109 protein-coding genes and 3 pseudogenes are annotated in these 112529 nt (G+C 66.3%); 47 read left to right on the forward strand and 65 right to left on the reverse strand.

Going from position 1 to position 112529, the window contains the following annotated elements; genetic code table 11:
• From ACLBYD_RS12475 to ACLBYD_RS12485, 3 genes are all read right to left on the reverse strand, one after another.
• On the reverse strand, nucleotides 1-616 hold a 616-nt coding region (locus ACLBYD_RS12475; protein WP_447816671.1), incomplete at its 3' end, for a response regulator transcription factor.
• Between the two features lies 1 nt (nucleotide 617).
• Nucleotides 618-902: a hypothetical protein gene (locus tag ACLBYD_RS12480; protein ID WP_447816812.1), complete on the reverse strand. Its 285-nt coding sequence runs from the start codon at nucleotides 900-902 to the stop codon at nucleotides 618-620.
• Between the two features lie 40 nt (nucleotides 903-942).
• Nucleotides 943-2235: an amidase gene (locus ACLBYD_RS12485; RefSeq protein WP_447816672.1), complete on the reverse strand. Its 1293-nt coding sequence runs from the start codon at nucleotides 2233-2235 to the stop codon at nucleotides 943-945.
• Between the two features lie 190 nt (nucleotides 2236-2425).
• Between ACLBYD_RS12485 and ACLBYD_RS12490 the strand changes: the two genes are divergently transcribed.
• Together ACLBYD_RS12490 and ACLBYD_RS12495 are read left to right on the forward strand one after the other, a co-directional pair.
• Complete coding sequence (locus tag ACLBYD_RS12490) at nucleotides 2426-3859, forward strand: MFS transporter (protein WP_447816673.1); 1434 nt, start codon at nucleotides 2426-2428, stop codon at nucleotides 3857-3859.
• Between the two features lie 40 nt (nucleotides 3860-3899).
• Nucleotides 3900-5090, forward strand: coding sequence for a flavin reductase family protein (locus ACLBYD_RS12495; protein ID WP_447816674.1), 1191 nt, complete (start codon nucleotides 3900-3902; stop codon nucleotides 5088-5090).
• Between the two features lie 91 nt (nucleotides 5091-5181).
• On the opposite strand, the gene ACLBYD_RS12500 is transcribed toward ACLBYD_RS12495, so the two are convergent.
• Nucleotides 5182-5865, reverse strand: a complete 684-nt coding sequence (locus ACLBYD_RS12500; protein ID WP_447816675.1) for an ANTAR domain-containing protein — start codon at nucleotides 5863-5865, stop codon at nucleotides 5182-5184.
• A 706-nt stretch (nucleotides 5866-6571) separates the two neighbouring features.
• Here ACLBYD_RS12500 and ACLBYD_RS12505 point away from each other — a divergent pair.
• The 4 genes from ACLBYD_RS12505 (at nucleotide 6572) to ACLBYD_RS12520 (ending at nucleotide 10497) form a co-directional block, all read left to right on the forward strand.
• On the forward strand, nucleotides 6572-6814 hold the full coding sequence (locus tag ACLBYD_RS12505) for a hypothetical protein (RefSeq protein WP_447816676.1): 243 nt from the start codon (nucleotides 6572-6574) through the stop codon (nucleotides 6812-6814).
• An 81-nt stretch (nucleotides 6815-6895) separates the two neighbouring features.
• Nucleotides 6896-7696 carry an HAD-IIA family hydrolase gene (locus tag ACLBYD_RS12510; RefSeq protein WP_160875389.1) on the forward strand — a complete coding sequence of 267 codons (801 nt, stop codon included), beginning with the start codon at nucleotides 6896-6898 and terminating at the stop codon, nucleotides 7694-7696.
• A 237-nt stretch (nucleotides 7697-7933) separates the two neighbouring features.
• Nucleotides 7934-8869 (forward strand): ATP-binding cassette domain-containing protein, encoded by a 936-nt coding sequence (locus ACLBYD_RS12515; RefSeq protein ID WP_447816677.1) that lies wholly within the window; start codon nucleotides 7934-7936, stop codon nucleotides 8867-8869.
• Entirely contained in the window at nucleotides 8866-10497 is a 1632-nt protein-coding gene (locus ACLBYD_RS12520; RefSeq protein WP_447816678.1) for an ABC transporter permease, read from the forward strand. Before ACLBYD_RS12515 ends, ACLBYD_RS12520 begins: the two co-directional genes overlap by 4 nt.
• Before the next feature lie 26 nt (nucleotides 10498-10523).
• On the opposite strand, the gene ACLBYD_RS12525 is transcribed toward ACLBYD_RS12520, so the two are convergent.
• Nucleotides 10524-11210, reverse strand: a complete 687-nt coding sequence (locus ACLBYD_RS12525) for a ZIP family metal transporter (protein ID WP_447816679.1) — start codon at nucleotides 11208-11210, stop codon at nucleotides 10524-10526.
• Nucleotides 11211-11479: 269 nt separating this feature from the next.
• Here ACLBYD_RS12525 and ACLBYD_RS12530 point away from each other — a divergent pair, with 269 nt between their 5' ends.
• A complete protein-coding gene (locus tag ACLBYD_RS12530) occupies nucleotides 11480-12238 on the forward strand; it encodes a DUF6920 family protein (protein WP_447816680.1) in 759 nt (252 codons plus the stop codon).
• Between the two features lie 291 nt (nucleotides 12239-12529).
• Here ACLBYD_RS12530 and ACLBYD_RS12535 read toward each other — a convergent pair whose 3' ends face one another.
• The gene (locus tag ACLBYD_RS12535; RefSeq protein ID WP_447816681.1) at nucleotides 12530-13138 is read right to left on the reverse strand and encodes an Rv1733c family protein; all 609 of its coding nucleotides are present in this window, start codon (nucleotides 13136-13138) and stop codon (nucleotides 12530-12532) included.
• Between the two features lie 360 nt (nucleotides 13139-13498).
• Here ACLBYD_RS12535 and ACLBYD_RS12540 point away from each other — a divergent pair, with 360 nt between their 5' ends.
• The 3 genes from ACLBYD_RS12540 (at nucleotide 13499) to ACLBYD_RS12550 (ending at nucleotide 17278) form a co-directional block, all read left to right on the forward strand.
• A complete protein-coding gene (locus ACLBYD_RS12540) occupies nucleotides 13499-15289 on the forward strand; it encodes a glycoside hydrolase family 15 protein (RefSeq protein ID WP_447816682.1) in 1791 nt (596 codons plus the stop codon).
• A 328-nt stretch (nucleotides 15290-15617) separates the two neighbouring features.
• Nucleotides 15618-16121: a hypothetical protein gene (locus tag ACLBYD_RS12545; protein ID WP_447816683.1), complete on the forward strand. Its 504-nt coding sequence runs from the start codon at nucleotides 15618-15620 to the stop codon at nucleotides 16119-16121.
• Nucleotides 16118-17278 carry an AI-2E family transporter gene (locus tag ACLBYD_RS12550; protein WP_447816684.1) on the forward strand — a complete coding sequence of 387 codons (1161 nt, stop codon included), beginning with the start codon at nucleotides 16118-16120 and terminating at the stop codon, nucleotides 17276-17278. Before ACLBYD_RS12545 ends, ACLBYD_RS12550 begins: the two co-directional genes overlap by 4 nt.
• 30 nt (nucleotides 17279-17308) lie before the next feature.
• Here the strand turns inward: ACLBYD_RS12550 and ACLBYD_RS12555 are convergent, their stop codons facing one another.
• The 3 genes from ACLBYD_RS12555 to ACLBYD_RS12565 all read right to left on the reverse strand — a co-directional run bounded on the left by ACLBYD_RS12555 (nucleotide 17309) and on the right by ACLBYD_RS12565 (nucleotide 19389).
• Entirely contained in the window at nucleotides 17309-18208 is a 900-nt protein-coding gene (locus tag ACLBYD_RS12555; RefSeq protein ID WP_447816685.1) for a phosphatidylinositol mannoside acyltransferase, read from the reverse strand.
• 195 nt (nucleotides 18209-18403) lie between these two features.
• Nucleotides 18404-19084, reverse strand: a complete 681-nt coding sequence (locus ACLBYD_RS12560; RefSeq protein WP_258261192.1) for a phosphatase PAP2 family protein — start codon at nucleotides 19082-19084, stop codon at nucleotides 18404-18406.
• Nucleotides 19085-19182: 98 nt separating this feature from the next.
• Nucleotides 19183-19389, reverse strand: a complete 207-nt coding sequence (locus tag ACLBYD_RS12565; protein WP_447816686.1) for a hypothetical protein — start codon at nucleotides 19387-19389, stop codon at nucleotides 19183-19185.
• A gap of 286 nt (nucleotides 19390-19675) precedes the next feature.
• Here ACLBYD_RS12565 and ACLBYD_RS12570 point away from each other — a divergent pair, with 286 nt between their 5' ends.
• Complete coding sequence (locus tag ACLBYD_RS12570; RefSeq protein ID WP_447816687.1) at nucleotides 19676-20095, forward strand: glutaredoxin domain-containing protein; 420 nt, start codon at nucleotides 19676-19678, stop codon at nucleotides 20093-20095.
• Nucleotides 20096-20149: 54 nt separating this feature from the next.
• On the opposite strand, the gene ACLBYD_RS12575 is transcribed toward ACLBYD_RS12570, so the two are convergent.
• The gene (locus tag ACLBYD_RS12575) at nucleotides 20150-20422 is read right to left on the reverse strand and encodes a GlsB/YeaQ/YmgE family stress response membrane protein (RefSeq protein WP_019289453.1); all 273 of its coding nucleotides are present in this window, start codon (nucleotides 20420-20422) and stop codon (nucleotides 20150-20152) included.
• Between the two features lie 193 nt (nucleotides 20423-20615).
• On the opposite strand from ACLBYD_RS12575, the gene ACLBYD_RS12580 reads away from it, so the two are divergent.
• From ACLBYD_RS12580 to ACLBYD_RS12590, 3 genes are all read left to right on the forward strand, one after another.
• On the forward strand, nucleotides 20616-21317 hold the full coding sequence (locus ACLBYD_RS12580) for an SIMPL domain-containing protein (protein ID WP_447816688.1): 702 nt from the start codon (nucleotides 20616-20618) through the stop codon (nucleotides 21315-21317).
• 208 nt (nucleotides 21318-21525) lie between these two features.
• Entirely contained in the window at nucleotides 21526-22296 is a 771-nt protein-coding gene (locus ACLBYD_RS12585) for a helix-turn-helix domain-containing protein (protein ID WP_447816689.1), read from the forward strand.
• Nucleotides 22297-22420: 124 nt separating this feature from the next.
• The gene (locus tag ACLBYD_RS12590; protein WP_447816690.1) at nucleotides 22421-23308 is read left to right on the forward strand and encodes an alpha/beta fold hydrolase; all 888 of its coding nucleotides are present in this window, start codon (nucleotides 22421-22423) and stop codon (nucleotides 23306-23308) included.
• Between the two features lie 335 nt (nucleotides 23309-23643).
• On the opposite strand, the gene ACLBYD_RS12595 is transcribed toward ACLBYD_RS12590, so the two are convergent.
• Genes ACLBYD_RS12595 through ACLBYD_RS12610 form a run of 4 tightly spaced genes read right to left on the reverse strand, consistent with a single transcriptional unit; the run spans nucleotide 23644 to nucleotide 26048 of the window.
• Nucleotides 23644-23991: a PRC-barrel domain-containing protein gene (locus ACLBYD_RS12595; RefSeq protein WP_447816691.1), complete on the reverse strand. Its 348-nt coding sequence runs from the start codon at nucleotides 23989-23991 to the stop codon at nucleotides 23644-23646.
• A complete protein-coding gene (locus ACLBYD_RS12600) occupies nucleotides 23978-24379 on the reverse strand; it encodes a hypothetical protein (protein WP_016696379.1) in 402 nt (133 codons plus the stop codon). The genes ACLBYD_RS12595 and ACLBYD_RS12600 overlap by 14 nt, the downstream gene beginning before the upstream one ends.
• Nucleotides 24376-25605, reverse strand: coding sequence for an NRAMP family divalent metal transporter (locus ACLBYD_RS12605; protein WP_447816692.1), 1230 nt, complete (start codon nucleotides 25603-25605; stop codon nucleotides 24376-24378). Before ACLBYD_RS12605 ends, ACLBYD_RS12600 begins: the two co-directional genes overlap by 4 nt.
• Complete coding sequence (locus ACLBYD_RS12610; protein WP_447816693.1) at nucleotides 25602-26048, reverse strand: hypothetical protein; 447 nt, start codon at nucleotides 26046-26048, stop codon at nucleotides 25602-25604. The genes ACLBYD_RS12605 and ACLBYD_RS12610 overlap by 4 nt, the downstream gene beginning before the upstream one ends.
• Nucleotides 26049-26201: 153 nt before the next feature.
• Between ACLBYD_RS12610 and ACLBYD_RS12615 the strand changes: the two genes are divergently transcribed.
• On the forward strand, nucleotides 26202-27686 hold the full coding sequence (locus ACLBYD_RS12615; protein ID WP_447816694.1) for an adenylate/guanylate cyclase domain-containing protein: 1485 nt from the start codon (nucleotides 26202-26204) through the stop codon (nucleotides 27684-27686).
• 24 nt (nucleotides 27687-27710) lie between these two features.
• A complete protein-coding gene (locus tag ACLBYD_RS12620) occupies nucleotides 27711-28994 on the forward strand; it encodes a competence/damage-inducible protein A (RefSeq protein WP_447816695.1) in 1284 nt (427 codons plus the stop codon).
• A gap of 28 nt (nucleotides 28995-29022) precedes the next feature.
• On the opposite strand, the gene ACLBYD_RS12625 is transcribed toward ACLBYD_RS12620, so the two are convergent.
• Nucleotides 29023-29670, reverse strand: coding sequence for a pyridoxamine 5'-phosphate oxidase family protein (locus ACLBYD_RS12625; protein ID WP_232512278.1), 648 nt, complete (start codon nucleotides 29668-29670; stop codon nucleotides 29023-29025).
• Nucleotides 29671-29799: 129 nt separating this feature from the next.
• On the opposite strand from ACLBYD_RS12625, the gene ACLBYD_RS12630 reads away from it, so the two are divergent.
• The 3 genes from ACLBYD_RS12630 to ACLBYD_RS12640 all read left to right on the forward strand — a co-directional run bounded on the left by ACLBYD_RS12630 (nucleotide 29800) and on the right by ACLBYD_RS12640 (nucleotide 32277).
• Nucleotides 29800-30483, forward strand: a complete 684-nt coding sequence (locus tag ACLBYD_RS12630; protein ID WP_447816696.1) for a TetR/AcrR family transcriptional regulator — start codon at nucleotides 29800-29802, stop codon at nucleotides 30481-30483.
• The gene (locus ACLBYD_RS12635; protein ID WP_447816697.1) at nucleotides 30480-31379 is read left to right on the forward strand and encodes an alpha/beta fold hydrolase; all 900 of its coding nucleotides are present in this window, start codon (nucleotides 30480-30482) and stop codon (nucleotides 31377-31379) included. The genes ACLBYD_RS12630 and ACLBYD_RS12635 overlap by 4 nt, the downstream gene beginning before the upstream one ends.
• A gap of 139 nt (nucleotides 31380-31518) precedes the next feature.
• On the forward strand, nucleotides 31519-32277 hold the full coding sequence (locus ACLBYD_RS12640) for a cutinase family protein (protein WP_447816698.1): 759 nt from the start codon (nucleotides 31519-31521) through the stop codon (nucleotides 32275-32277).
• A gap of 51 nt (nucleotides 32278-32328) precedes the next feature.
• On the opposite strand, the pseudogene ACLBYD_RS12645 reads toward ACLBYD_RS12640, so the two are convergent.
• Together ACLBYD_RS12645 and ACLBYD_RS12650 are read right to left on the reverse strand one after the other, a co-directional pair.
• A pseudogene (locus ACLBYD_RS12645) lies at nucleotides 32329-33733 on the reverse strand (selenium-binding protein SBP56-related protein).
• Nucleotides 33734-34326: 593 nt separating this feature from the next.
• Complete coding sequence (locus tag ACLBYD_RS12650) at nucleotides 34327-35808, reverse strand: glyceraldehyde-3-phosphate dehydrogenase (protein ID WP_081314714.1); 1482 nt, start codon at nucleotides 35806-35808, stop codon at nucleotides 34327-34329.
• Between the two features lie 880 nt (nucleotides 35809-36688).
• Between ACLBYD_RS12650 and ACLBYD_RS12655 the strand changes: the two genes are divergently transcribed.
• A complete protein-coding gene (locus tag ACLBYD_RS12655) occupies nucleotides 36689-37189 on the forward strand; it encodes a hypothetical protein (RefSeq protein ID WP_447816699.1) in 501 nt (166 codons plus the stop codon).
• A 266-nt stretch (nucleotides 37190-37455) separates the two neighbouring features.
• Here ACLBYD_RS12655 and ACLBYD_RS12660 read toward each other — a convergent pair whose 3' ends face one another.
• Nucleotides 37456-37932, reverse strand: coding sequence for a 5' nucleotidase, NT5C type (locus ACLBYD_RS12660; RefSeq protein ID WP_447816700.1), 477 nt, complete (start codon nucleotides 37930-37932; stop codon nucleotides 37456-37458).
• A gap of 203 nt (nucleotides 37933-38135) precedes the next feature.
• Here ACLBYD_RS12660 and ACLBYD_RS12665 point away from each other — a divergent pair, with 203 nt between their 5' ends.
• Nucleotides 38136-38417 carry a hypothetical protein gene (locus ACLBYD_RS12665; RefSeq protein ID WP_447816701.1) on the forward strand — a complete coding sequence of 94 codons (282 nt, stop codon included), beginning with the start codon at nucleotides 38136-38138 and terminating at the stop codon, nucleotides 38415-38417.
• Between the two features lie 220 nt (nucleotides 38418-38637).
• On the opposite strand, the gene ACLBYD_RS12670 is transcribed toward ACLBYD_RS12665, so the two are convergent.
• From ACLBYD_RS12670 to ACLBYD_RS12685, 4 genes are all read right to left on the reverse strand, one after another.
• Nucleotides 38638-38841 (reverse strand): hypothetical protein, encoded by a 204-nt coding sequence (locus ACLBYD_RS12670; RefSeq protein WP_447816702.1) that lies wholly within the window; start codon nucleotides 38839-38841, stop codon nucleotides 38638-38640.
• Between the two features lie 47 nt (nucleotides 38842-38888).
• On the reverse strand, nucleotides 38889-39329 hold the full coding sequence (locus ACLBYD_RS12675) for an ATP-binding cassette domain-containing protein (protein ID WP_447816703.1): 441 nt from the start codon (nucleotides 39327-39329) through the stop codon (nucleotides 38889-38891).
• A gap of 185 nt (nucleotides 39330-39514) precedes the next feature.
• A complete protein-coding gene (locus ACLBYD_RS12680; protein WP_447816704.1) occupies nucleotides 39515-40042 on the reverse strand; it encodes an ester cyclase in 528 nt (175 codons plus the stop codon).
• A 192-nt stretch (nucleotides 40043-40234) separates the two neighbouring features.
• Complete coding sequence (locus ACLBYD_RS12685) at nucleotides 40235-41197, reverse strand: alpha/beta hydrolase (protein ID WP_447816705.1); 963 nt, start codon at nucleotides 41195-41197, stop codon at nucleotides 40235-40237.
• A gap of 241 nt (nucleotides 41198-41438) precedes the next feature.
• On the opposite strand from ACLBYD_RS12685, the gene ACLBYD_RS12690 reads away from it, so the two are divergent.
• Nucleotides 41439-41999 carry a TetR/AcrR family transcriptional regulator gene (locus tag ACLBYD_RS12690; protein WP_447816706.1) on the forward strand — a complete coding sequence of 187 codons (561 nt, stop codon included), beginning with the start codon at nucleotides 41439-41441 and terminating at the stop codon, nucleotides 41997-41999.
• Between the two features lie 78 nt (nucleotides 42000-42077).
• Here the strand turns inward: ACLBYD_RS12690 and ACLBYD_RS12695 are convergent, their stop codons facing one another.
• From ACLBYD_RS12695 to ACLBYD_RS12725, 7 genes are all read right to left on the reverse strand, one after another.
• Nucleotides 42078-43448, reverse strand: coding sequence for a cytochrome P450 (locus ACLBYD_RS12695; RefSeq protein WP_447816707.1), 1371 nt, complete (start codon nucleotides 43446-43448; stop codon nucleotides 42078-42080).
• A 313-nt stretch (nucleotides 43449-43761) separates the two neighbouring features.
• Complete coding sequence (locus tag ACLBYD_RS12700; protein WP_447816708.1) at nucleotides 43762-45159, reverse strand: FAD-dependent oxidoreductase; 1398 nt, start codon at nucleotides 45157-45159, stop codon at nucleotides 43762-43764.
• Between the two features lie 84 nt (nucleotides 45160-45243).
• The gene (locus ACLBYD_RS12705; protein ID WP_447816709.1) at nucleotides 45244-46311 is read right to left on the reverse strand and encodes a potassium channel family protein; all 1068 of its coding nucleotides are present in this window, start codon (nucleotides 46309-46311) and stop codon (nucleotides 45244-45246) included.
• Between the two features lie 122 nt (nucleotides 46312-46433).
• Nucleotides 46434-47594 carry a carboxylate-amine ligase gene (locus tag ACLBYD_RS12710; protein ID WP_447816710.1) on the reverse strand — a complete coding sequence of 387 codons (1161 nt, stop codon included), beginning with the start codon at nucleotides 47592-47594 and terminating at the stop codon, nucleotides 46434-46436.
• Between the two features lie 79 nt (nucleotides 47595-47673).
• A complete protein-coding gene (locus ACLBYD_RS12715) occupies nucleotides 47674-48084 on the reverse strand; it encodes a LapA family protein (protein WP_447816711.1) in 411 nt (136 codons plus the stop codon).
• Nucleotides 48085-48140: 56 nt separating this feature from the next.
• Complete coding sequence (locus ACLBYD_RS12720) at nucleotides 48141-49034, reverse strand: ABC transporter permease (protein WP_447816712.1); 894 nt, start codon at nucleotides 49032-49034, stop codon at nucleotides 48141-48143.
• A 1-nt stretch (nucleotide 49035) separates the two neighbouring features.
• On the reverse strand, nucleotides 49036-50004 hold the full coding sequence (locus tag ACLBYD_RS12725) for an ABC transporter ATP-binding protein (protein ID WP_447816713.1): 969 nt from the start codon (nucleotides 50002-50004) through the stop codon (nucleotides 49036-49038).
• 121 nt (nucleotides 50005-50125) lie between these two features.
• On the opposite strand from ACLBYD_RS12725, the gene ACLBYD_RS12730 reads away from it, so the two are divergent.
• Both ACLBYD_RS12730 and ACLBYD_RS12735 read left to right on the forward strand, forming a co-directional pair.
• A complete protein-coding gene (locus tag ACLBYD_RS12730) occupies nucleotides 50126-51268 on the forward strand; it encodes a sensor histidine kinase (RefSeq protein WP_447816714.1) in 1143 nt (380 codons plus the stop codon).
• Nucleotides 51265-51918, forward strand: a complete 654-nt coding sequence (locus ACLBYD_RS12735; protein WP_447816715.1) for a response regulator — start codon at nucleotides 51265-51267, stop codon at nucleotides 51916-51918. Before ACLBYD_RS12730 ends, ACLBYD_RS12735 begins: the two co-directional genes overlap by 4 nt.
• A 122-nt stretch (nucleotides 51919-52040) precedes the next feature.
• Here ACLBYD_RS12735 and ACLBYD_RS12740 read toward each other — a convergent pair whose 3' ends face one another.
• From ACLBYD_RS12740 to ACLBYD_RS12760, 5 genes are all read right to left on the reverse strand, one after another.
• A complete protein-coding gene (locus tag ACLBYD_RS12740; protein ID WP_447816716.1) occupies nucleotides 52041-52820 on the reverse strand; it encodes an enoyl-CoA hydratase family protein in 780 nt (259 codons plus the stop codon).
• Nucleotides 52817-54853, reverse strand: coding sequence for an acetyl/propionyl/methylcrotonyl-CoA carboxylase subunit alpha (locus ACLBYD_RS12745; protein ID WP_447816717.1), 2037 nt, complete (start codon nucleotides 54851-54853; stop codon nucleotides 52817-52819). Before ACLBYD_RS12745 ends, ACLBYD_RS12740 begins: the two co-directional genes overlap by 4 nt.
• Before the next feature lie 7 nt (nucleotides 54854-54860).
• Nucleotides 54861-56459, reverse strand: a complete 1599-nt coding sequence (locus ACLBYD_RS12750) for an acyl-CoA carboxylase subunit beta (protein WP_447816718.1) — start codon at nucleotides 56457-56459, stop codon at nucleotides 54861-54863.
• Nucleotides 56456-58111: an acyclic terpene utilization AtuA family protein gene (locus ACLBYD_RS12755; RefSeq protein ID WP_447816813.1), complete on the reverse strand. Its 1656-nt coding sequence runs from the start codon at nucleotides 58109-58111 to the stop codon at nucleotides 56456-56458. Before ACLBYD_RS12755 ends, ACLBYD_RS12750 begins: the two co-directional genes overlap by 4 nt.
• Before the next feature lie 235 nt (nucleotides 58112-58346).
• Nucleotides 58347-58550 carry a hypothetical protein gene (locus ACLBYD_RS12760; protein ID WP_447816719.1) on the reverse strand — a complete coding sequence of 68 codons (204 nt, stop codon included), beginning with the start codon at nucleotides 58548-58550 and terminating at the stop codon, nucleotides 58347-58349.
• A 289-nt stretch (nucleotides 58551-58839) separates the two neighbouring features.
• Here ACLBYD_RS12760 and ACLBYD_RS12765 point away from each other — a divergent pair, with 289 nt between their 5' ends.
• The 5 genes and pseudogenes from ACLBYD_RS12765 to ACLBYD_RS12785 all read left to right on the forward strand — a co-directional run bounded on the left by ACLBYD_RS12765 (nucleotide 58840) and on the right by ACLBYD_RS12785 (nucleotide 64485).
• Entirely contained in the window at nucleotides 58840-59268 is a 429-nt protein-coding gene (locus ACLBYD_RS12765; protein WP_447816720.1) for an amphi-Trp domain-containing protein, read from the forward strand.
• 877 nt (nucleotides 59269-60145) lie between these two features.
• A pseudogene (locus tag ACLBYD_RS12770) lies at nucleotides 60146-61070 on the forward strand (IS3 family transposase).
• A 640-nt stretch (nucleotides 61071-61710) separates the two neighbouring features.
• Nucleotides 61711-62472: an SDR family NAD(P)-dependent oxidoreductase gene (locus ACLBYD_RS12775; RefSeq protein ID WP_447816814.1), complete on the forward strand. Its 762-nt coding sequence runs from the start codon at nucleotides 61711-61713 to the stop codon at nucleotides 62470-62472.
• A 170-nt stretch (nucleotides 62473-62642) separates the two neighbouring features.
• Nucleotides 62643-63437: a crotonase/enoyl-CoA hydratase family protein gene (locus ACLBYD_RS12780; protein WP_447816721.1), complete on the forward strand. Its 795-nt coding sequence runs from the start codon at nucleotides 62643-62645 to the stop codon at nucleotides 63435-63437.
• Between the two features lie 505 nt (nucleotides 63438-63942).
• Nucleotides 63943-64485 (forward strand): TetR/AcrR family transcriptional regulator, encoded by a 543-nt coding sequence (locus ACLBYD_RS12785; protein ID WP_447816722.1) that lies wholly within the window; start codon nucleotides 63943-63945, stop codon nucleotides 64483-64485.
• Between the two features lie 283 nt (nucleotides 64486-64768).
• On the opposite strand, the gene ACLBYD_RS12790 is transcribed toward ACLBYD_RS12785, so the two are convergent.
• Nucleotides 64769-65200: a hypothetical protein gene (locus tag ACLBYD_RS12790; protein ID WP_447816723.1), complete on the reverse strand. Its 432-nt coding sequence runs from the start codon at nucleotides 65198-65200 to the stop codon at nucleotides 64769-64771.
• A gap of 413 nt (nucleotides 65201-65613) precedes the next feature.
• On the opposite strand from ACLBYD_RS12790, the gene ACLBYD_RS12795 reads away from it, so the two are divergent.
• Nucleotides 65614-66363, forward strand: a complete 750-nt coding sequence (locus tag ACLBYD_RS12795; protein ID WP_447816724.1) for a DUF6226 family protein — start codon at nucleotides 65614-65616, stop codon at nucleotides 66361-66363.
• Between the two features lie 180 nt (nucleotides 66364-66543).
• Here the strand turns inward: ACLBYD_RS12795 and ACLBYD_RS12800 are convergent, their stop codons facing one another.
• From ACLBYD_RS12800 to ACLBYD_RS12825, 6 genes and pseudogenes are all read right to left on the reverse strand, one after another.
• On the reverse strand, nucleotides 66544-66894 hold the full coding sequence (locus ACLBYD_RS12800) for a helix-turn-helix domain-containing protein (protein ID WP_447816725.1): 351 nt from the start codon (nucleotides 66892-66894) through the stop codon (nucleotides 66544-66546).
• Complete coding sequence (locus tag ACLBYD_RS12805) at nucleotides 66887-67153, reverse strand: alpha/beta fold hydrolase (protein WP_447816726.1); 267 nt, start codon at nucleotides 67151-67153, stop codon at nucleotides 66887-66889. Before ACLBYD_RS12805 ends, ACLBYD_RS12800 begins: the two co-directional genes overlap by 8 nt.
• Nucleotides 67154-67361: 208 nt before the next feature.
• Nucleotides 67362-69128, reverse strand: coding sequence for an ABC transporter ATP-binding protein (locus ACLBYD_RS12810; protein ID WP_447816727.1), 1767 nt, complete (start codon nucleotides 69126-69128; stop codon nucleotides 67362-67364).
• Nucleotides 69125-71671: an ABC transporter ATP-binding protein/permease gene (locus ACLBYD_RS12815; protein WP_447816728.1), complete on the reverse strand. Its 2547-nt coding sequence runs from the start codon at nucleotides 71669-71671 to the stop codon at nucleotides 69125-69127. Before ACLBYD_RS12815 ends, ACLBYD_RS12810 begins: the two co-directional genes overlap by 4 nt.
• Nucleotides 71672-71697: 26 nt before the next feature.
• Entirely contained in the window at nucleotides 71698-72384 is a 687-nt protein-coding gene (locus tag ACLBYD_RS12820) for a TetR/AcrR family transcriptional regulator (protein ID WP_447816729.1), read from the reverse strand.
• Nucleotides 72385-72580: 196 nt separating this feature from the next.
• Nucleotides 72581-73526 (reverse strand): annotated as a pseudogene (locus tag ACLBYD_RS12825) (helix-turn-helix transcriptional regulator).
• 89 nt (nucleotides 73527-73615) lie between these two features.
• Between ACLBYD_RS12825 and ACLBYD_RS12830 the strand changes: the two are divergent.
• Nucleotides 73616-74035, forward strand: a complete 420-nt coding sequence (locus ACLBYD_RS12830) for a VOC family protein (protein WP_447816730.1) — start codon at nucleotides 73616-73618, stop codon at nucleotides 74033-74035.
• Nucleotides 74036-74112: 77 nt separating this feature from the next.
• Entirely contained in the window at nucleotides 74113-74436 is a 324-nt protein-coding gene (gene ppnP / locus ACLBYD_RS12835) for a pyrimidine/purine nucleoside phosphorylase (RefSeq protein ID WP_447816731.1), read from the forward strand.
• Nucleotides 74437-74534: 98 nt separating this feature from the next.
• Here ppnP and ACLBYD_RS12840 read toward each other — a convergent pair whose 3' ends face one another.
• Together ACLBYD_RS12840 and ACLBYD_RS12845 are read right to left on the reverse strand one after the other, a co-directional pair.
• Nucleotides 74535-76022, reverse strand: a complete 1488-nt coding sequence (locus ACLBYD_RS12840) for a DHA2 family efflux MFS transporter permease subunit (protein ID WP_447816732.1) — start codon at nucleotides 76020-76022, stop codon at nucleotides 74535-74537.
• Nucleotides 76023-76099: 77 nt separating this feature from the next.
• Nucleotides 76100-76810, reverse strand: a complete 711-nt coding sequence (locus ACLBYD_RS12845) for a PadR family transcriptional regulator (protein ID WP_447816733.1) — start codon at nucleotides 76808-76810, stop codon at nucleotides 76100-76102.
• 318 nt (nucleotides 76811-77128) lie between these two features.
• On the opposite strand from ACLBYD_RS12845, the gene ACLBYD_RS12850 reads away from it, so the two are divergent.
• Nucleotides 77129-78250: a zinc metalloprotease gene (locus ACLBYD_RS12850; RefSeq protein WP_447816734.1), complete on the forward strand. Its 1122-nt coding sequence runs from the start codon at nucleotides 77129-77131 to the stop codon at nucleotides 78248-78250.
• A 30-nt stretch (nucleotides 78251-78280) separates the two neighbouring features.
• Nucleotides 78281-78601, forward strand: coding sequence for a hypothetical protein (locus ACLBYD_RS12855; protein WP_447816735.1), 321 nt, complete (start codon nucleotides 78281-78283; stop codon nucleotides 78599-78601).
• Between the two features lie 198 nt (nucleotides 78602-78799).
• Here the strand turns inward: ACLBYD_RS12855 and ACLBYD_RS12860 are convergent, their stop codons facing one another.
• The 4 genes from ACLBYD_RS12860 to ACLBYD_RS12875 all read right to left on the reverse strand — a co-directional run bounded on the left by ACLBYD_RS12860 (nucleotide 78800) and on the right by ACLBYD_RS12875 (nucleotide 83580).
• Entirely contained in the window at nucleotides 78800-80974 is a 2175-nt protein-coding gene (locus ACLBYD_RS12860; RefSeq protein ID WP_447816736.1) for an FG-GAP repeat domain-containing protein, read from the reverse strand.
• A gap of 47 nt (nucleotides 80975-81021) precedes the next feature.
• On the reverse strand, nucleotides 81022-81483 hold the full coding sequence (locus ACLBYD_RS12865; RefSeq protein ID WP_147414423.1) for a hypothetical protein: 462 nt from the start codon (nucleotides 81481-81483) through the stop codon (nucleotides 81022-81024).
• Between the two features lie 11 nt (nucleotides 81484-81494).
• Entirely contained in the window at nucleotides 81495-82694 is a 1200-nt protein-coding gene (locus ACLBYD_RS12870) for a S8 family peptidase (RefSeq protein WP_120282657.1), read from the reverse strand.
• Nucleotides 82695-82896: 202 nt separating this feature from the next.
• Nucleotides 82897-83580, reverse strand: coding sequence for a winged helix-turn-helix transcriptional regulator (locus ACLBYD_RS12875; protein WP_183070699.1), 684 nt, complete (start codon nucleotides 83578-83580; stop codon nucleotides 82897-82899).
• A gap of 108 nt (nucleotides 83581-83688) precedes the next feature.
• Here ACLBYD_RS12875 and ACLBYD_RS12880 point away from each other — a divergent pair, with 108 nt between their 5' ends.
• Nucleotides 83689-84612 (forward strand): alpha/beta fold hydrolase, encoded by a 924-nt coding sequence (locus ACLBYD_RS12880; RefSeq protein ID WP_120282655.1) that lies wholly within the window; start codon nucleotides 83689-83691, stop codon nucleotides 84610-84612.
• An 18-nt stretch (nucleotides 84613-84630) separates the two neighbouring features.
• Here the strand turns inward: ACLBYD_RS12880 and ACLBYD_RS12885 are convergent, their stop codons facing one another.
• The 4 genes from ACLBYD_RS12885 to ACLBYD_RS12900 are packed head-to-tail and all read right to left on the reverse strand — an operon-like array spanning nucleotide 84631 to nucleotide 87774.
• On the reverse strand, nucleotides 84631-84894 hold the full coding sequence (locus ACLBYD_RS12885) for a WhiB family transcriptional regulator (protein WP_120282654.1): 264 nt from the start codon (nucleotides 84892-84894) through the stop codon (nucleotides 84631-84633).
• A complete protein-coding gene (locus tag ACLBYD_RS12890; protein ID WP_120282653.1) occupies nucleotides 84891-85514 on the reverse strand; it encodes an LUD domain-containing protein in 624 nt (207 codons plus the stop codon). Before ACLBYD_RS12890 ends, ACLBYD_RS12885 begins: the two co-directional genes overlap by 4 nt.
• Nucleotides 85511-87013, reverse strand: coding sequence for a LutB/LldF family L-lactate oxidation iron-sulfur protein (locus ACLBYD_RS12895; protein WP_120282652.1), 1503 nt, complete (start codon nucleotides 87011-87013; stop codon nucleotides 85511-85513). Before ACLBYD_RS12895 ends, ACLBYD_RS12890 begins: the two co-directional genes overlap by 4 nt.
• Nucleotides 87010-87774, reverse strand: coding sequence for a (Fe-S)-binding protein (locus ACLBYD_RS12900; protein WP_026060979.1), 765 nt, complete (start codon nucleotides 87772-87774; stop codon nucleotides 87010-87012). Before ACLBYD_RS12900 ends, ACLBYD_RS12895 begins: the two co-directional genes overlap by 4 nt.
• Before the next feature lie 199 nt (nucleotides 87775-87973).
• On the opposite strand from ACLBYD_RS12900, the gene ACLBYD_RS12905 reads away from it, so the two are divergent.
• The 3 genes from ACLBYD_RS12905 to ACLBYD_RS12915 all read left to right on the forward strand — a co-directional run bounded on the left by ACLBYD_RS12905 (nucleotide 87974) and on the right by ACLBYD_RS12915 (nucleotide 91613).
• Nucleotides 87974-89713, forward strand: coding sequence for an L-lactate permease (locus tag ACLBYD_RS12905; RefSeq protein ID WP_447816737.1), 1740 nt, complete (start codon nucleotides 87974-87976; stop codon nucleotides 89711-89713).
• Nucleotides 89714-89739: 26 nt separating this feature from the next.
• Nucleotides 89740-90450, forward strand: coding sequence for a FadR/GntR family transcriptional regulator (locus ACLBYD_RS12910; protein ID WP_085468243.1), 711 nt, complete (start codon nucleotides 89740-89742; stop codon nucleotides 90448-90450).
• A gap of 80 nt (nucleotides 90451-90530) precedes the next feature.
• On the forward strand, nucleotides 90531-91613 hold the full coding sequence (locus ACLBYD_RS12915; protein WP_447816738.1) for a transposase: 1083 nt from the start codon (nucleotides 90531-90533) through the stop codon (nucleotides 91611-91613).
• A 22-nt stretch (nucleotides 91614-91635) separates the two neighbouring features.
• Here ACLBYD_RS12915 and ACLBYD_RS12920 read toward each other — a convergent pair whose 3' ends face one another.
• Nucleotides 91636-92127 (reverse strand): MarR family winged helix-turn-helix transcriptional regulator, encoded by a 492-nt coding sequence (locus ACLBYD_RS12920; RefSeq protein ID WP_120282649.1) that lies wholly within the window; start codon nucleotides 92125-92127, stop codon nucleotides 91636-91638.
• 162 nt (nucleotides 92128-92289) lie between these two features.
• On the opposite strand from ACLBYD_RS12920, the gene ACLBYD_RS12925 reads away from it, so the two are divergent.
• Complete coding sequence (locus tag ACLBYD_RS12925) at nucleotides 92290-93516, forward strand: MFS transporter (RefSeq protein ID WP_447816739.1); 1227 nt, start codon at nucleotides 92290-92292, stop codon at nucleotides 93514-93516.
• A 39-nt stretch (nucleotides 93517-93555) separates the two neighbouring features.
• Nucleotides 93556-94386 (forward strand): aldo/keto reductase, encoded by an 831-nt coding sequence (locus tag ACLBYD_RS12930; protein ID WP_006552054.1) that lies wholly within the window; start codon nucleotides 93556-93558, stop codon nucleotides 94384-94386.
• A gap of 59 nt (nucleotides 94387-94445) precedes the next feature.
• On the opposite strand, the gene ACLBYD_RS12935 is transcribed toward ACLBYD_RS12930, so the two are convergent.
• Together ACLBYD_RS12935 and ACLBYD_RS12940 are read right to left on the reverse strand one after the other, a co-directional pair.
• The gene (locus tag ACLBYD_RS12935; protein ID WP_120282647.1) at nucleotides 94446-96773 is read right to left on the reverse strand and encodes an arylsulfatase; all 2328 of its coding nucleotides are present in this window, start codon (nucleotides 96771-96773) and stop codon (nucleotides 94446-94448) included.
• Between the two features lie 87 nt (nucleotides 96774-96860).
• A complete protein-coding gene (locus tag ACLBYD_RS12940) occupies nucleotides 96861-97796 on the reverse strand; it encodes a formylglycine-generating enzyme family protein (RefSeq protein WP_447816740.1) in 936 nt (311 codons plus the stop codon).
• A 104-nt stretch (nucleotides 97797-97900) separates the two neighbouring features.
• Here ACLBYD_RS12940 and ligD point away from each other — a divergent pair, with 104 nt between their 5' ends.
• The 3 genes from ligD (at nucleotide 97901) to ACLBYD_RS12955 (ending at nucleotide 99916) form a co-directional block, all read left to right on the forward strand.
• Entirely contained in the window at nucleotides 97901-98869 is a 969-nt protein-coding gene (gene ligD, locus ACLBYD_RS12945; protein ID WP_447816741.1) for a non-homologous end-joining DNA ligase, read from the forward strand.
• Between the two features lie 73 nt (nucleotides 98870-98942).
• Complete coding sequence (locus tag ACLBYD_RS12950; protein WP_120282644.1) at nucleotides 98943-99464, forward strand: DUF6328 family protein; 522 nt, start codon at nucleotides 98943-98945, stop codon at nucleotides 99462-99464.
• 50 nt (nucleotides 99465-99514) lie between these two features.
• Nucleotides 99515-99916, forward strand: a complete 402-nt coding sequence (locus tag ACLBYD_RS12955; RefSeq protein WP_120282643.1) for a TIGR03668 family PPOX class F420-dependent oxidoreductase — start codon at nucleotides 99515-99517, stop codon at nucleotides 99914-99916.
• 4 nt (nucleotides 99917-99920) lie between these two features.
• Here the strand turns inward: ACLBYD_RS12955 and ACLBYD_RS12960 are convergent, their stop codons facing one another.
• On the reverse strand, nucleotides 99921-100766 hold the full coding sequence (locus tag ACLBYD_RS12960; protein WP_447816742.1) for an alpha/beta fold hydrolase: 846 nt from the start codon (nucleotides 100764-100766) through the stop codon (nucleotides 99921-99923).
• A 286-nt stretch (nucleotides 100767-101052) separates the two neighbouring features.
• Here ACLBYD_RS12960 and ACLBYD_RS12965 point away from each other — a divergent pair, with 286 nt between their 5' ends.
• From ACLBYD_RS12965 to ACLBYD_RS12980, 4 genes are all read left to right on the forward strand, one after another.
• Complete coding sequence (locus ACLBYD_RS12965; RefSeq protein WP_183070698.1) at nucleotides 101053-101193, forward strand: hypothetical protein; 141 nt, start codon at nucleotides 101053-101055, stop codon at nucleotides 101191-101193.
• Between the two features lie 85 nt (nucleotides 101194-101278).
• Nucleotides 101279-101941 carry a GAP family protein gene (locus ACLBYD_RS12970; RefSeq protein ID WP_447816743.1) on the forward strand — a complete coding sequence of 221 codons (663 nt, stop codon included), beginning with the start codon at nucleotides 101279-101281 and terminating at the stop codon, nucleotides 101939-101941.
• A 114-nt stretch (nucleotides 101942-102055) separates the two neighbouring features.
• Entirely contained in the window at nucleotides 102056-102418 is a 363-nt protein-coding gene (locus tag ACLBYD_RS12975; RefSeq protein WP_447816744.1) for a RidA family protein, read from the forward strand.
• A 100-nt stretch (nucleotides 102419-102518) separates the two neighbouring features.
• Nucleotides 102519-103040, forward strand: coding sequence for a MarR family winged helix-turn-helix transcriptional regulator (locus ACLBYD_RS12980; RefSeq protein WP_447816745.1), 522 nt, complete (start codon nucleotides 102519-102521; stop codon nucleotides 103038-103040).
• Nucleotides 103041-103134: 94 nt separating this feature from the next.
• Here the strand turns inward: ACLBYD_RS12980 and ACLBYD_RS12985 are convergent, their stop codons facing one another.
• The 10 genes from ACLBYD_RS12985 to ACLBYD_RS13030 form a co-directional block, all read right to left on the reverse strand.
• Entirely contained in the window at nucleotides 103135-104160 is a 1026-nt protein-coding gene (locus ACLBYD_RS12985; RefSeq protein WP_088898576.1) for an aromatic ring-hydroxylating oxygenase subunit alpha, read from the reverse strand.
• 2 nt (nucleotides 104161-104162) lie between these two features.
• The gene (locus tag ACLBYD_RS12990; RefSeq protein ID WP_120282639.1) at nucleotides 104163-104378 is read right to left on the reverse strand and encodes a recombinase-like helix-turn-helix domain-containing protein; all 216 of its coding nucleotides are present in this window, start codon (nucleotides 104376-104378) and stop codon (nucleotides 104163-104165) included.
• Between the two features lie 13 nt (nucleotides 104379-104391).
• Nucleotides 104392-105342, reverse strand: coding sequence for a PDR/VanB family oxidoreductase (locus tag ACLBYD_RS12995; RefSeq protein WP_447816746.1), 951 nt, complete (start codon nucleotides 105340-105342; stop codon nucleotides 104392-104394).
• A 94-nt stretch (nucleotides 105343-105436) separates the two neighbouring features.
• Entirely contained in the window at nucleotides 105437-107098 is a 1662-nt protein-coding gene (locus ACLBYD_RS13000) for a thiamine pyrophosphate-binding protein (protein ID WP_447816747.1), read from the reverse strand.
• On the reverse strand, nucleotides 107091-107873 hold the full coding sequence (locus tag ACLBYD_RS13005; RefSeq protein WP_447816748.1) for an SDR family oxidoreductase: 783 nt from the start codon (nucleotides 107871-107873) through the stop codon (nucleotides 107091-107093). The genes ACLBYD_RS13000 and ACLBYD_RS13005 overlap by 8 nt, the downstream gene beginning before the upstream one ends.
• Nucleotides 107874-107913: 40 nt before the next feature.
• Nucleotides 107914-108675, reverse strand: coding sequence for a 3-oxoacyl-ACP reductase family protein (locus ACLBYD_RS13010; RefSeq protein ID WP_447816749.1), 762 nt, complete (start codon nucleotides 108673-108675; stop codon nucleotides 107914-107916).
• Between the two features lie 2 nt (nucleotides 108676-108677).
• Nucleotides 108678-109184, reverse strand: coding sequence for a cupin domain-containing protein (locus ACLBYD_RS13015; protein WP_106199710.1), 507 nt, complete (start codon nucleotides 109182-109184; stop codon nucleotides 108678-108680).
• A 34-nt stretch (nucleotides 109185-109218) separates the two neighbouring features.
• Nucleotides 109219-110013 (reverse strand): alpha/beta fold hydrolase, encoded by a 795-nt coding sequence (locus tag ACLBYD_RS13020; protein ID WP_447816750.1) that lies wholly within the window; start codon nucleotides 110011-110013, stop codon nucleotides 109219-109221.
• A complete protein-coding gene (locus tag ACLBYD_RS13025; protein WP_447816751.1) occupies nucleotides 110010-110939 on the reverse strand; it encodes a VOC family protein in 930 nt (309 codons plus the stop codon). Before ACLBYD_RS13025 ends, ACLBYD_RS13020 begins: the two co-directional genes overlap by 4 nt.
• Nucleotides 110940-111025: 86 nt before the next feature.
• Nucleotides 111026-112477, reverse strand: coding sequence for an aldehyde dehydrogenase (locus ACLBYD_RS13030; RefSeq protein WP_447816815.1), 1452 nt, complete (start codon nucleotides 112475-112477; stop codon nucleotides 111026-111028).
• Nucleotides 112478-112529 lie beyond the last annotated feature (52 nt).

The raw sequence follows: 112529 nt of genomic DNA on the forward strand, positions 1-112529 counted from the left end.
CCCGAACGAAGGTGCCGATGCTGTCGGAGTCGGTCTTGCTCTTGATCCGAGCCCGATGGACATCGACGGTTTTTACGCTCATCCCCAGCTTGCGGGCGATATTCTGGCTCGGCAGGCCTTCGACGACCAAGGCCAGGATCTGCCGCTCACGCGGCGTCAGCCCCTGGAGTTTCTCCCGCAGCGCTGCGCGTGCAGCATGCTCCGCGAAACGCGTCCGAGCGCGCTCGACGCCGGACTGGACCGCGTCGAGCAGCCGTTGCGGATCGTACGGCTTCTCCAGGAAGTCCATGGCGCCCTTCTGCAGCGTCGAGACGGACATCCTGATGTCGCCGTGCGCCGAGACGAAGATGATCACGACATGCGGCGCGAACTCGTTGATCCGCTCCTGCAACCTCGTGCCGCTCATGCCCGGCATGCGCACATCGAGCACGATGCAAGCGGGATGCGTGCCGTCGTAGACATCGAGGAAGACATCGGCACTGTGGCAGATGACCGGTCGGATGCCGATGCTCTCGAGAATCCAGTCGACGGAATCGCACAACGCTGGATCGTCGTCGACGACGTATACGGTGGCCTCGGACGCCGGCGCATCGTTGCCGGTCACATGCTCGGCCATGTCAGCTGTCCGCATCCCACACTGCTTCGGCAGTCCAGTACGGAGCCCCGACTGCGCTTGTCTTCGGCTCCCAGTCGGTGGTGCGGCGGAGCAGGGGTTCTTCACGACGGACCGATACGTCGGCCGCGTCCGGTCCATCCGCCTCCACGGTCCAATGCACCCAGTTGACCTCGCGTCCGTACTCGTCGTGGACGAACAGGTCGACGTGATGCCATCCGTAGTTGAAGGTGTCCTCGTAGCAGGTGAGGAACATCCGATGGTGATTGACCGGGCGCGGTTTCAGCATCGAGAATTCTCCAGTCGTCATCAGGGGCATGGTCTTCGAATCACTCGTCCAGCGGGGGACTTTCGCGGAGAATTGCTTCGAGTCTCTCCCCGACCTCGAACAGGTAATCCTCCCTACCCGGCAGGCCGACGAGCTGTATTCCGAGCGGCAGTCCCGCAGTGGTGCGCGCTCCGGGCACGATCACCACGGGTAGGCCCAGCAACTGCCACGGGCGGCTGAGGATCGGCGAACCGGTCGCCGACAATCCCTTCGGTGCAGGCCCGGTCGCGGCAGGACCGACGATGAGGGATGATCCGTCGAGTATCTCGCCCAACAACTCCCGCGAGCGATCCCGTCGGATCAACGCAGCCGTGTGGTCGGAGACCGAGATTGTCTGTCCCCGCTGCAGCAGGTCTCGGATCTGCGGGCTCAGATCGTCCCGCTGCCGTTCGAACTCACGAGCTCGGGTGCGTGCGGCCTCGAAGGCCATGATCGTCGCGTGGTCCTCGGCGAGAGTCTGCACGTGGTCGTCCCAGTCGAGCATTTCCGAATGCAGGCCCAGTCCCGCCAGAACAGACGGAAGACGGCCCAGCAGAGCGATCATCGGAGGGTCGAGATATCCGAGATAGCTTCCGCCCCAGACGAACGCACATTCCGGAAGACCGGACTGAACAGCGGCGGCTGAGCCGAGGAACGCATCGTGGACGTAACGCAGATCGGCGACGGTGCGGGTGAGCAGCCCCAGGGAATCGAGGGAGTCGCTCAGGCCGACAATTCCTGCCATCTCGGTACTGCCGTGGGCGAGAACCAGTCCGGCCGTGCCGCAATAGGACGCCGGTCGGGTCAGGGAACCCGCGGTCTGGGTACCGAGCGCCAACGGCACGGTGCCGGCACCGACCGCGGCGGCGGACCCGCTCGACGATCCTCCGGGCGTGTGCTCGGGTGCATGAGGATTGCGCGTGGGACCCGGACGGAAGTAACCGAACTCGGTCGTGACGGTCTTGCCTTGGACGACGGCGCCGAGCGAACGCAATCGTTCCACGCAGGGCGCGTCCGCGACAGCTGCCGCGGCGGCTGTGACCGGCGATCCCGCACGGGTCGGCATGCCGGCGACGTCGATCAGGTCCTTCACACCGACGGAAATCCCTCGCAAAGGCAGGTCTCGGCGGTCGGCATCGATCGTCGCGACGTCCTCGGCAGTAGTGCTCGACAGTTGCACCCACGCCTGCAGTACGGGTTCCTGAGCGTCGATTGCCGTTCTGGCTCGGGACACGAGTTCCGTCGCCGTCGTCGAACCGGTCCGGACCGACCTCACCTGATCTTCGATGGACACGTCAACCACGGGCGCGTTCACATCATCCTCCTGCAGTCGCTGACCTCCCCATTCTGCCCAGGAAAAGGACGTACCGACAGTAAAGGTTTCCCTCCTACCCGAGTGACGCAAGGCGACATAGGTTTTCCACACCGTTGGGCTTCCGATCACCAACGGAGCACTCGCCGCTCACTCCAGCCCCATTCCCAGCCCACAAGAAAGGTGGCCTCTCATGGCTTCGACCGTGGCGCCGGACAAGATCATCGATCCTTCCGATCCGAAGGCATCGAAGAAGATCGACTTCGGCAGAATGAACCGCAAGGCCTGGTTGATCACTGCACTCCTCGTTCTTTTTCAGATCGTCGCGTTCGCCGACAAGGCCGTACTCGGACTCGTTGCGTCAGAAGCGATCCCGGACCTGGGAATCTCGGCCGTCGAGTTCGGTTTCATCGGCAGTGCATTCTTCTTCCTCTACGCCGTGGTCTCCGTCGTTACCGGATTTCTCGCAGCGCGGTTCTCGGTGCGGTGGATCATCCTGACGATGGGCGTCGTGTGGGCCGTGATGCAGTTCCCCATGCTGCTCGGTGGCGGCGCCGCGATCCTTCTGGTCACCCGCATCGTTCTCGGCGGCGCCGAGGGCCCGGCCACCGCGATGTCACTGACCTCCGCCCACTCCTGGTTCGAACCCCGACGTCGCGCGCTTCCCTCCAATCTTGTCGCTGCGGGCTCGACCCTCGGTCCGGTCCTCGCCGCACCTGCCCTGGCCTGGGTCATCGGTGCTTGGGGATGGCGCTGGGCGTTCGGTGTCCTCGGTATCGTCGGTCTGGTCTGGGTGATCGCCTGGTTGATCCTGGCCGGCGACGGGCCCTACGCGGGCCACGGGAAGAAGGATTCCGCCGGCAAGGATGCCCCTGAGGCGGATGCCGAGTCCGCTCACGAAATCGCCACGGATGATGTCGACAAGCAACCGGCCGTCTCGCTCTGGCGGGCATTCGCGAGCTTGACCTTCCTCGCCGCGGTCATCGGCGGAGGTTCGAACTTCTGGGTGCAGGGGTTCGTGACCACATGGCTACCCCAGTACCTGGGGACCGTGGTCGGACTTTCGTTGCCCCAGGTCGGGACGGTCACCACGATTCCCTGGATCCTGGGAGCGCTCGTGCTTCTCTTCCTCGGATTCCTCGGTCACCGACTGATGCAGCGGGGATACAACGCGCATCGGTCCATCGCGATCCCCTTCGGTGTCGCAGCACTCGTTGCCGGTGTGTGCTTCATCCTGGTCCAGGCGGCCTCCGGTGTCGCCGCCGTCGCGTTGCTCTGCATCGCCGCAGGTTGCAGCCTCGCCTACCCGATGACCGCCTCAGCGCTGGCATTCGCGGTCGGCGCACGGCAGCGTCCGATCATGATGGCCACGCTGGGCGGTGTCGCGTCGATCGGCGCAATCATCTCCCCCACCCTCGTCGGATGGCTGATGACCCGCGCGGGGTACGTCTCGCCGCCCTCGGGCACGTCCCTCACCCCCGAGATGGCGAACAACATGGCCGTAGGCGTACATCAAGCCTTCACGATCACCGGTGTCGTCCTGCTCGTCGGCGGCGTGCTGTGCATCCTCTTCCTTCGCCCCGAAGCCCTCGGACGCACCCTCCAGGCGCGTCACCGCAAAGGCTGAACCGAGCCGGATCGATCGTCGTTCCGACCAAGGAGTGCTTATGTCCCTCGACACCGTCAGTATCGCCAAGGGCCTGTTCCGCGAGGTGATGGGCCACTATCCCACGGGCGTTGCAGTGATCACCGGACGCGCGGCCGACGGCGAACTGCTCGCCCTCGTCGTCGGGACCTTCAGTTCGGTGTCCCTCGATCCTCCCCTGGTCTCGTTCATGCCGATGAAGACGTCCCGGACGTTCGACAAACTCCGGCGGTGCGAGTCGATATGCATCAATGTCATCGGGGGCGAGCAGGAGGATCTTGTCGCCACGATCGCCCGGCGCTGGGAGAACAAGTTCGACGGCATCGAGTGGTTCACCTCTCCGTCCGGCAACCCGGTTCTCGAACAATCGGTCGCCTGGATCGACGCACGCGTGACGAACACGGTCGATGCCGGCGACCATTGGATCGTCCTCTGCACCGTGAGCGATCTGGCGGTCACCAACCCCGTGGCGCCTCTGATCTACTTCCAGGGCGGTTACGGCAGCTTCGTGAGTACGTCGCTGATCGCTCGGCTGCAGCACGAGATCACCGATTCGATCAGCGCGGCGGAGGCCCTCCGCCCGGAGGTGGAAGCGCTCGCCCACTCGATCGGTTGCGAGGTCGCGCTGTATACGACGATCGGCCGGGACGAGATGGTCCGAGTGCTGTCGGCCTTCGGCCCCGGCGTGGAACAGACGAACGGACTCGCACGACGTATCCCGATCGTGCCTCCGATCGGCGACAGTATCGTCTTCGACCTGTCCGAGGACGAACAGGAACGCTGGCTGTCCAGGGCCATCGGAATCGACGAGGACACGAAGGGGGTCTACCGCCGGCGACTCGGTTTCGTACGCGCCCACGGATACGCGCTCTCGCTTCTTCCTCGAGAAGGCCGCACCGCCTACGAGACGATGCGCGAAGCGACGCGACGCTACGAATCAGGTCTGCTCACGCCCATGGAGGAACGTGACATCCGGACCGTGATCCCCGGGTCGGACGTCGACTATCGCGTTCAGGAGCTCGATTCCGACGGTCGCTACGATGTCGGGTCCCTCGTCTTCCCTGTACGCGATCCGGAAGGCCGCTGCACCTCGACCTTGCGTCTGGCTCAACTCCCGCTTCGGAGCACCGGCGCGACGGTCGCTGCATGGGTTTCGCATGCCAGAAGCGTCGTCGCAGCACTCGAGGGCGATAGACACCCCCACGGTTCGTAGGCGGTCGAATGCACCTCTTGTGCCTACATCGCTCTCGAGGGAACTGCTGTGGACCGCCCGACGGACGGACTGTGCGTGATCGGACAAACGATCACAGAGAAGCGGTGTGGTCCTCGACGATTCGCTCGGCAACTCGGGACAGGGCGACATTGAGATCCTGCGACAGTGTCCGCAGCATCACGAAGGCGCGGGCGGCATCGACACCGCAGCGCTGCATCAGAAGACCTTTGGCCTGGCCGATGGTGTCTCGGGTGGCCAACGCCGAGCGCAGATGCAGCTCCGCGCGTGCAGCCGTGAGCTCGGCGGCCGCCTGCGCCGCCAGTGCGATGCCCAGCGCTACCGCGGCACCGTCGAAGGCCTGCGGTTTCGATGCGAACAGGTTCAGCGAACCGGCGATGTCGGTGCGGGTGTGGAGTTGGAAGGACAACACGCTGCCGACCCCGACCATCAGGGCTTCTTCCGTGAACTGCGGCCAACGCATCTCGGATCGGAGGTCGCTGCTGTAGACCACGCTCGTAACTCCGGCCGCGTCGATACAGGGGCCACCGGCGTCGCGTTGGATCCGACCGAGTCCCCGGGACAACGACGAGGTCGCTCCGTGGGATTCGAATGTGTCCTTGCCGATGAGGACGATGTCGGCGCACTCGACCCCCGCAATCGTGGCGGCCGCAGCCGCGGTCACTGCGCGCAACGCTTCGCCGAGATCCTGCCGTCCGCTCGGCGGTCTTCGTAGATCCCCAAGGGCCTTGATCAAGATCTCGATCGATTCGGCCATGTTGGGAAGCCTCTTCCGCCTGTTTCACGATGCCGCGTGTCAAGGCGAAAAAGTGGCGGGCAAGGTGCCCGTACCACTACGGTACCCGCGAGTGCCGGTACGGAGGTGTGAAGAGCACCTTCTGGGCGTTCGGCAGATACCTCAGGCATCGGGTGGCCGACCGTGGGTCGGAAGGTCAGAGCGTGTGGCCGAGGATGTGGGTAAGGGCGAGGAGAGCGGCGAACCAGATGAGCGTTCCGCCGAGTGTGGCGAAGTCTGTGTACATGAGTGGTCTCGATCGTACGCCGGTTGAAGCATCAACGAAGATGTTCGCGGTCACGGTCCGTCGCGCACGCGTTCGGCTTCCGCACGCTTGTCCCCACCGGGAATAGATGGCTATCGGGTCGCGTTGTGCTGGGCGGATCGGGTGCGTATTCGTGTCCCCCGGGCTCAACCCATTGCCTTCACGGAAGTTCCGTTCGGCTGGAGCCGTGTTGCGCCTTTCGCCGAGAGGCGACCGAACGCACCCGGTCCCTTGACATTTCGTACGTCGAGGCGACGCATACCGCCACAGGGGTATGCGCTGCCGATGTACTCCCCGAGGATATTGCCGACCCGCCGCGTCGCCCGAACATCACCAGGTTCAGCCCGCACTCGACCGGGTACCTCCGAGAGGACACAACGGTTCGAGAGACGAGCAAGTGCAGGAGGACATGTGCCCACCAAGTTGACCGCCACCGACCTTCGAGAACTCCTCGATTCGACGCTCGATGACCCCGCACTCGTTCTGGAGGAGGGCTGGTTCCGCGTTGTCGGAGGTCAGGAGCTGACCGATCAGAACCGACCGCTTCTCGTAATCACCAGAGAAGACCTCCGAAAGCAGCTACCGCAGGATCGGAACTACGAAGAGAGCGACCTCGAGATGCAGGCGGGCGTGCTCGACTCGACCGTCGCGAACCTCGGCGGGTGAGTACGGCGCCGACACCGATCGTCGTCGGGTGATCACCTTGTATCGGCCACCGACTGGAACAGTCGGTGACACACTCGAAGAATGAGCGAAGAACCCACATCCGCGCCGGTCTGGAATTACCTGATGGACATGGATGGTGTTCTCGTGCACGAGGATCACTTGATTCCCGGCGCCGACGCGTTCCTGACCGAACTCCGCGATACCGGTACGCCGTTCATGGTGCTCACCAACAATTCCATCCGCACGCCCCGAGACCTACGGGCTCGCCTCCTGCTCTCCGGCCTCGACGTTCCGGAGAAGGCGATCTGGACTTCGGCGTTGGCGACGGCGACGTTCCTCGCGAATCAACGTCCCGGCGGCAGCGCCTACGTGGTGGGCGAATCCGGATTGACCACCGCGCTGCACGACATCGGTTACGTCCTCACCGACAGCGACCCGGACTACGTCGTTCTCGGAGAGACACGCACCTATTCCTTCGAGGCGATCACCACCGCGATCCGCCTGGTCGAACGCGGCGCCCGGTTCATCGCGACCAATCCGGATCCGACCGGCCCGTCACGAGAAGGTTCGCTCCCTGCCACCGGAGCCGTTGCGGCGCTGATCACCCGCGCGACCGGCCGCGAACCGTACTTCGTGGGCAAGCCGAATGCCTTGATGATGCGCTCGGCCCTGCGCGCGATCGGTGCGCACTCCGCACACACGCTGATGATCGGCGACCGCATGGACACCGACATCGTCTGCGGTCTCGAGGCAGGCTTGCAGACGCTGTTGGTCCTCACCGGCATTTCCACCCGCGAGTCCGTCGAGCGGTTCCCCTATCGTCCGACCCGCGTCATCAACTCCGTCGCGGATCTGGTTGGCTCCACGGCGAATCCGTTCTGATCTCAGTATCAGTGGTCACGTCGACAGCAGATGACCGAGTCACCCCTCGTTCGTTGCGGCTCCGCTGGGACCTTCGCTCGACAATCGCCACGCGAGACGTCTCTGGGATGTCCCGACGAAGGACCCTTGCCGTCCGACCGACGAACTCGTCACAGTGGATGGCAGATCGGTGCCCGAGCCCCACCGTCCGGTCCGGCCGACGGATGCACCGACCTGCACGACAGGACGGGAGCGCAGATGGACGCGCAACATGTGATCGAGGTACGCGATCTTCACAAGCATTTCGGTCACGCCCATGCACTGGACGGGCTCGATCTCACCGTCGACGCCGGAGAGATCCACGGCTTCCTCGGGCCGAACGGCGCCGGCAAGTCCACGACCTTGCGTGTTCTGCTGGGGATTCTGCGGCCCACCTCCGGACGGGTACGGATGCTCGGACTCGATCCCTGGTCCGAGGCGGTCACCCTGCACCGCGATGTCGCGTACGTGCCGGGCGATGTCACCTTGTGGCCGTCACTGACCGGGGGCGAAACGATCGATCTGCTGGCCCGGTTGCGGAGCGGACTCGACGAACACCGTCGCGACGAGCTGATCGAGCGGTTCGCACTCGATCCTCGTAAGAAGACTCGAAGCTATTCCAAGGGCAACCGGCAGAAGGTCGCGTTGATCTCGGCGTTGTCGTCGCATGCACGGGTGCTGCTGCTCGACGAACCCACCTCCGGTCTCGACCCCCTGATGGAGCAGATCTTCCGCGAGTGTGCCCGCGAAGCGGTGGCACGGGGTTCCACCGTCCTGCTGTCGAGCCACATCCTCTCCGAGGTCGAGGCGTTGTGCCACAAGGTCACCATCATTCGTGACGGCCGGACGGTCGACTCCGGTGCGGTCGAGGAGATGCGCCATCTCGGACGCATGTCGATCACCGCCGAGTTGGTCGGTGATCCCGGCGACCTGCGGCGGGTTTCCGGCGTCACGGACGTCGTCTTCGACGGCACGACGCTGCACTGCCAGGTCGACGAGGACGGCCTCGGTGATCTCGTCCGTCTGCTCGGCGCCGCGGGGGTACGCAGCCTGATCAGCACACCCCCGACGCTCGAGGAACTGTTCCTGCGCCACTACCAGGTGGAGAACGGATCGGAGAACCGGATCGCCGCCGAGGTCGAGGAGCTGACATGACCACGATTGCGGCGCCTGTTTCCCTCCGCCCCGGCCCGGCACCGGGCAATCTCACCGGTACGACACAACTGGTGCGGCTGTGTCTGCGTCGCGACAGGATCGTGCTGCCACTGTGGGTCCTCATCATCGGGGTGCTGTTGCCGATGACCTATGCCGGCAGCATCGAATCGGTCTACCCCACCGCGGCGGATCTGCAGCGCTTCGCTGTCGCGACCTCGGCCAGCCCGGCTCTGATCGCGATGTACGGGCCGATCTTCGCAGCCACGCCAGGGGCCGTGGCGATCTGGAAGGCCGGTGCGCTGTACACCGCGATCGGGGTCGCGGTGATCCTGACCGTCATCCGGCATACCCGTGCCGAGGAGGAGTCCGGACGATCCGAACTGGTCGATTCGACCGTCGTCGGCCGATACGCCGAACTCACGGCCGCAGTGCTCGTCGCCGCCGGCGCGTCGATCGTCGTCGGAACGTCGTTCGCGCTCGTGCTGTACCTGTACGACCTGCCGGCAGCCGGCTCGATCGGCTTCGGAAGTGCGCTGGCGGCATGCGGTCTGGTGTACACCGCGGTCGCCGCGGTCGCCGCACAACTGACCGCCTCGGCACGTCCGGCGCGCGGTATCGCACTGGGAACCCTGGGAGTGTTCTTCGCGCTGCGTGCCGTCGGGGACGCCGGGTCCGGGACGCTGTCGTGGCTGTCCCCGCAGGGCTGGTCGCTGCAACTGCGTCCGTTCGCCGACGAACGTTGGTGGGTGCTGCTGCTGCACGCGGCCGTCACGGTGATCGCGATCGCGGCGGCCTATGTGCTGCTGCACCGCCGTGATCTGGGCAGCGGACTGCTCGCCGAGCGCCCCGGCGCACGGGCCGCCGGGCCGAGTCTGGCCGGACCCCTCGGCCTCGCGTGGCGGATGCACCGAGGTTCCCTGATTGCCTGGAGCATCGTCTTGTTCCTCTACGGATTGCTCTTCGGCAGCGCCGCCCACGGGCTCGGTGCCCAGCTCGGCGACAACGATGCCATCGACGAGATCATCGCCCGGCTCGGCGGCACAACCGTGCTCGAAGACGCATTCGTGGCGCTGGCGCTCACCATGCTGGGTATCGCAGCGTCGGCGTACGCCATCTCCGCTACCTTGCGACTGCACTACGAGGAAACCGCGCACCGCGCCGACTCGATCATCGCCGGCCGCGTCGGTCGGCTTCACTGGGTGCTGAGTCACCTGATGTTCGCGATGCTCGGTCCGGCGGTGGCACTGTTCGCGGCCGGTACAGCCGTGACGCTCACGTACGGCGCCGCGATCGGAGACGTCGCAGGCACCGCGCCCGGATCGCTCGCCGGTGCTCTGGTGCAGCTTCCCGCGGTCTGGATCTGTGTCGGCATCACCATGGTGCTGTTCGGATGGCTACCACGGTTCACACCGGCCGCGTGGGCGGTCTACGTGATGTTTCTGCTGATCTTCAGCATCGGCTCGCTCGCGGAGCTGCCCCAGTGGGCCCTCGATGCGGAACCGTTCGGCCATCTGCCGAAACTGCCCGGCGCCACCTTCACGCCGGTGCCGGTGCTCGGAGAAATACTCCTCGCGGTCGTCCTGATCGTTGTCGGAGCGATCGGGTTCCGCCGACGCGATCTCACATGACGGTTCGCGTCTCGTTCGGTTCCGGTTCAGGCACCGAGAGCGAAGGCGACCAGAAAGCCCAAGGAAGTGCAGATGGCGACCCACCACCCGCCTTCTCTATAGGCCTCCGGCATCAACGAGTCGGCGATCACTGCGATGGTGGCGCCTCCGGCGAACGCCTGGATCAACGGGATTCCCGCCGGCGGCAGAGAGTCGGCGAATGCAGTGGCGATCACGACCACCGCCACCAGCAGAACAGACGTCATACCCCAGATGAGCAGTGCGGCGCGATGTGAAAGGGCCGACCGCATCGACGCCGCACCTGCCACCGCCTCGGGGATGTTGCCCACCGCCACCGCCACCAGCAACACGACTCCACCGGCGCCGCCCGCGAGAGTCGTCCCCAGCGCGGCGTTCTCCGGGATGCCGTCGAGCAGCGCGCCGAGCATCAGCGCCCACCCCAGGGCTGCCGGGCCGAGCTTGCTCTCGATCGCGCGGTCGGCAACGACGTAGACGACGGTTCCCAGCATCAGGGCCCCGCCCGCCGCCCACAATCCTTGGTCCGCGAAGGCCGGGGCGAACAGTTCGGTCGAGACCGCCGCCACCATCGCACCTGCACCGAAGGCCATCAATCCCGCGAGCACCGGGCGGGGCAGGTCGTAACGCAGGCCGATCGCAGCTCCGAGGAACAAGGGCACGGTGGTCCCCAGTCCGTACCACAAGGCCGTCAACATCGAACCGATCCCCCGTTTCGACACCGTCCTCCACCCGTTTCGCTCATGTGTACCTCTTCCGTCCCGGCGACCGGATACCCCGGGACGTCATCGCCGACCGACTCGGCGAGATCTTCTACGACGCGACGATCGACGATTCCGTCGGCGCGGACACGGTTGCCAGGCATAATTTGCTGGAATCAACGAATTTCGGCCCACCCAACGATGAAGGACCGAGTCCGAGCGAAGCATCGTGAAGGGCCGAGTCGACCGGCGAAGGATTCGTGCGCATGGGCCGTGCACCAGCTGTTCCTCGCGCCGCTCATCATGTCGGCGCACACTGGCGCGCACTGTCCGAGGTTCGGGGCAGCAGCGAGCGGTTCGTGCCGGCCATGACCGAATCCCTGCCACCTGCTGCGAGACGTTGGATCAACCATGCGGTTGCCGAGGGCACGCCGATGGCCGCAGCCGCACGACTCGAGATGTCCGGGCAGATCAGGCTCGGATCCTGGCGACCGTTCACCGCCGTCCAGCTCCTTGCTCCGACGACGGGATTCGTCTGGGCTGCGACCGCCTGGATCGGCCCGGTGCCTGTGTCCGGGTACGACCGTTTCACCGACGGGAGCGGCGAGATGCGTTGGCGTCTGGCAGGCCTCGTCCCCCTGATGTCCGCCGAAGGCCCGGATGTCAGCGACAGTGCGGGCGGCCGCCTGGCCGGGGAGAGCATCTTCGTGCCTACGTCGTTTCCTCTCGCACGGTGGCGCGGCGACGAATTCGTCGCCTCGGCGACCTGGACGGTAGAGGGTCGGGAGGAGACCGTACGGCTGGACGTCGCCGACGACGGGGCGTTGCGCGGGGTGCGGATGCTGCGGTGGGGCAACCCCGACAATCATGAGTTCGGTCGGTATCCGTTCATCGTCGCGGTCGAGGCCGAGCGCAGGTTCGGTGGCATCACCATCGCCTCGCGGATCCGCGCCAGTTGGGACACGGGCACCGGTGCGGACAGGGAGTTCTTCCGCGCCGAGATCACCACCGCCGACTTCTTCTGACCCCGCGCGACGAATCCGGTGCTGTGGCTACTTCGCGCCGGCGGCGATGGTGCTCACCGTCGCGCGCATGATGTGCCCGACGAACGGCCGGATGAGCCGCCAGTAGCGCGTCATCTTCATGCGGGCCTCCGCGTCCGTGGTCGCTGTGCGGGGTGCACACGGACAGGAAGTCCGGATCGTGCGCAGCGCGGAAGACAGCGGATGTGCGTTCGCGGTAGGCCGGTGCAGGCGGTGTTCGGACCGAACCTGCGGATCGAAAGGACTTCGCGAACCGCACACCGGCCTGTGCCTTCAACCGATGGGCCATCCCGGCAAACGACGCGCCTGCTGCCATTCCTGCTGCCACCGCGCCATCCGATGCCTGTTCATCACGCCGTGGAGCCCGAGTAGCGTAAGCGCGCAGCCGACGACTCCGAGGATGAGAAAAGCCAGCGCCGTACCGAGCGCGGCGATCGCGTTCTCGGATCCGGTACGAGGCGCCGACATGTAATCGCCCGCCTCGTCGACCCAGATGCGTACCGTCTCCCCCGCCTCGACACGGGTTCCGAGATCGACCAGGCCGGTGTGTTCAGTGCCCTCCACATCCCACCGAGCGATCATCGGACCGATACGAGACGTATTTTCGGACAGGGGGTCTCGCACGGACATATCTTCTGGATCATTGTCGACAACGATCGCCGGCACCTGTCGTCCACCGGTGATCGCGTGGTGCGATCGTTCGGCCAGCTGCGTATACGAGACGGTTCCGACGGCGGCGGCAATGGGCACGAGCAGCAACACGACTGCCACCATGAGCACAACCGCGAGGGCCTCGATCCGATCACTGCCGCGCATGAGCGGATTCGCGCTCCACGGGCGCAGGCGCCACCACCGAACCGCTACCGAGATTTCGCGACTCATCGCACTCTCCGGGACGTCGTTGTTCGGTCCTCAGTATTGTTATGTCCCCAGTGTCGGTCGTCGGCAGCTCGTACTGTAGAGCCATTGGTCGCATTCGGGGGCGCAAGGCCACTACGGAACACGGCAACGACCGGTAGACCGTTGTTCCTTTCCCGCCCTCACCTGTGCGACATACACCGAGACCGACCACCGGCAATACACCGACACGAGTAGCTTTCCGTGGTCGGGCATGCGTGTCGTGTCGTGCCGGGACGGTCGACCCCATCGCGGAATCAGAACGGAGTGCTTACGCAGGGACCTCGGTTCGGCGCGATCAGGTCTCATACTGGTAGCGGGTCTCGACGTCGGAGAGGTCGACGTATGCGCCAGCGCATCGAGGATTACGCGTTGATCGGGGATCTGCACACTGCCGCGCTGGTGGGCCGCGATGGGTCGATCGACTGGTTGTGCCTGCCGCGCTTCGACTCACCTGCCTGCTTCGCGGCGCTGCTCCACGACGACGAGGCGGGCCGATGGTTGCTTGCTCCCGTAGCAGGTGGTGTGTGTACTTACCGGGCGTACCGCCACGACACATTGGTCCTGGAGACCGAATGGGTCACAGCAACAGGATCGGTGCGGGTCGTCGACTGCATGCCGGTGCGAAGAGAGACCGCCGACGTCGTGCGTGTGGTCCAGGGCGTCACCGGCTCCGTGCGGATGCAGACCGAACTTCGGCTGCGGTTCGATTACGGGCATATCGTCCCGTGGGTACGCCGAGTTCCGGGATGTCTGACCGCCGTCGCCGGCCCGGATGCGGTCTGGCTCCGCACTCCGGTGCCGCTACACGGGCACGATATGCGAACCACCGGACAGTTCGACGTCCATGCGGGGGACGACATTCCGTTCGTGCTCACCTATGGCCTCTCCTATGAGCACGCTCCTCGGCCGCTCGATGCACGCCAGGCGATCGCCGACACGGACAGATACTGGACCGACTGGATCGACTCGTGCGATTACAGCGGGGAGCATATCGACGAGGTACATCGTTCGCTCATCACTCTCGAGGCCCTGACCTACCGTCCGACCGGGGGCATCGTGGCCGCGGCCACCACGTCACTGCCCGAGCAGATCGGCGGCAGCCGTAACTGGGACTATCGATATTGCTGGCTACGCGACGCCGCCTTCACTCTGCAAGCCCTGCTCGGTTGCGGATTCGTCGCCGAGGCCAAGGCGTGGCGCAACTGGCTGGTACGGGCAGTGGCAGGGGACCCCGCGGACCTGCAGATGGTGTACCGACTCGACGGAGCACGGCGAGTGCCGGAATTCGCCCTGCCGTGGTTGTCCGGTTACGACGGTTCCGTACCCGTGCGCGTCGGCAATGCCGCCGCTGGACAGTTCCAGCTCGACGTGTGGGGTGAGGTACTCGACTGCCTACATCTGGCCCGTGAGAGCGGTCTGCGCGGCGACCCCGCCTGGGACATCGAGGTGGCGTTGCTCGATTTCCTCGAAGGTCACTGGCAGGAGCCCGATAACGGGCTGTGGGAGATACGCGGTCGGCCTCGCCCGTTCGTCCATTCCAAGGTGATGGCCTGGGCAGGGGTGGATCGCGGCGTCCGGGCGGTGGAGCGGTTCGGCCTCCCCGGCCCGGTCGACCGGTGGCGCGCTCTGCGCGAACAGATACATGCCGAGATTCTGCAGAATGGATTCGATGCACGCCGTGGCACTTTCACCCAGTTCTACGGCAGCCGCGGGGTGGATGCGGCGCTGCTGCTCATACCCCGCACCGGCTTTCTGCCGTGGGACGATCCCCGCGTGGTCGGCACCGTGTCCACCGTCGAGCGTGACCTCGACCGGGACGGATTCCTGCTGCGCTACCGCCCCGAACTCGAACAGGTCGACGGCATCGCCGAACCCGAGGCAACGTTCGTGGCGTGCAGTTTCTGGCTCGCCGACGCATTGTACGGCGCCGGTCGCGTCCAGGACGCCCACAAGCTCTTCGATCGATTGCTGTCAGTGCGCAACGACGTCGGATTGTTCGCCGAAGAGTACGACCCCCAAGCCCGTCGTCAACTCGGCAACGTCCCCCAGGCGTTCAGTCACGTAGCGTTGATCAACACTGCACGGCATTTGTCCGGGTATCCTGTCGGCACCCATCGCCCCGGCCCGCGTTGACCTCCGGGAGCGTACCCGCGTAAAGATCCGATCCGTGGAGGGTGCGTCCTCCTCGGGCGAACCCTGAGAGGACTCGATCTCCGGTCACTTCGCATCCGCATCCCGTTCGTCGCACTTCCTCGTGCCACGAATGATCTGTTGTCCTGGGTGATTCGTCGATCGCAAGAATTGCGACGAGAGCGGCAGGAAAGGTTGAGAGCGGTGCGCCCGAGAAGGGCGTCTTCCTTCCGTCCGAGAAGGCAGGAGGCTGCGGGCTGTGCAGATGCCATTTTCGTGGATATGTCCGAAGTCGTGTCCATATCGGCGTACGTACTCGAATACTGGGTTCATGTCGACTGTCGGCGGTCTTCCTGCGCACGTACTGCTCGCCCATTTCATGATGGTTCTTCCTCCGGTGATCGCGAGCCTGGTCGCAGTGTGTGGAGTGTGGCCTGCTGCTCGACGTCAACTCGTCCGGCCGACCGTCGCTCTCGCGACCGTCGTATCGGTTCTGACTCCGATCACCACGAAGGCCGGTGAATGGCTCGAAGACCACGTCGATCGATCTGCGGCCGTGGATGTCCAGACCGAACTGGGCGACACGATGGTGCACTTCGCCGCGGTCCTGTTCATCGCCGCCCTGGCACTGTTCATCGCCGCCCTGGCACTGGTCACCGACGTCGTCATGGTCGTGCAGATCTACCGTGTCGGTGGATCGGGTTCACGGGCGGCGTGGGGCGACGTCGCGGCTCACTCGGACGCGGCCCCTCGGACGCGACAACCCCACGTCGATGACGAATATTCGTATACCGCAGGCAGATATGACCTCGTTGGCCGCGGGGTCCGGTCATGACGGGACCAGACGGTGATCCACCGATCGACTCCGATTCCGAGCGAGTCCCGGATTCCGACCCGATCGCTGCAGCCGAACGGGTTGCAGCCACGCTGAGCAGCGACCGTTCTCCTCGCGGCACGCTCGGTCCCCGATTCGATCGCCGTTCTCCCTTCTTCACCGGGATGACTGCCGCGGCCGGTGCACTGACCACCGTCGCGGTCGTGCTTGCGGCACGGGCTGTGGAATCGATCCTGATCCTGATCGGTGTTGCGTTCTTCCTCGCTCTCGGACTCGAACCGCTCGTGCGGTGGGTAACTGCCCGGCGGGTACCGAGATGGGCGGCGGTCACCGGCGTGTTCGTTGTCGGGGGCGCCGCGCTCACAGCACTGGTGGCTGCGGCTATTCCACCGTTGACCGAGCAAGCGTCGGCGCTGATCACTGCCGCACCGCACTACTTCGAACAACTCACCGAGCCGACATCGTGGGTCGGTCGTCTCGACGCCCGCTTCGACTTGCAGCACCGGTTGACCCAGTTCTGGGGCGGCGCGGGCACATCGGTGCTGGGAGAAATCGTCACGGCCGGGCAGGCGGTGTTCACCGCCTTGGCCGACACCCTCATCGTCACGGTGCTGACGATCTATTTCCTTGCCGATCTGCCCCGCCTACGTGCCACCTTGTATCGGTTCGTCCCATACTCCCGGCGCCCCCGGGCGATCCTGCTGGGCGACGAGATCTTCGCGAAGGTCGGCTCGTACGTGCTCGGCAACGTCCTCATCTCCGTGATCGCCGGCGCAGCCACCCTCGTGTGGCTCGTCGCATTCTCCGTGCCCTACGCTCTGCTGTTGGGAGTGTTCGTTGCCGTCCTCGACCTGGTGCCGCTGATCGGTTCGACGATTGCCGGGATCGCGGTGGCGGCCGTGGCGTTGACGGTGTCGGTGCCGGTGTGTGTGGCGACGATCGTGTTCTTCGTCGCCTTCCGACTCGGTGAGGATTATCTGCTCGTACCCAAGATCATCGGACGCTCGGTCGAGGTACCCGCGCTGAGTACCTTGATCGCTGTCCTGATCGGCGGTGCCCTGCTGGGCCTGGTGGGAGCACTGGTGGCGATTCCTTTCGCCGCCGCGGTCCACCTGATCGCACAGGAAGTACTCTTCCCGCGTCTCGACCGCGGCTGACCATCGGCGACGCCGCGAGAACCGGCGTCGTCACTCCCTGCCGGGTGTCTGCGTGTGGTCCCGCCGGTCGGCCGTCCACACCGATTGCAGCATGTGCCAGTCGGCGGGATGCGCGGCGATACCGGCGGCGAACCGGTCGGCCAGCCTCTGGGTCGTGGCTTGTACGCCACCTGCGGTATCGATCGGCGCGTCGACGTGAAACCCCCAGCCACCCGGAGTGAACCAGCAGTGCACCGGCAGCAGCGGTGCACCGGTATCGATCGCGAGCTTGGCCGGGCCGGCAGGCATACAGGCCGGTTCGCCGAAGAAGGTGACCGGCACGCCCGCTCCTGTCAGGTCACGCTCGCCGAGGAGTCCGACGAACCGTCCCTCCCGGATCCGGGCGGTCAGTTGTTCGAACGGTGGGACTGTGCCGCCTGTGAGCGGGATGATCTCGAAACCCAGGCCTTCACGGAATCGGACGAAGCGGCGGAACAACGATTCCGGTTGCAGTCGCTCGGCGACGACGGTCGGTGTGCCGATCCGCTGTACGATCCACACTCCCGCCAGGTCCCAGTTCCCGCTGTGCGGAAGCGCCAACACTGCACCACGCCCACGCGCGACGGCCTCGTGGATGTGTTCCAGACCGGTGGCCGCTGAGTCTATGGTCTCGGCCAGCCGTACCGGATCCATCGACGGCAACCGGAACGCTTCGCACCAGTACCGCGCGTAGGAACGCAGACTCGCACGCACGAGTTCGTCGGGCACCTGATCGGGAGTGGTGGACAAGACCCGGGCGAGGTTGCGGCGAAGTTGGATCGGCCCGCCGTTTCGGGCCGCTCGATCCGCGGCCATTTCGAACAGGCGCCTCGCCGTCTTTTCCGGTAGTGCGCATACCGCCCACCAACCGGCGGCGTATGCGAGATCCCAGGCCCGATCCTTCATGCGCATCGAGTACCCCGAACGCGGAGGTCGACAACGATGACGACGCCGGCGACAGGGCTCAACAGCAGCATGAAGCCCGCCAGGAGCACGACCTCGACAGCTTCGAGGCGGTCGCGCCCCGTCCGACTTGCCAACAAAAATCCGGCTGCCTGCAGATTCTCTCTGCCGACAGCCGGATTCGGTGTGCTGTATTCGGTGCGCCTACCCCGTGGGCGGGACGGCCGGCGCCTCACGCGACAGGATCGGAAGCCGCGACGCGAACGGCAGAAGCACCACGACGACCAGCGCGACCACCAACACGCCGAGCGCCATGCCCGACAGCACGTCGTGGACGTAGTGCACACCCACCGTCACCCGAGAGAAGGCGAGCACTGCGGCGAGCGGAGCGACCAGCCAGATCAGACGCGGAGCCGCGAGGACACACGCCGTGGCGAACGACGCCGCGATGACGGAGTGGTTCGACGGCCAGGACCAGTCCCCCACCTCGGGGCATTCCAGCACCGTCTCGATGCCGAGCGCGCGGCACGGTCGCGGCTCCGTCACCACGAGCTTGACGAGTTCGCTCGACAGGTAGGCACCCACGACACCGATACCGCCTACGGCGAGAGTGCCGAAGCTGCGTCGATCGTTCCGCCACAGCCACGCCGCGAGCACACCGGTGAAGGCGACCAGGACGAGCAGCCCCTTGTCGGCGACGAGACCTGCAAGCGGTCCGAGGAAGGATCCCTCGACGGTCTGGGCGACGGACAGATACAGGCGGTCGCGCATCGGCACCGTCGCCGCCGCGAGAAGAGTCAGCACGAGCGCCACCCCGACGGCAGGGATGAACATCGAGCGGACCAACCGCGGGGATACAGGAGGTGAACTCTCGGTGACGACCATGACCGAATACGCTATCGCGCCACCTTGCCCGGCTGCAGACCGGCAGGTCGGGCGGGGTCACGACCCCGTGCCGCGACCCGTTCGGAGACGAACCCCGATCAGCGGATGAACACCCACTGCCCGCCGGTGCACTGCTGCTTCCGCATGTCGGGCGTGAACGTGACGGTGCCCTCCTCCGCGGGCCGGCACGGACCGGACACGGCGCCGCCGCCACCCATCTCGCCGGGCGGGTTGTTCACCGCGTCGAACTCGTCGGCGCAGTGCTGCGACCACGGCGACCATGTGCCGTCGTCCCAGACCGTCACGCCGCGATCGTGGACGTACTTGTCGGTTCCGCACCACACGATCTTCGGATTGTTCGGGTCCGCGTTCGGATCGGGTGCCGGCGTGTCCGTGTAGGGATTCGGACAGATGTCACCGACGCAACCATCGGAGGGGTCTGAGGCCGCGTTACGGCCGTGCCGACGAACTGCGTTGAACCACAGTGATTTCGGCGCATACGGATAAATCACTGATCTAGGGCGTGAAGTTCGTGGAGCCACCGGGTTGCGGCAGGAAATATCGGCGCTCGAAGGAACTAGGCTCACAGGCGTGTGGCGAACCTGGATCCTCTCCGCAGCGATGGTGGCCGTCGCGGCCGTCGTTCTGCTCACCGGCGCATTCGACGTGACCTCGGTGGTGACGGCAGTACTGCTGCTCGTCCTTGCCTGGGTCACCTCTCCCCTGTTCTTCCCCCATCACGTCGACGACGCGACCGCCCGTCGCGACGCCGCAACCCGCGGCGTTCCGGTGGTGTACTGGCGCCCGGGGTGCACGTTCTGCATCCGGTTGCGCGCCACCCTGTGCACACGCGCGCGTCGCGCGATCTGGGTGAACAGCTGGCGGGATCCCGCGGCGGCCGCTCGGGTCCGGGAAGTCAACGGCGGGAACGAGACGGTGCCGACGGTGTTCATCGGCGACGTGTCGCATACCAATCCCGACCCACGTTGGCTTCGCGATCAACTGGTCTGACGAACCGACCCCCGACACGAACGAGGTCCCGGNGACCTCGTTGATGCAGAGCGGTCAGCGGCGCACGCCTCGGCCGGTGACGGCCTTGACGAGGAACAGCAGGATGACCGCGCCGAGGAGGCAGGTCAGGAAGCTGAAGATCAGTCCGCCGCCTTCGACATCCACGCCGAAGACCTTCAGCAGGAAACCACCGATCAAGCCGCCGATGACGCCGACAACGATGTTGAGGAGAATGCCCTGCTGGGCGTCGGTGCCCATGATCTTGCTGCCGATCCAACCGGCGAGACCACCGATGATGATCCAACCGAGGATTCCGAGTCCGAGCATGTGCAGTCCTTTCGTGAACACTGGCTAGTTCGACCCAACTCAGATACCCAGTCGTCCCACCAGTCACACCTCTCACTGCTGACAACTTCAGAGTGGCACGAATGCGACGCCCGGAAGGTCGGATTCGACGGTTCCGACCGTGGCACGTGCCGTCTGCCCGACAGGGACGGCTCGCGCTGGCACACTCGTGCGCATGACCCAGCCTCCCGTCACGATCACCGTCACCGGGCACGCCGAGCGCACCGTCGCACCCAACCGGTGCACGGTGGTGTTGCGGGTGCACGCCGACGGCTCCTCGCGCAAGCAGGCCGCCGAACCGGTGACCGCGGCCGTCGCCACCATCACCGATCTCATCACCGAACTGCGCAAGCGCACCCCGAGCCCGGTGAAGCGGTGGACCTTCGATCGGGTACGCCACAGCCGACGGCGCCCGTTCAACCGCGAAGGCAAGAACCGGCCGTGGGTGTACAACTCGTCGGCGTCGATCACCGTCACCTTCCACGAGTTCGACGCTGTGGGTGCGTTCGTCGAACGGGTCGCCGAACTCGAGGTGGTCACCGTCGCCGATCTCCAGTGGTGGATCACCCGCAAGGCCCGGAAGAAGCGACTCGCGCAGGTCCGCAACCTCGCCGTCCGCAACGCCCTCGACAAGGCGAAGGCATACACGACGTCGCTGGGCCTCGACACCGTTCGTGCGGTGGCCATCGCCGATCCGGGCATGCTCGGCTCCCAGCCCTCACCCGTCCACGCGGGCGGCGCCCCCATGATGCGCACAGCGATGCTGCGCTCGGATGCGATGAGCGCCCCCGAGTCGGCCGAACCCGAGCTGGTCTTCGAACCGGATCGGGTCACCCTCACCGCCGACGTCGAGGCGCGGTTCGAAGCTTCCCCCTAGCGCCGGTGAAACTTCGGTGTTCCGGACCCCGCTCAGCGACGTCGAGAACACCGAAACTCGAGCACCCTCCGCTCGATTCCTTGCGCGCCTCGTACAGACGGTGGCACGATGCCAGCACGCCGCCGATTCGCGCGGCCACAATCGAATAAGGCCCGCCAGGAGTTGCAGCTCCCGACGGGCCGGATGTCCGACTGTAAGGGAGTCGAACGTGGGTCAGAATACCCTGGCCGGCGGCGTGCGTCGTGGACCGCGCCTTGCCGCCAACTTCACCGTTCTCAGCAACGCCGTCATCACCGACGAACGGCTGTCCTTCCGCGCGCGGGGTGTGCTCGTCTGGTTGCTGTCCAAGCCCGACGACTGGCGCACCCGCGCCGACTCGATCGCGGCGCAGTCGCCCAAAGAAGGTCGCGACGCCATCCGCTCGGCATTACGCGAGCTCGCCGACCTCGGCTACCTGGTGCGCGAGAAGATCCAGAACGAGCTCGGCCAGTGGATCACCATCCAGACCATCTACGAACGTCCCGTCACCGAACCGGCGCCTGAGAATCCGACGCGCGGCAGCGCGGACATCGGAGACCCAGGCGCTCTTTCAAGTACCGATACACCAAGGACGGAAACCAACCGCACACCGCGCGTCGCGAAGACACCGCTCGGTCCCACGGTGGTCGAGCTTGCGGCAGCATGCAGGCAGGCCGGACTCACCGCGACCTTCGTCTACCTCGAACCCGATGCGGCAGCGGCGATCGAAGCACTCGTCGCCACACACGGCGTGCCGGCTCTGGTTGCGGCAGCGAAATCCGTGCACAGACCGGGCAATCCGATGCGACTGGCGCACGGATGGCTGCCGTTGTGGCGGTCGCTGCCGACGCCCCGTGTCCTCCAACCGAAGTGCGGCGACTGCGACGAGTACGGGTGGCTTCCCGATGACGAGCAGGGGCGTGCCGTGCGGTGCGGGTGTCGCGCGCCGGCTGCGGCCTGAGATCCGATGCAAAGGCGCTCGGCCGAATTCCGTTGACCGATCGGATGGATCGGTTGTCTCATGAGGGGTAGGTGACGTTCTGCGGTAGACAGTCTCGCCGAGCTATCGACGGCGAGGGATAGTGATGGTGTCGGAAACCCGGATCGAAGTGCCCGTCGACGACGGCGTGCTGCCGGGACTCGATTTCGGTGGCCGGGGGCCGGAAGTGCTGTTGGTCCACGGCAGCGGACACAACGCCGCGGTGTGGACCGACGTAATGGCGCATCTGACGGAACACTGCCACCTGGTGGCGGTGGATCTGCGTGGACACGGACAGAGCGCGCTCACCTCGAGTACAGCCGAGCAGTACTGGCGTGATCTCGGCACTGTCGTCGAGGCACTCGGCTGGGACCGCCCTGTGTTGGTAGGGCATTCAACGGGTGGGTACGCGGTCACTGCAGCGGTTGCGGCCGGTCTGGTGGATGCGGCATTGTGCGTGGTCGACGGCATGGTTCTGGACGACCGAGCTGCAGCAATAGATGCCCAGGCACAGTGGCAGGACCCTCGAGCCGTCGAACAGCTCCGTGAGACGTTCCGCTACGGCTGGCGCGCGACCGAACAGCAGATGCTCTCGTACATCGAGCAGTGTGTGCGCGAGGCGGAAACCGGTTGGCTCAACGCCGGATCCCGTCCGGAACTCGTCCGTGCCGTGATGCGACGGTCCTTCCTCCGCTGCAGCGACACGCTCTACGAGCGACGACCGAGCCTCGACGAGATCGCCGTCGTCAGTGCTCCCGATCCGCGTGCACCGATCTATCCGAGCGTGGATGCGTACACGCACATATCGTGCCCGATCACGTTCGTCCTGCCCGACAAGGGCTTCTACGCACAGCGCCGCGACGAGGGGCAGACGCTGGTCGACGCCGCTGCGAACCGAGAACTCGTGGAGATTTCTGCCAACCACAACGTGCCGATGACACAGCCTGCGGAGCTGGCCGCAATCGTCGGCGAGGTGGTACGCCGTCACTCGTGATCGCCTGGTGTTCATTCGTGCTCAGCAGAATGGCGTAAATTCCATTGCCCCAGCACTTGTCGAGGAGTACTACTGGGCGCTGGCGAATTTCGAGATCCTCGAGGAGAAACACGGCGATGGCCACCACGATCGAACGGCCGGACGGCACGAGCATTCACGGTCCGGGCAAGCTGTCTGCGGAGCGCTTGCAGCACGAGCTGGCGTTGCGTCGACGTGCGCAGCGGATACCGGCAAGGCGACGTCACGACGGAAAAGGCGGGCGTCGGCAGCAGCGACGTGCCGCCGCCGGAGCATGGTAACTCTGCCCAGCATCGTCGAGGCCGCGGCGTGATCGGTCAGCGGCTCAACAGCGGCGATTCCCGACGATAATCCGCGTCCAGGACGACCGCCCCGTTCTCGACGTGATCGACATCGGACCACGGAACCAGGCAGGTCCCGCGGTGGCGCCACCGGATCCACCGAGCGAGCAACACCGGTGCGTGCACATCGGTGCGTTCGAATCCGAGGTACGAGCCGCGCCGGCGCGGCGAGAGGAGAATCCCGACGACCTCCGGCGACGGCACTCCCCCACTGTCCGATACAGCCGGACGAGCAGGGATGCGGAAACGTATATCGCACACCCACCCGACGCGGTCGCCGTTGTGATCGTGGACGGGAAGGTCGAGCAGATCAGTCAGGAGCATGACGGCCCCCGGGAATACGACTGATGATCTGATCCCGCACCCATCGCTCGGGCCACGTCGCATCCAACGATTCGGACCGCACCCGTAGTCGGAGAGTGATGCCGATTTCGGCGACGTCGTCCCACGTGATTCGGTGCAAGCGGCTTCGGGGCAGACGACCCCCGAAAATCCGGGTCATCAATGTGGAGCCGGTGAGGATCGCCTCGATACGCGGCGCCGATGAGGTACCGCCCCCGTCGGATTCGATGCCGCTCAGTTCGATGTCGTCGACCGTGGCAACCGGTACGCCGTCGCAATCGAGGATCTGCCGGTCCAACAGGTGCAGGCGGGCATCGATCAGCCGACCGCCTCGGTCGGTGCCGGTGGATGGGTGCTCGGATGTGCTCATTGGCCTGCTCCCGTGACGATCATCAACGGTATCGCCGCCGCCGAGGCAGCGACAATGATGACCAGGTAGACGGTACCGATCGCGTTGACGACCGGGCCGTTGACATGCTCGCCCATGTACTGCGGGTCGTTGGAGATGATCAGGACCGGTAGATACGTCAAGGGCAGGGCAATTGCGGAGAACACCACCGAGTACTCGGTGACCAGGATCGGGTCCACTCCCGTCATCAGCACACCGACGGCGACGATCAGCAACACCAGCATGGTCAGGTGGAATCGTGCCGCCTCCACCGGCCGTCGGAACTTGCCCCACGACCACCCCAGGAACTGGGCCAGGGTGTAGCCACCGGACAGTGCGGTTTCGAGCGCCGCCCCGAACGTGGCCGCCACGATCCCGAGGATGATCACCGCGACCGCCAGTTTTCCTCCTGCCTCCGCCACCGGAGCCAGCACCTGCGACAGGCTGGACACCTCTACCCCACCGGGCATCAGCACGATCGCCGACAGTGCGGCGATGGCCACCGAGAGGATGCCGCCGAGGGGAAATCCGACCAGGACGTTGAGCCGGGACTTCGCGAGATCCCGCACCGTCCACTTCTCTTCCACTGCGCCGGAGGAGAAGAAGAACACCTCGTACGGAGTCATCGCCGCACCGAACAACGCGATTGCGTAATACCAATATGCGGCCAGGTTTTCGCCGTCCGACAGGGATGGGGTGAACACCTGGTCGGCGAGCTGCCCCCAGTCCGGGCCGAGCAGGAACACCGCCACGGCGAACATGACCAGGCACAGTCCGACCACTCCGGTGACGTTCTCCATCACCGAGAACTTCACCCGCCAGATCACCAGCCACACCGCCAGGGCGGCTACCGGAATCCACAGTTTCGGGTTCACGCTGCTTGCCAACTGCAACGCCAGCGCGATACCACCGACCTCGGCGGTCAACGTCAACAGGTTGATCAGAAACGACGCGCTCAGATTCGCCACTGCCATGCGCGGCCCGAGGCGTTCGCGAATGATCTCGAAAGTGGCTCGGCCGCTGACCGCAGCGACGCGGCCGGACATCTGCGCGAAGACACAGATTCCCAGCACGCCTACCGGCACCACCCAGGCCAGGGACAACCCGAAACGCGCGCCCACCACTGCATTGGTGACCAGATCACCGATGTCGAGGAATCCCCCGATCGCGGTGAGGATTCCGAGAGCGACGGCGAAGAGACTCTTCATCCGGCCGCCTCGAGACGGTCTCCGAGATCGAGCAACTCCGTACCTGCACGTCCGAGCTCGGCCGCAACCGCAGTCAGCTCGGTCTGCTCGCCGACTCCGGCAACGATGTCTCGTCCCCGGATGATCTGTCCGGTAACCGTGTTCGCCGCCTGCAGGACCTCGGCGCCCAGGGTTCCCTGGTCGGGGGTGTCCACCTCTCGATCCGCGGTTGCCGAGACGGCCTGGTCGACCTCTTCGAGCATGTCCGACAGGGCGGTGTCCGTGGCGGCGGTGGTGTTGCGACCGTCGGCGAAAACCTGCAGGCTCAGCTGAGCCGAGACCGCCGCCGAACCGATCTGCTGCGCTGCCCGACCGAAATCGCCTTCCACCCCGCCGCGCATCGAAGCGCACCCTGATGCGAAGACACCCAGGAGCAGCGCTGCAGCGACCACAGAAAGCAGCACATCCCTGCTCCGGCGTCCACCCGTCTCACGCGAGACGCTCCGGGAAGACCACGCTTTCCTCACCAACCTCACGATAGAGGCCGGTTTCCGTCGCCGGTCGGTTTCGACAGCCGACACTCGTCGCGCTGTCGACCGGCGCCTATCGTTGTTCCCATGGATCCGCCCGTGACGCGGTACATCCAGCGCGACGGCGCCGCACTGGCGTATCAGATCGTGGGTGAGGGGCCACATCCGATCGCGTGGTTCTTCGAAGACATGATGCATCCGGACCTGATGTGGACCGATCCGCACTTCCACTACAACTTCGAACGTTGTGCCCGCTTCGCGCGTTCGCTGTTCTTCCAGCGACGCGGATTCGGACTGTCCGATCCCGTCGAGCACGTCCCCACGCTCGAGGAGCAGGCCGACGACGTCGTCGCGGTGCTCGACGATGCCGAGGTCGATCGCGCCACGCTCGTCGGCGCGGCCAGCACCTGCGGGCCCCTTGCCCTGGTAGCCGCTCGGCACCCCGACCGCGTTTCCGGACTGGTCCTCGCCGAACCCTGGTCCGATACCCTGCTGTCCGACGGTGATCCGCCACCGGGATGGACTGCTGACGAGCGAGACCGGTTCGTCGAGTCGTATCGGGATGCGTACGCATGCTGGGGTCAAGGGAAGCTCACGTCCCTGACGCACCCGACCCTCGATGTCCCACACAATCGACGGATCATGGCGCTGCTCGAACGCTGCTCCGCCACACCGAGAACTGCCCAGAAACATCTCGAGTGGGCTCTCCGCGCGAACTACTCCTTGATTCTGCCGGCAATCCAATGCCCGACGAAGGTGTTGCATCAGCCGGACACTCTGTTCGCTCGAGAGGCCGGCCGCAGGATGGCCGCGCAGATTCCGAACGGCCGCTTCTACGAGCTGCCACCGATCGCCCTCGGCGCAACGCTGGGTGAAGTGCTGATTCCTGTTCTCGACCACGTGGAGGAACTCGTCAGCGGCACGGACCATCCGGTCGAGGCCGATCGGTTCCTGGGCGCGGTTCTGTTCACCGATGTCGTCCGCTCCACCGACCTGCTCGCGGAGGTCGGTGACAACCGGTTCGCGAGGTTGCTGGGCGCGCACGACCGACTCGTGCGCGCGGAGGTCGAGGCCGGCGGAGGCACGCTGGTGGGCATCGCGGGCGATGGGACCCTCAGTGTCTTCGACGGTCCAGTGGCCGCACTGCAGTGCGCGCACCGGATCATCCGATCGACATCGACTCTCGGATTTTCTGTGCGCTCCGGCGTGCATGTCGGGTCGGTGACCCGCGCCGGTCCCGGGTTGACCGGAATGACGGTCCATATCGGAGCGCGGATCGCTGCCTCCTCCGGGCCTGGCGAGGTGCGATGCTCACAGGCGGTGCGCGAGCTTGCGGTCGGCGGAGATTTCGATTTCACCGACCTGGGCAGGCATCGGCTCAAAGGTGTGCCCGGTCAGGTGCAGGTGTTCAGGGCGTCGATCGGGGCCCGTCCTGCACAGCCTGCGCTGCCACCACGCCCGACCGTCTCGGACCGGGCAGTATTGACCATGGCGCGCCGGGCTCCCGGCATGCTTCGTGAGCTCGCCCGCCTCGCAGACCGTCGCAACAGAGCAGTGAGGCGTCCACGATGATCGTCGCCGACTAGGCTCGGCTCCGTGAGCGTGCGTGCAGGAATCATCGTGACCGGGACCGAAGTGCTGACCGGGAGGATCTCCGACCTGAACGGACCGTGGTTGTCCGACCAACTCCTGAAACTCGGCGTCGACGTCGCCCACATCACGATCTGCGGTGACCGGCCCGCCGACCTGACCGCACAGTTGCGCTTCCTCGCCGAGCAGGGCGTCGATCTCATCGTCACCAGCGGGGGCCTCGGTCCCACCGCCGACGACCTCACCGTCCCCACCGTCGCCGAGTTCTGCGATCGCGAACTGCTGCTCGACCCCGAACTCGAAGAACACATCGCAGGTGTCATCCGCCGCTTCCGCCCGGACACCCCGGATCTCGACGCCGGGCCGACGCGTATCGGAATCCGCAAGCAGGCGCACGTGCCCGCCGGTGCCACCGCCCTGCCGCCCACCGGTACTGCGCCGGGCGTGGTCATCCCCGCGGTCGCCGACGACGGGCCGGTACCGACCATCGTCATCCTGCCCGGCCCGCCCGGTGAGCTGCAGGCGATGTGGCCGAGCGCGGTCGCCTCCCCCCCGGTCGCCGACGTGTTGGCGCGAGCCGACGACCTGCAGCAGCACACCGTGCGCGCCTACGGATTGCACGAGGCACAACTCGCCGAGACGCTGCGCCGGGCCGAAGCAGAGATCGCCGGCCTCGAACGCCTCGAGATCACCACATGCCTCCGACACGGCGAACTCGACATGGTCACGCGAGTCGCCTCCGGTGACGCGGACATCTACCATCGCCTTCTCGACGTCCTCACCGAACACCATGGACGCCAGATCTTCTCGACCGACGGTTCCACCATCGACGACCAGCTGATCGCCGCCCTCGACGGCCGCACGATCGCGACTGCGGAGTCGTGCACCGGCGGACTCGTCGCTGCGCGTCTGACCGACCGCCCCGGGTCGTCGGCCTATGTCATGGGTGGCGTCGTCTCGTACTCCAACGACGCGAAGTCCGATCTGATCGACGTACCGGCCGAGATGATCGCGGAGCACGGCGCGGTGAGCGAGCAGGTCGCCGCAGCCATGGCCGAGGGTGCCCGACGTCGCCTGAAGGTCGACGTCGCGGTCTCCACCACCGGGATCGCCGGCCCCGACGGTGGCACCGAGAGCAAGCCGGTGGGGACGGTCTGCTTCGGCGTCGCGATCGAGGGACGACCGACGTACACGGTCACCCGCCGTTTCCCCGGCGACCGCGAACGGGTCCGGACTCTGACCACCACCGCAGCACTGCATCTGGTTGTCACACAGCTCGGTCGGGATTGAGCCTGCACGCGCGCACCCTCGGCGGTTGTCAGCCCTCGCGTGCCGCCTTCAGCTGAGTCCGAAGAGAATCCACTTCGGCTCGGAGGTCGTTGATCTCGTCGATGTAGGGACGGATCCGGGCGCGGACCGCTTCGTCGGTGTACTGCGGGATCAAGCTCCGAGAGCAGTTCCAGTCGAAGGCCTCGACCTCGATGACGATGCTTCGTTCGCATCGCGCCGAGATTCTCCGCCCGTCGCCGAGATCGCGCAGCCGGTCGAGAAGCTGCGGGTCGTCTTCCGCATCGACCACCCGCGCGGTACCGAAGAGCTTCAACCGTCTCTTCAGCGGAAAGTCCGCGAGGAACAGCGCGACCCTTCCGTTGTCCGCGATGTTCCCGACCGAGACGAATTGTTGATTGCCTCGGTGGTCCGCGAACCCGATCGTCTGCCCACCGAGGTGGTGCAGGAACCCGACGGGTCCGCTGCGGTACTGGACATAGGGCCATCCGCTCGGGGTCACCGTCGCCATATGGAACTGGAAGCTTTCGCGTACGAGAGCGAGTTCCCGGTCGCCCAACGGCTGAGGTCCTCGGTCGGGTTCGTCGAGGTCGGCACCATAGGCAACGATGCTGCCCGCAGCTTCCTGACGCGCGACCGCCTCCGGGCCGAACGCCAGATGGTGATACCTCGAACCCATACCGATCTCCTCGCCGATGTCCGTTATGCCGACAACGAGACAGTGCATCACAATCGACCGTGACCAGAAAGACGCGGGTGTCGACCCTGCAGTTCGCCGACAGCGGCCATCTGGTTTACGATACGGAACGTGTCGTATCTGAATGAGCCGCCTGTGCAACGCGGACGTCCACGCGACGCCGAACTCGAGCGTCGGATCACCACCACCGTTCTCGAACTACTGGCCGAGGAAGGCTACGAGGGCGTGACATTCGAGGCGGTCGCTCGACGTTGCCAGGCGTCGAAGGCAACGCTGTATCGACGATGGCCGTCCAAGCGCGACATGGTGCTCACAGCAGTGAAGGACGCCCCTGCGCATCCCTCGGCGGTCCCACTCCGGCGCGGCGAAACACTCCGCGACGATCTGCTGATGCTTGCGCAACGCCTCAGCCTCACCATGTCCGCAACCGACAGCAACGCCGCCTTCATGCTGCTCCACGCGGGACTCGAAGACCCGGAGTTGTGCGACGCCATCGAGGAGACCGTCGGCCCGACGGGCGCGCGCCTCCCCCAGGCGGTCCTCGACGACGCCGTGGCACGAGGCGAACTCCCTTCGGGCGCTCAACCATTCGCATACGAGGAGGTCGTGGGCACAGTCCTGCTCCTGCGACGAGCGAACGGCCTCACCGTCGACGACACCTACCTCGAAGCCCTCGTCGACACCGTCATCATTCCCGCGCTCACCGCGTCCGCCGACCGAACGGACCTGCCCGCCGGGATCTTCTCCGGCCACCCCGAAACCTCCACCACGACTACGACTACGGAGACCCCATGACCATCTGCACCATCGAGGACTTCACCTACCGCACGATCACCGGGGACGGCGGCGTGAAGCTCAACGTCGCCATCGGTGGGCAGGGGCCGGGTGTCGTCCTGCTGCACGGTTTCCCGCAGACCCACTACATGTGGCGCCATGTCGCCCACACACTCGCCGACGACCACACCGTGATCGTCCCCGACCTGCGCGGCTACGGCGCCAGCGCCCAACCCCCGGCCGGCAACCCCGAGACGTATTCCAAGTGCACCATGGCGAACGACATCATCGCGGTCGCCCGCGAGATCGGTTTCGACCACTTCGGCCTTGTCGGTCACGACCGCGGTGCGCTCGTCGCCGTCCGCGCGGGACTCGACCACCCCGACGCCGTCGACTACCTCGGCATCCTCGACGTCCTTCCCACGATGGACACCTGGGCCGTACTCCAGGGCGTGAACGCGAAGGTGGCCTGGCACCTCTATCTCATGGCCCAGCCCGCAGGGATGCCCGAGAAGATGATCGCCGCCGTCGCCCCGGAGTTCTTCGGCTCGTTCCTCGATGCGTGGGACCCCACCGGAACCACCTTCACGCCCGAGGAGCGCGATCACTACGTCACCAGCTCGATCAACTCCGTCGACTCGATCGTGGCCGACTACCGCGCCACCGCCGGCATCGATCTCGACATGGACCTCGCCGACCGCGAAGGCGGGGCTCGGCTCACCATGCCCGTCGCGGTCATCTCCCAGGACTGGGGCTCTCAGCTGGGCTTCGACGCCTCGGCCCTCTGGCGGGCGTGGGCACCCGATTTCACCTACCAGGCCACCACCAGCGGCCACTTCATGGCCGAAGAGAACCCCGACGAGATCGCCGGCTTCATCACCGAGCTGGCCGCCCGTACCCCGGCCGAGCAGCCCTGACGGACATGCCACCGGAGTCACCGGTCAGGGGTGACCACGATCACCGAAAAGCGCGCATCCTTAACATGACGAACAAACGGGACATCGATATCATCGACCTCAATTGTTGTCTGTCGGGGGCACACGAGGAGAATCGCGCATGTCCCGGATCGATCGCAGACGCACTCGCACCGTCGGCCTGCTCGCCGCAGGTCTGCTCACCGCAGGTCTGAGTGTCGCGGGTCCGGTCGGTTCCGTGTCCGCCGACCCGGTCCGCAACTGCCCTGAGCGGTACGTCCTCGCCGTCGACGGAACCCGCGGCTTCGAAACCCTCGACTCGATCGATCCGGAATCCCCCTTGGCGAAGATCTCCGCTCGGTTCGAGGCTCCCGGCACCGTGGTCGAACACATCCGCTACCCCGCAGTGGTCGTGCCGCTGCCCGGGACCGGCTCGCACGACGATTTCGACGGCATCGACGACGACGGCACCATCGCCTACGACAGGTCGAAGCAGATCGGGCATCAGCGACTCCGCCAGACCATCACCGTCCGACACAGCACCTGCCCCGACTCGGACCTGTTGGTGCTCGGCTACTCGCAGGGCGCCTCGATCGCGGGCGATGTTCTCGCCGAGATCGCAGCCGACGGGTCCGTTCCCCCCGAACGGATCTCGGGCATCCTCTACTCCGATCCCCGCGACGACCGCGGCGTCGAGACCCTGTTCCCGGGTCCCGTCGCTCCCGGCGTGACGCTCGGCGGCGGCCGGAACGACTTCGGTGAGATCCACGTCGAACGAGTCTGCATCGAAGGCGACGCGGTCTGCGACGGTCGCACACCCGAGGACAGCAAGGACTGGCTCCGCGAGAACGTGACGGGGTACTTCCAGTTGCACACGAAGTACCCCGACTACCAGCCCTGACCGAGTCGGGCCGGAGAGTTCGCCGCGGGAGATTTTGGGTCCGAGCGGTCGTTACCGATAGCAATAGGAGTCCGAGGACGCATCGCCACCTTGGAGGCGAACCTGGTGCGCCCGCAGTCCCCGGAAGTCGTCGCCGTGCGGGAAGAAGCGATCGTCGATCTCCATCCCGCCATGAGGGTCGGTGTGCATCAGTGCCATCCAGGCGCCGACCCCGTCCGGGTAGAACTGGTCGTCCCAGGCCCCGTACAGGGAGTTGGTGACGTAGACCCGCTTGCCGTCCCGGCTGATCTCGACCATCTGCGGACCGCCGGCCAGCGGCTCGCTCGGTACCGCCGGATGGGCACGGCGGCCGACGATCCCACCGAGTCGGACGGACCCGGTCTCCTTCGGATGGGCGGGGTCACGCACGTCGTACTGCTTGAGCTCGCCGGTACCCCAGCACGAGACGTAGAGGAACGCGTCGTCGACGGACAGGTCGATGTCGGAGACGAGCGGCGGCACCGCACCGAACGGCTTCAGCGCCGGCGGCAGTACATCCGAGTCTGCCGGCTCGGCCGGGATGGTGATCACCTTGTCCACGGCCCAACCGTCGTCACCGCGGCGCCAACGCCACACCGACGCGGACAGATCCTCGGTCGAGACGACCACGCCGACGTATCCCCACGTGGCCTCCGGGTCGTGCGACGGGCGCAGCTCGAGCGGCATCTGGTACTGCGCGCCGAGATCCACTCGCTGCTGGTGCTCACCGGTGGACAGGTCCCAGAAGTGGATGGCATGGCCGTATTCGTTCGCCAGTAGCAGCTCGGGTACCAATCCGTCCTCGATCATCGACGGTGTGCCCCATTCGCTGCTGATCAACGTGTTCCGATTGAGATGCCACCAGGCGTCGTACGCGAAATACTGCGGCCCCCGGTCGGTTTCCCACTGCCGGAGCACGTCGAACGTGCCGTGATCGAGCAGGGCGATCCCGCCCGGGCCGTCCGATCCGTCGGCACCGCCCAGGCACGTCATGAACACCCCGTCCGGTCCACAGTGCAAGGTGTGCGGTCGAGAGTAGCCCGCCTTGGCGGCGAGATCGGCAGCATCCACGACCTTGGTCACGGTGGGTTGACGTGGGTCGGGTTCGGTGTCGAGCACGAACAGGGACGACGAGCGGATGCCCGGCACAATGAGGTATCGGCGCGCCAACCCCGTCATATCGTGACCTTCGTGCTTCAACGCTGCTGCAGGCGTTCCAACCGAAGTGGTGCAGTTCGTTGCCGAGTCCGGGTACCTCGGTCCAGCCCACCACCCGGCCGTAGGTGTCCGAGTCGGGATCCACGTCGATCACGCTCATGGCGTCGGGTTTGTCCGCCTCACGATCGAACGCGACCACGTAGGCCAATCGCTCCGGTGGGGCGGCGGCCGCGTCTGCCGCGGTCCGATAGAAGGTCGGGTCTGTGATCGGCTGACTCATTTTCAGCCTCCTTCGTCGAGGAGACCCCACGAGTCAGAGTACGAGGATCGCGTGAAGGACGGAACCGTGGCGAACTCATGGGAGCGTGCAGAGCTCCGGATGATGGTTCGTCCTCACCCGCTGCCGACGACAACAGCTACATGTTCGTCAGGTCGCTGGTAGAACCCCGCTCCACATCCGGTATCCGCGCTTCCAGGCGTTGCGTCGTCGGTACAGATACGAACGCGGACTGTCGCTCGCGACAACACTTCTCGGCCCGTCCGGGGCCCTCGCACTGAAGGTCCAGCTGCGTCCACCGTGGCATGCGGCGGGCCGCCCGTCGTGAACGTCGTCGAACACCATGTGATCGGCCACTTCCCGGCCGGGAAGGTCTGGTTGCAGCGGCACGGCGAAAAAGTGACGAAATAAGGGGAGGTTCTGTGCGAGTTCTTCACCGGAACCGCACACAACCTCCCCCGAGTTTCGACGGCCGCTACTCCTCCTCGACGCCACCAATAGCGCAACGCAAGAGGGAACCCATCCTCAGGTAAGGGTGGGTTCCCTCCTCGATGAGTCCCTAGAGGACTGTCGTTACTGCAGTCTGCGCAGGACTGTTATGCCTGTGCAGCGGCAGGTTCCTCGACGTGCTCCACGGGGCCGGCTTCCGTGATGGGATAGACGGGGTATTCCACACCCGACAGGTACTGGACCGTTCGCACCACCTGGCACGAGTAACCGAACTCGTTGTCGTACCAGACGTAGAGGATGGCGGTGTCGCCGTCCACGATCGCTGCATTGGCGTCGATGATGCACGCCGCGCGCGAGCCGATGAAGTCGCTCGACACTGCGTCGGTGGCCGAGGTGTAGTCGAGGTTGCGGCGCAGCGCACCGGTGAGCGACTCCTGGTGCAGGTGCTCGAGCACCTCTTCCTTGGTGGTCTCACGAGTCAGCTGAAGGTGAAGGATCGCGACGGACACATCCGGCGTAGGAACGCGGATCGAGTTGCCGGTGATCTTCGCCTTCAGATCGGGAAGCGCCTTCGCGACCGCCGAAGCGGCGCCGGTCTCGGTGAGCACCAGGTTGAACGGCGCGGAACGACCGCGACGGTCGGCCTTGTGGTAGTTGTCCAGCAGGTTCTGGTCGTTGGTGAACGAGTGCACCGTCTCGACGTGGCCGCGCACCACACCGAACTTGTCGTCCATGGTCTTCAGCGGCGGCACGATGGCATTGGTGGTGCAGGACGCGCACGAGACGATCTTCTCATCCGGGTCGATGGCGCGGTGGTTGACGCCGTGCACGATGTTCGGGAGATCACCCTTGCCCGGCGCGGTGAGCACCACCTTGGCGATACCGGGGCGAAGGTGGTTCGACAGCCCGTCACGGTCGCGCCAGATGCCGGTGTTGTCGATCAGGATGGCGTTGTCGATGCCGTACTCGGTGTAGTCCACGCTCGCCGGATCGTTGCTATAGATGAACTTGATGACGTTGCCGTTGGCGATCAAGGCGTTGTTCTCGGCGTCGACCTTGATCGTGCCGTTGAACTGCCCGTGGACGGAGTCGCGACGCAGCAGCGAGGCACGCTTGGTCAAGTCGTCGCCGCTGCCCTTCCGCACCACCACAGCGCGCAGGTTCAGGCCGTTACCCGAGCCGGCCTTCTCGATAAGAAGACGGGCGACTAGGCGACCGATCCGACCGAAGCCGTACAGGACCACGTCCTGCGGCTTCGCGGGGCTCGTCTGAGCACCACCGACCAGGTCCGAGAGGGTCTCGGCGACGAACTCCGGGATGGACCGTCCGGCACCCTCGGCCTGATAAGCCGTCACCAGCAGGCCGAGGTCGATCTTCGACGGCTGCAGGTCGAGGTCGGTCAATGCCTCGAGGAACGGGAAGGTTGCCTCGACCGACAGCTCGTCGCCGCGGATCTGACGCGCGAAACGGTGCGTCCGCAGAATGCCGATCACCGACTTGTTCACGAGGGAGCGGCTGTGAAGCAAGATCGTGACCGAATGCCGGCGGTGCAGACCGCCGATGATCGGGATCATTGCTTCCGCAATAGCCTCTTGCGAGTTCCACTGTGCCAATTCCGGGGTGCTCACTGCGCTCCTCTGCCTTTCCGGCTCGTCTGACACGTCGCAGGCTGTTGGGTGCAGCCCAGACGAGACGCACGTCACTCGCCGGTCGGTGTCCGGATCGGTGGAACCGTACGCGACCGACGCCGATTACGGCGTGCGTACCGCCAAGCATATGAAAGAGCTCTCACGGTTCGACGCCCGGTAGGCGAAACGTGCCCGCGCGTGCGTGAAGCTGATCGTCTCTCCCCCGATAGGAAGGCTTCGTCGACCCCGGAGCTGTAGATGAACCGGCGAGCTGCGTGTGTCGCCAGTCACAACAATTGTGGCGGTATGCGGGATGGTATCAAGAGTCCACCGGCGGGTATTGCGTCATCAATATTCCTGCGCGCAAATGAATCCGGGTCACGTCCTATTTCTGACAGCGCAATGAGGAGGACCATCGGTTGCACCACCCGTCGACGCGTCCCTTTCGGGGTGCACGTCTCAACCTCGACGGATCACCGCGGCGTCGACGAGTACACCGACATATCGCCGCCGAGATTGCCCGTTCGCTGCGCCACGGCCACGCTGGCCTGTGTGTACACCGTGCCATTCACCGATACCGAACGCGAACCGTTCCGGCATCCGTGCGGGCGCCTCCATCGCATGGAGGTCGATGAGTCGATGCATGTGGACACCCCGCTGGTCGTCCCGCCACCGTGCCCGACTGAAGCGGTCATACGTACCGCATGTTCGATGCGACCGATCCGCCGAATCATAGAATATTTCAGATAAGCCGATCCATGTCCTCGCGAAGCACTTGGAGTGAAAGCTCTCCACGAACGATCCACCTCGGCGCGCACCGCGAATAACTTTGCGAATCCTCATCACTTCGCGCAAATGAGGGAATTCGAACCTGACACGCATGGCCCGACGCAGCAAAGATATTGGTACGAACCGAACTGTGGTTGCACTCGCCGCCGGAATGGTAATCGCGTGCGGCTCGATCGGTGTAGCGGGCGTCGCACCTGCGAATCCGGTCGAGCGCAGCACCGGAACCTACTCCTATACCTACACGCTCGATGGACCCGTGACGTGCAACGGTGGACCCACGTATACCTTGACCGGCACCGTTACATCTACGGATCACCTTCTCGAGAATCCGGGTGGAAGGAGAGTCATCCAATCGGATTTCACCGAGGAAATCACTGGCATCCCGCTGGATCCATCATTGCCCACGGTCACTGCGACGACCGAAGGAAAACTCGCTGCGAGCACTTCGACGCAGGGAGCCTTCGCCAACACTTGCCATGGGAAAACGGTCGCGACCTACTCGGACGGGAGCACTGAAACTGCCTCGTTCGTCGGCCATACGACCGTCAATCCATACCATCAGAAAATTTTGAATTTCGACAGATGTCACTGAGTTCCCATTTCGGTGACTTTTCGACCGAACTCCGGCCTTCTCAAAACCTTCGAACCGCCAACAGATCTACTTGTCATTTCACACAACCGGGGCAGAGCCCAGGACTTACTCCGAGCTGCGAAAATCCGCGGCTCGCGCGTTCCGATGCCAAGACCCTGCTGCACGTGGCAAACCCGTGAGAAATGACGAGGCCGAGGAAGACTTGCTTAGTGGGCGTTGCAGGGTTTCTGATCGTTTCGACCCAGTCCGCAGCCTGCGAGATGGCGCTAGTTCCTGACTGCAGCCAGAAGATGGGCGGTTACCGCATCCCAGTCGGGAAACTCGGCGCTGCCGAATTTGACCAGTTCACCCGTGAAGTCCTTCGCGCCATTGTGGTCGCGGTCGTCGATCCGGAAGTCTCTGTGATTGAGGTTCTTGTGGTGCGACAGGATCAATCGCTTGTAGGCGACGGAGGTGGGCTCGATGCCGAAATATTTCTGTACCCACAGTAGCTTGTCCGACCACGCTGACGGGTTCTTCCACGGTGCAGTCGAGAGGATGTACGCATCGAAGTGTTCGGCCAGCAGTGTGAATGCGTCGATCGCACCGTCGATGGGATCCATCAGCGCGAAGATCCCGGGTGCCTCGTCATAGCGGTCCTGGTATTCCTGGAAGTCGGCAGCGCCGAGCCGATCGATTCCGGACTTGAAGTGAACCAGCGTGTTGTCGAGGTCGACGTAGAGGATCTTTCGACGATCAGTCACGTGGTGACAATACCTGCGGCATCGTGAGGCGGTGCGCTTACGCCCTGCGTTTCAGCGTGAGTTGAGCCCATTGATTCACAAGGGCCCGTCCGTCAGGCCGGCATATCGACGCGAAGGCAGTCCGCCGAGTGGGACGGTTCGTTGTACTGGCCAGTCGGGTCGACCCCTGTAACCGAGGCCGCCTGCGACCTACTGTCGAGGCCATGAGCGACAACACCCTGCCTCCCATGACCACCTCCGATGGAGTCAACATCCCGCACCGGTGGAGTGAAGACCTCATGGGAGATCCCGTCGCACTCTGGACCCTGGTCGACCTCATGAGCCACGGGCCGGGGTACCCGGCGACCGTCGACGGACTACGCATCCACCCGGACACCAGCCGGGAGGAGCACATCGAGGCGCTCCAGACCCTCGAACACCGTGGATACATAGTCAACGGGCAGCTGCGAGACTTCACCCCCGAGGACTTCGGCGAAACACCGTGACCAGGGGCGATCACGTATTTCTCCGGATGAGAACCGCTCCGAGGATGTGCGTTTCCCAGCGCCGGCAGTGAGGCTGTCCCGACCCGGAGGACGTGTCATCGCCCCAGTTCAGGACCGGTGTTCGACCCGTCCGGGCATTTCGGTGCTCCCGACAACCGACCGGACCTTCGCTGCCGTCGGACGGGGTCCTGGCGGCAGGGCACCCGCCGTTCGGAACATCTCAGAGTCCCGGCCGGAAGTACGACTGCACCCGCGGGTTCGCGGAATCTGCTAGTTCCTCCATGGTCCCCGTAGCGAGCAACCGTCCCTCTTCGACGATCGCGATCAGATCTGCGTAGCCGGTGGCGGTGAGCATGGGGACATCGCCGGTGACCACGAGCAGAGCCGTCCCGCTGTCAGCACACTCGCGAAGCGATGTCCACACGCCGAATGCGGTCCCCCGGTCCAGAGAGGCGGTCGGACCGTCCGCAATCAGAATGTCGGGAGCAACGAGCAGGGCCGCCGCGAGAGCCGCGCGCTGAATGTGCCCAGCCGAATGGTGTGTCGGCAGAGACTCGAGTGCGTCGACCGGATAGTAGGCCGCCTCACACGCTCGAGCGACGGTCCGCTTGCCCTGCTGCTGCTGAGCGCCCGCAGTTGCTCACCGACGGTGCGGTCGGGGACGAAGGCGCCGATGCCGTCCTGGGGTATGTAGCCGACGGTGCCCTCGATCAGCACCTCGCCGGTGATCTGCGCGGTCACGGGCAGACGATCGGTGAGGGCATAGGTGATCATCGTTTTCCCGGCGCCGGGACCTCCCAACAGGGCGGTGATACATCCGGCCGGAACCTCCAAACTCACCTCGGTGAGAACCGTCTCGCTCCAACGACCGGTGTCGATGTGCACGGTCAGAGAGCGCAGTTCGGCTGGCATGAAATCAGTGTCGAGCCTGGTGCGCTGCTGTCAACAACGTCGGATCTCCGCCGGATCGGTCCTTCGCATGTCCGTGACCGACGCGCGCCGTGCCGATGCATCGACCTATCGAAGGCTCAGCCGACGGTGTTTCGCGGCCGCACTTTCGGCGGAAGAACAGCTCGTAACCGTGCCGGCCGGGTCGTCTACCGTCTGCGGGCAAGGTGCCTGACACGAGTTGCGGCATTGAACGCCGCCTTCACTGCGCGATCGGCAATCGACCCGTCGGCTGGTAGCAACTGGATCTGGCGGGCGAATTCCATTTGGTCGTAGCGCACAGTGTTGGTGACGACATGGCCGTTCTCGACGACGAAGTGGTCGAATCCCTCGAGGTCGATGTGTCGCCCGGTGCCGGCGATGCCCATGAAGGTTCCGACGTGCTGCCCGGTCAGGTGCCAGTGGACGAGGACATGGTGTCCAGACTCGGCGGCCGAGACGATCTCGAGGGTGAAGTCAGCGAGAGCGGCGAAGACCTCTTCGAAGTAGGCCACGACCTCGGCGCGGCCGTGACACGTCCCAGTAGGGAAATGCACGGTGGTGTCGGCGGTCCAGAAGTTGCGCAGACTGTCGAGATCCTGGGCGCTGATGCGCCCGATCGCCCACTGCACGAGTTGCGTCCGAGAGGCATCGCTCGGCGGTGCGATCGGGGTGGAGGAAACGGTGTGATCGGGCATCTCTGCTCCCATGCACGGTGGTGTTACTGCACGGAATCTTCCTCTTTCGAGGCTAACGCCCGCCTGTCCGAACGCGGACGCAAACGACTCCCCCCCAACGATGCCGGGAAGCGCCGGAAAGGTCACGGTCACCCCGACACGACGCTGCGGCGCTCGTCTCCGACATCGTGCGAGCGCCGCAGCGTGAATCGGCTACGCGTGCAGAGCGTCTCGGAGGAACGCAACCGCCTGGGCAACCGCAGCCTTAGCGGCGAACGTGTCATGCAGCGAGTTGACCATGACGAAGTCGTGGATGATGCCCTGATAGCGCACTGCTGTTGTGGGAACACCGGCCCGACGGAGCTTCGCGGCGTAGGCCTCGCCCTCGTCACGCAGCACGTCGGCTTCGGCCGTGATGACGAGCGCCGGCGGTAATCCGCTGAGCTGGTCGGTGGTCGCGCGCAACGGCGAGGCGGTTATCTGGGCGCGTTCGGCCTCGTCGGTCGCGTACTGGTCCCAGAACCACTTCATGCCCTCGCGGGTGAGGAAGTATCCCTCGGCGAACTCGTGGTAGCTGACGGTGTCGAACGCAGCGTCGGTGACCGGGTAGAACAGGACCTGGGCGGCGATGTCGATGCCACCACGTTCCTTGGCGAGCAAAGTCAGGGCCGCGGTCATATTGCCGCCGACCGAGTCACCGGCGACCCCCAGGCGGGTGCCGTCGAGGTTCTTGTCGGCGCCGGCGCTTGCGATCCATTGCGCGGTGGCCCAGACCTGCTCGAGTGCGTGCGGGTAGCGCACCTCGGGTGAACGGTCGTATTCGGGGAAGACGACGGCGGCGTTCGCACCCACGGCGAGGTCGCGCACGAGGCGATCGTGGGTGTGGGCGTCGCCGAAGACCCATCCGGCGCCGTGCGTGTAGACGATGACCGGGAGCATGCCGGTGACCCCGGCCGGGCGCACGATGCGGACCTGGACCGTCCCGGTCGGGCCACCGGGGATCTCGATCCATTCGTCATCAATTACCGGCTTGAAGATCGGTTCGTCCTGCACGCCGTCGACAGCTTTTCGGCCGTCTTCGGGCGCGAGTTGGTAGAGGTACGGCGGGTTGGCGGTCGCCTCGACGAACGCTTGAGCGGCCGGCTCGAGGGAGATGTTCTTCGGGTTCGCGGACATGACGGAACTTCCTTTTGATCGGTGACGCCGGAGATCGAGAACGATCGTTCTCGCTCTGGCGTCGACTGTAGAGAACGATCGTTCTCAGCGTCAAGAGAGGGCCGAGAATTTTCGTCGGAACCCAGCCCGAGGAGGCAGAACACCCCCAGCCGACGCGGTGGACGAATGCATCGGCAGATCCCTTGCCGGCCCGGACCGAGGCCTGGAGAACCAGCGTTCTCAGGGTGCGTAGACTGGCGGCGTGAACGAGGAGATCCGTACCCGCATCGTCGAAACCGCCGATGCACTCTTCTACAGCCGCGGCTTCGGCCAGGTGGGCATGGACGCCGTGCGCGATGCCGCCGGGGTATCGCTACGCGCGCTCTACAAGGAGTTCCCCTCGAAGGACGAGTTGATCGCGGCTGTCCTCGCCGGCCGTCACGAGATGTGGACCAAGGGGGTCGAAGCGAAGGTCGACGCGATCGCCGACCCGGCAGCCCGCCTACTGGCCGTGTACGACTTCCTGAGCGAATGGTTCGCAGACCCTCACTTCCGCGGCTGCGGATTCATCAACGCCTTCGGCGAACTCGGGTCGGCGAACCCGCGCGTCGCCGAGATCGTGCGCGAGCACAAAGCCGATTTTCAGCGCTACGTTGCGCGCCTCGTCGCCGAGGCCGGTGCACCCGACTCTCTCGCTCCTCAGCTCGCCATCCTCGCCGAAGGCGCTCAGACCACCGCGGCCATCGCGGGCACGACGGATGCCGCGACACAGGCACGTGCTGCAGCGGAAATCCTCATCAACTCCGCGCTGGCCGGTAAGTAGCACCAGGCTCGTCGGCACAGGAACGAACCGGAACAACAAGCCCGGTTGAATCGGGGCCTCCATCCACGAGTAGCGAACTCAAGCAGCGGTTCTCGCCTGCATCCGTGCCGGAACGGGTCCGGCGGCAACCAGGGTGAAAGGTGTAACCACCGCGAAGTCGTTTGTAAGGGATTCGCTCCGCACCGTTCGGACGATTCCAGCCAGAGCCAGAGTAGTTTCGAGCATGGCGAAGTGGTCACCTATGCAGGTACGGGGCCCTCCACCGAACGGCAGATACTGCCAGCGCGAGGGTGGCGATGATCGCTCCCGGTCGAACCGATCCGGATCGAAGCGTTCCGGATCATCCCAAAGCGCAGGGTCGTGATGCAACGCGTAAATTCCCACCGCCACATTCGTTCCGGCCGGGATCCGGTAACCGTCCACCTCGACGTCCCGCATCGCCCTCCGCCCCACTATCGCCCCTGGAGGACACATCCGCAATGCTTCATGGAGCACGCGCACGGTGTACGGCAAGCGGCCGATATCGGCTGCCTGTAGAGGACGATCACCGACTGCACTACCTTCCTCCGCCACACGATCCTGCATCTCCGGGTTACGGCCCAATTGCCACAGGCTGTACGTCAGCGTGGTGGCGGTGGTGTCGTGACCAGCGAACAGGAAGGCGAACAGCTCATTTCGAATGTCTTCATCACTGAACGGCATACCGGTCGCCGGATCGGTGAGTTCGAAGAATCGTCGAATCAATTCGGCGCTGGTGTCGGACCCGGTGCGCGCGTCCGCCATCGCTTCCTCGAGTGCTTCGGTGATGACCACCATGGACTTGTGGTACCGGTGCCGGGCGGGAGTCGGCATCCAGGCCGGGGCCCGCACAGGCTGCAATCCGCGACGGGTGACGAACTGCAGCGCTCGGGTGAGATGCGGCCCGAGGGTGTCGGCCTGCCCGCTGAGGTCGATCCCGAACAGCGATCGTCCGAGCACTCGCAAGGTCAGCCTTCGCGTTTCCCGATCGAGGTCGACTGTGCCGCGCTCGAGCCACTCCGTCGCCATAGCGTCGGCAGTTTCCGCCATACGATCGGCGTAGAGAGCGACGTGTTGTTTCGTGAACAACGGTTGCAGCGCTCGTCGACGAGGCACCCACGGGTCGTGAGGAAGATTGAACACGTTCTTTCCGCCCCATAGCCGTGCCTGGACGAAAAGCTCTGTCTCTTTGTCGAAGGCACCGTCGGCGCCGCCGAGCACATCGTGAGCGCCCTGCGGTGACGTGACGATGGCGAACGTCGGCGTCCATCGTCCGGGACCGGTACGAACAAGGGTGACCGGCCCTCCGGCATCACGGAACGTTTCGGGGCCGGTATCGAACTTGCGAAGTGCTCGGATGCGGTTGATCCACGGCATCGACACAGCGGGCGGGAGAGGAGAGTTTTGGGCTTGTTCGGCTGTCCTGGCCATGAGTCAGGTGTCCCTCCGAACGCGCGCGCATACCAGACCAAACCTCGATTTTCTTTCCGGCACATCCGATTTGACAAGGTCATGACCACGAATTCGACGTGTGCAACCCGTCAATACGGGAGCACACGTCAGAACGGCGCAGTAGCTGCGGAACCGCAGCACGGTGGCAGCGTCCAAGACGTCCGCGTCCGGATATCGCCACCGCCTGCACGATACGTAAACGATTTTTGTTGTGCTCGAACGCATTATCTCGACGAGACAATGTGTCACCCGGATGATTCACTGCCGCGACCCGTCGAGACCGTTCCGCCCCCTACGACACCACCCCCTGTTGTGCGAAAGTGCCCGACACAGAGTCTCGGTCATCCGATTTCCTCGATAGACCGAGGCGCGCACTCCCCCATACCACGCGCGCGAACATCGTTGGGCGCATCAATGACTCGGGGCGGTCGAGAAGATGGGCGACTCGCGCGAATGCAGCTCCCACTCGGGGGTCACCGACGCCGGCCCGATACAGCAAGCCCAGGTAGGCGTTCATCAGCCTCGTCTGCACAGACCGATCCCCCTCCACGACAGGCATCCGCAGATCCGATTCGGCAGACATCGACCACGCCTCGTCGAGGATAGGTTCGATTCCGCGCAGGAACCGGTACGCAAGCGTGTCCTCGTTCCCAGCACAACACTCGCGAAGAACGAGCGCTTCCATAGCCGCGACGCTCATGCCCTGCCCATAAACGGGATTGAAGCTGCAGATCGTGTCACCGAACGGTAGGTATCCCCTGGGCAGTTGGGCACCCGTGAAGCGACGACGCACAGTGGACGGAACCCGATAGTGAACCGACGGACCGAGAGGCTCGGCGTTGCGCAGCAACTCCGCCAACTCCGACGCAGGGAGGGAAGCCGCGAAGCCGACGAACCGATCCTCGTCCAGTGGTGGCGCGTCGTCACCGTAACCGGCCAGTGTCACGATCCAACTGTTGTCCTCCTGTGCCAGTAGGAATCCACTACGAGGATTGCTCGGACTCGCCTCGACGAGCAGACCGATATCGCCCTGCAAGTGCGACGGCTCTCGTCGATAGCGGCGAGTGGCGTAGGTGAGACGGATGGACATTCTCTGCTCTTCAGGTGACGCGAACCCCTCCAGCTCCAGCAACTTGTGCACTTTCGAACTACGACCCGAGGCATCGACGAGCAGGTCCGCGGGGATCGGCCGGCTCTCCGTACCGTCTTTCCCGTCGTACACCAGCACTCCGGTTACAGCGCGATCGACGGGATCCAGGGCGATCGTGTGGACCGGACATCGATCGATGATCTCCACATTCGAGACGGACTCGAGCCGACTGCGTAGATGCCACTCGAGAAACGGACGGCTGACGAGCACAGGACGGACCCCGGAACGATCTCTCGCCCATCGGCGACCATCGAAGACCAATCGGAAGTCGGCGAGCTGATCTCCTGTCGGAGCACCGCGGTCGATCAATTCGTCGACGAAGCCGGGGAACAACTCACCCATGATCTCCTTGCCCCGCACGGTCAAGACATGAGCATGCCGACCCTGCGGCACACACCACCGAACACTCGGTGCTTCGGGCAACGTGTCGCGCTCGACGACGATCACTCGATCGAAGCGATCGCTGAGCGCACGCGCGGCCAGCAGACCCCCTACTCCGGCACCGATCACTACCGCAGTCGAGTTCCTGATCTCGGTCATGGCTTCAGTGTGTTGTCACAACAGGGCGAGAACCATCCCTCACTCGGGGGGGTAATGCGATCCGAGCTTGCGAGCTGCCTGTTGTCAGTTCGACACCAGACGCACGTACAACAACCGGTCGTCCGCGGCAACGACACCGCTCCCGAAGGAATCGATACGGATCAACTGTTCGCCACGGACGACGCCGAGCACGATCTCGGGCAACTGGCGTGGCGGGACGCCGACTTCGTGCGGGGCGACCTCACGTTCGGAGACCGCGAAACCGGCCTCCGGGGTCAGCAGGTCCTCGATCATCTCCACCACCGTGGGCGTGGCGGGAGCCAAACCCAGCAACCGGCCTGCGGTCTCGGCCGAGACCACCACCGTATCGGCGCCGGACTGGCGCAGCACATGGGTGTTCTCCGATTCGCGCACCGCAGCAGCGATGCGTGCCTGCGGGGCGAGCTGGCGCGCGGTGAGGGTGACCAGAACGGCGGTGTCGTCCCGGCTCACGGCCACGATGATCGACGCGGCATGCCGCGCCCCGGCCAGTTGCAGGACATCCGACTTGGTGGCCGAGCCGTGCACGGTGACCAGTCCCTGACGCGACGCGGCGTCCAGACTCATCGGATCGGTGTCGACCACCACGATCTCCGAAGGAGGAAGCCCATCGGCGAGCAGGGCATCGACAGCGCTACGGCCCTTGGTGCCGTAACCGACGACCACGGTGTGACTGCGGGTGCGCCGCCGCCACCGCTGGATCTTGAATGCCTGCCGAGAATCCGCGGTCAGCGCCGACAAGGTGGTACCGACCAACACGATCAGGAAGAACACCCGCAAAGGTGTGATGACCAGGACGTTGATCAGCCGGGCCTGCGGTGTCAGTGGCGCGATGTCGCCGTAACCGGTGGTCGACAGTGAGACGCTGGCGTAGTAGATGCAGTCGAGCAGCGAGAGCGGATTGTCCTGCACGTCGCGGTAGCCGTCCCGACCCAGATACACCACGATCACCGCCACCATCAGCGCCGCCAGGGCGTAACCGATCCGGCGTACGATCGCGCGGCCCGGACTGGTGAGCTCCTGCGGTACGCGCAGTACACCCACAAGCGCGAAGTCGGGACGGTCGGTGAGGGTGTCCGGGCGCCCCAGCGGAACCCGCAACTTACCGGGCATGATCGAACGCACCCATCCCTCGGCCGCTCACCGGACTACCCCAGTCATGCCCGTCAGCTTAGGACGATCTGCTCCCCGATGAGCGTCGGTCCGCAAGCGGGGCACCCCGGCTGTCGTGTCGGTCATGACGGACGCAGATCCGGCCCGTAGCCCTCCACAGTGCGTCGCGTCGCGTCGGCAACCACATCGGTGAAGGAACCCCCGCTCTCGAGAATGCGACGCTGCCTGATCGCCCCATTACCTCGATCCAGGATTTCCGACAGAGCGTCGTGCACGGAGCGGTAGACGTCGAGTTCCTCCAGGATCGGCCGGACCTGCACGAGCAGTCGCCGGATCAGGTCGACGGCCGGAACCAACTGCGCAGAGCCGAGATCCACACCGTGCCCGGCCAGACCGTCCCGCGCGGCTCTCCAGCACGCCGCGCGCAGCAGCTCCTGGTCGACCGAGGGCGCCGCCTCGCCGCGTTCGATCGACGCCGTCGCCCGGGCGACCAATGCATACACCAAGGTGGCCAGCGTGACGGTCTCCTCGACGGTCGCGGGCACATCCGCGATGCGGATCTCGAGGGTCGGATGATGCGCGGAGATCCGCACATCCCAATAGACCATTCGGGGGTCCAGGATCGTGCCGGTGGTGAGCAGCGATTCGACCGCCGCGTCGTATTCCGCGGCCGAGGCGCACTGCGGGGGCAGTCCCGCGCTCGGCCAGCGCCCCCACCGCAGGTATCGCCAGCTGGCATATCCGGTGTCCCGGCCGTCGGCGATCGGCGAGTTGGCGGTCAGCGCCAGCAGGGCGGGAAGCCATGGGCGCAGATGGTTGATGAGCTGGGCCGCGCGGTCACGATCGTCGACACCGATATGCACGTGGCATCCGCAGATCACGCCGTCGGCGACGCCATGATAGTGCTGTGCCATGCGTTGGTAGCGAGGCGTGGCGGTGACCGATCCGCTCGGAGGTTCGAAGATCGGTGTGCCGACCGCTACGAGCCGGCATCCTGCGCGCGCTGCGGCGTCGGCGGCCGTCGCGCGGGAGCGGCGCAGCTCTTCGCGTAGGTCCTGCGGGTGTGTACATACCGCGGTGGCGGTCTCGACCTGACACGGGGAGAGCTCGACCCCGAGCTCGATGCCGAGTGCGCGCCCGGCCTCGATCACATCGAGACTGCGCAGGAGGGGACGACCGGTACGGGGATCGACCAGGACGAATTCCTCTTCGACGCCGATCGTGGCCGCCGCCCCGCCGCGCACAGGAGAGGTGTCGGTCGGTCCTGTGGCGGCCATGGCCATGGCGTTCTCCCCACTCGAGATCTTTCACTCTACGAAGGAAGAGCGGCCGGCGTGGGTGTACTGCAGTCGGGGATCTGTCTTACCGGACGGTGCGTGCGCGTTGCCGGTTGGCGGCGTGGCGGAGCTGCAGGATCCGCAGGCCCCCGGCGAGGCCGACGATCACCGCTCCGGCGATCGCAGCGAACAGCAGTGCCACACCCAGCGGCAACGAGAAGTCCCACGCGAACAGTTCGAGGGTGACGCTGTCCAGGTTCTGCAGGATGAACACCAACAGCAACAGCAGAATCAACACACCGACGATCAGGGCGGTCCACAACGCCCCGGTGCGGGTGCCTCTGATGCCTTTGCCCCGGGCGACGTCGGGATGCAGCCTGCTGGGAGCGTCCGGATCCGGTGTCGCCCCGGATGGGGGTACCGGAGTTTCGCTACGTCGCGCGGGCGGCGAGAAATCGGGGTTCGAATCGCCGGGGCCCCTCGAGCTGGTCGTCATGTTCGATCGGGTACCCCGGCCCTGTTCCGGTTATCCCACCGGCAGAATCTTTGCGGTCAGTTCACGTCCCGGCTCCGCACCAGAATCCCTGTGGTGACCACTGCGACGACGATGTAGGCGGTGACGGTGATGAGCGCCCTCGGTCCCGAGATCACATCCACCACCCCGGGTGTGCCGTCCCCTCCCCCGGTCACCGCGCCGACGAGCGATCCGGCTGCGGTCCCCGGCAGGAAGGCCGTCACGTCCTCGACGAGCTGCAGCGCGGAGCCGACGCCTCGCAGCAGATTCTCGACGACAAGCGTCCATACCAGACCCAGGCCGACCGACAGCGCCGCACTGCGGGCGTAGGTGCCGAGGGCGAAGCCGATCGTTCCCCACATCATGAACACGAGGTACGCCGTACCCGCGGAGCGAAGAAGTGCGCCGGCCGACGGCATCGTGAGCGGTTGTGTTTCGATCGTGGCGAGCGAGACGGACACGACCGTGCACAGCACAGCGGTGACGACCACCATCGCGGCAACGATCACCGCAAGAGCGAGCAGGGCACCGATTGTCGGGCGCAGACGGCCGTGAGTGAACACGGTCTTCCACGTTCCCCAGCTGTACCCGTTCCCGGCGATGAGAGCACCCAGGACGAGCACGAGCGCACCACCGAACAACGGTGTGCCCTGGACCAGGACGTCAGGGATCGATTCGGGCAGGACGCTCTGCAGCAACGCTGCGGTCGGCTCCCCTTCCGTGGAGAACCCGGCCGTTCCGGTCGTGTAGGAGACGTACGGGAACACGTAGCCGAAAACCATCGCGAGCAGGAACCACGTGCCGACCGTCGCCCACATCGCCGGCCACGAACGCAACCGGTACAGCTCGGCACGCAAGCTCCGAGCAACGGTGTTGTGCCGTGCGGCAAGTGAGGTGGAATCGGAGTGCGAGCGGAGTGTCGAGGCGGACATGTCACGCCCCCTTCGTGGGTGTGGAACCAGTGGTCATTTCGAGGAACACGTCCTCGAGGGTGCGTTCGGCCGGTCCGACCGACAACACATCCACGCCGTCGGCGACGAGCGCGCGGACGACGTCGGGGGCGCGATCGGGCGGCAGATCCAGCAGCACCGAGTCGCCGTCGATTTCGAACCCGTTCTCTCCGGCGAGATCCGATGCGATCGAGACCACCCGATGCACGGGCGTGCCGCGAACTTTCAGCACCGCGTCGCCGAGCAGGGTGGAGACGGTCGATTCGCGCACCAGGCGCCCGTTCGCGATCACACCGACGCGGTCGCAGATCTCCTGGACCTCGCCGAGCAAGTGGCTCGACAGAATCACCGTGTGCCCGGACCGTGCGAGTTCGACGATGAGAGCCCGCATGTCGGCCATGCCGCTCGGATCGAGTCCGTTGGTGGGTTCGTCGAGCACGATCAACTCCGGGTCGCCGAGCAGGGCCGCGGCCACTCCGAGACGTTGCTTCATCCCCAGCGAGTACGACTTGTACGCGTCACCGCCACGGTCGACGAGGCCGACCCGAGCCAGCACCTTCTCGACGGATCGGTCGCTCAGCCCGCGGTGGCGTGCGAGGGTGCGGAGGTTCGCGCGTCCCGACAGGTACGGGAAGAAGCCGGGACCTTCGATGAGAGCACCCGTGGACGCTGATGCTTCACGGGATCCGGCCGTCCTGCCGAGAACCCGGACGGATCCGGAGGTCGGGCGGATCAGGCCGAGGATCATGCGGAGCGTCGTGGTCTTCCCGGCGCCGTTGGGCCCGAGGAATCCGTAGATCTCGCCACGTCGGACGGTCATGTCGATGGAGTCGACGGCAGCGCGATCGCCGTAGCGTTTGGTCAGGGCCGAGGTCTCCACGACGATATCGGTCCCGGTGGAGTGCCTCCGCCCGGGTGGGTCGGTGGTGGCGATTCGGGTGTCTTCGGTCATGCTCCGATCGTGGTCCCGGAAGGCGCCGTCGTCGTCCGCCGACGGGCGTGATCGAGCTACGCAGAATTGCGTACAGAATGCGCACCGCGTCGATCGGCCGGCGCGGCTAGCGTCGAAAGACGTGGGAATCGATCACAGCCGTGCGGTCGCCGACCCGGTGATGCTCCGCGTCGGGTTCGCGGTCACTCTCGCTGCCCTGGTCACCGTGGCGACGCTCGGGGCAAACAGCATGCGACCGCTGCCCGCCATGATCGGCGCGGGTGTACTCGCAGCGGCATGCGTCGGGGTCGCGCTGACCGCTCCACGATGGCCCCGAACAGCCCTGATCGCGGCTCCTGCACTCGTGGGCTTGTACTTCGCGACGGGCGGCGCCGACGGGCCGATCTTCCTTCTACCCGCCCTGGCGGCGTTCGGTGCGGCGGGTGTGAGGCCGGTCCGAGAGCTCGCTGTCCCGGGCCTCGCTGCAGGTCTCGTGCTGGTCGCCGGGATGACGGCACGGGTCGTCGTCACCGGATATCCGGCGTGGGTCGCGATGTGGCAGACGCTCGGCACCGCGGCCATCGCCGTCGCCGGCGCTACGGTGGGTTTCTGGCGGTCGGCGCGGCGGGATGCGAACGCCGAACGGGTCCGCCGCGCTGCAACCGAGGAACAACTACGGATCGCCCGCGACCTGCACGACGGCGTCGGGCACGGACTCGCAGTGATCGCGATGCAGGCCGGCGTCGCACTGCACGTGCTCGAGCGCGATCCCGACGCGGTGCGGGACGCGCTGGTCGCCATCCGCGACACGAGTCGCGATGCGCTCGGTGAACTGCGCGCCGAACTCACGAGCCTCACCGGCGACACCGCCGCCCGCCGCCCGCAACGCGGTCTCGCCGACCTGCCGGTTCTCGTCGATCGGATCCGGGCCGCCGGACTCGACGTCGACGTGAAGGTGCCGGCGCGTCAACTGCCCGCCGACGTCGATCACGTCGCATATTCGATCGTCGCGGAGGCGACGACCAACGTTCTGCGGCATGCGCAGGCAAACACGGTGATCGTCGAAATCGCGTGTGAAGGGCAGACGGTGACCGTGCGGGTCGCCGACGATGGGCACGGCCGCGCGACGGACGCATCCACCGGCGGACTCGGACTCCGTGCGATGGAGGATCGCGCGGCAGCCCTCGGCGGAACGCTCGTCGCCGAGCCCGGACCCGATCGAGGATTCGTGGTGCGGGCGGTGCTCCCCGTCGGTGCGTCCGAGCGTGTGGAGGACTCGCTGTGACCGTGCGGGTGGTGCTCGTCGACGATCAGGCACTCGTCCGGGTGGGCCTGCGGACGTTGTTCGCCTCCGAACCGGATATCGACGTCGTCGGCGAAGCAGCCGGCGGCATAGAAGCACTCGTAGTCGTGGCGCACATCCGCCCCGACGTCGTTCTGTGCGACATCCGGATGCCCGCACCGGACGGTCTCGAGGTGTTGCGTCGGATCACCGCCGACCCTGCGCTGCGAGATGTCCGCGTCGTGATGCTCACGACCTTCGAACTGGACGAATACGTCTTCGAGGCATTGCACGCCGGCGCGAGCGGATTCCTGCTCAAGGACGCTGAGCCGACGGCCCTGCTCGATGCCGTGCGCGTCGTCGCCGACGGCGGATCGCTGCTCGCACCGTCGGTCACCCGGCGCGTGATCGAGCACTTCGTCCACACACAGGACACCGCACAACCACACCCCCGGATCGGGGAACTCACGGCGCGGGAACGTGAGGTCGTCGCGTGGGTCGCGACGGGGCGCTCGAACAAGGAGATCGCCGATGAGTTGGTCGTCAGCCCCGACACCGTACGCACGCACGTATCGCGCGCGATGCTCAAACTCGGCGCTCGCGACCGGGCACAGCTGGTCGTGTTCGCGATCCGATCGGGCCTGCAGCCGTGACGGTGCCGGTTCTCCGAACAGCAAGCGACTCTGCACAAACAGCGCTCATCTGCCCGGTACGAGATCGGCAGGATCGGTATTCGCTCCGCACAAAATGACGCAGGGCCTCGGGTGACACCCTCTCACCGAATGTCCCACCACGGGCGCCGCTTCTGTAGGAACGCCGTCATCCCCTCCGCGGCTTCCTCGGAACCGAACATCCGCGCCGAACGTGCTGCCAGGTCGTCTCCGTAACGATCGAAGTCCTCGAGGATCCGCTGCGTGACGAGACGTTTCGACTCGGCCAGCCCTTGCGGTGAGCATGCACGGATCTCCGCGAGCAATTCCACAAGGACAGCTCCGGTATCGGCCACCGAAAGGGTGACAAGACCCTCGGAGGACGCCTCCTCGGGACCGAACCGTTCGCCGGTCAGGAAGTACCGTGCAGCCGCGCGCGGCGACAATCGCGGAAGCACGGTCAAAGAGATGATCGACGCGACCAGACCGAGCCGTGCCTCGGTAAGTGCGAACGTCGACGCCGGCCCGGCGACCACGATGTCGCAGGCCCCGATCAGACCCATGCCGCCGGCGCGGACGTGCCCGTCGATCCGGGCCAAGACCGGCTTGGGGAGCTCCAGGATCTGCCGGAGCAAGGCCGTCATGTCGCGGGTGCGTGCGGCAGCCGTCTCCTGCGCGGATCCGGAAGATCCGCTCAGATCTGCTCCGGCGCAGAACGTTCCACCGGTGTGGGTGAGGACGACCGCGCGGACGTCGGGGTCGGCGGCCGCGTCGGCGAGTCCGCGGCTCAGTTGGGTCAGCAGCGGTACGGACAGGGCGTTGCGGTTGTGCGGGGAGTCGAGGGTCAGTGTCGCAGCGCCGTGGTCGACGACGTAGCGCACCACCACCGGATCGGGTTCGGTCATGACAACTCCTCGATGTGATGGCCCCCTTCGCTGTCGGGGCTCTCGACCGGTGCGGACACGTCGTGCGGGGTGACGACAGCGAGGACGGTGCCGACGGCGACCTGATCGCCGACTTCGACGGCGAGCGTCGTGAGCGTGCCCGCAGTGGGTGCGGTGACGGTGTGCTCCATCTTCATCGCTTCGAGCCATACGAGAGGTTGGCCCGCGTCCACCACATCGCCGACGGCAGCGCCGAGCCGGATCACCGATCCCGGCATGGGTGCGAGCAGTGATCCTGCAGCAATTCGGGCGGTGGGGTCCACGAAGCGCGGCACCGCGGTCAAGCGCACCGGTCCGAGCGACGAGTCGACGTGCACCGCGTCGCCGTATCGCGCCACCGCAAAATGCCGGCGGACACCGTCGACGTCCAGAACCACGCGATCCGGGGCGAACCCGACGACACCGAGGTCGTCACGGCCGTCGACGTGGACACCGTCGCGGGTGACCCGGTAACGCACCTCGTGGTCGTTGTGGACGCCCGTGAATCGTTTGACCTGCGGCTGCGAGGGCAGATTCCGCCATCCCGAGGGCAGTCCCGCATTCACCGTGGCAGCGGCGCGATTGGTGGCCGACTCCGCCAGAGCAGCGGCGATCGCGGACACCGCTTCCGCGTGCGCTGAGGCGAGCGGTGCCGACAGTTCCGTGAGTCCGTGGGTGTCGAAGAAGGCGGTGTCGGTCTCCCCCGCACGGAAGGCGGGATGTTTCAGCACCGCGACGAGGAGGTCGCGGTTGGTGACAATGCCGTGGATCTCGGTGTGTATCAGGGTCGACGCCAGTAGACGCACCGCGCGGTCGCGGGTCGGTGCGTACGAGATGATCTTGGCGAGCATCGCGTCGTAGTGGACCCCGACCTCCGTTCCCGCGATGACACCGGAATCGACGCGCACACCGGTGTGCCGGAGCACGTCGAACTCGCGTGCCTCTTGCGGCAGCGCGAAACGGTGCACGGTGCCGGACTGCGGTTGCCAGTCCCGGGCCGGGTCCTCGGCGTAGAGCCTGGCCTCCACGGAATGGCCGTGTACCGGGGGTGGTTCGGGGTCGAGGGGGTCACCGTCGGCGATGCGGAACTGGAGATCGACGAGATCGAGCCCGGTCGTGCATTCGGTGACGGGATGTTCGACCTGCAGGCGCGTGTTCATCTCCAGGAAGTGGAACCGCCCCGAGCGGTCCGCGAGGAATTCGACGGTGCCGGCGCCCTCGTACCCGATGGCCTGAGCGGCGCGCCGGGCGGCGTCGAACAGGCGTGGGCGCATCCCCTCGATCGCGTCGACGAGCGGCGAGGGGGCTTCCTCGATCACCTTCTGGTGGCGACGTTGGATCGAGCATTCGCGTTCGCCCACCGCCCACACCGTGCCGTGGCGGTCCGCGAGGATCTGGACCTCGATGTGCCGCCCGTTCTCGAGATACCGCTCGCAGAACACCGTCGGGTCGCCGAACGCCGACGCGGCCTCCCGGCGGGCCGCGTCGAGTTGCCCAGGCAGGTCGGCCAATGTCCGCACCACCCGCATTCCGCGCCCACCACCGCCTGCGGAGGCCTTGACGAGCACCGGAAGGTCGGCGTCGGTGATGTCGGCAGGGTCGAGTTCGGCAAGAACAGGGACACCGGCGTCAACCATGATCTTCTTGGCCTCGACCTTCGAGCCCATCCGTTCGATCGACTCCGGGCGCGGTCCGATCCAGATCAACCCCGCCTCGAGCACTGCGCGCGCGAATCGTGCGTTCTCGGAAAGGAACCCGTAACCCGGATGGACCGCATCGGCACCCGTCGCCAACGCTGCCGCGACGATCTTCTTCCCGTCGAGGTAGGTCTCGGAAGGGGTGACTCCCGCAAGTCGCACGGCGGCATCGGCGTCGCCGAGATGCGGACTGTTCGCGTCGGCATCGGAGAACACCGCGATCGCCCCGAGTCCGGCCCGACGGCAGGACGCGAACACGCGGCGGGCGATCTCGCCGCGATTCGCCACGAGCACCGTGGTGATGGTCGATTCGGTCACGGGAACCTCACATCCGGAAGACGCCGAACGATTCGGCACCACTGATCGGGGCGGTGGCAACAGCCGACAAGCACAGTCCCAGTACGGTGCGGGTATCGCGGGGGTCGATGATGCCGTCGTCGTAGAGACGACCGGACAGGAACATCGGCAGCGATTCGGCTTCGATCTGGTTCTCGACGGCCGCGCGCATCGCCTCGTCGGCGGCTTCGTCGAATGCCTGTCCGCGTGCCTGCGCGGCCGCGCGTCCGACGAGAGAGATGACCCCCGCCAGTTGGGCACCGCCCATGACCGCAGACTTGGCGCTGGGCCACGCGAACAGGAACCGCGGATCGAAGGCCCGTCCGCACATGCCGTAGTGACCGGCGCCGTAGGACGCGCCGATCAGGATGGAGATGTGCGGCACCGTCGAGTTGGCGACCGCGTTGATCATCATCGCCCCGTGCTTGATCATGCCGCGTTCCTCGTATTCCCGTCCCACCATGTATCCCGTGGTGTTGTGCAGGAACAACAGCGGCGTGTCGGCACGGTTGGCAAGCTGGATGAACTGTGCTGCCTTCTGCGATTCCTCGTTGAACAGCACGCCGCGCGCGTTGGCGAGAATCCCGATCGGATAGCCGTGCACCCGTGCCCAGCCGGTCACGAGCGACGACCCATAGAGCGGTTTGAACTCGTCGAAGTCGGAATCGTCGACGACGCGGGCGATGACCGCACGCGGATCGAAGGGTTGCCGAAGATCCTCGGGGACGATCCCGAGCAGCTCCTCGGCGTCGTACCGCGGTTCGCGTACGTCCGTCCGGGGTGCAGGGCCGGCCTTGCGGTAGTTGAGGCGTCGCACGATGCTGCGACCGATGCGCACCGCGTCCTGTTCGTCGACCGCGAAGTAGTCGGCCAGACCCGAGATACGCGCGTGCATCTCGGCGCCGCCGAGCGACTCGTCGTCCGATTCCTCACCGGTGGCCATCTTCACCAGCGGCGGGCCGGCGAGGAACACCTTCGACCGCTTCTCGATCATCACGACGTGGTCGGACATGCCGGGGATGTATGCGCCGCCGGCGGTCGAATTGCCGAAGACCACCGCGATCGTGGGGATACCTGCCGCCGACAACCGGGTCAGATCGCGGAAGAGCCGACCACCGGGAATGAACACTTCTTTCTGCGTCGGAAGATCCGCGCCGCCGGATTCGACGAGGGAGATCAGCGGCATCCGGTTCTGCAGCGCGATGTCGTCGGCGCGCAATGTCTTGCGGAGCGTCCACGGATTACTGGTTCCCCCGCGCACGGTGGGGTCGGTGGCCACGATGACACATTCGACGCCTTCGATCACGCCGATGCCCGTGACGACGCTGCCGCCGACGGGAAACTCGGTGCCCCAGGCCGCGAGCGGTGAGAGCTCGAGGAACGGCGAGTCGGGGTCGAGGAGCAGTTCGATCCTCTCCCGCGCAAGCAACTTGCCTCGGTCGTGGTGTCGCCGGACGTACTTTTCTCCCCCGCCGGCGAGGGCCCTGCCGTGTTCTGTGTCGAGTTCGGCCAGGCGAGCACGCATCGTCTCGGCGGCTGCGCCGTATTCGGTGGAGCCGGGATCGAGGGTCGAGATCAAGGTGCTCACGTGTGCTTCTCCAGCAGGACGGTGGGGATGTCGATGTATCGGGCGCGCAACCATTCACCGAGGCCCTTGGCCTGCGGGTCGAAGCGAGCGCGGGAAGCGACGCCACGACCGAGGATTCCCTCGATCACGAAGTTCACGGCCCGCAGGTTCGGTAGCAGATGACGTGTGACAGGCAAGGGTTCGATCTCGGGGAGCAACTCCTTCAGCGTGTCGACGGTGAGAGTGTTTGCAAGCCATTCCCATTCGTCGTCGGATCGGACCCACAGCCCGATGTTGGCGTCACCGCCCTTGTCGCCGCTGCGGGCACCGGCGATCGTGCCGAGCGGAACGCGACGAGTCTGTCCGGGCGACAGCGGCGCGGGCACACTCGGGTCCGGCAACGGTTCGAGGGTCCGGGTGGTCGCCGCAGCCGGGATGTCGACGCGGGTGCCGTCGGGCAACACTGCAATGTGCGGCACGCGGGTCGCCTCGACGTACTCGGCCGTGTAGACACCGTAGGCGGTGCCCGGGCCGGGCGGAGCGGTGACGAAGAACCCGGGATAGCTTGCAAGGGCGAACTCGACCGCCGTGGAGGTGAATGCGCGTCCGACGACGTCGGGATCGGGATCGCGCGTAGTGCAGCGCAGCAGAGCGCTCGCGGTTTCCTCCGTGTCGGCATCGGCATGGTCGGTGCGAGCGAGAGTCCATTCGAGTTCGGCAGGCCGCCTCGGTAGATTCGATTCCATCTGAGATCGCACCAACTGGGCCTTCGCGTCGATGTCCAGTCCGGTGAGGACGAAGACGACCTCGTTGTAGAACCCGGCGAGCGCGTTGAGGCACACCTTCAGGGTCGGTGGGGGCGGCTCGCCCTTCACCCCGGTGATGCGGACACGATCGGGTGCTTCCCGGCTCAGCGTGACGGTGTCGATGCGCGCGGTGACGTCGGGGTTCGCGTAGCGTCCGCCCGTCACCTCGTACAGCAGTTGTGCGGTGACCGTGCCGACGGTGACGGCTCCTCCGGCGCCCGGGTGTTTGGTGATCGTCGCCGCGCCGTCCGCCTCGATCTCGGCGATGGGAAATCCGGGGCGGACGAGGTCGTCGAGTTCGACGAAGAATGCATAGTTTCCGCCGGTCGCCTGGGTACCGCATTCGATGACGTGCCCGGCGACAACAGCACCGGCGAGTGCGTCGAAGTCATCGGGTGCCCAACCGAAGTGGGCGGCGGCGGGACCGACGATCACCGAAGCGTCGGTGACGCGTCCGGTCACGACGATGTCGGCTCCGGCATCGAGGCACCGCGCGATGCCCCACGCACCGAGATATGCGTTCGCGGTGAGCGGGCGCGGGTCGGCGGCGAAACCGAACTCGTCGATGCGAGTGAGGAGATCGTCACCTTCGACGTGGGCGATGCGTGGTGACAGACCGAGCCGATCCGCAACCGTGCGCAGCGCCGCAGCCAGACCCGCAGGGTTGAGACCACCGGCGTTCGCGACAATCCGCACCTTCTTGTCGAGGGCGAGCCCCATGCAGTCCTCGGCCTGCCGCAGGAACGTCTTGGCGTAGCCGAGTTCCGGATTCTTCAGACGGTCGCGACCGAGGATGAGCATCGTCAGTTCGGCGAGGTAGTCACCGGTCACATAGTCGAGTTCGCCGCCTTCGAGCATCTCGCGCATCGCCGACAGACGGTCGCCGTAGAAACCGGAGCAATTGCCGATTCGCACGACGCGGTTCACGCGATCCACTCCTGGACCGGGCGTCCTATCCGCTGAGGAACGGGCGGACAGAGATCGTCGAGAAGCGCAGGCGACTCCACCATGTGGTCAGAGTCACATGTTGCCGCTCTCGGAGCAAGCACTCATGACTGTTTCGCGTGGCTCCTGGCCGTACCCCTCACGGCCGATAACGGGCTCACCGCTGCGTGCGGCGACGACGCGTCCCATCCGGCACGTCGGATTGCCCGGACGGTTCTGCAGCTCCCCGAGTGCTACCGAACTCGACGGCATCTGCGTCCGCACCTCCACCGGTCAGTGCCTGCACGACCATCTCGAGGTCGTGCAGCGTCACCTCATCGGCCGACGAACGGCCTTCTTCATCTCGAACGGAACGGGCCATGACAACTCCTGACAGAAGAACCACCGACCGCACCGTCGACCGTCGCAACACGAACAAAACCATCGCCACACGAACCGGCGCCGGCAAGGCACCGGGCCCGACATCATCGGCAGGCCTGCGACACCGGTGAGTCTAATCCTGCCCGGACGTACTTTCGCCGCGATCGGTTGCGCGCACGTAACTGGCCCGGACGACGAACGTCGAAATCGTCACGGCTCCTCGTTCACGACCCCTGCGTACCCCGCGGCAGATACCGTGGATGCATACTTCACCGAGGTCAGGAGTTGCCGTGCCGAAGCTGGAGATCAAGCAGAAGGCCGAACTTTCCCGCAAGCAGGCGTCCGAGCGGTTGATTGCACTCGGCCGCGCCTTGGCGACGGGATCCGAAGTGGAACTGGACTCGGGCGGTGACACCATTTCGCTCGTCGTCGCCGACCGACTCGAATGGGAACTCGAGATCGAGGTGGACGGCGACCAGGTCGAGATCGAGGTCGAATTCAGTTGGCGCGACGCCCCATCCGACAGTCCACAAGCCGATGCGGACGACGAGGAGGAAGACGACGAACCGGACGAAGAAGCAGGCACCGCCGAAGGTTCGGATGAGGACCCGGATGAGGACGAGGACGACGGCGAGCCGCAGCAAACCGAGCCGCGACGACGAGCCCCGGTCAAGAAGACAGCGCGGCGTGGCCGGCCACGTAAGCGCGCCGCCGACTGATCGGTTCACAGCACCCGGTGCCGGTCCTACCTTCTCGAGCGCCTCGGGGCCGACGCCGCATTCCTTCCGGCCGTCCGACAGCGTCGGATCTTTCGGACACTCGACCCCGTCACTGCGGTCGGTCACCCGCTCGGACCGAGCGGTTGGCGCGCTCACGTACCGTCACTACGGCCCAGAACACAACCGACACGCAGGCACCGGCCGCCGATGCGAATTCTTTGCCTGCGACGCACCAGAGCGCCAACACCGACCACGCTCCCACCATCGCCGCGCACGTGCCAGAGCCGGCGCTGCGCTGAGAAAATTGCCCCGCCGTGAGTCTCAGGCTGGCATACCCACCCCCATAGGACGCATGGGGCGGAGGGATCGACGCCAGCACCCGATGGACGTACCGATGCCACGCCGATACGAACCCCGACGAACCACAGATGCCGGCGCCAGATAGGCTCGGTCGATCTGTACTCCGCCGAGGCTGACGCCGCCCAATTCGATAGCGACGCCGAACAAGCGATAAGACTAGTCTTGTTACCTGCGAATCTGACCCGTCAAGCACGGAACTGAAACCTTCGTCGCTTAGATCGAACGTTTGATCCACCGCTCCGCTGCGAGCACCCGCAGGTTGGAGGATCGAGGACCGTCTTCCAATGATCGTCGGGGTGGCCGCCCGTCGAAGAGAATTGGAATGCCAGAACCAGACCTTCTTCACTGAGCGCAGCGAGGTAATACTCGTGCCCGTACACATCCCAGTACTTCGGGTACACAGAGATAGGACGCATAGAACGGTTCTTGTAGGCCAGCCGAGTGTCTCGGGACTGATGTAGGGGCAGGTGACATCTGAACTGTGATGCCGTGAGGCACTGCTGGAAGGATGGACCCCGTGCCCAAGCCCTATCCGAGAGAGTTCCGCGACGACGTCGTGCGGGTGGCTCGAAACCGAGAACCAGGCCAGCACCTGCGGCAGATCGCCGCGAACTTCGGCATCAGCGAATCGTGCCTCACCAACTGGCTCCGGAAGGCTGACGTCGAGGACGGCGTTAAGCCAGGGACGACGAACGGAGCGAGGCGTACCGGGCGAACGCGCTCTTCGATGCCCACCGTGAGGACCCCGAGTTCGGCTACCGATCTCTCGCTGACGAGGCCTGTGATGTGGGCGAGTCGATGTCGGAGCGCACGGCCTGGCGGATCTGCTCGACCAACAAGGGGTGGAGCTGCTTCGGGAAGAAACGTGGGTCGAAGAAAGGCCGTTCGGGACCGCCGGTGCACGACGATCTCGTCGGGCGTCTCTTCACCGCGGACGAGCCGAACCGATTATGGTTCACGGATATTACTGATCACCGCACCGATGAAGGCAAGCTCTATCTGTGGGCGGTCAAGGACGTCTACTCGAACCGGATCGTGGACTACTCCATCAGCGATCGGATGAAGTCCCGGCTCGCCGTCGCCGCCTCGAATCCGCGGTGGCTCGGTGGGACTCGGTCGCTGGATGCGTGGTTCACTCGGACCGGGGCTCGCAATTCCGAAGCCGGAAATTCGTTCGCGCCCTCGGTCGTCACGACTTGGTCGGATCGATGGGCCGGGTCGGGGCGGCCGGCGACAACGCCGCCATGGAATCGTTCTTTGCGCTGCTTCAACGCAACGTCCTCGACCGGCAGCGTTGTGCCACACGCGAGCAGTTACGCATCGCGATCGTCACCTGGATCGAGCGGACCTACCACCACCGGCGACGTCAGCTCCGACTCGGCAGGTTGCCGCCGGTCGAGTTCGAGACGATCATGACCACACCAGCCGCACAGGCTGCGTGACCGAAGCTGTCACGCGATCGTGCAGTAGTCCCCCGCTCGTCCGCGTCAACGTACGCAACACCGGTGGCCGCGCTCTGGATCTGAACGGCACCCTCGACCTGACCGAGGGCCCCGGTGGACTCAGCGCAGGGCCCGTCCCCATGCACGGGGTCACCACTCGGGGGCCAGGCAGTTCCGGCACCGTCACCGCCGTTCTCGACAACGAAATCCTTTGCGGTCCATGACATGCCGCGGTCACCCTCCACAGCGGATGGTCGGCGGCGACCGCGGGGTGTGCTGCTTCGACGATTTCGCCTCCGCCGTCGTCGGCGTCTTTGATGGGGGTGTAGTCGAGCGCGTTGAGTTCGTGAGGTCGATCGATGGTGACCACTGCGGTCGATTTTGCGCACGTTTTGCAGGCACATCCCTCTCGGCGCCCGAGACCGTCTATCCGGACAGTGCCTCGTGGAATGGTGGACTTCGGATAGCGGCTCGTCAGGGAACCTGTTCCTGGACTCGAATTTCTCTGCTCTGTCCGCCCGACTCCTGGCTACCGGGAATGCAACCGAGGCGATGGCGACCACCTCACTACTGTTCCACCGGCAAGCTCCGGCCGCGCACCGAAGGCCGAGCGTGACGGCGAATAGTGGAGAACTTTCAGATGAGTGAACTGGACGGGAAGATCGCGCTCATTACCGGCGCAGGCCAGGGTGTCGGGCAAGGAATCGCGTTTGCGTTGGCCAAACAGGGTGCGTCGATCGCAGTGGTCGGTCGCACCGAATCGAAGCTGATCGAGACCTGTGAGAGAATCCGGCAGTTCGGTGGTCGAGGCGAGCCGATCGTCGCCGACATTGCGGACGGCGCCCAGATCACGCGGTCTGTCGCCGAAACGGCCGACTTGTTCGGTGGCATCGACATCTTGGTCAACAATGCCAGCCTCAATCCGCTCGGGGACATCCTCGACCTCGAGCCCGAGAGACTTGCGGCCGGTCTGAACGCAGGTCCTGTGGCGACGTTGAGAGCCATGCAAGCCTGCTATCCGCATATGAAGGCACGCGGTGGCGGAGCAGTGGTCAACATGGTCAGTTCGGTCGCAGTGCGCTGGGATGCGAGCAACTACGGTGGTTACGCGGCGGTCAAGGAGAGCGTGCGCGCGTTGACGCGAGCGGCCGCGTGCGAGTGGGGTAAGGACGGCATCCGGGTCAATGCAGTCGCCCCACATGCCCGAACACCAGGCCTCGAGCGATGGATCGCCGCCCGTCCTGCGGAGGCGGCAGCGTTCATCGCAAGTATTCCGATGCGGAGAATCGGTGATGCCGAAAGCGATATCGGCGGGGCAGTGGCATTTCTGGTCGGTCCGAACGCCGGATACCTCACCGGTGCGACGATTCCGCTCGACGGCGGCCAGTCCCGCTGGGGCTGATCCCTGGAATGGTCGCCTCCGGCAGCGGAGGCCCCCGTCATCCGGACCGTGTCACCCACGTCATGGCCTCATACAGTCGGTCCCGGTCTTCAAGAGTTGGGTTGCCACCTGTATGTCACCCCTGATGTTGTGACGAGATATTTCGGTGACAGATGAAATGGAAGAGTGCCATGGCAACACCAGACGAAGAGAAGAATGTCGTACTGCTCCACCGCGATGGACCCGTAGTAGTCATCACTCTGAATCGGCCGCAGGTGCTCAATGCCGTCAATGCTGCTGTGTCCGATGCGCTGGGCGCTGCTCTCGACGAGGTCGATCGTGACCCCGACGTGCGAGTCGGCGTCCTGACGGGAGCGGGACGAGCGTTTTGTGCTGGTGCCGATCTGAAGGCCTTTGCCGATGGCGGATCCGTACTGCCGACGAACCATTCTCAGTGGGGATTTGCCGGTTTCGTCGAGCACTACGTGTCCAAGCCTCTGATCGCCGCTGTCAACGGCGTGGCGGCCGGCGGCGGTACCGAGATCGTGCTGGCCTGTGACCTCGCCGTGCTCAGTTCTGAGGCCACGCTCGGATTGCCGGAGGTCAAACGCGGTCTCATCGCCGGAGGCGGCGGGCTCATACGTCTTCCCAGCCAGGTCCCTCCCAAGATCGCAGCGCACGCAGTATTCACCGGCGAACCCATTTCGGCCGAGACGGCACTTCGTTGGGGTCTGGCCAACGCCGTCGTTTCGCCCTCGGAGGTATTACCCGAAGCCTTGCGTCTGGCCCACGCCATCGCAGCCAACGCACCCGTTGCGGTACAGGCGAGCAAGAAGATCATGTCGCACGCGCAAGCATCCGGACTCGAAAACTCGATCTGGAAAGTCAATTCGGCCGAGTCCGATGCCGTGTGCGTCAGCGAGGACGCCTTGGAGGGTGCCGCCGCGTTCACCGAAAAACGACCGCCCGTGTGGCGGAACCGCTGACCGGTACACAGTTTCCTGCGGCGCGCCCTCTCGTGAAGCGCTCCACAGTCGTGAGGAGGCACCGCGACTCCGGGGCAAGTGACGTCCACGCTTTAGGGTTTCATCGAGTTCGTATCCGAATCAAACTGCGTGACAAGCCGATCAAGACTCGTTGTCTCGGCGTCGATTCTGCAGAGTCAGACTGTCCATCGCGGGCTTGTGTTACTCTTCTCACTTCCGTCGCGCCCGGGACTGCGGCCGCATTTGTTCGGCCCTCGACCTCCCATCGGTATGTCGGCGTTCGAGGTCGTCCCAGCAGTTCGTCGACCGAGGCTGAGGTGAAAACTCCTCGAAACCTTCCCAACTGCGTTGAACCCTTCAGGAATAGGACGGGACTCGGCAACATGGATTCCAGGATTGGTCCGCACTCCACCCAATGCAATCGTGATCACAGGGGGCACCGGTGAGGAGAACAGACGAGCCAACCGCACACGTTCGAAACGCGGCGCGGACACGGACCGCGTTGTTGGATGCAGCGTTTCAGATCTTCCTCAGGGACGGCTACAGCAAAGCCAGTACCGAGGAGATCGTAGCCCGGGCAGGTGTAACCCGGGGAGCCCTCTACCATCACTTTGCGAACAAACACGAACTGTTCCGAGGCGTGATCGAGCGTGCACAGAGGGAAATTGCAGGAACCCTTGTGTCGACCGGACCGATGGGCGATTCATGGGAGGCTTTCATCGGTGCGGTGCTGACTGCTCTCGATTCTGCCTTCGACCCGGCGACGCGTCGATTGCTGCTGATCGAGGCGCCTGCCGTTCTCGGATGGGTCGACATGCGGAAGGCTCAGGAACCGCTGCTGCACACCATGGCAGCCATGCTGGAACCGTTCGAAGCCGGTCAACGAGGACCAACAGTTCGTGCGTCAACACTCGCACGTCTACTGGTTGCTGCAGTCGAGGAGGCTATGTTGTATCTGGCGCATACCGACAACCCCGAACGCGACTGCACAATCGTGCAGACCGAAGTGCGCAAGATGCTCGAGAATGCTGGTCCGCCCAGTCGGTAGCGCAGCACGACCACGCTCGGCAGATCCGGGAACCGGAAGGCCGTTGCGACGGCCTTGTCGGCGACCGTCCACAGATCCGCGGCCCATCCTCCGTCGAAGGCCGGCTCGAATCCCCACGCGTTCGCGATCTCGGGACCGCTCTTCTCGAGCTCGGCGACGATGTCCGCGGTGATATGCGCGTCGAAAGGTGCTTGCCCGCGCGGCGCGTCCGGCTCGAGCAGCGAGCCGAGCATCAGCACCGGCCTGGTCTGCAGGTTGTGGATGGAATTGCGCAGCTCGAAGATCACCCGCAGGTCCCGCTGAAGGTCGGGGACGGCTCGTCGAACCGGTAGGTGTCAGCGACGATCCGGGCACGCAGGATCCGGCCGGTGACCGAGCCGGTGGTGGCATAGCCGAGGTCCCCGATGATTCGACCGGTCAATCGTTGCCGGCCGATAGCGGGGCGCCGGCTGTACCAGGTGGCCGTCCACCCGTCACTGCGCACGAACAATCGCCACTCCCACCACCGCTCCTCGTCCCGGAAACCCGCAGAAGCCGCGGGCTGGAACAGCGGGATGCCGTCATCGAGAGGCTCGACATCGACGTCGACGGTGACGATGCTCGGGTCCGCCTCATCCGGCAGCGTTTCCGTGAACAACAATGCATAGCGTCCGATGTCGCCGACCTGCGGTGGCGCGATCTCCCCATCGCCGATGGCAAGCTCGGTTACCAGCACCGACAATCCCCGGTGCGGTCGAACAAGTCCCTGCAGGATCGGCATTCGGTCAGTGTCCCATCACAGCCCGGTACACCAACAACCAACAACAACGGTCCGCAGAACGGCCAGGTTGCCCGTACGACACCGGTTTCCAGTTCGACAGAGCTTGCCTTCAGCTCAGCAGCCTGGGATATCTCGTGCACCGCTGCCAGCGCGGCACACTGCTACGACTCGAGGTTGGAGATGGCCGGGACCATTCCGAAAGCACTCGCCCACCCCGCCCGGCTCCGGCACCGACCGTTTCACCCACCCGAAAAGATGATCGCGCTGGACACGAGGTCACCTCACAACGTCCTCCCACGCGTATGCCGTCACCGATCCACCGGCTCGTTGTGGCAAGTGAGCCGCCGGACGCGGGTACCGTCCGTGGGATGAGCGATACTTCGAAACTACCCTGGTGGGAGGCCTACAACCACGGTGTTCGCTCCCTGCACGACACCGGCTGGGCAGATCTGTCGTCGCTGTTGTCGGACGACATCTGTGCGTTGCTCAGCGACGTCGACGCGGCCTTCGCGCTCACCGGTGCCCACACCCCCGGATGGCCGAACCCGTACCAGGACGGTCTCGCACCGGACGAACCCGCATACGAGCGAGTCACCGACCCGGAGAAGTTCCAGATCGTCGAAGCCCGGGCCCGAGCCTGGACCCACGTGTTAGTCGAACGCGGCTGGGCACGGCGCGCCGCACACGTCGAGGGGGCCCTGCGCCCCCACGACAGTGGCGGAACCGACACCATCCTCGGGCCTGTCGCCGAGGACGCGGTCCCCTTGGTGCTGACCACGCACACACCGGTCGATAACGACCACATCGTCACCGTCACAGTCGCCGCGGGCGACCCGGCGGTACGACTGGCATCGATCCCCGACTGCGGATGCGACGGCTGCGACCACGGATCCGCCACCCTGCTCGAAGAAATGGACACATCGGTGCTGTCGGTCGTCGACGGCTCCCTTCACGTCCACGTCGATGCCCGCCGCCTGTCGATCCGCACGTCCTTCGGCGGTCACACCAGCCGCCCAGTCCCCGACCTCGACGAACCAACCGCATTCACAGCAGCACCCTGGCCCCCGGACTGGACGGCTCGTCCACTCGTGCCCGACGTCGACACACACCGTCACTGAGCAACCGCACCGGGTCAAATTTCACGTGCCGCTCGTGGCAGCCCTCGGTTCCGGTGCCTCGGTTCCGGTCCATGCTCGAAGTCTGCCCGGCGGAATCGGCACGGTTCTGCGCTGAGCCACGTGTTGCACCATCACGCAAAGTGGGCAAGAACCAGTTCTAATCCGCCGTTGACACCGCGTTCAGCTAATGAAGGCATCCAGATCAAGACTGACCTCCACACCGTCCTTCTCCACCACGATCCGTGGATGCTCCGCACCGGTCGCTGCCAGATACTCCCGCAGCGTCGACAACAACAGATCACTGCGGCGTTCGATCTTCGACACCGCCGCCTCCTCGACCCCCAACGCGTTGGCCACATCGGTCTGCGTCAACGCCCCGGCTTTACGGATATCGGCAAGAGTCTCCACGTAGATCCGATTCATCTGTGCGGTCTCGCCACGGATTTGCTCGACCTGCTCAGCAATCGCGGTCTTCGCAGTCAACTGGGCGATCCGGTCGTTGCCGCGACGGAATGTGCGCTTGTCACTCATGGTGCTCACCTTCGGTTTCCTTGATCCACCGGTCGATCGCCACGTCGGCGCGGACCGACACTGTTGTAGAACACATCCCCCATCCGGGCCTTGTCGCCGGCGAACAACGCCACCCGTGCCCGGGCATCGTCATCGCCAACACGTCGTAGTCACTCGCCAGGTCGTGTGCCACACCGTGCCATACATGATGTGAGAGCGTGAATCCGTGCAGAAGCAGCACCGGTTCACCCGCTCCGACGCGGTATGCAGCAGACGTCATCCGGACCCCCTTGTCCCCTACCGTTCAGGCGTAGCACGTCGACATCGGGGCAACAAGCCGAACGGTGAAGACCTTCGGCGAGGTGGAGATCTCCACTCGCCACAGAGTTCCACCGGCGACAAAAGTCGGTTCGATGTAGCAGCCACGGGTCCTGTGTGGCGACAACCTTGCCGAACTCCGCCGGAGTCCCGGCTGTTCGTCTCCGCGTTCACGGCCTCCACGCGTGCCTCCCACCCGATGCCGCCGCTCCGATCTGCCACGCCGACGCCGAATCCCGCTGCGTCCAGAAGTCCGCGAATCGCCCACCCGCGGCAAGCAATTCGTCGACCGCGCCGTCCTCCACAATCCGGCCGGCTTCGAGGAACACCACCCGATCAGCAGTCCGGATGCTGGCGAGCCGGTGCGCGACGATCACCCGCGTGCGCGACACCGGATCTGCCCCGAGCGCCTGCACGACCGCCGTTTCGTTCTCGGTGTCCAGCGCACTCGTCGCTTCGTCCAGGAGGAGCAACGGCGCGGGCTTCAGCAGTGCGCGTGCGATCGAGACGCGCTGGCGTTCTCCGCCCGACAGCGCAGAACCACCCTCACCGACCCGCGTGTCCCAGCCGTCCGGCGACCGGTTCACGATGTCGTCGACGCGCGCCAACCGAGCTACATTCTCGACTGCAGCGTCGTCGGCCTCCGGGTCACCCACGCGGATGTTCTCGCGGATGGTCCCGTCGAACAGGTACGGCTCCTGGAACACCATGCTGGTCAGGGCGCGACGCGAGGCGGGATCGAGTTCGGTGATGTCGACGCCGTCGACGAGAATCTGCCCCACCCGCGGCGTCACCAGACCGGCGAGCAACGCGAGCACCGTGCTCTTACCCGAACCGGACGGACCCACGATCGCGGTCGTCGTGCCGGGTTCGAGGGTGAGGTCGAGGCCTTCGAGAACGGCCGGCGTGTTCGTGTCGTACCAGAATCCGACACCCCGCAGTTCGATACGCGGTGCGCGCCCGGTGACGGTCAAAGTGCCCGCATCGTCGACGGTCGGCGCGGTAAGCACCTCACGGATCCGGCGGAGGGTCGCCAGCGATGCCTCGATGCCACCCGAGATGTCGCCGAGCGTGGTGAACGGATCGAGGTAGCGCACGATGACGACGATCAGGGCGATCGCCTCCGGAATGTCGACGTCGCCGCGGACCGTGGACAAGACGACCGTGCCGGCGAGGATCACCAGCGCGAGCTGGCTCGCGATGCTGAACACGACCTGACCGGGGATCTGCACGAGCAGCAGACGACCGGTCGCCGCATGCTGTTTCGCGAGCGCCTCCCCGACGAGGCTGCGCGCGGGTTCGGCGCGTCGCGCCGCCCGCAGTGCCTGCTGGGTGCGGGCTAACTCGACGATGCGTTCGGTCAGCTCGACATTGCTGTCGGACGCCACCTGTTCCTCTCGGCGCGACAACCGCACGGACAGGGAGTACGCGCCGACGAGCAGCGGGATACCGACGAGCGCAGCAACGGCGAGCGGCCACGAGATGGGTATCAGCGCAACGGCTATCGCGAACGGCAGCAGCACCGCGCCGATTGCGGGTGTCACCAGGTAGATGATGATGCCGACGAGATCCGGTCCGGTCGCCGCGATCGCCTGCCGCGCCGTCGCGGTGTTCTCGCTCGAGAACCACGCGAGGCGGATGCGCGCGATGCGTTCGGACACCTCGCTCTGACCGTTCGCCAGCAGACCGAACCCGAGGTCGAAGCCGCGTCGCGCAGCGAGGCCGTCGACGATCCAGCCGAGAATCGTCAGCAGCGCGAGGACACCCAGCCACGGCCACGCGTCGCCGGGATCGGGACCGAACAACGCCCCGACCAGCGGCACGAGCACGACCACGCCGGCCGCGCGCAGCACCACACCGACGACGGTGAGCGCCAAATGCGCGACGACGAGAGTGCGGCTACCCGGGGGAAGCAGCGAGAACAGGGTGCGGATCATCGGGCCGTCTCCTGAACGGGGGTGACGAGAGCGGACGGTGCCGTCGCCGCATTCCACAGCTTCCGGTAGCGGCCGCGGGCAGCGAACAGTTCGTGATGGGTGCCGGTCTCCACGACACGGCCGTGATCGAGGACCGCGATGCGGTGGACACCGGTGACGGTGTGCAGGCGGTGTGCGATGACGAGCACCGTGCGTCCCTCCATGAGCCGGTCGAGGGCGCGCTGAACGAAGTACTCCGATTCGGGATCGGCATAGGCGGTGGCTTCGTCGAGGATGAGGATCGGGGTGTCGGCGAGGATCGCGCGGGCGATGGTGATCCGTTGCTGTTCACCGCCCGATAGCGGTGTGTTCGCACCGACGACGGTGTCGTATCCCTCGGACAACGCCATGATCCGGTCGTGGATGTAGGCGGCGCGGGCGGCTTCCTCGATCATCTCGTCGGTGGCGTCGGGGACGGCGAGCGCGATGTTCTCGCGCACCGTCCCGTGCACGAGCTGCGTCTGTTGGAACACGAAGCCGACCTGCTGGTACAGCTCATCGGTGGTCATCTCCCGGATGTCGCGCCCGAAGATGCGGATGCTGCCGCTGTCGAGGTCGTGGAAGCGGGCGAGCAGCGCCGCCAGGGTCGACTTCCCCGATCCGGACGGTCCGACGAGAGCGGTGACGGTGCCCGATGCGAGGGTGAGCGACACCCCGTCGATGACGGGAACGCCGGGGCGGTAGGAGAACCGGACGTCGTCGAACTCCACGGCGGTGAAGGCGTCGCGGATCTGCACGCCGGTCCGATCGGCGGTGCGCAGTTCCGGCTCGTCGAGGACCGCCTGGATGCCACGTGCGGCGAGCATCCCGTCGCGCAGGCCCCCGAGTCCGTAGCCGAGGCCGAGCAGACGGGAACCGAAGGTGGTGCCGAGGAACAGGAATGGCAGCAGCGTTGCCGGTGCCATGCTTCCCGCGGTGATCAGCGCGGTGCCGAGTGCGGTGAGCAGCAGCAGGAACGTCGCGGGTCGGGTGGCGAGGTCGATGAGGGTCTTCTTGCCGGCCATCGGTCGCTGCCAGTCCGCGAGGAACCGCACGTACTCCCCCAGCCGCGCGCGGAAGGTCGACGCGGCCGCGCCTCCGAAGACCCGGATCACGGGCTGCCCGTCCAGGTAGGCGGCGGCTTCGCCGTCCATGCGTTCGGCCCACCGCGCGGATTGCACTGTGCGCGGCCCGGACTGCGACATCATGACGGTCATCAGCACGAGGTAGACGAGGATCGGCAGGAACAGCACCAGGGCGAGTCGCCAGTCGACGGCGAACAGGTAGACGAGCACCGCGACGGGTGCGACGACGGCGGCGACCGCATCGGGCACGGCGTGGGTCACCAGGTAGTGCAGCGACAGCGTGTCGTTCTGGACGACGCGCTTGACCTGCCCGGAGTCGCGGGCGGTGAACCAGCCGAGTGGAACGGTCGACAGCGTGCCGAGCAGACGGTGCCGCAGGTCGCGTTCGAAGCGGGCGTCGACGAGGTGCAGCCACAGGCTCAGTGCGGCTGCGAGCAGCGTGCCCGCCGCGGTGAGTCCGATCGCCCAGAACCCGACGAACCACAGTTCCGAGTTCGGCGCTCCGGCGAGCAGGCGGCGGGCCAGTTCGGTGAGCAGCACGAACGGCGCGAGCTGAATCAGCGTGATGACGGCCTGCAGCACCCCGGCGGCGATGAGTGTCCGCTTCAGCGGCGCGAGGAGCCGACCCCCACCCTGGGCCCGCCACGTGCCGCGTGCGGTTGTGGTCTCGGGTTCAGGGCTCGGCGGAGCGGTCTCCGACCGGGCCGGTTCGGTCTCGTGAGTGCGCTCCTTGCCCATGGCGCGTTCGTCGTGCCAGTACGCCTGGGCGTAGACCTCGGACTTGGGAAAACCGAACTCGTCGCGCAATCGCGTGCGCAGGTGTTTGAGCGAGTTCGATTCCGGCGCCACCCATGCGTACCAGTTCGACCAGTCGCGGTCCTCGACGGCGGCGGCGAACGATTCGTGGTCGCGGCGCGGCACCCAATGCTTGCGCAGCAGCGGGTGGTCCGGCATGGGGATGAGTTCGTCGTTGTCGTCGTGCTTCTCGAGATACAGCTCGATCGCGACGTCGCGCGGTAGTGCCTCGATGATGCTGTTGATGCCGGGGATCGACGCAGAATCGCCGATCAGCAGGTAACCGGCAGGAAGTTCGTCGGGGATGTCGAAGCCGCGCGACCCGAACGAGGTGACGCTGATGACGTCGCCGGGTTCGGCTCGTTGCGCCCACGTCGACGCCGGCCCGGCCGGTTCGTGCAGGACGAAATCGACGGCGAAGTCCCCGGTCTCCGGATCGCATTCCGAGAAGGTGTATCCGCGTTGGTATTCGGTGTCCGACCCGTCGGGGTCGGGAAACCAGATCCGGATCCACGCGGTCGGTCCGGGAACGGCGTCCTCGAACAACGACGGGGACGACATGCGCACCCGTCGGAAGTGCGGCGCGATCTGTTCGGTGCCCGTGACCACGGCGTCGTGATCACGGGCGCCGAACCCGCGCATCATCACTCCCTGAAATCCACGGCGAGCCATCACTTCCCCAATCCTGTCGCCGCGAGATCGGCGACCACTTCTTCCAAGGGCCGCCCCAGTGGAGCGACCGCTACGAGTCCACGAATCGTGGTGGCGAGAACGAGCTTGGAGAACTCCCCGGCGTCGACGGCTGGGAGTTCACGGTGGGCCTCGGCGAGCCGGTCGTCGGTGTCGAGTTGCTCGTTGATGTCTCGGCGCTGTTCGTCGAGGCCCTCGACGCGCAGCCGCTGGGTTTCCTCGGCGACAGTGGTGTTGATGGTCGATCCCGCGACGACGCTCGCGACCGACACCGCCACGTCCGGGTTGTATCCGGCACGGCACAGTGCCGCGATCTCGTCGGCCATGAGGCGACGTCCCGCGTCGCCGCGTGGGAACAGGGTCTGCATGTAGGTGCCGAGACCGGGGTGGTCGAGCACGAACGCCCGCAGTTGCAACCCGAAGGACAACAGGTGCCGTTCGACCGTGTGGTGGGGATCGTGGTGGAGCACGAGGTCGCCGAGGATGCTCTCCCCCACGAGCCGTTCGAGACCCCAGCGGCCGTCCACGTGCCGGTACAGCGCGGCCGCGGACACCCCGAGCCTGGAGGCGACGGCGTTGAGGCTCAGCTGCTGCATGCCGAGCGCGCGACCGACCCGGACGATGTCGTCGAGGTCGATCTTGCGCGCGCGTCTGCCCAGCTGAGCCACCCGATCCTCTCCCCCGAAGCGCTTAAGTTATGCCCCATAACTTAGGTGAGTCTAAGCAGACCTCGTTTCCGGATGCAAGACGTATCCCGCGGAAGGTCCACAACCGAAAAGCGAGGCTCACAACCCTGGTGGTCGACCCTGCGGGTTGTGAGCCTCACTTCTGCGGTGTGAACCTTCCGCCGAACACACTCTGCGGTCAGCGGGTGTAGCGGTCGGCGAGCTCAGCTCCGATCCGCGCCAATTCCTCCTGCACCGAGACCGGCTCGAGCACCTCGACCATCGCGCCTCACCCGGCGAGATTCCGCGCGATGTCGAGCGGGGTCGGGGCTGCGATCCGCACCCGGCTGCGTCCGTCGTCGAGTTCGTCGTCGACGTGGCAGTGCCGGCCGAAGTGGCTCCGCAGGATGGGCACATACCGGGTTCCGATGAGCACCGTCGCCCACGTGCGCGAGCGCTTCTGCTCGACCCGCCCGACCACCTCGTCCCACGCCCGCTCGAGTTCGAAGTCGTCGGGACGTTCCGCGGTGTCTTCGGCGGGTTCGGCCTCGCTGATCCGGTCGACGCGGAAGGTGCGCTGCCCTCGTTCGGTGCCGGCGATGAGATACCAGGTGCCCGTCCTTGTCGACGAGTCCCCATGGGTCGACGACGCGCTCCGATCGCTCCCGCACGGCATTCGTGTAGGTGAACCGGACCCTCCGTCGGCGCACCACCGCGGTCTGCAGCAGGTCGACGATCTCGGGTCGCGGACGGTCGAGCCCGCTCCAACCGGTCCGGTCGCTCATCACCGCACCGGCAGCCGCTTCGGCGTCGGCCCGGAAGGTCTGCGGCAGGGCGCGAACGAGCTTGCGAAGTGCGGTCTTCGCCTCCGCCGACACGGACGCCGCCGGCCCGACGACGAGGAACAGCGCCTGGGTCTCGGTGGCCGATAATCCGCTGAGGTCGGTCCGGGCACCGCCGACGAGCGACCACCCGCCTCCGCGTCCCGGCTGCGGATAGACGGGAATACCTGCCGTCGACAGCGCTTCGAGGTCGCGGCGGACCGTCGCCACCGATACCTCGAGTTCCTCCGCGAGGTCGGCCGCGGTCACCCGTCCGCGCTGTTGGAGGAACAACAGGGCCGCGACGAGCCGGTCTGCGCGCATACCCCAACTATTCCGAAAAAAGTGCTCAGTCGATGAGCACTTTGACTGCGAGAGTTGTTCCCAGAAGACCAGCGAGAGGAACGACCGTCATGTTGCGAGGACTCACCACCACCAACTACATCGTCGACGACTTGCGTGCCGCCATCGACTGGTACACCGAACTGCTCGGTGTCGAGCCGTACTTCGTACGCGAGGTCGACGGAGCACCGGTCTACGTCGAGTTCCGGATCGGCGACTTCCAGCACGAGCTCGGATTCATCGACCGCCGGTTCGCGCCCCCGCACCGGACCGGTTCGGACACCGGCGCGACGCTCACCTACTGGGCGGTCGACGACGTCGAGGCCACCTACGAGCGGCTCCTGTCGCTCGGAGCCACCACGCACGAGGACATCACCGAACGCGGCCCCGGGTTCGTCACCGCCTCGGTCGTCGACCCGTTCGGCAACGTGCTCGCGGTGATGTACAACCAGCACTATCTCGACATCGTCGATTCCGTGAAGGTTGTCTGAGATACACCTCGCGACGGACAGGCGCACACCGACCCCGACGACCGACGACCTGCACCCGCCTCGCTACGCTCCAGCTCATGAGTGAGCCGACTTCGACCTACGCCAACGTGACGCTCGACCCGCGTGCCAACGTCTACTTCGACGGCAAGTGCGTCAGCCACAACTTCCATCTGGCGGATGGAACCCACAAGTCGGCCGGCGTGATCCTGCCCGCGACCCTGAACTTCGGCACCGCTGCACCGGAGGTCATGGAGCTGCACAGCGGCGCGTGCCGCGTCCGGTTGGCCGGCAGCGAGGACTGGACCTCCTACGGTGCAGGCGACTCCTTCTCGGTGCCCGGCGACTCGTCGTTCGACATCGAGGTCACCGAGGCCGTCAGCTACGTCTGCCACTACGGCTGACCACACCCCAGCATGCGAGAACGCTCCCNCCCACCGAGTCCTGCTCGGTGGGAGCGTTCTTCCGTTCGTGGCGACCGGCCACTACATACGAACCCGGCTCAGCCGGTGACCTCTGCGCGATCCGGCGAAGCTCCGGCCTGCGCCTTCCGCTGCGACGACGCGTGACCGACGAACATCGCCGACGCCACGATCCCGATGATCAGAACCGACGCGGGCAGCAGCATCGACTGGCTCAGCGCGGTGCTGAACTTCTCGGCGATCTGCTCCGGGAGAGCGGCTCCCATCGTGGCTCCGCCGCCTTCACCGGCCTGCACCTCACCGAGTCCCTGCGCGGCCATCAAGGACGAGATCAAGGCACCGATCGCGGCGCTGCCCAGCACCGAACCGACCTGGCGGGTGGTGTTGTAGATGCCGGCACCGGCGCCCGCCTGATGGATGGGCAGGTTGTGCGTGGCGGTGGAGGCCAGCGGTGCCCAGATGCACGAGTTGGACACGCCGGCGATACCGGCGATGAGCAGGAACAGCACGATGGGGCTGTCCGGCGTCATGAGCACCGCGAAGCCGAAGATCGTCGCGGAGAAGAGCGTGAAGCCGACGGTGGGCAGCACCCGGGGCGGCATCCGGTCGGAGAACTTGCCGATGAGCGGTGCCGTCAGACCGGTGACGATCGCCATCGGGGCGAAGATCAGGGCGGCTTTCGTGGGCGAGAATCCGCGGACCGTCTCGAGATAGAAGTAGGCCGGAACCATCAGGGCGGTCATGGCTGCGCCCATCGACGAGATCGCGATGTTCGACATCGAGAAGTTCCGGTCGCGGAACAGGGCCAACGGCACGAGGGGTTCGCCCTTGTTGCGCGCCTGGTTGAAGACGAACAGCACCATCACCGCGATACCCGCGACGATCATCGTCCAGGTCCATACGTCCCAGTCGCGGCTGGAACCTTCCTGGATTCCGAAGACCAACAGGAACAGTCCGACGCCGCTGAGGATCACGCCGACGACGTCGAACTTGTGCGGTTGGGTCTCGAGACTGGGCACCAGCCATGCCGCCAGCACGAAGGCGATGATGCCGACCGGGACGTTGATGTAGAAGATCCAGTTCCAGCCCTGCCAGTCGACCAGCACACCGCCGACGAGGGGCCCGAGCAGCGAGGCCAGACCGGCGACCGCGCCCCATAGACCCATGGCGGCGCCACGCTTGTCGGGCGCGAAGGTGCGGGTGATGATCGCCATCGTCTGCGGCGTCATCAGCGCCGCGCCGAGTCCCTGGACGGCGCGGGCGGCGATGAGCATTTCGATGGTGCCGGAGGTTGCGCACCACAGCGACGCCGCGGTGAACACCACCAGGCCCGCGAGATAGACGTGCTTGGGTCCGAACCGGTCGCCGAGACGACCGGTGAACAGCAGGGGCACCGCATAGGTGAGCAGATAGGCGCTGGTCACCCAGATGACCTGATTGATGTCGGCCTGCAGGTCGGCCATGATCGCCGGGTTGGCCACCGCGACGATGGTCAGATCCAGCAGGATCATGAAGAACCCGACCACCAGGGCCGACAGGCCCCACCACGGATTACGTTCGGTTTTCATCGATTTCGTTCCTGTTCGTACCGGTCGAGCACGACCGGCGATCTATTGGGTCAAGGTGTCCCGGTTCGGTCGTTGCGCTACGGCCGACCGGGACCGCTACTTCCCGCACTGCTCCTCCGCAGTTCGGCGAGAGTCTCGTCCGTCAGCGCCGCACCCCAGTCGCGGCCGAGATCACGGGGCGGGTCCGGAAGTCGTCGATCGGCGGCATCGACGCTCTGCCACACCAGGGAGCCGTCGCGGATCTCCTCGATCAGTCCACGAAGCCACTCCGCTTCGTGGGCGGTCCTGTCCCGGAGGAAGTCGACGGCCACCCAGTAGCGACGCGGCACGCCGTTGTCCGCGGCCCACGTGCGGATCGCGTCGAATTCGGCAAGTTCCTCCTCGAGCGTGTCGATGCGCTCGCCGAGGAGGACGACGACCTCGTCGGCCGGAAGGTTGTGCGATTCGGCGAGGCCGAGGGGAAAGATCGGATACTCCCGCACCGGGCGTCGGATGATCTCGGCGAGGCGGGCCCGCACGGTCGCGGCACCGGCCTCGGTGATGCTGTAGGTCGTCCGCTCGGGCCGATTACCTGCGCGTTCGGTGCCCTCCTGCCGGATCAGTCCGCTTTCCGCGAGACGGGAAACGGTGTGGTACAGCGAGCTCGGCCGGAGCTTGATCAGGTTGTCCTCACGACGCCTGAGCAGAAGCTGGTGCATCTCGTAGGGATGCATCGGCCGTTCCTCGAGCAACCCGAGTACCGCGACCGCCATAGGCGTCAGGACGGGGATGCGGGGCTGATCGGACACCGGTCTCGATTTCCTTCGATCGTCGGGAGGCGTTGCGATTCTGCGACTGGTTCGCCTCGAATAGTCGGCGCCGAATATACGGCGTGGAATAGCGGACGGACAAGCAGGTCGGGTCGCTCGACATCGGCACGCTCGAGCGTTCCCGGAATCGGCGCGTCCGGGTGGCAGACTGCCTGGGGGTGGAGGCCGATTCGCCGACGCACACGTGATGGGCACGTCCGAAGGGAGGACTTTCGAGTAGTCCGCTACGCATGATTCCGCAGCACCCGAGCGTGATGCTTCATTCGACGCCGCTTCCGGATCAGGAAAGGATCCGTCATGGCCGACCTGGACTCCCCATCGACCCGCGAGGTGTGCGGAACGATGGCTGTGCATCACAAACTGCTGTTGCAGAGCCCCAGCTACAAGCAGCGCTGCGAGATGTTCGAGAACCGGGTGTTCGCCTACCGGACAGGACGGCGCGCACCGGCCCCGACAGGTGTCGTGAGCATTCCGGTCGTCGTTCACGTCGTGCATGATCCCGCGTCGCCGTCCCAGAACATCGGTGAAGACCAGATCCGGAGCCAGATCGACGCCCTCAACCGGGACTTCCGCGCCACCAACCCCGACCGTACGAAGGTGCCGAAGGTCTGGAAGGACCTCGTCGCCGACATCCAGGTCGAATTCCGGCTCGCGACCGTCGATCCGGACGGCGCACCGACCGACGGGATCACCAGGTCCCCGACGACGAAGGAGTTCTTCACGGCGGACGAGGACGACATCAAGTCGTCCGACACGGGCGGCGCCGACCCCTGGCCGAGCGACGACTACCTCAACATCTGGCTGTGCGACGACCTTCGCGATTCGATCGGTCGCCAGATCCTCGGCTACGCCCAGTTCCCCGGCGGACCGGCAGCGACCGACGGTGTCGTCATCGCCCACTCGTGCTTCGGGACCACCGGCACAGCGCGACCTCCCTTCCATCTCGGTCGCACCGCGACACACGAGATCGGTCACTGGTTGAGCCTGCGCCACATCTGGGGCGACGACGGCGATGGCTGCTCGGGCACCGACTTCGTCGACGACACCCCGAATCAGGCGGGCCACAACTTCGGCAAGCCGCGATATCCGCGGGTGACCTGCAACAACGGTCCACACGGCGACATGTTCATGAACTACATGGACTACACCGACGACGAGGCGATGTTCATGTTCACCGCCGGGCAGGCGCTCCGCATGCGAGCGTGCCTGGAAGGACCGCGTGCCTCGTTCCTGCTAGGGGCGCTGGAACCGGCCCGGGCGGAATCGCTCGCACTCGGGCCGTCCGGCAACGGTGAGACACCCGCCGAGACCGGAGCGCTTGCGTCGCTCGACGGCGAGGTGGACGAGTTGCGACGTCAGATCGCGTCGCTCCGGTCGCTTCTCGATCGGATCGGCGGAATCCTGGACCGTGCCGGCTGAGCACCCACCACGGACTCGTCAGGACGAACTGTGAGCGAACCGTCTTCGATCATCGGTACCTGGTTCCATTCGTACGAGGAGGACACCGACACCGCGAGGGTCTACCGCCCTCGCGGGTTTCCGTTTCCTCGCTCGCGCGGACGACCCGGATTCGAGTTCCGGCAGGACGGCACCTACGTCGAATACGACGGCGGTCCCGATGATCGTGGTCGCGCGCGGGTCGGACAGTGGCAGGACCTGGGCGACGGTCGTGTCCGCACCGTCCTTCCCGAGGCGGACCCGAATCCACATGTGCACACGGTGCTCTCCGTCGACGACGAGACCCTCACGTTCGAATCGGGGCAACCATGAACCTGATGCTGTTCGACGCCCGACAGCCGGAGGCACTCGCCACCGCAGCACGAACAGGAGCGCGGTGGGTACGGCTCGGCGACGAGATCCTGCGCACGAACGTCGCTGCGACGGCACGTCTGCTGGGATCGGAACAGACGTGGACGAGGGGTTCCGGCCGGGGCGTCGCATCGGCCGGAACCCCTCGTTCGAGTACGGTCACGATCTGTGCAGCCACACACCGGCGCTGCCGAACCCGATGATGTCGGCGCGACCGTCACCTGTGGTGTCCGCCAGGAACCGCGGATGCTGGTCGACTCGCCACCCACCGGCGTCGTAACCGAAGTTGGTGACGATCAATCCGGGCGCGTCGAACCCGCCGTTGCCGAGTGCGCGCGACACGTAGACGCCGGCATTGCCGAATCCGACGATGTCCGCGCGACCGTCCCCGGTGGTGTCCGCCAGGAACCGCGGGTGCCGATCGATCCGCCATCCTCCGGCGCTGTAGGCGAAGTTGTCGACGACGCGCGTGACCGGCCCGTACGTCCCATCGGCTCGAGCCAGTGAGACGTACACGCCCGCCTCGCCGAATCCGACGATGTCGGCCCGGCCGTCCCCGGTGGTGTCCGCGAGGAACCGTAGATGCCGCTCCACGCGCCAACCACCCGCGTTGTACCCGAAGTCGTCGACGACGCGCGTGACCGGTCCGAACGTCCCGTCCGCCTGTGCCCGGGACACATACACCCCGGCGTCGCCGAAACCGACGATGTCCGCCCGGCCGTCACCCGTGGTGTCGGCCAGGAACCGCGGATGCCGCTCGACCCGCCACCCACCGGCAACGTAGCCGAAATCGGCGACCACCCTCGTCACCGGACCGAACGACCCATCGGCCTGCGCCCGAGACACGTACACCCCTGCATCACCGAAACCGACGATATCGGCCCGACGGTCCCCAGTCGTATCCGCCAGGAACCGCGGATGCCGCTCGACCCGCCACCCACCGGCAACGTAGCCGAAATCGGCGACCACCTTCGTCACCGGACCGAACGACCCGTCCGTTTGCGCCCGCGAGACATACACCCCGGCGTCGCCGAACCCGACGATGTCCGCCCGGCCGTCCCCGGTCGTATCCGCCAGGAACCGCGGATGCCGGTCCACCCGCCATCCACCGGCCTGGTAGGCGAAGTCCTTGACGACGAGGCGTGGTGTCTCGAAGCGTCCGTTGGGCTGAGAGCGCGACACGTACACACCGGCATCACCGAATCCGACGATGTCCGCCCGGCGGTTGCCCGTGGTGTCGGCGAGGAACCGCGGATGCCGATCGGTGCGCCACGATCCGGCGTTGTACCCGAAATTGTTGACGGCGAGCTGCGGCGCCCATCCGAGGTGCCCGGGAGTGAAGCCGCAGACGGTGAACGTGTTGCCCTTCATCAGGCACGGGACGCCACCTTCGGCCGCGCAGTTCTCGCAGTTGCCGTTGGCGAGTCCGTATCGTCCGAAGGCACCGCCGCACGTGCACCCGCTGTCCGCGTACTCGTCCGGGCAGCCGAAGATGTGCCCGGTCTCGTGCGCGAACACCCGGTCGATGTTGTCCGGGCCCCAACCGTCGTTGTTGTAGTCCATGACGACCCGTGGCGCACCCGCGTACGCGAAGTGACCAAGCGGATACTTCGTGAAGAAGGCGCAGTACGTCCAGCGGGTTCCGTAACGGCTGCGGATGTCCTCGACGTAGGCACCCACGCCGTTCCAGTCGGCACTGTAGCCCAGCGCGCCCATCGCCGGATCACGCCAGAGCGCCTCGAGGTCGGCAGCGGACGGGTCCGCCTGCACACTCAGGTTCACGTTCTGGATGTCGTACGAGAAGGAGATGCCCGCCAAGGGGTTTGCGGTGGCGAGCCATCCCAGACCGTTCTGGACCTCGGCGATCACCTTCACCACCTCGGCCTCGGAGAAGCTCAATGCCGCAGTCGGTCCCTGAACGATGACGATGCCGACCGCCACCGACCCCTCGAGATAGGAACTCGTCGGGCCCGCTTCCTGCTCGCTGTCGCTCTCTGCCACCTGGGGCGGGACGGGCACGACCGACGTGCAGTCCCCCATGTCCCACTCTCGACCGTCGCGGGGTCGGTTCTCCTTCGCCCGCCGGTAGTCGGCGGATTGCCGCAACCGTTGCGCCGCGAGGCCCAGTGTCTCGACCTCGGTGGGGTCGTCGACGAGGTCCCGCATGTCTCTGATCTCCGGGACGGATTCCTCCGCGGACTCCCCCGGAGCGGCAAGGATGGAGATCCGCCCGTAGCGGTGGATCGTTCGTTCCTGTGCCTCGTCGCTCGGATCGGCTGCGCGTACGTCGTCTGCACGTACGACGCGTTCCGTGATGTTCAGGTCGCCGGTCATGTCATGCTCCTGATGTCGAAAATGTGTGCAAACCGGTCCGGTGCGAGTCACCGGCCGGGGATGTCCGGCGGTTCGAATCCGGGAGTGTCCCAGTTCGAGCCCTCGCCGGGGCGCGTCTTCGGCGCGTGTCGGGCCACCCAGGCGTCCACGAACAACTGCTCCTCGAGCGACAGGCCGAGTGGCTCGCCGTCGGGAGCAGTGTCGTAGACGCCGAGGACTCCTGGAGTTCTTCGAATACCCTCCCTCACATCAGGATCCGCGAGGACGAGGAGCAGCCGTGGCCGGAGCAACTGGGTCACCGAGGCCATCGCCTCGATGTCGGCAACCGCCGCGTCGGCCTGCTCGGAGGCAAGGACGACCAGGTGCTCTCGCGGTGTTTCGACCATGGATGTCTCCCCGCCCTCCGAGGTGCTTCCCCGTTGCGGATTCGTGGCGTCGTGCGAGCAGGCCGTCGCCGACACCAGGACTACGACCGACAACACCGCCAGGACGACGGAGATCCTGCGCATCGGGCACCGACTCACGGTGCGGTGGCCAACCCCGCGCCTGCGTCGGTCTGCGGCAACGGCAGCACCTCGGCCCCGTCGACCAGCGTCTTCCAGAGTTCCTTCCCGGTCTTCGCTGTGCTCTGCACGATGAGCGCCGCCAATCCGGCCACGTGCGGCGTGGCCATGGACGTGCCGCTGATCGTGTTGTAGCGGTCCGGCATCGGCCACGACGAGTACACGTCGACACCGGGTGCGGCGATGTCGATCGCACCGCCCGGAACCACGGTGGCCCTGGCCGAGAACGCCGCCATCCTCAGGTCGGACGCCAGTGCCGCGACCGCCATGATCGACGGCGAGTTCGCGGGACTTCCGACGAATCCGGGGTCCGCCGGCCGACGAGCGTTGTTCCCCGCAGCAGCGATGATCAGCGTCCCGGCAGCCAGTGCGCGCTGTCCGACGGCCTCGTAGGCCATCACCGGTTGAGGAACGTTGGCGCCCAGAGACATCGAGACGACCTGGCACCCGTTGGCCAACGCCCACTCGATCCCGGCAAGGATTGTGGAGTCGGACCCACTGCCCTGATTGCTCAGCACCTTCCCGACGAAGATCGCCGCCTTCGGCGCGACGCCGTAGCCTCGCGCGTTCGGTAGATTCCTCGGTCCGCAGGACGTGCCGACACAGTGGGTGCCGTGTCCGTTCCCGTCCTGGACCGCCTGGCCTGCGATGAACGATTTGCTGATGATCGTCCGGCCCGCGAAGTCGGGATGGTTCAGGTCGAATCCGGTGTCGAGCACGGCCACCCGAACGCCGGAGCCATCGAACTGCGACGCGAGCGCACGGGTGGCCTGCAGACCCCAGGTGTGCCTGCGGCCGTCCGCCAGATGTGTCTCCATGGCCAGCGGTGCCGCCAGGGTATGGACGACATGTTCGGGTTCCACGGCCACGATCGCCGGATCCTGCCGTGCGACCTCCTCGAGCGATTCGACCTGCGACGCGTCGACCGCGGCGACGGCCACCCCGAGTCGTTCGAAGACGGTCGCGTCGGCGGATTCGAGTTCGTCGGCGGGGACCGCTTCCGGTCCCGTCTCGTCGCTGGACGCGATCGAGGTCACGCCGCTGATCGATTCGAGTGCGGCGACCCGTTCCTCGTGGGTGCTGTCCTCGGTGAAAGTGATGATTTGCCGGCCCGTGGTCTCGGCCTCGACGGGGCCGTCGGCATCGTCCGTCATCATGATGAGTTCCTCTGATCCGAAGGGTGACAAGAGATGCGGGAGGACCCCGCGGGATCAGTATGGGAACCGGCCGATACCGGCGCCTGCGTAGACGACTACCCCATTTCGACCGTGCTGGTCGCGTCACTGGTGCGTAGCCGTTCTCGATTTCGGTGTTCCCGACCGTGCTGAGCGATGTCGGGAACACCGAAATCGCATCCGGTCACCGCGTGTGCGCCCCCTCCGGGACCGGCCGGAACCATTCCCCCACACGCGACATCAGTGCGGGATCACCTGCGGCCGTGACGGAACCGTCCCGGAGAGCACAGGACCAATCACATCGACCGTGGGCGAGCGCCAGCAGTGCCGGGATCGACGACTCGAGATAGACGTAGCGAGCCGGGTCCAGCAGCGGATCGGTGAGGCATCCGTACGGTTGTGCGCCGCGCTGAACGACGAGCCAGTACCGGCGGTCGCACGTCTGGTGGAGCCGGAACTCGAGGACGACCGGCCGGACCGGACAGTGCGCGCGATCCACCCGTTGTGCCAGCCAGCCGAGCATGACGTCCGGGTCGCGTTCGACCATCGCCGGATCGTCCGGCAACCACGTCTCCGCCCAGGTGCGCAACGCACCGAGTGGTGTCATCAAGCCGAGGCCGACGTCGGTCAGACGGTAGGCCGGGTGCGGACCTTCGCAGCGGGACACCACCCCGAGCATCTCCAGCCGGCGCAGCCGGTCGGCAAGCACCGAACGCGAGATCCGGCCGGGCAGGCCGGTGGCGAGGTCGTTGAAGCCCTGCGGCCCTAGGGTTCCCAGTTGCCGTACGACGAGCAGACTCCACCGGTCACCGAGGTGTTCGATGGCCTTGGTGAAAGAGCAGTACCCGGCGGATCCGCTCGCGCTCACACCCCGAGTGTCCCACCGCCCGGTGGCCTGGTGGGGTTCGAAGTTCGAACTGGTCACACCCTGCTCGACGACGGATCGTGAAGACGAGGACGAGGTCCGGAGGTCACGATGAACACCCAGACGCGCGTACCGGGTCACCCGACTCGGGCGCAGAACAGATACGACCGGATGGTTCGGGACGCCGGTGGTCGGAGCCGATTCGTCCCGACCCGGACGGGCCGGGCACACGTCGTCGAGGACGGTGACGGCCTGCCGGTCGTCCATCTGCACGGCAACAACACCTCGTCGTTGTCGCACCTGATGCTGCTCGAGCACACGACGGCGGTGCATTCGTTCCTGGTGGATCGGCCGGGGTTCGGTCTCAGCGATCCGTCGGACTTCCGCCGCACCGGGCTCCGACAGCATGCCGTCGGATTCGTCGACGACGTGCTCGACGGGCTCGGGCTCGAGTCGGCGGTTCTCGTCGGGGCGTCGGGCGGAGGGATCTGGTCGGTCTGGTACGCCCTCGATCGTCCGGAGCGGGTGCGGGGCGTGGTCATGCTCGGGTCCGTCCCGCTGCTGCCCGGTGCTCGGATTCCCGTCGATGTCCGGGTCATGGCGACCCCTGTACTCGGGCAACTGCTCGGCCGCATCGTGAAACCGGGTCGACGGATGCTGCTGCACCTACTGTCCTCGGTGGGCGAAGGCGTGACCATCCGGCGGTACCCCGAGCTGCTCGACTCGCTCGTCGACGCGGCGCACGATCCCGTCGCGAGGGCTGCGAACGTTAGGGAGTTGCAGGCGATCCTGTCACCGTTCGGCACCCGCCCCGAGACCAGGATCCGCCCGGATGCGCTGCGGCAACTACGAGTTCCCACGCTGATGATCTGGGGTGATCACGATCCTGTGGTCCCGGTGAAGGACGCGCAGGCCGTCGCGGCACTCGTACCGCACGCGCGCCTGGAAGTGCTCGCCGCGGGGCATGTGCCGCAGCTCGGTCATCCCGCGCGGGTGGCGGCGCTGATCGTGGAGTTCGCCCATTCGATTCCGTGAGCGGCCCGCGGGACGCGATCAGTGCTTCAGGTGTTGCAGCCGTTCGTGTTCCGACAATCCACCCCACACTCCGTGCGGTTCGCCGCTGAGTATCGCGTGGGTGCGGCACTCGGCCAGCACCGGGCAGTTCGCGCAGATGCGTTTCGCGACGACCTCGCGCCGCCTGCGGATGCTCGGTGGCTCGCCCTCCGGGGCGAAGAAGAAGTACTCGTCGGAGGTCCGGCAGTCGGCATGCCGTTGCCATCCGAGTCGTGGCCGGACACGCTCGGTCAGCACGGTCATCCGATCATCACCACCTCCAAGGTGCGGGGGCCGTGCACGCCCTCGACGCGTTCGAGTTCGATGTCCGACGTCGCGGACGGTCCACTGATCATCGTGATCGGCCGTTCCGGGACGAGCCGGGCCAGCGCTTCGGGCACTCCCACCTCGACGTCGCTCATCGCCACCACGCACACGTGCAGGTCGGGGACGAGCGTCAGCGCGCGTCGCCCCTGGTCGGGGCTGCCGTCGAGGAAGATCGTGCCCGTCTCCGCGCAGGTGACGGCCGAGCCGGTGACGACCCCGTCGAGATCACCGAGGTCGGCTGCGGGTCGGTCGATGGAGTCGATTATCACCTCGCCACCGAACTCCGCCAGCCACGAGCGATCCAGGCCCTCCGGGATTCCGACGCGGCGCGCCCCACGATCCGTGAGAATCTTCGCCAGTACGACGGGCAGATCCTCCGGTGTGCTCTCGTGCACGTGGGCCTTGTAGTCGACCAGCCGGTCGACCAGCAGCTCACGGCGCTCGGCGTCCGGCAGGGTGCGTCCGAGACGGTAGTCGCGCGGCACCTCGACCGGCGCCGGCGGTGCGAGGGTCTGCGCCGAACGGATCCGGCCGAGAATCGCGTCGCGGCTGCTCATCGCTGCTGTCCTTCCTCGCGTGCCTTCGCGAGTGCGGCACGTCCTTCGTCGGAGGCCCACCATTGCCGGAAGGTCTGTTTCGGCGGGGCCGGCATGTCGCGAGCGTCGGTCCAGCCGGCGAGCGGACCGGGCAGATTGGTGATCTTCCCCTTCTTGCCGGCGAGGACGCGGCCGAGACCGGCGGCCTTCTGCGCGGCCGTCCAGCGTCGCGAGGACGACATGGCCAGCGATGCGGCCTTCATCGCCGCAGCCTCGGGTCCGAAGCGGGCGTGTTCGACCTTCTGGTGGCGCAATTCCACCAGCAGCGACGGGATGTCGATCTTGACGGGGCAGGCGTCGTAGCAGGCACCACACAGGCTCGACGCGAACGGCAGGCTGGCGTTGGGGTCGTCGGGTTCGTCCATCCCAGCCAATTGAGGGCTGAGGACGGCGCCGATCGGGCCCGGATAGGTCGAGCCGTAGGCGTGGCCTCCGGTGCGCTCGTAGACCGGGCACACGTTCAGGCATGCCGAGCACCGGATGCAGTGCAGCGCTTCGCGTCCGATCTCGTCGGCAAGCGCGGCGGTGCGACCGTTGTCGAGCAGCACGAGGTGGAATTCCTGCGGTCCGTCGCCGGGGGTGACACCGGTCCACATCGAGGTGTAGGGGTTCATGCGCTCCCCGGTCGACGAGCGCGGCAGCAGCTGCAGGAACACCTCGAGGTCGCGGAAGGTGGGCAGCAGCTTCTCGATACCCATGACGGTGATGAGCGTCTGCGGCAGCGTCAGGCACATGCGGCCGTTGCCCTCGGATTCGACGACGGCGAGGGTGCCGGTCTCGGCGATGCCGAAGTTCGCGCCCGACACCGCAACCGGCACCGTCATGAACTTGTGTCGCAGGAACTTTCGTGCCGCGGCTGCGAGATGGCGGGGGTTGTCGTCGAGGTCGGGGTCGACGTCCGGCATCTCACGCAGGAAGATCTCGCGGATCTCGGCGCGATTGCGGTGGATGGCGGGCACGAGGATGTGCGAGGGCTTGTCGTGGCCGAGTTGGACGATGAGCTCGGCGAGGTCGGTCTCGTAGGCGGCGATCCCCTGTTCCTCGAGGTGCTCGTTGAGCCCGATCTCCTGGGTGGCCATCGATTTGACCTTGATGACCTCATCGGATCCCGTCTTTCGGATCAGCTCGGTGACGATGGCGTTGGCCTCGGCGGCGTCGGCCGCCCAGTGCACCACGCCGCCGCGCGCGGTCACCGCCTCCTCGAGCTGGGTGAGCAACTCCGGGAGACGGTTGAGCACGTCGGTCTTGATAGCGGCGCCGGCGTCGCGCAGTTGCTCCCAGTCGGGCAGTTCCCCGGTGACATTCAGTCGCTTGGCACGGATGGTGTGGGTGGCCTTGCCGATGTTGCGGCGCAACTGCGGGTTCGCGAGTTCCTGGTGCGCTGCGTCGGGAAACTTCTTGATGCCGCGCAGATTTCCGGATCCACGCGGCGGGACCACGGGCATACCGAGTGCGGTCACGCGGGCACTCCCTTGGGGGCGACGGCCGGTTCCACGGAGGCGAGGATCTCGGCGAGGTGGATGGTGCGGGTACCGGTGCGCAGTCGTGTGAGACCGCCACCGATGTGCATCAGGCACGACGAGTCGCCGGCGCTGCAGTATTCGGCGCCGGTGGCGGCGACATTGCTCAGTTTGTCGGCGAGCATCGCGGTGGAGGTCTCGGCGTTCTTGATCGCGAAGGTGCCGCCGAATCCGCAGCACGAGTCGGCCTCGGGCAGTTCGACGAGGTCGATCTCGCGCACGGCCCGCAACAGCTGGAGCGGCTTCTCCCCCACCCGCAGCATCCGCAGCGAGTGGCAGGTGGGGTGATAGGTCACCCGGTGCGGGAAATACGCACCGACGTCGGTGACGCCGAGGACGTCGACGAGGAATTCGGACAACTCGTACGTCTTGGCCTTGACGGTGTCGACCCGTCCGCACAACGACGCGGAACCGTAACGGGAGGCGACGATTTCGTGCTGGTGACGGACGGATCCGACGCACGATCCGGAAGGGGCGACGACGGCGTCGATGCTGCTGTCGTCGAAGGCGTCGACGTAGTTCTCGACGAGCGGCAGCGCGTCGGGTTGGTAGCCGGTGTTGACGTGCATCTGGCCGCAGCAGGTCTGGCGTTCGGGGAAGACGACGTCGTGCCCGAGCCGGGTGAGGAGCAGGGCGGTGGCCGAAACGGCCTTCGGGAACATCGTGTCGCCGAGGCACGTCGCGAACAGGGCGATTCGCATGGAGATCTCCGCATCGGGGGTGTGGTCTGACCACATTGAACCACACGTTCCGGAGATCCGCCGCACATTTTCGGACAGTGACCGCAAATTCCGTCACGGGTCGACTGTGACGCGGACCATGGTGTACTTTCACGTGGTCTGACCACATCGGTCGAAATCACATCTGCCGCCAACAGCGGCGCAACCACAGGAGTTTCGTGTGGCAACCCGGATATCGGCGGTGACATTCACACCCGCCACTGACGCCATCGCAGGCAGCCTCACCGCATCGGCTCTCGTGGGCCTTGCGCCGCTGCTGACCTTCTTCGTCCTGCTCGCCGGCTTCAAACTCAAGGCCTGGTATTCCGGACTCGGCGCCCTCGTCGTCGCGCTCGTCGTCGCGATCATCGGCTTCGAGATGCCCGCGCCGCTGGCCGGCCTGTCCGCCCTGCAGGGCATCACCTTCGGGCTCTTCCCGGTGATGTGGATCGTGATCACTGCGATCTGGTTCTACGAACTCACCGTCGTCAGCGGCCGGTTCGAGGATCTGCGGCGCATCTTCAACTCGATCGGTCACGGCGACATGCGGATCCAGGCGATGCTCATCGCCTTCTGCTTCGGCGGCATGCTCGAAGCACTCGCCGGATTCGGCGCGCCCGTCGCGATCACCGGCGCCATGCTCGTCACCCTCGGCATGCCCGCCCTGCGGGCCGCGGTCACGGTCCTGATCGCCAACACCGCACCGGTCGCCTTCGGCGCCATGGCCATCCCGATCACCACCGCCGGCGCCCTGACCGACATCCCCGCCACCGAGATCGCCGCCGTCGTCGGCCGTCAGACACCGCTCCTGGCGCTCTTCGTGCCGCTGTTGCTGCTCTTCCTCGTCGACGGTCGTCGCGGTGTCCGGCAGGCCTGGCCGATCGCACTGCTCACCGGCACGACCTTCGCGCTCGCCCAGTTCTGGTGCTCGAGCCATTTCTCGTACGAACTCACCGATGTCGTCGCCTCGCTCGCCGGCCTCACCGCGGCCGTGCTGATGCTGCAGGTCTGGAAGCCGCGGACCCCCGAGGACCAGCTCTCGCGCACCCGCACCGATGCCATCGCGGTCCAGGCCGGCACGGAGGGACCCGGAGCCGCTCGTGCTCCGCGGCGTCCCGTCGCCGACGAGTCGCTGACCACCTCGCGCGTCGTCATGGCCCTGTTCCCGTACCTGCTGGTCATCACCGTGTTCGGCATTGCGAAGCTGTGGACCGTCGGTGTCGATCTGCCGGAGCGTCTCGCCGCCACCGACGTCAAGATCGAGTGGCCCGGCCTGTACGGCAATCTGCTCACAGGCAACGGCGACGCGTCGAGCAGCGCGGTCTACACGTTCTCGTGGCTGTCGTCGCCGGGAACACTGCTGCTGCTCAGCGGCGCGATCGTCACCCTCGTCTACGCACGGTGGGACAGCGGCGGTACGTTCCCGCTGACCGTCCGTAGGGCCGCGGCCACCTTCGGCACCACCGTCGTGCGGATGAAGCTCGCCATCGCCACGGTGGCCACTGTCCTGGGCCTGAGCTACGTGATGAACCAGTCCGGCCAGACCGTCGCGATCGGCACGTGGCTCGCCGGCACCGGCGCAATCTTCGCCCTGTTCTCCCCGATCCTCGGCTGGCTCGGCACCGCCGTCACCGGCTCGGACACATCCGCCAACGCCCTGTTCGCCCGCCTGCAGCAGGCCGCCGGGCAGACCGCCGGCATCGACCCGACCCTACTGGTCGCGGCGAACACCTCCGGTGGTGTGGTCGGCAAGCTGATCAGCCCGCAGAACCTCACCATCGCCGCCACCGCGGTCGATCAACCGGGCAGCGAATCGGTGTTGTTGCGCAAGGTGATCGGCTACAGCGTCGCGATGCTCCTCATCCTCTGTGTGCTGGTCTACCTGCAGTCCACGCCGGTGTTGTCCTGGATGCTTCCCTGATCCGGAATCGACTAGGCTCTGAAGTCATGTCGTCGTCCGAGGGTCGTGCGTGGGAGCAGGTACTGAACCACTTGGAGCAGATGCTGGTCTCGGGAGAACTCGGCCCGGGCCAGCGTCTGCCCCCGGAGCGCACGCTCGCCGCACAACTCGGCGTCGGCCGGTCTTCGGTTCGTGAGGCACTGCGGGTGATGGAGGCCCTCGGGCTGCTCAGCACCCACACCGGGTCCGGGCCGAACGCCGGCGCGATGATCGTCTCGCGACCCACCGGCGGGATGTCTATGCTCATGCGTCTGCAGGTCGCCGCGCAGAACTTCCCGGTCTCCGACATCGTCCGCACACGTCTGGTACTCGAGACGGAAGTGATGCAGACGCTGGCCAACCGGACCCCGGCACCGGAACTCACCCCCGCCGAGGAACTGCTCGACGCGATGGACGATCCAGAGTTGGCGGCACCCGAGTTCCTGGTTCTCGACGCCCAGTTCCATGTCGCGATGGCCGACGCGGCGGGCAACCTCGTCGTCGCTGCGATGATGGCCGGTCTGCGCGACTCCATCGAGAGCTACGTCCTTGCGGGCGCACCGCACACCGATTGGCCCGCGACCTGCGTGCGGCTGCGTCACGAGCACCGCGGTCTCGTCGACGCCGTCCGCGCCGGCGATGCCACGCTCGCCCGCAAGCGCATCGTCGAGCACATCCGCGGTTACTACGCTCAGAGTTTCGGCGCCGACGCGTTCTGACTCGACCCGAAACGTTGTGTCTCCGCATCCCCGATTTCGCGCCCCGGCAAGATACGTTTTTCGTTGTGCTTCCACAGCCGGTGACAACTCGATGCGGAACGGTCCTGGCGGACCATCATCAGTTCGTACTGGGATCCCCACTCGGGGAGACCTACCGACCAGAGCAGACCGGCAGCGTCCTGGAAATCGGTGCGAACTTCGCGACGATCGTCACCGGCATCACCCATGGTCCCGTCGATCTGACCATCGAGGTACACGAGGACGAACCGCCCCTTCCTGCCGATACATCGAGCTGGGGCGCGATCGAGGAAGCTACCGTCAAGTTCACCAAAGCTGCCCACGTCCTCACCCTGGACGGCCGGGCGGCGCAGGGCTTCTCGAAACTACCGATCCGGCGAGGCTTGTATCGGTTCCGAGTGTTCGCCCATGGACGTGACGCCCGCCCCGCTCCCCGCGACACCGCGGAGACCGAGAGGTACCTGGTGCAGATCTGGAAGACTGCTCAACCGAAACAAATGGAGCGGCTTCATAAGACAGATTCCGTAGGAAACGATGAGATCGTCACCCATCCCACACCGAACTGGTGGGATCCCGACCCAGCCGGTGACGCCAGTCTGTACATCCGTTTCGGATACGACCGGATGGCCGAATGGGCCAAACAGGAGGCGATTCAGTGGGGTGGTCGCCCGCCCTCGGCGAAACTACGCCGAAACTTAGTCGCCCTCGGAATCGCCGGTCGCGATCGTGCCCTCGCCGACGCTATTACCCGCGCCCGCGTGCCGAAACTCCGGCGCATTGCGGCTTGGGCCGCGCGCCGCGCCTACACCCGCGCCGGCCTTGCCGAGATCGACTGGATCCGGCCTGCCCTGGATGCGCTCGACGCCGCGGAATCGTTGCCCCACCCTTTCGGTCCACGCGAAACACCCTTGCTGCGAAAGGCGTTCGAAGACGATCCCGCGATCGACGACGTCCTTCCCGCGGTCGGGATCGCGCTGCACATCGTCGCGACGGCCACCGCACCCGATCCGCTCAACGCCGCGTTTCAATGTCTTGACATCGCAGCACGAACCGACGACTCCAACTATGCAGCCTTGATCGCGGACCTACGGCGGGAGTTCTTTCCCGAGCTCATGCCGATCGAGAAGTACGAGCGATGGATCTGAGCCCTTCTCGACCGGATTGCAGTCAGGTGGCCGCGGCTTCGGTGATCGCATTCGGCCGCTCGTCGGCCTGCAATTTCCTGATGGCGTCGACCAGCGGCGCCAGGACGGGTTCGGCTGCGGCCTCGTCGAGCGCCTCCCGCAGGGCGGCGTTGTGGGTGGGCCGGGCCTCTTCGAGCAGGCGCCGACCGGCGTCGGTGACGTCGGTGTAGATGCCACGGCGATCGGTGGGACACAGATAGCGCGAGAGCAACCCACGATCCTCGAGCCGGGTGACCAGCCGCGTCGTCGCACTCTGGCTGAGGACCACAGCGTCGGCGACCTGCCGCATCTGCAGGTGCCCGCCCTCCCCGTCGTGCTGACGGTTGAGCACGTCCAGCAGCGAGTATTCGCGCACGCTCAACTCGTGGCCGGACTGCAGAGCGCTCTCGATCCGGTTCTCGATTCGCCCGTGCAGGAGCGACAGCGCCGACCAACTGTTGGCCAACGCGGTCATCGACGGGTCCGTGGCGGTCATGGTCGGCTCCTGGGTCGGCTCGTACGAACAGGTGACGCGGACGGCATGCCGACGTTGTCACATCGCTCACTATACCCGCGCTTGCAATTAGTAGGCGTCTGCAATTATTGTCTACGCCAGTAAAGCGCGTCTGCGTCTCTTCTCGATCGAAGGATCGTTCTCATGCCACTCGCCCTGCTGGCCCTGGCCATCGGCGCCTTCGGAATCGGCACCACCGAGTTCGTGATCATGGGGTTGCTCCCCCAGGTCGGATCGGATCTCGGAGTGTCGATCCCCACCGCCGGATATCTCGTCACCGGCTACGCCCTCGGCGTCATGATCGGCGCCCCGATCATGACGGCGCTCGGCACCAGGATCTCCCGTAAGAACATGTTGATGCTGCTCATGGGCCTGTTCGTCCTGGGCAATGCCGTCTCTGCCCTCGCGCCCACCTTCACCGTCATGCTGATCGGCCGCGTGGTCGCCTCCCTCGCTCATGGAGCGTTCTTCGGCATCGGCTCGGTGGTCGCCGCGGAGCTGGTGGCACCGCAGAAGAAAGCCGCTGCCATCTCCCTGATGTTCACCGGACTGACGGTTGCCAATGTCGTCGGCGTGCCGCTGGGTACCTTCGTCGGCCACACCGCGGGCTGGCGGGCGACGTTCCTGGTCGTCGCCGCGCTCGGCGTCGTCGGTCTCGTGGGCGTCGCGAAGCTCGTCCCCGACGTCCCCCGACCCGAGGGCGTCCGGCTGCGTCACGAGATCGCGGCGTTCAAGAACGTCCAGGTCGTGCTGGCCATGACCATGACGGTCCTCGGCTTCGGGGGCGTGTTCGCCGCGATCACCTACATCGCACCGATCCTGACCGATGTCGGCGGTTTCGCCGAGTCCTCCGTCCCCTGGCTGATGGCCGTGTTCGGAACCGGCATGGTGGTCGGCAACCTCGTCGGGGGACATTTCGCCGACCGCAATCTCATGCCGATGCTCTACACCGCCCTGGCCGGCCTGGCCGTGGTGCTCGGTCTGTTCACCTTCCTGGCCTCCGATAAAACCGTGTCCGTCGCGGCGGTCTTCCTGATCGGCGCTCTCGGTTTCGCGACCGTCCCGCCCCTGCAGAAGCACGTCCTCGACCATGCCCACGGCGCCCCGACCCTGGCGTCCGCCGCCAACATCGGTGCCTTCAATCTCGGCAACGCTCTGGCCGCCTGGCTCGGCGGCATGGTGATATCCGCCGGATTCGGGTACACGGCACCCAACGCCGTCGGGGCCGTCCTGGCCGCGTCCGCACTGATCCCGGCGGTCCTGTCCCACCGACTACAGCGAAAGGACGATCACGCCAACGCAACTCACCCATCCGCAGAACCCGACCTCCACAGCACCTCCCGTGCTGCCGTCGACCCCGTCCGACTCTGATCCCGAACTACGCGAACACCCCCGAAGGAGCACCATCTCGTGACATCGTCCACGATCCCCACCGTCACCCTGAACAACGGCGTCGAGATCCCCCAGCTCGGCTTCGGCGTCTTCCAGATCCCCGAGGACGAGACCACTGCGGCCGTCAGCGCCGCACTCGAGACCGGCTACCGCCACATCGACACCGCCGCGGCCTACGGCAACGAGGCCGGCGTCGGCCGCGCGCTGGCGGACTCCGGACTGTCCCGCGACGAGCTGTTCATCACGACGAAGGTGTGGAACTCCGATCAGGGTTACGACGCCACCCTCCGCGCCTTCGACACCAGCCTTGCCGCGCTCGGCCTCGATCGTCTCGACCTCTACCTGATCCACTGGCCGACTCCGGCCCGCGATCTCTATGCCGACACCTGGCGTGCGCTCGAACGCCTCGTCGAGGAAGGACGCCTCCGCGCCGCGGGCGTGTCGAACTTCCAGCCCGCCCATCTCCAGCGCCTGCTGGACGGCAGCTCGCTCGTCCCGACGATCAACCAGATCGAACTGCACCCCGGTCTGCAGCAGAGCGAACTGCGCGCCTTCCACGCCGAGCACGGCATCGCCACCGAGGCGTGGAGCCCGCTCGCCCAGGGTGCCGTGCTGGACGACGAGGCGATCACGTCGATCGCCGGACGCACCGGCAAGTCGCCGGCCCAGGTGGTGCTGCGCTGGCATCTGCAGCTCGGCAACGTCGTCATCCCCAAGTCCGTCACGCCGTCCCGGATCCGGGAGAACTTCGAGGTCTTCGACTTCGAGCTGACCGACGAGGACATGTCGACCATCGCCGGTGCCGATCGCGATCTGCGCACCGGACCTCATCCGGACGAGTTCAACTGACAGACCTCGCGGCTCCGGGNCCACCGCCCGGAGCCGGTAAGGCGCTCGAAGAGCTGCGTTCAGGTGTACTCGACGGTCATCCTGTCGATGCTCCCGTCGAACGGGAACGGTGCACGGTCGAAGTAGTCGAGCGAAACCGGTGAACCCAGGCAGGTGCCGATGTCCAGGCAGTCGTTGGCCGTGAACAGCAACGGCGCACTGACCGGCACGACGGTCTCCCCCACCGACTGCCCGTCGACGGACATCCGGACGTTCAACGGACCACCGGGGCGCGCTTCGGCGTACTTGGTGACCACCTCGACGAGGTGGTGTCCGGGCGCGACGCGGGTCGCCGAACGCATCTTCGTCCGCATCAGGATGAACAGGTTGTACTCGTAGCAGAGGTAGCCGTCGTCCGCGAAGCACGTCAGGCCGCCACCGTTGGCACCCAGCGCGTAGAGGACGCCGTGCGCCCGCTCCGGGAAAGTGACCTCGATGCAGACCCGGTTGTTCTTGTTTCCCAGTGCAGGAGCACAGAATTCGGGCATGCGGGTGACGTCTCCGGTGAAATCCCAACTCGTGTACGGCGTGGTGATGCGTTGCTCGGGATGGATCGCCGCGACCCAGAGACCCCCACCGATGGGAAGAGCGTTGTTCTTGGCCGCTTCGATCGCGAAGATCTCCCGCATCTGGGCCAACTTCTCGGGGTACTGCTCTGCGAGGTCGCGGTTCTGCGTCCAGTCCTCGTCGAGGTTGTAGAGCTCCCAGGTGTCGTCGTCCGGGCTCCAATCGCGGATCCCGCCGGGCAGCCCCGGCAGCCACGGTGCGCGGGGACCGAAGGCCGACGCCATCCATCCGTCGTGATAGATCGCTCGACTGCCCATGACCTCGAAGTACTGGGTGAGTTTGCCCGCCGGCGCGTCACGGTCCACGAACGTCCGGGCGAAACCGGCGCCGTCGATCGGATCCTGCGGAATCCCGTTGACGGTCCGCGGCGGTGTGATGCCCAGCAGCTCGTAGAGGGTCGGCACCAGGTCGTTGCAATGCAGGAACTGGGTGCGTGGGGTGCGATCCGGCGTGATGCGCGCAGGCCAGCGCACCACCATGGGATTGCGGGTTCCCCCGAGATGGGACGCGAGAAGCTTCATGCCCTTGTAGGGCGTGCTCCCCGCCCACGCCCACCCGGCGTGGTACATGTTGTCCGTCTTCGGGGAGCCGAGAACATCGAGTCCGCCGAGTTCGTCGAGGGCCGCGATGTGCTGGGCCGTGGTCGTGGGGATCCCGTTCTGCGCGAGCAGTTCGCTGATGGTGCCGTTCTGGCCCTCACCGGACGACCCGTTGTCGCCCCAGATGTAGAAGACCAGGGTGTTGTCGCGATAGCCCAGCCGGTCGAGTTCGTCGAACAACCGCCCCACCTGGACGTCGCAGTGTTCGGCGTATCCGGCCGCGACCTCCATGAGGCGTCGTTGGAAGGGCTTCTCGTCGTCGGGGATGTCGTCCCAGGCCGTCATGGTGGGATGCCGCTCGGTGAGTTCGGCCTCCGGTGGGATCCAGCCCTTCTCCTTGGCCCGCTCGAACACCCGCTCGCGATAAGCGTCCCATCCGTCGTCGAACTTGCCCGCATACCGGTCGGCCCACGGCTTCATGATGTGGTGCGGCCCGTGCAGACAACCGCTGGCCCAGTACATGAAGAACGGCCGGGACGGATCGAGCGCCTTGTGGCGGCGCAACCAGCCGATCGCGTCGTCGGCGAGGTCCTCACTGAGGTGGTAGCCCTCCTCGGGAGTCTTCGGGGGCAGGACGACGGTGGTGTTGCGGACGAGGTTCGGCTCGTACTGCGACGCCTCGCCGGCGAGGAAACCGTAGAAGTAGTCGAAACCGACTCCGGTGGGCCAGTTGTCGAAGGGACCCGCTGCGGTGGTCTCCTCCGCAGGGGTGTTGTGCCACTTGCCGAAAGCCGCTGTGGTGTAACCGTAGTGGCGCAGTACCTCGGCTCCGGTGGCGCTCGACTTCGGGATGTGCCCGGAATAGCCGTCCCAGTCGTTGGCCAGTTCGGCGATCTGCCCGTTTCCGACGCGGTGATGGTTGCGTCCGGTCAACAACGATGCGCGGGTGGGCGAACACATCGCCGTGGTGTGGAAGCGGTTGTAGCTGATGCCTTCGTCGAGCAAGCGGTCGAGCGTGGGGGTGCTCACCTCGCCGCCGAATGCGCTCGGCAAACCGGGGCCCGCGTCGTCGATGAGGACGACGAGGATGTTCGGGGCGTCATCGGGAAGGCGACGGTGCTGTGCGCGTGGGCTGTAGACCGATTCCTGCATGGTCCGTCCTGCGATGCTTCCTGACGGCGCCGGCGGGAACGGCAGAGCTTCTCCGCCCGGAATCGGATCCGGACGCAGATCCTGGCTCATGGTGGATACCTCTTTTCACCCCATCCGTTCCAGTGAACCACCGGTATCGGGCCGCATACACCCCTGATCGGGGTGAAACCTGCCGTCTCACGGGCGAATGATGCAGCGGAATCCGATATGGCACGTCGCGGTCTCCTCGGTGTCACCCTGACGGGCCGCGGGTCGGTAGCGCAGGCAGTAGTTCGGGGCGCAGAGATGCGATCCGCCTTTGATGACGCGGCGCGGATACGCTTGGCGCGGATCATGTTCGACCGTGTCGCCGCGGGGATTCGTCGGGATGCAGCACGACGACGCCGGCGCGACGTTCTTGCCGCTCGAAGCATGGTTCGCGGTGAAGTAGTCGGCGGTCCACTCCCACACGTTGCCCGCCATGTCGTGGAGGCCGTATCCGTTCGGCCGGAAGTGTCCGACAGGTGAGGTTCCGGCGAATCCGTCCGTTTCGAGGTTCTGCCACGGGAATTCGCCCTGCCAGACGTTCCCGCCGGGCCGGCCCTTCGGTTCGTGCTCGTCGCCCCACGTGAAGGCCTTGCGGTCGAGTCCGCCGCGGGCGGCGAACTCCCATTCGGCCTCGGTCGGCAGTTCCTTGCCGGCCCACTCGGCGTAGGCGCGGGCATCGAACCACGACACGTGGGTGACGGGATGCCGTTCCCGCCCGCCGACGGAACTGCCCGGTCCCTCGGGATGGCGCCAGTCGGCACCCGGGACGAACGACCACCACCTCGTGTAGTCGTCGAGCGGTACCGGCCCCGGAGGAGGCGTGAACACGAGCGAGCCAGGCACGAGCAGGGACGGATCGGCGCCGGGATAATCGGCGGGGTCGGGCGCGACCTCTGCGGTGGTGACGTATCCGGTGTCCTTCGCGAAGCGCCGGAACTCGGCGACGGTCACCGGGTGCGTGTCAATCCAGAACCCGTCGACCGTCACCTGGTGGACCGGTCGCTCCTCCGGATAGAAATCCTCGGATCCCATCCAGAACGTGCCTCCGGGGACGAGGGTCATGTTCTGCGTCGCAGCACGCGTCATGACGTCAGCCTCGCACGGCCCGGGTCGGGGCGCGAGGGCGCACCGACGCGACGAGACCGCGCATTCTCCGGTCCCGTCCCGGCCCCGTACCGCAGACTCGGGACATGCCCTCCACGACGACGGAACTGTCCCCGATGCTGGCGACCCTCGGTCCGCCGCCGACCGGGAACTGGGCGTTCGAGATGAAATGGGACGGCCAGCGCACCCTCGCCACGGTGGCCGACGGGCAGTGCCGGCTGACCAGCCGCACCGGCAACGACATCACCCGGAGCTTCCCCGAACTCCCCCACCCGCTCACCACTGCGACGGGCGGCCGGGACTGCATCGTCGACGGCGAGATCGTCACCCTCGATTCCGAAGGGCGGCCGTCCTTCGCCCGGTTGCAGCGCCGTATGCACGTCCACCGTCCCACCGAGGAGTTACGCGCCGAGCTACCGGTGCTGATCTACCTGTTCGACGTCCTCGCCCTCGACGGAGAGTCCACGACGGAGTTGTCCTATCTGGAGCGCCGGGCAGTCCTCGAGGATCTGATCGTCCCCGGACCGCGGGTTCAACTGTCGCCGTACTGGACCGATGTCGACGCACCGACCATGCTCACGGTCGCGCGCGAACACGGCCTCGAAGGGATCGTCGCCAAGGACCCGGACGCACCGTATCTACCCGGGACCCGCAGCGACGGCTGGATCAAGACGCCGCTGCGTCGGAACACCGAGGTGGTCGTCGTCGGGTGGCTCCCCGGATCCGGCAAGGCCGCCGGCGGTATCGGTTCACTGCTGCTCGGCGCCCACGACGACGAGGAACGGTTGGTGTTCATCGGCCGGGTCGGGACGGGATTCACCGCCGCGACCCGACGTGAGCTGCGATCGCAGCTGCGTCCCTTGGAACGACCGACGACCCCCCTGGCGGTTGCGCCGCCGGCACGGGAGACCCACGGCGCCCACTGGGTGGAGCCCATCCTCGTCGGAGAGGTCGAGTATCGGGAGTACGCGGGCGGAAGCCTGCGGCATCCGAGTTGGAGAGGCCTGCGCACCGACAAGACCGTGCCGGAGGTCGATCTCCCGGGTCGCCATTGAGCCTCGGCCTCCTCCCCGGCGGGCGGGTGTGGCGGCAACGATCAACGGGTATCGCCGGAGCAGGGAGCGGAGCATGGACGGCACGGGCCACCGGGACGACGCCGAGTGGAACTATCGGGTGCGCGGTGAAACCGAGACCCAGCGACTCGACCGCAACTGGAGCAATCTCCTCCAGGAGCTGCGCGTGGTGCAGACCGGTGTTCAGCTTCTGACAGGATTCTTGCTCACCCTGCCGTTCCAGCAACGCTTCGAGGGACTGTCGGATGCACAGGAAGTCATCTACCTCGCCACCGTTGCGCTGTCCGTGACCGCGGTGATCATCTTGGTCGCGCCGGTCGGACTGCACCGCCTCCTCTTCCGACAGCATGCCCTGTCCACGCTCGTCGCGACCGGACAACGACTGGCGATTGCCGGCCTCACGGCTCTGGGTCTTGCCCTTGTCGGCGTCGTCCTGCTGATCTTCAGCGTCGTGGTGAACATGCCCGTCGCGATCGTTGCGGCCGCGGTAGCGACACTCATGTTCTTCGGTCTGTGGATTGTGCCGTCGTTCCGGAACCGAGTCGGCACGGGCGGCGACATCCGAACATCGAGATGACAGGACCACCGTGTCCGGCCAGGCGGTCGTGTCGGGTTACCGTGAGGCGCATGGATGTCCGTCGCAGTGTCGCCGATGCCCGAGTGGCCCGCCTCGCCACCGTCGACGGATCGGGCGAGCCGCACCTCGTTCCGATCGTGTTCGCCCTCGACGGCGATGTGATCCACACCTGCGTCGACGACAAACCCAAATCCACCCGGCGCCTACGTCGCCTCGCCGACATCGCAGAGAACCCGCGGGTGTGCGTGCTCGTCGACCACTACAGCGACGACTGGTCGCAGCTGTGGTGGGTCCGCATCGACGGCATCGCCACGGTCCACGACGCCGACACTGCCGAGGGAACTGCGGGCATCGACGCGCTCGTCCGCAAATACCCGCAGTACCAGGCGAAACGACCACCGGGACCGGTGATCACCATCGACAGGCTGCGCTGGCGGTCCTGGTCGGCGTGAGCGACTACCGGTCCAACGTGAGCATCGCCTCGGCGATCTCGTCGTCCGCCGCAACAGGGACCGCGGTGCCGGCATCGTCCAGGACGAGCAACCGCGCTCCCTGGATCTCGCGTGCGATGGCTTCTCCGTTGCCGACGGGGAAGAACGGATCCCGGCGACCGTGCACGACGAGGGCCGGGATGCCGACCTCGGGCAAGCGTTCTCGCCAACGGGGCGTGCAATCGAGCCTGGAGAAGACCGTTCCGAGCTGATTGGCGGAGTGGGCCGACGGTTCGTCGTTGGGGGTGCGGTCCCAGATGCGCTCGGCGACCGCGCGCGCGGCGTCCGGATCGTCGCCGAGGACTGCTGCGCGGGCAGCGGCGAACTCCGCTACGGCCGTGCGATCGGCCCACTCGGGCATCGGAAGTGCGAACATGCGCTTCATCGTCGCTGTGTCGTGATCGGGAAGGTCGCGGTCGCACGGGCCCGGGGCGACCGAACGCGTCCCAACCAAGGTCAGCGCGCGGAACGCGGCGGGATGGTCGAGCACCGCGACCTGGGCGACCATGCCGCCGACGCCGATTCCCGCAATATGCGCCGGCCCACCACCGAGCGCGTCGACGAGGGCTGCCGCATCGTCGGCGAGGTCGCGCAGGGTGTAGCCGGGCGCGTCCGGGTCCTTCGTCGTCGACTCCCCGCAATCCCGCAGGTCGTACCGCACGACACGACGCCCACCCGCGGCGAGCCGCTCGCACAGTTCGTCGGGCCACGAGAGCATCGTCGTTCCGCCGACGAGCAGGACAAGTGGTGCGTCCGCGTCGCCGAAGGACTCGATGCCCAGATCGACCCCGTTGGCACTGACGGTGGCCACCGTTGCTCAACCTTCCAGTGCAGCGACGGTCGGTGCGGTTTTCGAGTAGCGGAACGCCCGGTCGAACCGGTCGATCACGTCCTCCGCGGTCCTTGCGATGTGGTGTGCCTGTCTCATGATCGGCTCCTTCGCGATCGAGGTTCGTTCCCGTCCGCGTCGGTGGCGCGGATCGGGCGTTACTCGGACAGACCGGTGCAGCTCCCCGATCTCATCGATCCTGCCTGTTGACCCCCGAGTGGACTCGAGGTGCTGTGCTGTCCGCACAACGACACTCGCGGAGGGAACCATGATCGCTTTCGGACCACAACTCATCGGCCGCACCGAGAAGGCTCTCAACGCTCTGCCGGCCGTGGCTCTCGCCGAACGTGCGCTGAACACAGTCCTCGACCAGGCTCGATCGGTCATTGCGACGCGGAGCGGGAGGTGAGTTCGTCCGAACCCGTCGTTCTGCACGAATTCCGTGTCCGAGGGGAGCACAATACGGGCGTCTGCTTCCAACGACAGGAGCGCCGATGGGCGCAGTACTGGGACAACTGCTTCCGTTGGCCGTCGGTGTGGCGGTCTCCCCCGTTCCGATCATCGCGACCTTCCTCATGCTGCTCTCCGACCGGGCGAGAACCACCAGCCTCGGATTCGCGGGTGGTTGGCTGGTCGGCATCGTCGTCGCCATGGTGGTGTTCGTTCTTCTGGGCGGGGTCGTCACCGATTCGCAGGACGATCCGTCGACATCGAGGGCAACGATCGAGATCGTCCTGGGTGTGCTGTTGCTGGTCGTCGGTCTCCGGCAGTGGCGCAATCGTCGCGCCGAACACGACACTCCGGCATGGATGAAGACGATCGATCACATGACCGTCGCCAAGAGCGCCGGGCTGGGTTTCGCGCTCGCCGCGATCAACCCGAAGAATCTGATCATGTGCGCCGCGGCCGGTGTCGCGATCGGTGGTGCCGATCTGGCGCGCGGCGGCACCGTCGTGTCCATCGCGGTGTTCGCGATTCTCGCGGCGTCCACCGTGGTGCTGCCGGTACTGGGCTATCTGCTGGCGGCCGACCGCCTGCGCGGCCCCTTGGACGAGCTCGAATCCTGGTTGCGCGCCCACAACACTGCGGTGATGAGCGTGCTGGTGCTGGTCATCGGCGTGACACTGATCGGTAAGGGTGTCGGCGCACTGGGCTGACGTCCGCGACGGATTCCGATACCGCGTCCTTCGAGGGATGATTCGACCCTGGCACCATACTTACCTTAGCGCTAAGATAAATGGCACCGTGTCCCGCAACCAGGAGTGATCACGATGTCCCTGACCACCGTCAGCGCCCACCATCCCTACAGCCCTGCCTTCGTCGCCGGCGATCTCGTCTTCGTATCCGGCGCCCTGTCCGTCGACCCCGAAGGCGTGGCGGTCGAGGGGCGCGACGAAGCCCTCGACGCCGCGATCGACCGCATGACCGACCGGCTCGCCGTGGTCGGCAGCAAACTGGAGGACGTCGCCAAGCTCACCTACTACGTCACCGACCTGTCGCTGCGCGAGGAGGCGAACCGCCAGTTCGAGCGACTGTTCGCCGAGCCGCGACCGGCCCGCACCTTCGTCGAGGTCAGCGCCCTGCCCTACGGTGCGACCGTCGAGATCGACGCGATCGCCACCGCGACGCGCTGAGACCCGAACTCCCCACGCGCCCCGCGTTGCCCGTATCGTGAAGGATGTCTTGGCGCTCAACCACTGAGCCCGGATATTTCCGACAGCACGAGGAGGGCACGTGGGGCGCAACAGGGTTCCCGACCGTGACGCCGTCGACGACATCGTCGACCAGTGGGCCCGCGAGTGGCCCGGACTGGACGTCACTCCCCTCGAAGTGCTCGGACGCCTCCACCGCACATATCTGCGGTATCAGAGCGCGATCGGCCGCGTCTTCGACGAATACGGCATCAACATGGCCTCGTTCGACGTGCTGGCCGCACTGCGCCGCGCCGGAAAGCCGTACCGCATGACCTCGGGACAGCTCGCGGAGAGTTCACTGGTCACCACAGGCGGGATCACGCTGCGCATCGACCGACTCGAGAAGGCCGGACTGGTGCGGCGCGAACGCGACGCAGAGGATCGGCGCATCGTCTACGCCGAACTCACTCCTGCCGGAAAGAAACTCATCGACGAGATCGCCGTCGCACACTTCGAGAACGAGACGCGCATGCTCGCCGAGCTGTCGAAGAACGATCAGGCCGAACTCGTGCAGTTGCTGCGCAAGCTCGAGCACTCGCTCGTCCGGCACCAGGGTGACTGACCAATGATCGTCGATACCGTTGCATGCCAACGGATCACACACCCCACATACGCGAGAGCGGCGGAGACCGAAGTCTCCGCCGCTCTTCCGTTCGTCAGCCGGCCATCTCCTTGGCGAGTTCGTCGGCGCGGGAACGGTACAGGCGACGCAGGCGCATCACCCCCAGGTCGTGCTGGTAGAGGTTCTCGGCCTGATCGGCGTCGGGGGCCATGCCCTCGAGCATGATGCGGTCCTGTTCGAGGACCTCCCAGTGACGTTCCTCGAGCACCGTGCGGTACAGGAACCGCCACACGTCGCGTTCCCAGCCCTGCACCCGGCGGTAACGCCAGAAGAACACCGCGGTGGTCTCGGCGTCGATGGGGGTGCCCATGCCGACGATCCCGAAGGGTCCGCCCGGGCCGGCGGTGGGCGGATACGGGATCTCGAGGTCCACCCAGTCGACGCCGGTGCGGCAGTACTCGACCCAGTCGAAGTTGACGCCGCGCTGATCGGTCTTCTCGAAGAAGAATCCGCGATCGGTCTCGCGGATGCGGAACCTCGCGGAGGTTTCGCCGCCGAACATCGAGTGCGATTCGTGGTGCAGGAACGCACCGTGCATGGGGTCGAGGAGGTTCTCGAGGGCGAACCGCCACGGTGCTTCCCATTCGGCGTAGCAGAGGAAGGCCGAGACATCCTCGTCGACAAGCGGGTCCGGAAGATCCAGCGGTGCGGGTTCGACGTCGGGGTCGGTGCCGAACCAGGCGAGGATCGCGCCGCCCACCTCGCGCACGGGCAGGGAGGTCACCAGCTTCTTGCCTTCGAGGTTGCAGCCGGGCATACCCGGAACCTTCGCGACGGTGCCGGTGCCGTCGACCTCGACGCCGTGGTATTTGCAGGCGATGCGGTCGCCGAGGTGCACACCCTGCGAGAGCGGTGCGCCGCGGTGCGGGCATCGGTCTGCGAGCATGCGGACGGTGCCGTCGGAGCCGCGGTAGAGGACCCAGTCCTCCCCCAGCCGGCGCAGCTTGCGGATGCTGCCGCGTTCCACGAAGTCGGAGGGGCACACGGCGTGCCACTGGTTGCGCATGCCGGTCGCGAAGATCTCGTCGGCGGTGAGGGTGCGGTGCAGTCGATTGACCATGGTCAGGCTCCGATCCGGCGCATCTCGGCGGTGAACGATTCGGCGGTCCATGCCTGCGCGTCGGGTGAGTGGATTCCGGAGGCGTTGAGTCCGCGGACGAGCCCGTCGAGGTCGTGGACGCCGGATCCGAAGACGGCTTCGATGGCCTTGGCGAGTTTGATCTCGTAGGGGGTGGGGTCGGCCGTGCGGGCCTGATTGATCACCAGGTAGCGATCCATCGGGAGGTCCTTTCTACAGATCCAGCACCAGCTCGGTGGAGCGGGAGCGGGAGACACAGATCATCATGGTGGCGCCGGAATCCTGTTCGGCGGCCGAGAGCAGGGAGTCGCGGTGGTCCGGGGTCCCGCACAGGACGCGGGTCTCACAGGTGCCGCAGATTCCTTCGCGGCACGAGTTCGGTACGTCCACACCGGCTTCCTCGAGGGTGTCGAGGACGGTCTTGTCGGGCGCGACGGTGGCGGAGATTCCGGAGCGTTCGCACACCACCGTGAACGACGCGTCGGCGGCAGCGTCGGTGGCGCGTTCCTTGGCCTTGAACCGTTCGAGCCGGATGGCCTCGGCCGGCCAGCGGTCGGCGAAGGACTCGACGGCGGTGAGCAACCCGTCGGGTCCGCAGGCGTAGACGAGGGTGTCGGGCCGGGAATCGCCGAGGATCGCCGCCAGGTCGAGCATTCCGTCGGCGTCCTCGGCGACGAGGTGCACCCGGTCGCCGTAGGGGGCGAGTTCGTCGAGGAAGGCCATCGTCTCCTTCGAGCGACCGCCGTAGTGCAGCTCCCAGTCGGCACCGGCGCGGTCGGCTTCGCGGACCATCGCGAGGATGGGGGTGATGCCGATGCCGCCGGCGAGGAAGACGTAGCGCGGCGAGGGCAGCAGCTCGAAGTTGTTGCGCGGGGCGCTGACGGTGATGACATCGCCCGGGCGGATGGCCTCGTGGACACGACGGGATCCGCCGCGGCCGGCCCTCTCGTGCAGTACGGCGACGCGGTAGCCGGTCTTGTCGTCGGGATCGCCGCACAGGGAGTACTGCCGGATGTGACCACCGCCGAGGTGCAGGTCGAGGTGGGCGCCGGGGGTCCAGTGGTCCACGGCGGCTCCGTCGGGTCGCTCCAGGCGGAGCGAGAGGACTCCGATGGATTCGACCCGCATCTGACGGACCATTAGGTCGACGGTCCCAGCAGTCATGATCACCCTCCGAGTAATTGATTCAGTGCTCATTATCTTAGCGCTAAGGTGTTACTCGCGCCACAGTCGAGCCGAGATTTCTTTTCCGGCTCGTCTACGTACCCGGGACCGTCACCGGCGGCGTGAACGGCGCCGGCATCTCCCCGTACGAGGCCAGGTCGACCTCGACGATCACCGGGGCCTGCAGCGACACCGCACCCTCGAGGACCGGGTGCGCCTCCCCCGCCGATCCGATACGGCGGTATTCGACCCCGATCGCCTGCGCGAGCAGCGCGAAGTCCGGGGTGGTCAGGTCGACGGCGTAGGGCTGTTGCCCGGAGCCGGTCTGCATGTTGCGCAGCACCCCGTAGCCGCCGTCGTTGCACACGAGCAGCACCAGCCACGGCTTCTCCTGCGCCATCGTCAGGACCTCACCGAGGTGCACCGCCAGTCCCCCGTCTCCGACGAGCGCCAGGGTCGGCCGGGTCTCGTCGGCCAGGGCCGCGCCGATCGCCATGCCGAGGCCCTGCCCGATGCCGCCGCCGCGCGGGAAGATGTTGCTGCGCGGGTCGTAGACGGGCAGGAGTCGGTTGCCCCACGAACTCGACGCGATCGTCACGTCCCGGGCGATGACGGCATCGTCGGGCAGCACGGCACGCACCGCATCGCACAATGCGGCGTGGTCACCGAGTCCGTGGCGCTGGTTCTCCCGCACACGCTGCCGGGTCTCGCGGGCGCGTTCCGTCCACGCCGCCTCGACGACGTCGCCGAGTCCATCGAGTCCCAGTACCGCCGAGAGGAATTCACCGACCTCGCCGACGACCGGTAGATCCGCGGCGAACACGCGGCCGGGCGCGGCCGGATCCAGATCCACCTGCACGTGCCGCGGAGGCATCGGGATCGAGTAGTCGCCGGTCTCGTTGGAGCGGAAGTGGGTGCCCAGCGAGACCACGAGGTCGGCGTCGGCGAGCAGTGCCCGGCCGAGCGGCGAGGAGCCGTAGTTACCGATGCACAGCGGGTGGCTCTCCGGCACGGCACCGCGACCGGAGTTGCTGGTCAGCAGCGGCACGCCCCAGCGGTCGACGAGGGCGGTCAGCGCGTCCCCTGCCCGCGCTGCTCCGCCGCCCGCCCAGATCACCGGTCGCCGGGCCTGCGCGATCGCAGCGAGCGCCGCCTCCGCCTGGGTGCGGTCCGCGTTGCGCGGCGTCCCGAGCGTGACCGGTGCCGGTTCGAGGGTGTAGTCGTCGGCGTACTGCAGGTCGATCGGCCATTCGATGCTGGCCGGTCCGCCCGGTGTCGACAACGCGTGGGCGACGGCTTCGCGCAGTACTTTTCCGGCGCTGCCGGTGTCGAGGATCGTCGCGGCGTGCGCCGAGACCGCCTCGAGCATGCCGAGCTGGTCCTTCGTCTCGTGGATGAACCCGCGTCCCGAGCCGAGGAAGCGCGACTCGATCTGTCCCGTCACGTGGAGCACCGACGTTCCGGCACTGAGGGATTCGATGAGGGATCCGGCGGCGTTGCCGGCCCCCGTGCCGGTGCTGGTGAGGGCACAGCCGAGTCCTCCGGTGGCACGGGCGTATCCGTCGGCAGCGTTGACGGCGGTCGCTTCGTGCCGCACGGGCACGAACCGCAGGTGGCGGCTCACCGCTTCCACGAGCGGCTGATTGTGCACGCTGACGATGCCGAAGACGGCGTCGACACCGGCCTCGCGCAGCACCTGGACCAGCAGATCCCCACCGTTACCCGAGCGTGCGGTCATGACATTCCTTTCAGACATAGCGCGCGACACCGCCGCACACGTCGATGCTGGTGCCCGTCACGTACGACGAGCGAGGTGAGAGTAGGCCGACGATGTGGAAGGCCACCTCGTCGGCGGTGCCGAAGCGTCCGAGTCCGATACCGCGGTCGGCGGCGATCTCGGCCTCCCACTCGTCGAAACTCCCGGCGTAGCCGGAGTTCTCGTAACGGCGACGCCACTGTCCCGTATCCACGAGACCGAGGGCGACCGAATTGATGCGGATACCGTCACCGGCCAGTTCCAGCGACAGCGACTTGCTCAGGTTCAGCAGTCCGGCTCGTGCGGCGCTGGTGGTGACCAGCTTGGTCTCGGGCTGACGCGCGAGCACCGCGGAGATGTTGACGATCGACGCCGCATCCGACTTGCGCAGCAGCGGCAGCGCCGCGTCGACGGTGTTGAGCACGCTCGAGAACTTCAGGTCGAACTCGTCGCGCCAGTCGTCGAGGGTGGTCTCGGCGCGGGGCTTCATCCGCGAGTTGCCGGCGTTGTTGACCAGGCCGTCGAGTCCGCCGAACCGCTCGTATCCGCCCTGGACGAGGGCCGCCACCGCGGCGGGGTCGCGGACGTCGCAGGCCGCGGCGTGCACCCGGTCGCGGCCGGGCAACGCATCGAGTGCGGTGTTCAGTCGCTCGAGGTCGCGGGCGCAGGTGACGACATTGGCACCTTCCGCGAGCAGCATGGTGACGGTCGCGAGGCCGATGCCGGAGCTGCCACCGGTGACGAGGTAGGTGCGGTTGTTCAGAAGCAGGTCCACGACCCGGTCCTTCCGTGAGATCAGAGCAGGACTCGAAGAGTCAGTGCAGGACGAAACCGCCGTCGACGACCAGTTCCTGCCCGGTGATGTATGACGCTTCATCGCCCATGAGAAAGGCGACGGCGCCGACGAGATCGGCGGGCTGCTGCGGCCGGGTCAACGCCCGGTTCAACCGGTACAGATCGTGCCGGTGTTGCGGAACGAACTGTGCCGATTCGCTTTCCGTCAGGCCGGGCGAGACGGTGTTGACGGTGACCCCGTACGGGCCGAGGTCGCGTGCCATCGTGCGGGTCAGCGCCGACACTCCGCCCTTGGAGGCGATGTAGTGCGTCAGGCGCGGCGATCCGTACAGCGCGGCGTCGGAACCGATGGCGACGACCCGGCCGGTGCCGTGCTGCTCGGCGTATTCGAGGATCGACGGAACGAGGGCGCGGCTGACGAGGAAGGTGCCCCGCAGGTTCACGTTGAGCACCCGATCCCAGTCCTCGACGGCCAGTTCGTGCACAGCCTTGCCGCCGACGCCGTCGGCGAGCGCGGCGTTGTTGACCAGTCCGTAGATCGGCCCGTCGGCGGTGACCTGCGCAGCGAAGGCATCGACGGAGTCGGCGTCGGCGAGGTCGACGTGTACGAACCGCGCGGAGATGCCGTCGGCGCGCAGTTTCGCGGCGGCGTCCTCACCGTGCGGGTTGATGTCGGCGATCCAGACCGCGGCGCCGGCGTCGCCGAGGCGGCGCGCGATGGCCAGTCCGAGACCGCGCGCCGCTCCGGTGACGACGATCGTGCGGTCGTCGAGGGTGCCCACGCTCAGTCCCGGGAGATGCCGAAGACGGCGGAGGTCTCCGGGTAGGTCGGGACCTGCGGCTTCTGCGTGCCGATGATGACGCAGAACAGGGCGTCGGTGGTGCCGGTGTTCTTGAGGCTGCGCGGCACCCCGGCGGGAACGACGATCATGTCGCGGTAGCCGAGGGTGCGCTTCTCGACGACGCCGTCGCGGTGGATGCCGACCTCGACCTCGCCTTCGAGGACGAAGAACGCTTCCTCGGCGTCGTGGTGGGTGTGCTCGGGGCCTTCGGCACCGGCGGGCAGCAGCATGTTGGAAAAAGTGAAACCGCGCGACGGGATGGTGCGGTTGTCGTTCTCGTGGTTGCCGGTGGCGCCGGAACCGACGTAGCGGATCTGGGCGCGGCGGAACCGGTCGCCGGCCTTGGCCTGGAATCCGAGGGTGTCCCAGTCCTCGTGGCGGGTGCCGCGGGTGAGAATGAGCGAGTCGGTGAATTCCTTCAGGTCCGAGGTGGTGTAGTCGAGTGCCATGGTGATGCTCCGTTCCGGAATAGATGCGAGTGGGTCAGACGTGCGCGGGAGTGTGTTCGCGCAGGCGTTCGGTGATGTGGACGAAGGATTCGGTCCACGCGTTGAAGGCGTCGGGACGTTCCTGGTTGGCGAGGTGCCCGGCGCCGCGGAGGGTTACGAAGACCGCGCCGGGGATGCCGCCGGCGAGTACCTGACTCGCGGGGACACCGGTGACGGTGTCGGCGTCGCCGCACAACACGAGAGTGGGGACGTCGATGTTCGCGAGGTCGCCGGTGTGGTCGGTCGCGGCCATCGACTCGGCGGCGTGGCCGTAGCCGGGCAGCCGGACCGAGTCGGCCATGATGGTCGTTGCGCGGTCGACGAGGTCGTCGGGTGCCTCGGGTGATAGCAGGCGCGGTGCGCGCCGTGCAGCGAAGTCGGCAGGGCCGTTCGCTGCGAGGTCGGCGGCCCGGGACCGCATCGCCGAGGCGGTGTCGGCGTCCGTGCCCGAACCGACGGTGGAGTCTCCGAGGATCAGGCTGCGCACGAGGCCCGGGTGGCGCAGGACCAGCCGGGTCGCGACGACGCCTCCCCACGACATGCCGAGGACATGGGCGCCGTCGTCGCCGCACCGGTCGCGGATGACGTCGGCCGCGGCGTCGGCGTAGTCGTCGAGGTCGAACGGGCGATCGGGATCGTCGCTGCGGGCGTAACCGGGCGCGTCCCAGGCCAGGATGCGCAGGGAGTCACCGAGACCGGAGAACTGCGGGGAGAAGCTGTCGGAACTGCCGCCGATGCCGTGCAGCATCAGCACCGCCGATCCGGTGCCGTAGTCGGCGACGTAGATCATGACGCCCGCCCGAGGTCGTAGCGTTCGAAGGCGCCGGGGTCGGGGATGCCGGCCATGTGCTCACGCACCTGACGCGAGGGCGGTCCGGCGGTGCCCCACAGGTCGGACAGTTCCGGGACGCGGCGCCACACCCGGCACAGCCAGCGGTCCTCGTCGACCTGCGCGATGCCGGAGGTGTACTCGCACACCAGACCGGCGGGGTCGGCGAAATAGGAGAAGGTGTTGTCGCCGGGCCCGTGCTTGCCCGGTCCCCACAGGGGCAGTTGGCCGTGGTGGCGCAGCCGGCCGATGCCGCGCATGAAGTGGTCCACGGTGGGCATCTCGTAGGCGACGTGGTTGACCGACGCCCACTGCGCCTGGTTGAAGGCGATGCTGTGATGATCGGAGTTGCAGCGCAGGAACGCCATCTGGTGTTCGGACCAGTCGGAGACCCGCATGCCGAGCACATCGCAGTAGAAGCGGACGGCGGCGTCGATGTCGACCGTGTTGAGCACGACGTGGGTGACACCGACCGGGACGGCGTCCCCGCGACCGAGGGCGGGAACGGCGAGGGTGTCGGCGACGAGCTCGAGGACGCGTCCCTCGGGGTCGACGATGCGCAGTCCGTATCCCCCGCCGACGTCGTCCAGGAGTCCGGGGCCGAAGACGACGGGGATGCCGCGGTCGGCGACCCGTCGTGCGGCCTCGTCGACCTCGGCGGGGGTGGAAACGGCGAAGCTGATGCGGCCCAGCCCGTTCCGCTCGGACTGGGTGAGCTGCAGGGCGTGGTGCTGGTCGCCGGTGCCGCGCAGCCAAGCGCCTTCGCGGCCCTGTTCGACGACACGCAGGCCCCAGACCTGGGAATAGAAGTCGGTGGATTCGGCGGCGGCGTGGGTGCGGAGCTCGACGGAGCGTAGGCGCCGCAGTCGGGCGATCGGTTCGTTCATGACGATCCCTCCAATGTCTTACAGGTCACTATCTTAGCGCTAAGATATTTGTGTGTACAGAGCCGATTCCGGCCGCGTGGCCGGGATCAGTCGGCCCAGGCGTCGGGGCCGTCGTCGAGACCGAAATACACGCTCTTGCACCGCGAATAGGCGGCGATGCCGTCGCGGCCCTTCTCGACGCCGAGACCGCTCTCCTTCACCCCACCGAAGGGGGTGGAGATGCTGAACCGCTTGTAGGTGTTGATCCAGACCGTGCCGGCGTCGAGACGCCGCGCGAGCCGCCACGCACGGCGGTAGTCGCGGGTCCAGATCCCGGCGGCCAGACCGAACACCGAGTCGTTGGCCTGCGCGACGAGATCGTCCACGCCGTCGAACGGCAGGACCACGAGCACGGGGCCGAAGATCTCCTCGCGGCACACGCGGCCGTCGTTGCTCAGCCCGTCGACGATCGTCGGGAGGTAGTAGGCGCCGTCCGCGAGGGCAGGATCGTCGGGAGCCGCTCCCCCGCACAGGACGCGTCCGCCTTCGCGACGTGCGAGATCGACGTACGAGGCGACCGAGTCGCGGTGGGCGTGGTGCACGAGCGGGCCGACCTGGGTGAGCGGATCGCGGCCGTTGCCGATGCGCAGGGCTCGGGTGCGTTCGACGAGCCGCGCGACGAACGGTTCGTACAGCGACCGGTCGACGAACAGGCGCGAACCAGCGATGCAGCTCTGTCCGCTCGACGAGAAGATCCCGTACATCACGCCCGCGACGGCCTGCTCGATGTCGGCGTCGTCGAGCACGATCGTCGGCGACTTGCCACCGAGTTCGAGGGAGACGGGCATGAGCTTCTCGGCCGCGGCGTGGGCGATCGTGCGTCCGGTGCGGGTGCCGCCGGTGAAGGTGACCTTTCCGATGTCCGGGTGCTGCACGATCGCATCGCCGACGATCGAGCCCTTGCCGGGCAGCACCGACAGCAATCCGGCGGGCAGACCGCTGTCGTCGATGATCCGCCCCAGCGCGAGCGACACGAGCGGGGTCCACTCGGCCGGCTTGAGGACGACGGCGTTACCTGCGGCGAGAGCGGGTGCGATCTTCTGTGCGTCGCTCGCGACCGGCGAGTTCCAGGGGGCGATCGCCCCGATCACGCCGATCGGTTCGTGCACGCTCATCGACAGGTAGTTGCCGCGCGGCACGGTCAGGTCGTCGTCACCGGATTCGAGGACCGCCGCGAAGTACCGGAAGGTTCCCGCCGCACTGCCGACGAGGGCGGTGGTCTCGGCGAGCGTCTTGCCGGTGTTGTAGCTCTGCAACAGTGCGAGTCGCGCGGAGTTCGCTTCGATGTCGTCGGCGATACGGTGCAGGTAGCGGGCGCGCTGGTGCGGAAGCAGTCCGCGCCAGGCCGGATCCTCGGAGGCGGCCTTCCCGGTCGCGACGGCGTCGTCGACGTCGGCGGCTACGGCCTGGTGCACGGTCTGCAGGACGCGGCCGGTGGCAGGGTCGGTGACCTCGAATGCCGGGCCGGTGGCGCGGCGCCAGGTGCCGGCGACGAGCATCTCGTCGGGGACGGGCACGAAGTCGAGATCGGTGTCCGTGAGGGCGGGGTGG

Source organism: Rhodococcus sp. C26F (assembly GCF_053345925.1).

What these genes read in the sequence shown, in the direction of transcription:
- ACLBYD_RS12525 (WP_447816679.1), bottom strand. Translation starts at nt 11,210, where the DNA reads ATGTTGACGGCCTTGTGGTACGGACTGGGGACCACCGTGCCCTTGTTC.
- ACLBYD_RS12510 (WP_160875389.1), top strand. Translation starts at nt 6,896, where the DNA reads ATGAGCGAAGAACCCACATCCGCGCCGGTCTGGAATTACCTGATGGAC.
- ACLBYD_RS12975 (WP_447816744.1), top strand. Translation starts at nt 102,056, where the DNA reads ATGTCCCTGACCACCGTCAGCGCCCACCATCCCTACAGCCCTGCCTTC.
- ACLBYD_RS12985 (WP_088898576.1), bottom strand. Translation starts at nt 104,160, where the DNA reads ATGGTCAATCGACTGCACCGCACCCTCACCGCCGACGAGATCTTCGCG.
- ACLBYD_RS12625 (WP_232512278.1), bottom strand. Translation starts at nt 29,670, where the DNA reads ATGGGTTCGAGGTATCACCATCTGGCGTTCGGCCCGGAGGCGGTCGCG.
- ACLBYD_RS12710 (WP_447816710.1), bottom strand. Translation starts at nt 47,594, where the DNA reads ATGGCCATGGCCGCCACAGGACCGACCGACACCTCTCCTGTGCGCGGC.
- ACLBYD_RS12780 (WP_447816721.1), top strand. Translation starts at nt 62,643, where the DNA reads ATGGCAACACCAGACGAAGAGAAGAATGTCGTACTGCTCCACCGCGAT.
- ACLBYD_RS12995 (WP_447816746.1), bottom strand. Translation starts at nt 105,342, where the DNA reads ATGACTGCTGGGACCGTCGACCTAATGGTCCGTCAGATGCGGGTCGAA.
- ACLBYD_RS12545 (WP_447816683.1), top strand. Translation starts at nt 15,618, where the DNA reads ATGTCGACTGTCGGCGGTCTTCCTGCGCACGTACTGCTCGCCCATTTC.
- ACLBYD_RS12715 (WP_447816711.1), bottom strand. Translation starts at nt 48,084, where the DNA reads ATGACGACCAGCTCGAGGGGCCCCGGCGATTCGAACCCCGATTTCTCG.
- ACLBYD_RS12515 (WP_447816677.1), top strand. Translation starts at nt 7,934, where the DNA reads ATGGACGCGCAACATGTGATCGAGGTACGCGATCTTCACAAGCATTTC.
- ACLBYD_RS12740 (WP_447816716.1), bottom strand. Translation starts at nt 52,820, where the DNA reads ATGACCGAACCCGATCCGGTGGTGGTGCGCTACGTCGTCGACCACGGC.
- ACLBYD_RS12685 (WP_447816705.1), bottom strand. Translation starts at nt 41,197, where the DNA reads ATGTCCGCGAACCCGAAGAACATCTCCCTCGAGCCGGCCGCTCAAGCG.
- ACLBYD_RS12500 (WP_447816675.1), bottom strand. Translation starts at nt 5,865, where the DNA reads ATGGCCGAATCGATCGAGATCTTGATCAAGGCCCTTGGGGATCTACGA.
- ACLBYD_RS12965 (WP_183070698.1), top strand. Translation starts at nt 101,053, where the DNA reads ATGATCGCTTTCGGACCACAACTCATCGGCCGCACCGAGAAGGCTCTC.
- ACLBYD_RS12795 (WP_447816724.1), top strand. Translation starts at nt 65,614, where the DNA reads ATGAGCGATACTTCGAAACTACCCTGGTGGGAGGCCTACAACCACGGT.
- ACLBYD_RS12815 (WP_447816728.1), bottom strand. Translation starts at nt 71,671, where the DNA reads ATGATGCGCGGGTTCGGCGCCCGTGATCACGACGCCGTGGTCACGGGC.
- ligD (WP_447816741.1), top strand. Translation starts at nt 97,901, where the DNA reads ATGCCCTCCACGACGACGGAACTGTCCCCGATGCTGGCGACCCTCGGT.
- ACLBYD_RS12990 (WP_120282639.1), bottom strand. Translation starts at nt 104,378, where the DNA reads ATGGATCGCTACCTGGTGATCAATCAGGCCCGCACGGCCGACCCCACC.
- ACLBYD_RS12910 (WP_085468243.1), top strand. Translation starts at nt 89,740, where the DNA reads ATGTCGTCGTCCGAGGGTCGTGCGTGGGAGCAGGTACTGAACCACTTG.
- ACLBYD_RS12760 (WP_447816719.1), bottom strand. Translation starts at nt 58,550, where the DNA reads ATGGCCCGTTCCGTTCGAGATGAAGAAGGCCGTTCGTCGGCCGATGAG.
- ACLBYD_RS12935 (WP_120282647.1), bottom strand. Translation starts at nt 96,773, where the DNA reads ATGAGCCAGGATCTGCGTCCGGATCCGATTCCGGGCGGAGAAGCTCTG.
- ACLBYD_RS12885 (WP_120282654.1), bottom strand. Translation starts at nt 84,894, where the DNA reads ATGACCGTGCTGACCGAGCGTGTCCGGCCACGACTCGGATGGCAACGG.
- ACLBYD_RS12865 (WP_147414423.1), bottom strand. Translation starts at nt 81,483, where the DNA reads ATGCGCAGGATCTCCGTCGTCCTGGCGGTGTTGTCGGTCGTAGTCCTG.
- ACLBYD_RS12695 (WP_447816707.1), bottom strand. Translation starts at nt 43,448, where the DNA reads ATGGCCAGGACAGCCGAACAAGCCCAAAACTCTCCTCTCCCGCCCGCT.
- ACLBYD_RS12480 (WP_447816812.1), bottom strand. Translation starts at nt 902, where the DNA reads ATGCTGAAACCGCGCCCGGTCAATCACCATCGGATGTTCCTCACCTGC.
- ACLBYD_RS12850 (WP_447816734.1), top strand. Translation starts at nt 77,129, where the DNA reads ATGGCCGACCTGGACTCCCCATCGACCCGCGAGGTGTGCGGAACGATG.
- ACLBYD_RS12940 (WP_447816740.1), bottom strand. Translation starts at nt 97,796, where the DNA reads ATGACGCGTGCTGCGACGCAGAACATGACCCTCGTCCCCGGAGGCACG.
- ACLBYD_RS12870 (WP_120282657.1), bottom strand. Translation starts at nt 82,694, where the DNA reads ATGATGACGGACGATGCCGACGGCCCCGTCGAGGCCGAGACCACGGGC.
- ACLBYD_RS12490 (WP_447816673.1), top strand. Translation starts at nt 2,426, where the DNA reads ATGGCTTCGACCGTGGCGCCGGACAAGATCATCGATCCTTCCGATCCG.
- ACLBYD_RS12805 (WP_447816726.1), bottom strand. Translation starts at nt 67,153, where the DNA reads ATGACGTCTGCTGCATACCGCGTCGGAGCGGGTGAACCGGTGCTGCTT.
- ACLBYD_RS12560 (WP_258261192.1), bottom strand. Translation starts at nt 19,084, where the DNA reads ATGGTCGTCACCGAGAGTTCACCTCCTGTATCCCCGCGGTTGGTCCGC.
- ACLBYD_RS12535 (WP_447816681.1), bottom strand. Translation starts at nt 13,138, where the DNA reads ATGAGTCGCGAAATCTCGGTAGCGGTTCGGTGGTGGCGCCTGCGCCCG.
- ACLBYD_RS12575 (WP_019289453.1), bottom strand. Translation starts at nt 20,422, where the DNA reads ATGCTCGGACTCGGAATCCTCGGTTGGATCATCATCGGTGGTCTCGCC.
- ACLBYD_RS12800 (WP_447816725.1), bottom strand. Translation starts at nt 66,894, where the DNA reads ATGAGTGACAAGCGCACATTCCGTCGCGGCAACGACCGGATCGCCCAG.
- ACLBYD_RS13030 (WP_447816815.1), bottom strand. Translation starts at nt 112,477, where the DNA reads ATGCTCGTCGCCGGCACCTGGCGCCGCGCCACCGGCCCGGCATTCGAG.
- ACLBYD_RS12950 (WP_120282644.1), top strand. Translation starts at nt 98,943, where the DNA reads ATGGACGGCACGGGCCACCGGGACGACGCCGAGTGGAACTATCGGGTG.
- ACLBYD_RS12600 (WP_016696379.1), bottom strand. Translation starts at nt 24,379, where the DNA reads ATGAGCACATCCGAGCACCCATCCACCGGCACCGACCGAGGCGGTCGG.
- ACLBYD_RS12830 (WP_447816730.1), top strand. Translation starts at nt 73,616, where the DNA reads ATGTTGCGAGGACTCACCACCACCAACTACATCGTCGACGACTTGCGT.
- ACLBYD_RS12680 (WP_447816704.1), bottom strand. Translation starts at nt 40,042, where the DNA reads ATGCCCGATCACACCGTTTCCTCCACCCCGATCGCACCGCCGAGCGAT.
- ACLBYD_RS12605 (WP_447816692.1), bottom strand. Translation starts at nt 25,605, where the DNA reads ATGAAGAGTCTCTTCGCCGTCGCTCTCGGAATCCTCACCGCGATCGGG.
- ACLBYD_RS12540 (WP_447816682.1), top strand. Translation starts at nt 13,499, where the DNA reads ATGCGCCAGCGCATCGAGGATTACGCGTTGATCGGGGATCTGCACACT.
- ACLBYD_RS12890 (WP_120282653.1), bottom strand. Translation starts at nt 85,514, where the DNA reads ATGAGCAGCCGCGACGCGATTCTCGGCCGGATCCGTTCGGCGCAGACC.
- ACLBYD_RS12920 (WP_120282649.1), bottom strand. Translation starts at nt 92,127, where the DNA reads ATGACCGCCACGGACCCGTCGATGACCGCGTTGGCCAACAGTTGGTCG.
- ACLBYD_RS12810 (WP_447816727.1), bottom strand. Translation starts at nt 69,128, where the DNA reads ATGATCCGCACCCTGTTCTCGCTGCTTCCCCCGGGTAGCCGCACTCTC.
- ACLBYD_RS12900 (WP_026060979.1), bottom strand. Translation starts at nt 87,774, where the DNA reads ATGCGAATCGCCCTGTTCGCGACGTGCCTCGGCGACACGATGTTCCCG.
- ACLBYD_RS12955 (WP_120282643.1), top strand. Translation starts at nt 99,515, where the DNA reads ATGGATGTCCGTCGCAGTGTCGCCGATGCCCGAGTGGCCCGCCTCGCC.
- ACLBYD_RS12495 (WP_447816674.1), top strand. Translation starts at nt 3,900, where the DNA reads ATGTCCCTCGACACCGTCAGTATCGCCAAGGGCCTGTTCCGCGAGGTG.
- ACLBYD_RS12755 (WP_447816813.1), bottom strand. Translation starts at nt 58,111, where the DNA reads ATGCGCGAGATGCTCGAAGGCGGCGAACTCGACTATGTGACCGGTGAC.
- ACLBYD_RS12970 (WP_447816743.1), top strand. Translation starts at nt 101,279, where the DNA reads ATGGGCGCAGTACTGGGACAACTGCTTCCGTTGGCCGTCGGTGTGGCG.
- ACLBYD_RS12520 (WP_447816678.1), top strand. Translation starts at nt 8,866, where the DNA reads ATGACCACGATTGCGGCGCCTGTTTCCCTCCGCCCCGGCCCGGCACCG.
- ACLBYD_RS12580 (WP_447816688.1), top strand. Translation starts at nt 20,616, where the DNA reads ATGACCCAGCCTCCCGTCACGATCACCGTCACCGGGCACGCCGAGCGC.
- ACLBYD_RS12655 (WP_447816699.1), top strand. Translation starts at nt 36,689, where the DNA reads ATGGCCCGACGCAGCAAAGATATTGGTACGAACCGAACTGTGGTTGCA.
- ACLBYD_RS12705 (WP_447816709.1), bottom strand. Translation starts at nt 46,311, where the DNA reads ATGCCCGGTAAGTTGCGGGTTCCGCTGGGGCGCCCGGACACCCTCACC.
- ACLBYD_RS12725 (WP_447816713.1), bottom strand. Translation starts at nt 50,004, where the DNA reads ATGACCGAAGACACCCGAATCGCCACCACCGACCCACCCGGGCGGAGG.
- ACLBYD_RS13020 (WP_447816750.1), bottom strand. Translation starts at nt 110,013, where the DNA reads ATGATCTACGTCGCCGACTACGGCACCGGATCGGCGGTGCTGATGCTG.
- ACLBYD_RS12720 (WP_447816712.1), bottom strand. Translation starts at nt 49,034, where the DNA reads ATGTCCGCCTCGACACTCCGCTCGCACTCCGATTCCACCTCACTTGCC.
- ACLBYD_RS12700 (WP_447816708.1), bottom strand. Translation starts at nt 45,159, where the DNA reads ATGACCGAGATCAGGAACTCGACTGCGGTAGTGATCGGTGCCGGAGTA.
- ACLBYD_RS12635 (WP_447816697.1), top strand. Translation starts at nt 30,480, where the DNA reads ATGACCATCTGCACCATCGAGGACTTCACCTACCGCACGATCACCGGG.
- ACLBYD_RS12555 (WP_447816685.1), bottom strand. Translation starts at nt 18,208, where the DNA reads ATGCGCATGAAGGATCGGGCCTGGGATCTCGCATACGCCGCCGGTTGG.
- ACLBYD_RS12640 (WP_447816698.1), top strand. Translation starts at nt 31,519, where the DNA reads ATGTCCCGGATCGATCGCAGACGCACTCGCACCGTCGGCCTGCTCGCC.
- ACLBYD_RS12615 (WP_447816694.1), top strand. Translation starts at nt 26,202, where the DNA reads ATGGATCCGCCCGTGACGCGGTACATCCAGCGCGACGGCGCCGCACTG.
- ACLBYD_RS12675 (WP_447816703.1), bottom strand. Translation starts at nt 39,329, where the DNA reads ATGCCAGCCGAACTGCGCTCTCTGACCGTGCACATCGACACCGGTCGT.
- ACLBYD_RS12665 (WP_447816701.1), top strand. Translation starts at nt 38,136, where the DNA reads ATGAGCGACAACACCCTGCCTCCCATGACCACCTCCGATGGAGTCAAC.
- ACLBYD_RS12840 (WP_447816732.1), bottom strand. Translation starts at nt 76,022, where the DNA reads ATGAAAACCGAACGTAATCCGTGGTGGGGCCTGTCGGCCCTGGTGGTC.
- ACLBYD_RS12860 (WP_447816736.1), bottom strand. Translation starts at nt 80,974, where the DNA reads ATGACCGGCGACCTGAACATCACGGAACGCGTCGTACGTGCAGACGAC.
- ACLBYD_RS12880 (WP_120282655.1), top strand. Translation starts at nt 83,689, where the DNA reads ATGAACACCCAGACGCGCGTACCGGGTCACCCGACTCGGGCGCAGAAC.
- ACLBYD_RS13000 (WP_447816747.1), bottom strand. Translation starts at nt 107,098, where the DNA reads ATGTCTGAAAGGAATGTCATGACCGCACGCTCGGGTAACGGTGGGGAT.
- ACLBYD_RS12530 (WP_447816680.1), top strand. Translation starts at nt 11,480, where the DNA reads ATGGGCCGTGCACCAGCTGTTCCTCGCGCCGCTCATCATGTCGGCGCA.
- ACLBYD_RS12550 (WP_447816684.1), top strand. Translation starts at nt 16,118, where the DNA reads ATGACGGGACCAGACGGTGATCCACCGATCGACTCCGATTCCGAGCGA.
- ACLBYD_RS12775 (WP_447816814.1), top strand. Translation starts at nt 61,711, where the DNA reads ATGAGTGAACTGGACGGGAAGATCGCGCTCATTACCGGCGCAGGCCAG.
- ACLBYD_RS13025 (WP_447816751.1), bottom strand. Translation starts at nt 110,939, where the DNA reads ATGAACGAACCGATCGCCCGACTGCGGCGCCTACGCTCCGTCGAGCTC.
- ACLBYD_RS12595 (WP_447816691.1), bottom strand. Translation starts at nt 23,991, where the DNA reads ATGCTCCTGACTGATCTGCTCGACCTTCCCGTCCACGATCACAACGGC.
- ACLBYD_RS13015 (WP_106199710.1), bottom strand. Translation starts at nt 109,184, where the DNA reads ATGGCACTCGACTACACCACCTCGGACCTGAAGGAATTCACCGACTCG.
- ACLBYD_RS12925 (WP_447816739.1), top strand. Translation starts at nt 92,290, where the DNA reads ATGCCACTCGCCCTGCTGGCCCTGGCCATCGGCGCCTTCGGAATCGGC.
- ppnP (WP_447816731.1), top strand. Translation starts at nt 74,113, where the DNA reads ATGAGTGAGCCGACTTCGACCTACGCCAACGTGACGCTCGACCCGCGT.
- ACLBYD_RS12590 (WP_447816690.1), top strand. Translation starts at nt 22,421, where the DNA reads ATGGTGTCGGAAACCCGGATCGAAGTGCCCGTCGACGACGGCGTGCTG.